The following is an 82,953-nucleotide window of genomic DNA, read 5'->3' on the forward strand; positions in this document are numbered from 1 at the left end:
CCCGCGCCTGCAGAGAGCCTGAGCCGACAGCAGCCCGCGCCCGCGCCTGTCCCGGTCGAGGCCGTTGCGCAGGTGCATATCCCGACCGCCAGTGCTGATGCCGTGGCACAGGATCACACCTCTGCCGCGGCGCGGGATGCCGGGCTGCTGGTCAAGGCCCGCTGAGGCGGGAGAGGAGGAGCACGATGAAAACATGGATCTTCGCCGGCGCGCTGCTGGCCGCGCCCTTGCTAGCCCAGGCGCTGGAGGCTCCCGCCGCACAACCCGGCACCGTCGAACGCGATCAGCAGGAGGTGCAGACCTGGCTGGACCTGCAGCGCAGCGGACGCGCAGCAACGCCCTATCCGCAGAGCGCCACGGCGGCCGAGCGTGACCGTGCCTACCAGCGCTACCTGAAGAGCTACACCCGCGAAATTCCCGAATACCTCCTCGACGACAACAACGATTTCAGCACCGGGAAGAATTGATTCTTCGGGAGCGGAACATGGGGCGCGAACGGCAACGGGGTGCGATTGGCATCATGGCGGCAGGCACGCTGCTGCTGGCGCTGATCTGCCTGGCGCTGGTGGTGGATACCGGGCGCCTCTACCTGGAACAGCGCAAGCTGCAGCGGGTCGTCGACAGTGCGGCATTGGAAACCGCGACCCGCAGCGGTATGTGTGGCAGCCAGGTGCCCGCGCAGATCCAGACCTATGCCGCCAGCAGTGCCGCCAGCAACGGCTTCGTGCCCGGCAGCGGTGATTCGCTGGTCGCTACCCTGGGCAGTATCCAACTCGTAAAGGCGTATGGTGTTGACGACGCGCGCCGGAACTTCGTCCCCGGCGGTAACATGGCTGACTCGGTGCGGGTGCTGGCTACCCACACCGTTCCGTCGAGTGTGATTCTCAACCTTGCCAGCCTGTTCACCGATGCCTCCACCACCACTACCCTGAGTGCCCAGGCCGTGGCGCGGCGCACGGCGATGGCCGGGCTGTCGGCAGGCAGCGGGGTGCTGTCGCTGGACAGCAGCAACTCCGCGCTGCTCAACGGCTTGCTGGGCAGTCTGCTGGGCACCTCTCTCAACCTCGATGTGACGACCTACCAGGGGGTCGCCGGCGCCAACGTCTCGCTGCGTGCGCTCAGCCAGCAGCTCCAGGCGGTCGGGGTCAACCTGGAAGCGGGCAAGGTTGACAGCCTGCTTGGCGCCAATGTGACCGCTGCGCAGTTGCTGCAGGCGATGGTCAGCGCAGCGGACGCCTCGCAGCTGGCCCAGGTGAACACTGCACTGTTGAACACGGCGTTGGCCAGCATCAATGTGCCGGCGGCGCAGCTCACCCTCGGCCAGATTCTCAGCGTGGTGGCGCCCGGCAGCGTGCGCGACTCAGCGCTGGACGCTGGCGTGAACCTGTTCGACCTGATGATGGCCACCGTGCTGTTGGCCAACCAGAACCACGCCGTTACGGTGCCGGCCCAGACCCTGTCGATTCCAGGGTTGGCGAGCCAGACGCTGAGCCTTACGGTGATTTCGCCGCCGCAGATCGTCTTCGGCTATCCGGGCAAGAACGGCGCCGGCACCTGGCGCACCCAGGCGACCTCGACGCAGGTGAGGCTGGAGGCGAAGGTGCACGTCGATCTGTTGGACCTGAAGCTGGTGACCGTGGATGTCGATCTCAAGGTAGAGATCGCCAAGGGCACCGCGGCATTGGAGAGCATCCAATGCGGCGGTGTGGGGAAACCGGTGGAGGTGGACATCCAGGCCAAGCCCGGCATCGCTACGCTTGCGCTGGACGCCAAGGTGACGGGGCTGGGGAGCAATGCGACTGGAAACCTGCTGGATGTGGCCTTGAGCAATGGCAGTCAGGGTACCTCCATCGATGCCGGTGGCGAGCAGTTGCTGATCTTCGATGTGGCCTCGCGGGCGGATCTGCCCAGCCCGGTGAAGCGGGTGGAGAGTCCCCTGGGCGCCTCCCTGGCGGCAGGCCTCGCCGATCTGTCGAAGAACCTCAAGCTCACCGTCAAGCTGATGCCGAACAACTGCAACCTGCCCCTGGTGGGCTGGCTGCTGTGCCCGATCGGAAAGCTGGTCAATGGCGTGTCCGATACGCTGATCAACTCGGAACAAGGGGTTGGCAATCTGCTGACCGGAGCGCTGAGCGAAATCGTCGGCGAGCTGGGCAGCGAACTCATCGATCCGCTGCTGCAACTGCTCGGAATCCAGACCGGGATTCTCGACGTACGCCTGATCGACCTCCAGACCGGAGGCTCGGAGTTGCTGATCTGACGGTCGCCGCCAGGTTCAGTGCACCGCGTTGCTGTGCGACGTGCTGGGGGAGAGCGCGAGGGCCAGCTGGGTGCGGTTGTGCATGTGCATCAGCCGCAGCACCTGGGACACGTAGAGTTTCACGGTGTTTTCGGTGATGCCCAGGTCGTAGGCGATCTGGTAGTTGGTCAGGCCCTTGCTGACCAGTCGCGCCACCGCTTGCTGGCGCGGCGAGAGCTTGTTGAACAGCGGGTTGTTCACCACCGGCGCGATCTGCTCGACATTGGTCGACAGGCGCTCCGCCGCTTCCGCCGGCTCCTGCTTGAGTACGCTGGAGGGCTGTCCGCCGCCGTGTACCTCGTACTTGATCTTGTGGATATCCCGCGAGATCGAGTTGAGCGATTCGGCCAGGTATTCCAGGCGCTGGTTCACCTGGCTCAGGCTGAGCTGGCTGCGGTTGCGCTCGTGCAGGCGCGCCTCCAGCCGCTCCAGGCCCTTGAGCAGGTCCAGCGGCGCGACCGGCTTCTGGTAGTAGTCGGCGACGCCGACGCGCATCGCCTCGATCACTTCCTGGCTGCCCTGCTGGCCGGTGAGGATGATGGTTTCGAAGAAGCGCCCGTTGCCGGCGATCTCCTTGAGGGCTTCCACCACGCGAATGCCATTGTCCCGTCCAAGGCCGAGATCGCAGATCACCAGGCCGATGGAGCTGTCCTCACGGAATTGCTGCAGGGCACTGTCCTTGCTGTCGCTGACCACGCAGCGGTAGCCGCTGTTTTCTAGGAGTTCGGATAGCTCTGCGGTGACCTGGGGTTCATCGTCGATGACCAGCACACTGACGCGACGATTGGCCTGTTTGTCCATGACTGCACGCTCCTTGAAAAGGCATGTCGCATTGTTCTTATCGTCCGCCTGCCGGATTTGTGCAGGCGGCTTTTACATCAGGTGACGGCTGGTATTAACCCATAGCATATAGTCGTTAAGTCTGGGGGCCGCCACTAGAAGATTTTGTTCAATGGAATAGTGCGAGATACGCCAGAAGTCCGGCGAACAGGGAAAATATGAAAGGGAATGCTTTGGATCTTGACGGTAACAGCCTTGCTAATTTCGTTTGGCAATTGAGTGGAAGCCGGTTCGAGCCAATCAAAAGTTTGCTGGCAAGCATCAGGATCAGGCTGAACAGGCTGCCCAGGGCGAGCACATACAGCAGCAGTTGCGGATTGCTGGCCAGGGCCAGGGCGACCAGCGCCTTGACGTCGGCCGCGCCCAGTTTGCCCAGCAGGTAGCCCGGCACGCTCAGCAGCACTGCCAGGATGGTTGCAGCCAGCGCGGCCTGTGGGGTGTGGCCCGTCAGCGTATGGCCGCAGACCAGCAGATAGAGGGCGGCGAGCAGCGCGCCGCCGAGCGTCAGCAGATTGCTCACGCGCAGGCGGGTCAGGTCCTGGTAGGCGCCCAGCGCGAACCCGCCCAGTAACAGCAACTTGACCAGCATCGGGAACATCCCTATTCGCACCAAAGCATTAATACCTTATGCCGGGAATGTCTCTTCGCCAGCAGCATCTAGTATTGATCAACACGTACTGTGGTTCGCCATAACTTTCTTCAGGATTCTTTTTGCGGGCCGATAAATTGAACGGTCGGTCAATTGTCGGAACTTGAACAGTCAATCAAGTTATCGGATATCGAAGTTATTCGAGGAGTGCCGTACATGAAAGGAATCGGCAGTTTCCGAAGGCAGCAGGGCGCGGTAGCGATCGAGTTCGCGGCGGTCTTCGTGCTGTTCTTTGCGGTGCTCTACGGTTTGCTCGGTTACTGCGTGCCACTTTTGATGCTGCAGGCCTTCAATGATGCCGCCGCGTCCGGGGCGCGCATTGCCATTTCGGTCAATCCGCAGGCTCCCGGTTATGCCGCGTTGCTGCACCAGACCGTGACCGCTGAGGTCAACAAGCGCCTGATCTGGATGCCGGCGGCGTGGCGCCAGGGCTGTTACAACGGCTCCTACTTGCAGGAACCGATGCCCAATGAGGTGATAAACCAGCGCTCCTATACGCGGGTCAATGTCTGCATCAGCTATCCCTACGCCACCTCGCCGATCGTACCGCTGTTGACCTTGCCGGTTATCGGCACCATCCCCAGGCTGCCAGCGGTGCTCAGTGGCAGGGCGACCCTGCTGTTCTGAGGAATGCCTGCGATGTTCGATTTCTTCCGCTCGCTGACCGGTAGCCAGGACGACGAACCACCGGCGTCCGCGCCCAGCCGCCCACTGGCCGCAAGGCAGCGTCCGGCGTTGTCGGCCGAGGCCATGGAGCCGCCGACTGCCGCGGCGCACTGGGACATCTGGCTGGAACTGGACGGCCGCGACCGGGTGGTGGCCCATGGTGGCCGGCAGGTGCACCGTCTACTGATGCCTTCCGGCGGCGCTGAGTTGCCGGCGCTGAGCGATTACCTGGAGCGCCGTGTGCTCGGCAGCATGCCGCTGACGGGGCTGCGTGGCGGGGAGCGGGTCGACCTGGTGCTGCGCAGCACGGGGGAGATGCCGTTGGTGTGCCGCTTCCAGGCGGTGCTGCAGGCCGACGAGCACTGCCTGTTGCTGGGCACCGATATCTCCGACCTGAACTGGCAGTCCGACAGCCAGCAGTACAAGCTGCAATGCCTGAACCTCAGCAAGCTGCTGCTGGCGCGCCTGCGGCACAGCTCGCAGCGGCGCCTGGGCGATGCGGTGGGCGAGGTGCTGGAGTCCTTCTGCGGTACCTTCCAGATGCGCTCGATGGCGCTGCTGCTGGAGACTGCCGACAGCGTGCTGAAGGTCTTCGCCTGCCATGTCCAACCCGGCTTCGACAGTTTGCTGCGCGACGGCCTGACCCTGCCCGACGGCGAGCTGCGCGGGGCCTCCGGCGCCTGCCTGCTGGAATCCGACGCGAACCATTCGGCGCTGTTGCGAGTGCTCTGCTGCAATTGCCTTTACCTGGTGCCGGCACCGGTTCGTGGCGGGCGCCTGGCCGGACTGCTGGCCGAACCCGGGGAGCCCGGTGGACGTGGCCTGGGGCCGACGCCCAGCGACTGGCAGTACCTCGCGGAAATCCTCGCCAACCTGGTGCATGAACGTTCCGAACTGCACAGCCTGCGCGACAGCAGCCGGCGCCTGAGCCTGCTGCAGGACATGGTCGGCGGTGGCTGGTGGCGGATGCGCCTGGAGGACGAAGTGTTCGAGCTGTCGCCGGCCGTGGCGGTCTGCCTCGGACTCGGTGCCGGGCACGGCGAGCTGGCCCTGGCCGACCTGCTGCCGATGCTGCACCCGGCCGATGCCGATGAGCTTCGTCTGCGCCTGCGCAATCTGCAACCCGGCGCACGCCTGATGCAGGACCTGCGCCTGCGCGGCCAGGGCTCCACGCAGACGCGCCGCTGGCTGCGCCTGCAAGGCCGGATGCAGGCCCGGGCGGGCGACCGGATGATGGACGGCGTGCTGCTGGACATCAGCGAGGGCAAGCAGCAGGAGGAGCAGGCCCTGGCGGCTCACGCCCGGCTGCGCAACCTGATCGATAGCGCGCCGGTGGTGATCTATGTGCAGCGGGTGGAAGAGGGCCACCTGATTCCCGAGTTCTACAGCGAGAGCGCCGGCAACCTGCTGGGTCTCGACCTGCAGGGACAGAACTGGCAGGCGCTGGCCGAACGGGTGCACCCGGAGGATCTGGAGATCTTCCTCGCCCGCGGTCGCGAGCTGCTGCGCGAGGGCCGGGTGCGCACCGAATACCGCCTGCGCGACGCCGCCGGTGAATGGCATTGGCTGTACGACGAGGCCAAGCTGCTGCGCGATATCCAGGGCATCCCGCAGGAGGCGGTCGGCCTCTGGCTGGACGTCACCGAGCAGCATCTGGCGGCGCTACAAATCGCCGAAAGCGAAGAGCGCTACCGGGTGCTGGTGGAGGATTCGCCGGCACTGATCTGCCGCTACGCCCCGGATCTCACCCTCACCTTCGTCAACCACACCTTCGCCCAGGTGCTGGGCGAGCCGGTGGAGGCGCTGCTCGGGCGGCGCCTGGATGAATGGGTGTCTGCCCAGGACTGCAGCGCCTTGCGCGCTCGCCTGGTGGGGGACGCGCAGGCGGCCGGCGACGATTCCTGGGAGCTGCGTTTCTCGCTGCCCGGCCAGCGCAACCTGTGGCTGGTGTGGACGGACCGTCCCTTGCTGGACGCCGATGGACGGCTGGTGGAAGTCCAGGCGGTCGGCCGCGACAACACCGCCGTGCGCCGTGCCCAGCAGCAGCTGGCGCAGGGCGCGAAGATGGCCAGCCTGGGCGAGATGGTCAGCGGCATGACCCACGAGATGAAGCAGCCGCTGCACGTGATGCGCATGGCGCTGTACAACGCACGCCAGCGCCTGACTGATGCCGACTACCTGAAGGACAAGATCGAACGGGCCGACGCCCAGATCGACCGTCTGTCCCGGGTGGTCGGCCACATGGGCGTGTTCAGCCGTACGTCCGAGCTGGAGATGTCGCCGTTCGATCCCTTCGCCGCCTGCGAAGGTGCACTGGAACTCCTGGGTGAAAGCCTGACGCAGCAAGGCGTCCTGCTCGAATGCCGGCCGCCGCCGCAACGGGTGACGGTATACGGTTTCGCCGACCAGTTGGAGCAGGTGCTGATCAACCTGCTGGCCAACGCCCGCGATGCCCTGCTCGGGCGGGAGGGCGAGGGCGCGCGCTGGATCGGCCTGTTCCAGGAGCCCTGCGCCGATGCCGGCTGGGTCGAGTTGCACGTCCGGGACAATGCCGGCGGCATCGACGAGGCCCTGATGGAGCGGATCTTCGAGCCGTTCTTCACCACCAAGCCGGTCGGCAAGGGCACCGGCCTTGGGCTATCGGTCAGTCATGACCTGATCCGCAACATGGGCGGTAGCCTGTCGGTCGACAACCACAAGGGCGGAGCGCGCTTCAGGGTGCGCTTGCCGCTGCGGCCGGCGGCCGACAAGGAGGCATAAAAAAACGCCTGCGGATGCAGGCGTTCTTTCGAGTGCCGGGGCTGGCTCAGACAAGCTTCGAGGCGAGCCAGAACAGACCGGCGGCCAGGCCCATGGAGGCGGGCAGGGTCAGTACCCAGGCCATGAGGATGTTGCGCACCGTGCCGCCTTGCAGGCCGCTGCGGTTGGCCACCATGGTGCCGGCCACGCCCGAGGACAGCACGTGGGTGGTGGAGACCGGCAGGCTGTAGATATTGGCCAGGCCGATGGCGGCGGTGGCGGTGAGCTGGGCGCTGATGCCCTGGGCATAGGTCATGCCCTGCTTGCCGATCTTCTCGCCGACGGTCAGTACCACGCGCTTCCAGCCGACCATGGTGCCGATGCCCAGGGCCAGGGCCACGGCGATGATCACCCAGAACGGCGCGTACTCGGTGGTGGTGGTCAGGTCCTTGCGCAGCTTCTCCAGGTCCGCCTTCTCGCGTGCCGGCAGCTCGGACAGCTTGCCGACCTTCTTCGCGGTGTCGTCCAGGCACAGCAGGTAGCGGCGTACCTGAACGCGGGCGTCATTGCTCAGTTCGGCGTAGCTGGAAACGCCACGCAGGTCAGCCAGCAGGCCGTTGAGGGTTGCCTCGGTCTGCTTCGCCTCGCAGCGGTAGCGGTCCGGCATGTCGGAGCCGTTGGCCTTGCCCAGGGCCAGCATCTCGCCGAGGGTATCGGAATGGCGCTGGTAGAACTGCTGCAGGTGGGTGGCGGCGTCACGGGTACGCTCGATCTGGTAGGTGGTGCTGTTAAGGTCGAGGACGAACTGGGCCGGAACGATGCCGATCAGCACCAGCATGATCAGGCCGATGCCTTTCTGGCCGTCGTTGGAGCCGTGCACGAAGCTCACGGTCATGGCCGAGACCACCAGCACCAGGCGGTTCCAGAACGGCGGATGCTTCTTCTCGTCGACGTCGCGGCGGGTTTCCGGGGTCTTGTGCATCTTCGACAGCGGATACATCCACTTCAGGCCGAGCAGCAGCGCGGCGGCGACCAGGAAGCCGGCCAGCGGCGAGAAGATCAGCGACAGGCCGATGTCGATCGCCTTGCCCCAGTTGATCCCGTCGGCCACCGGTACGTCGGTCAGCAGTGCGTTGGCCAGGCCCACGCCGAGGATCGAGCCGATCAGGGTGTGCGAGCTGGAGGCGGGAATGCCGAAGTACCAGGTGCCGAGGTTCCAGGTGATGGCGGCGGCGAGCAGCGAGAACACCATGATCAGGCCATGGCTGGTGTTCACGTTGATCAGCAGCTCCACCGGCAGCAGGTGGACGATCGCGTAGGCGACGCCGACGCCACCGAGCAATACGCCGAGGAAGTTGAAGATGCCGGAGAGGATCACCGCGCGGTAGGGCGACATGGCCTTGGTGTAGATGACCGTGGCCACCGCGTTGGCGGTGTCGTGGAAGCCGTTGATGAACTCGAAGGCGAGTACGAACGCCAGTGCCAGAACCAGGCTGACACCTACCCAGATATCGAGTCCGCTGAAGAGATCGAACATGAAGTTTCTATGACCGGTCGGAGACGGGGCGGCGATTATGCCAGAAGCCATTGAGTGCCGTATTCAGCCTGAAACGGTTTCTCGAATTCGCGCGACCTCACGTCGCACGCTGCTTCCAGGCAGGGTGGAAAAGACTTGCAATGCTTCCACGCCGGGCCGCCGGCCCGCCTGATGAATGTTTGAGGTCAGTACCGGACTCCCCCACGGAGCCCATCCCACCCGCAATTTGCGACCTTCCTACAGCACAAAATCTGCCTGGTCGGCCTCACGGAGGAGCATTCGTACCCGGACCTACGGTTTAAGGGAAGCCGCTTCCTGTTCCTTTTTCAGTCGTTGTTCTTCGATCTTTTCCAGCTCCCGGTCGAAGGCCTGGTCGAGCAGGTTGCGGCGCTTGCGCCACGGCTTTCGTTCGGGGTCCGGCTGGGCGGCGTAGCGAGTGACTTCACCGCCGTACACATCCTTGTAGCGTTGCTCCTGGCGCTCCAGTTCTGCGCGCAGTTCGTCTTTGGTCACGATGTGTCCTGATGACAGAGAGAATTCATTGCCGGCGGACGTCCTGTGTGGACGACGCTCCGGGCAGTGTAGACGCTGGGCGCTACATAGCCGGGGCGACCGGAAACGGCGCGGATTATAACCTTTTGCGCGGGCCGGCCGCAGAAGTGCCGCCGACGGACGGCGGCAGGCCAGCAATGGTGCGGGTTGCGGGAGGGCTCAGGCGATACGGCCGAGATTCAGCTCGCCGATCTTCTCCAGCCGCGCACGGACGATATTGCGGCTGATGCCCAGCAGGCGGCCGGTCTGCAGTTGGTTGCCGTGGCAGAAGTGGTACGCCGTGCGGAACAGGACTTCCTCGATGTGCTCGTAAAGGTCGGGCTTGTTGCTTTCGAACAGTTCCAGGAGTGCCTGCTCCAGCGTCGCTTCCACGCGAGGGGCGAGGGCGTGGGGAGTGTGTTCCTGACGCAACAGGTCGTGGCGCGGAGACGATGGCAGTTCGGCCAGTTGCAGGTCGCCCGGCTGAACCTGCTGGTTGCGGCACACCAGCAGCGCATGGTGGATGGCGTTTTCCAGCTCGCGGATGTTGCCCGGCCAGCTGTGGCCGAGCAGCTTGCGCTCGGCCTCGCTGCTCAGCGATGCGCGGTTGTAGCCCAGGCGCTGGCAATGCTCTTCGAGGAAGAATTCGGCCAGCGGCAGGATATCGCCGGGGCGCTCGCGCAGCGGGGGCAGGCGGATGGTGGCGACGTGCAGGCGGTAGAACAGGTCCTCGCGGAAGTGCCCGGCGACCACCGCGTCGGCCAGGTTGACGTTGGTCGCGGCGACCACCCGCACGTTGATCGGCACCGGGGTGCGCGAGCCCAGTCGCACCACTTCGCGCTCCTGCAGCACGCGCAGCAGCTTGACCTGCATGTTCAGCGGCAGGTCGCCGATTTCGTCGAGGAACAGGGTGCCGCCATTGGCCGCCTCGAACCAGCCGGCCTTGCTGCTGGTGGCGCCGGTGTAGGCGCCTTTCTCGTGGCCGAACAGTTCGCTCTCCACCAGTGTCTCGGAGAAGGCGCCGCAGTTCACCGCGACGAAGGGCGCGGCGCTGCGTCGGCTGAGCTTGTGGATATGCCGTGCGACCAGCTCCTTGCCGGTGCCGGTCTCGCCGATGATCAGGGCGTTGGCTTCGCTGGGAGCCAGGCGTTCGATACGGTTGAGCAGTTCCTGCGAGCGCGGGTCCTTGAACACCAGCACCGTGGCGCGGACCGACTTGGTTTGCTCGCGGGCATTGGGAAGGGTCAAGAGCGACATGGCAGGCTTCCTGGCGTACCGATGAATGGGTAGCGCCATACTGCGACATTTTTGTTATTTCAAAAAATTATTAATTAGAATTTATATATAACTAGAAATTGATTTTATCGGTGTCGGCTCATTAATTTGCGGTGGCGAGTCACACGGCGCCTGCGCCACGGGTCGCCAATGCGGGCGCGCGAGCTACGCTGAGGGAGGCAATCCATCCCAGGAGACCTCTCCATGACCACCGTTCGTATTCCGCTGCTCGCACTGGCCCTTCTGTTCTCGGTGCAAGGCTTCGCTGCCACCGCCGCGCAGACCGCGCAGCAGGAAAAAATGAAGACCTGTAACGCCGACGCCACCGCCAAGACCCTGAAGGGCGATGAGCGCAAGGCGTTCATGAGCAAATGCCTGTCGGCCGGCGGCGACGTCAAGGCGACGACGGCTCAGCAGGAAAAGATGAAGACCTGCAACGCCGATGCGACCAAGAAGGCGCTCAAGGGCGACGAACGCAAGGCGTACATGAGCACCTGTCTGAAAAAGTGAGGATGGAGCGCGGCAGTGCCGCGCGGTATGCAACAAGGGCAGCCTGGGGCTGCCCTTTTTCGTGGCCGATCTGTTCAGATGCCGGAGAACACCAGCCAGGCGCTGATCACTGCGTAGACGACGAACGCCGTGTCGATCCGCAGGCTGGCCGGGAACCGCTGGGAAAGGTTCATTTCCTGCTCACCGCGGACCAGAAGCCCTGGGCATTGCGGAACGGCTGGCGGGCCATCTGTTCGGGGCGGGTGATGCCATCGGCCAGCAGGGCGTTGACGAGGGCGGAAAAGGACTTGGCGCTGTAGCTCATGTTCGGCTCCTGATGCTTTCTCTCCGTTGGGTGGAGCAATGAAAACACCGCGGCCGCTATCGACGGAAATGGATAGCCTTAAGGGTGACCATCGATGAAATTGATGGAGGGCCAGGACAGTTCGAGCTGGCTTTCGAAGTGCCGCGCCTCGCCGGTAATCGGGTCGATGAAGTCCAGTTGGCGGGCCAGCAGCTTCAGCGGCTTCTCGTAGTCTTCCGGCGGACGCTCGTCACGGGGCAGCAGGGTGGGGTAGAGCGGATCGAAGCACAGCGCCGCGCCCAGGGCCGACATGTGCACGCGCAACTGGTGGCGCTTGCCGGTCACTGGATGCAGACCGTAGCGCCACAGCGCGCCGCGTCGCTCCAGCACCTCGATGCGCGTTTCGCTGTTGGGGACGCCTTCCACTTCCTGCATCAGGATGAAGGGATCGCCGTCCACCATCCGCGACTTGCGCACATGGGGGAATTCCAGCTGCGGCAGCGCGGGGGCGATGGCCTCGTACATCTTGTCGATGCGCCGTTCGCGGAACAGCGCCTGGTAGGCGGCGCGGCTGTCGGGATTGGCGGAGAACAGTACCAGTCCGGCTGTGAGCCGGTCGATGCGGTGCAGCGGCACCAGCAGCGGGTTGTCCAGGCGCCTGGCCAGGCGGGCGAGCAGGGTTTGCTCGACGTATTGGCCGGACGGCGTTACCGGCAGGAAGTGCGGCTTGTCCGCCACCACCAGGTGTTCGTCGATATAAAGGACGGACTCCTGGAAGGGCACCGGCGTCTCCTGCGGCACTTCGCGGAAGTAGTGGATGCGCAACGCTTCGCGGTAGGGATGCTCGGGGCCGATGGGCTGGCCGTCGCTGTCCAGCACCTTGCCGCGGGCCATACGGTCGAGCCAGGTATCGCGGCTGATGGCCGGGAAGTGCGCGCACAGGCAGTCCAGCACCGTTTTCCAGGGCCCGGCAGGCAAGTGCAGGGTGCTGGCGCGTTGCTGGGCGGCGGAGAAGCGGGAGCTGGACATTGGAAGCGGCGACCGGGGTTCGACAGGCTGCGCATTAGGCCGCAGCCGCGCGGTGGTCGTCAAAGCGGGCGCGACTTCCGGTATCAGGCCGCGACCGGGTTGATCTCCACCGTGATGTGCACCAGCTCCTCGTGCACCTGCAGGCGCTGGCGTACCAGCTCGGGCGTCAGCCCGCCGGCGGTTGCCAGGCTCAGGATGCAGGCGTAGCGCGCCTTGCCCACGCGCCACAGGTGCAGGTCGGTGATGCGCGCCGGTTGCGGCAGTTCGGCGACCACCTCGCGAATTTCCTCCACGACCGGGTCGTTCATCTCCGCATCCAGCAGCACCCGGCTGCTCTGCTTGAGCAGGCCGACCGACCAGGCCGCCACCAGCACGGCGCCAACGATACCCATCAGCGGATCGAGCCAGGCCGCGCCCCAGAACATGCCGCCGATCAGCGCGACGATGGCCGCTACCGAGGTGGCGGCGTCGGCGAGTACGTGCAGGTAGGCGGCGCGCAGGTTGAGGTCATGGTGATGCTCATGCTGATGGTCATGCCCATGGTGGTGAGGGTGGCCGTGCCCATGGTCATGATGGTGGTGCTCGCCACGCAGCAGCCAGGCGCAGACCAGGTTCACCAGCAGGCCGAGCACGGCGATGGCGATGGCCTGCTCGTAGTGGATCGGCGTCGGGGCGAGCAGGCGCGCCACGGATTCGAACAGCATCAGAGCGGCCACGCCCAGCAGCAGGATGGCGCTGGTATAGCTGGCCAGCACCTCGATCTTGAAGGTGCCGAAGGCGAAGCGCGCATCGCCCTTGAAGCGCCGCGCCGCCACATAGGCGAAGAACGCCAGGCCCAGCGCCAGGGCGTGGGAGCTCATGTGCCAACCGTCGGCGAGCAGGGCCATGGAGTTGAAGAGCCAGCCGCCGACGATTTCCACCACCATCATCACCACGGTCAGCAGCGCGGCGCGCAGGGTGTTGCGTTCGGCCAGGGGATTGCCTTCGTGGAACTGGTGATCGTGCTGGCCGTCTTGCGGCTGTACTGCGTGCTGCATGATGATGGTCCGTAACAGAAGCCTGGATACTATACCCCAGTATACTTTGGAGCGTTGACGTGGGACATACCATCAAGGACCAGAAGAAGCTGCTGACCCGGGTGCGCCGCATCAAGGGACAGAGCGAGGCACTGGAGCGGGCGCTGGAGGCTGGCAGCGAATGTGCGGCGATCCTGCAGCAGATTGCCGCCATCCGTGGCGCGGTGAATGGCCTGATGGCCGAAGTGCTGGAAGGTCACCTGCGTGACCACCTGGGCGACGCGGAGCGCACCGCCGCCGAGCGCCAGGAGGATCTGGAGCAGGTGGTGAGCGTGCTGCGTTCCTACCTGAAGTAACGCGGCGGCTCAGCCGGACAGGCGTACCGCCAGTTCGTCGACTTCCTCGGCCCAGTCCGAGTCGTCCTCCAGGGCTTCGCGCAGGAACGTCGCCTGGGCCGGGCTCCAGAACGGCGCGTCCGGCAGTGCCTGACCGGCGGCCAGGCGGTGGCTGCCGAGAAACGCATCGATTTCCTGGCGGCCATTGGGCAGGCCGAGTTGCTTGAACAGTGCGCCGAGCGTGTGTGGACTGGTATCCATGGGGCCTCCGGTGAGTCCTTCGAGTGATGGGGACGCGTCGGGCGGACGCGAGTAGCTGCAACAACTATAGGTGCATCTGCCGGAGGGCAGCGCCGGGATCGGCCCGCGTGCACGGAGAATAGATAGCCAGCTTTCAATTTCCCCGGCGCCGCGCAATCATTGACTCAGCCCACCCACCGCCAGGCCTGCCCATGAGCGCTCCCGAGCAGCGAAGTGCCGCCGTAACCCTGCAGATACTCGCGACCGTTTCCTTCACGTTGATCCTCTACCTCAGCATCGGCCTGCTGCTGCCGGTGCTGCCGGGGTTCGTCCACGAAGGCCTGGGCTATGACACGGTCATCGCTGGCGTGGTGATCAGCCTGCAGTATCTCGCCACCCTGATCTCGCGGCCCCTGGCCGGCTACCTGACCGACACCCACGGCGCCAAGCGCGCGGTGCTCTATGGGCTGGGCGTGCTGGGGCTCGGCGGTTTGCTGGTGCTGCTCTCCACCAGCCTGGAGAGCGTGCGCTGGCTGAGCCTGGCCCTGCTGCTGGGCAGCCGCCTGCTGTTCGGACTGGCGCAGGGGCTGATGGGGATCGGCACCGCCAGTTGGGGCATTGCCCAGGTCGGCACGCAGAACACCGCCAAGGTGATTTCCTGGAACGGCATCGTCAGCTATGGCGGCATTGCCGTCGGCGCGCCGCTGGGCGTCACCCTGTCCGGCTCGCTGGGGTTGTGGAGCCTGGGTGCGAGCATTCTGCTGCTGACCGCCCTGGGCCTGTTCACCGCCCGTGGCCGGCAGGCCGTGCCGATCATCGCCGGCACGCGGATGGCCTTCCATGCCGTGCTGGGCCGCGTGCTGCCCTACGGCATGTGCGTGATGCTCGGCTCCATCGGCTTCGGCACCCTGGCCGCCTTCATCACCCTGTATTACGGCAGCCAGGGCTGGGCCAACCCGGCCTGGTGCCTGACGGCGTTCGGCGTCTGCTTCATCGGCGCGCGGCTGCTGTTCTCCTGGACGGTCAACCGCTTGGGCGGCTTCGTGGTCGCAATGGTCTGCCTGGCGGTGGAAGCCTGCGGCCTGCTGCTGCTCTGGCAGGCGCCCGGGCCCGGCATCGCGCTGCTGGGCGCGGCGCTCACCGGTTGCGGTCTGTCGCTGGTCTACCCGTCGCTGGGCGTGGAGGCGGTGCTGCGCATTCCCGCGAGCAGCCGCAGCGCGGGGTTGGGCGCCTACGCGCTGTTCTTCGACCTGGCGCTGGGCGTGGCCGGCCCGCTGATGGGGCTCATCGCCGTCCACCACGGCTATGCGTCGACCTTCCTCGCCGCCGCCGGCCTTGCGGCCTGCGGCTTCCTCATCTGCCTGGGTCTGCTGCGCTGGACGCGGCAGCGCCATGAGGAACTGCCGCAGGGTTGATCACACCGGCGGGAAGGCCTTGAAGGCTTCCTGCGATTCGGCATAAAGCGTCCAGTCGTGCAGGGCGGGGTAGGTGTCCGCCGGCATGTACTGGACGTGCAGCAGCTGGATGAAGGTCCAGGCCACGGCAATGCTCAGACCGGCCTGATCGAGTCGTCCATCGCGCGGCAACGGGTGCTCGGTGAGTTCGTTTTCCAGCGCGGCGCAGGCGGCGTGCAACTGCTCCTCGACCCGTCCTTGCCACGGCATGTGCTGCTTGTCCTCCGGACGCTGCTGCTCGTAGTAGCGCTGCACGGCCTTTTCCATTGCCGCCAGTGCCAGCCCCAGCAGGCGGGTGGCGCGCACCCGCGCGGTGGACTCGCCGGGCATCAGGCTGCGCCCGGCTTCATGTTCGATCAGGTCGATGATCAGGGTGGAGTCCATCAGCGTCTGGCCGTCGTCGAGGATCAGCGTCGGGGCCTTGACCACCGGGTTGATCCCGCGGAAGTCCTCGTAGGTGCTGAATACCGAGAGCGGGCGATGCTGGAATTCGACCTCCAGCAGGCGCAGGGAGATGGCGGTACGGCGGACATAGGGCGAATCGAGCATTCCGATCAGTTGCATGGGCGCATCCTGTTAGTGGCGATTACATGGCAGCTGGCGCGGGCTTGCGCGCGAGGGACATGAATCTAGCGACTTTGTCCGCGCAGAAGAATCGAAGATATTGGCAGGTTAGTTCAGGAGCGTTTGTTGCGCGGCTTGCAAGGGCGCAGTCACCTGCGCGGGCGCATGAGGCAATTCGGGGGAGGACACGGATGCCGGTGACGGCTACGGGCTGGCGCCATGGCGCCAGCCCGTTGGCTCAGAAGGTTTCGTCGATGTAGTGGAACGGGTAGTCCGGGCTCTTGTACTTGCCGATCTTGCCGCGCTTGGGCAGCTTCACCGCATCATGGGGCACGTCCTTGTACGGAACATGCTTGAGGATGTGGTTGATGACGTTCAGGCGCACGCGCTTCTTGTCCTCCGAGCGCGCCACGAACCAGGGTGCCCAGGGCGAGTCGGTGGCGGCGAACATCAGGTCGCGGGCGCGGGTGTACTGGTCCCAGAGGTTGAAGGACTTCAGGTCCATCGGCGACAGCTTCCAGACCTTGCGGCCGTCGGTGATGCGGTCTTCCAGGCGGCGCGCCTGCTCCTCGGGGCTGACCTCCAGCCAGAACTTCAGCAGGATGATTCCGGACTCGGTCATCATCCGCTCGAACAGCGGCGTGACGGCGAGGAACTTGTCGGCCTGTTCCTCGGTGCAGAAGCCCATCACCCGCTCGACGCCGGCGCGGTTGTACCAGCTGCGGTCGAAGATCACCACTTCGCCAGCGGCGGGCAGATGCTTGATATAGCGCTGGACGTAGAGTTGCGACTTCTCGCGCTCGGTCGGTGCGGGCAGCGCCACCACGCGGAACACGCGCGGGCTGACGCGCTCGGTGAGGGCCTTGATGGTGCCGCCCTTGCCGGCGCCGTCGCGCCCTTCGAAGACGATGCAGACCTTCAGGCCCTTGTGCACCACCCACTCCTGCAGCTTGACCAGTTCGACGGTCAGCTTCTTCAGCTGTTCCTCGTACTCCTTGTTCTTCATCTTCCCGGTCTGTTCGGTGGCCGGGTGACTCGCCTTGCTCTTCTTGCCCATTTTCTTCTCCATGGCTGGCCTGTGCGGCCGTGGAGAGGATCATAGCCCCTGGCCGCAGCGCTGGATGCTAATTGAGTTGGATTCGAAAATGTAGGAGGTGTCCGGCGATGATCGTGCTTTATGGAAGCCGGTAATCAGCCATTTCGAGGTGGCGGCGAAAATAGCTGAGTCGAGCAGGGAAAAAGGCTGCCTCGATGCGAGCTTTTTGGTGAAATGCGGAGCATTCCAAGCGGCGCACGAATGATGCCGCCAGAACCAGGAGAGACGATGAGCGAGCAGCGACTGACCCCCGGCCTGATGGTGATCCACGGCAACCATCCGGAAGCGCTGCGCGACCTGCTGGTGCAGTGGATGAGCCTGCACCCGCTGGCGCCGCTGGAGAACGAAGTCATCCTGGTGCAGAGCAACGGCATCGCCCAGTGGCTGAAGCTGGCGCTGGGGCGCGATGTGGCGGAGGGCGGCTGCGGCGTGACCGCCGCGCTCGACGTGCAACTGCCCGCGCAATTCCTCTGGCGCGCCTACCGTGGCGCGCTGGGCCGCGATGAAATCCCCGAGGTCTCGGTGCTCGACAAGGGGCCGCTGACCTGGCGCCTGATGCGCCTGCTGCCGACCCTGCTGGAGCAGGACGAATTCGCCACCCTGCAGCGCTTCCTCGCCGACGACGCCGACCTGCGCAAGCGCCACCAGTTGGCCGAGCGCCTGGCCGACCTGTTCGACCAGTACCAGGTCTACCGCGCCGACTGGCTGGAGGACTGGAGTCGGGGCGTCGATCAGCTGCGCCTGGCCAATGGCACGGTGCGCGAGCTGGAGGTGGACAACCGCTGGCAGGCCGCGCTGTGGCGCGCGCTACTCGCTGATGTGGGCCCCGAAGGCCTGGCCACCAGCCGCGCCGGTGTGCATGGGCGCTTCATCGAGAAGCTCAAGGGCGCCGAGAACCCGCTGCCGAACCTGCCGCGCCGCGTCGTGGTATTCGGCATCTCCGCGATGCCGGCGCAGACGGTGGAAGCCCTCGCCGTGCTGGCGCGCCACGCCCAGGTACTGCTCTGCGTGCACAACCCCTGCCGCCACCATTGGGCCGACATCGTCGCCGACAAGGACCTGCTGCGCCACGAATACCGCCGTCAGCGCCGCCGCGCCGGTACCCCGGAGCTGCTCTCCGACGACCAGCAGCACCAGTATGCCCAGCCGCTGTTGGCCGCCTGGGGCAAGCAGGGCCGCGACTACATCAACCTGCTCGACCAGTACGACGACCCGGAAAGCTACCGCGCGCGCCTGGGCGCGGTGAGCAACGGGCGCATCGACCTGTTCAGCGAGGACGAGCCGCAAAACCTGCTCGGCCAGTTACAGGACGACATCCTCGAACTGCGCCCGCTGGCCGAAAGCCGCGAGCACTGGCCGGCGGTCGATCCGCAGGCGGATGACTCGGTGCGCTTCCACGTCGCCCACAGCGCGCAGCGCGAGGTGGAAATCCTCCATGACCAGCTGCTCGCCCGCTTCGATGCCGATCCGACGCTGCGCCCGCGCGACGTGATCGTCATGGTGCCGGACATCAACCCCTACGCGCCGCACATCGAGGCCGTGTTCGGCCAGGTGCCGCGCGACGACAAGCGTTTCATTCCCTACACCCTGGCCGACCAGGGGCAGCGCGGCCGCGAGCCGCTGCTGGTGGCGCTGGAGCACCTGCTGCGCCTGCCCGACAGCCGCTTCGCCGTCAGCGAGATCCTCGACCTGCTGGATGTCGCCGCCCTGCGCGAACGCTTCGGCCTGGCCGAAGCGGACCTGCCGCTGCTGCGCCGCTGGATCGACGGCGCTGGCGTGCGCTGGGGGCTCGACGGCCAGCAGCGCGAACGCCTCGGCCTGCCTTCCGCCGACGAAGCCAACAGCTGGCGTTTCGGCCTGCGGCGCATGCTGCTGGGCTTTGCGGTGGGCGAGGGCGAAGCCTTCCAGGGCATCGAACCCTACGCGGAAATCGGCGGGCTCGATGCCGCCGCCCTCGGCCCGCTGGCCGGGCTGCTCGGCGCGCTGGAAAAGGCCTGCGACCTGCTCGCCGAGGAAGCCGAGCCGAAGGTCTGGGCAGAGCGCCTGCGGGCACTGCTCGACGCCTTCTTCCGCGTCACCGACGACCACGATGAGTTGCTCCGGCAGCAATTGCTGGACCTGCTCGAACGCTGGCTGGAAACCTGTCAGCACGCCGGTTTCACCGATCCGCTGCCGCTCTCGGTGGTGCGCGAAGCCTGGCTCGGCGGGCTGGATGCCGGTGGCCTGAACCAGCGCTTCCTGGCTGGTGCGGTGAGCTTCTGCACCCTGATGCCGATGCGTGCGATTCCCTTCCAGTTGGTCTGCCTCCTGGGCATGAACGACGGCGACTACCCCCGCCCGCAATCGCCGCTGGACTTCGACCTGATGCGCAACGATTACCGCCCCGGCGACCGTTCGCGCCGCGAGGACGACCGCTACCTGCTGCTCGAGGCGCTGCTCTCCGCACGCCGCCAGCTCTACGTCAGCTGGGTCGGCCGGAGCATCCGCGATAACAGCGAGCGCCCGCCGTCGGTACTGATCGGCCAGTTGCGCGACCACCTCGCCGATGGCTGGCGCCGCGCCGACGGCGGAGACCTGCTGCACGGCCTGACCCTGGAGCATCCGCTCCAGCCCTTCAGCCGCGCCTATTTCGGCGAAGCGTCGGGTCAGGGGATTGACGGCCTCTACACCTACGCCCGCGAATGGCGCGACGTGCACCGCGAGCAGGCGGTCGAGATCGATGACGCGCCCTTGCCGCCGCTGGCACTCGACGCGCCCATCGGGCTGCGCGTGCTGTCCGACTTCCTCGCCAATCCGGTCGGCGCCTTCTTCGTCCAGCGTCTCAAGGTGCGCTTCGCCGAGGAGCAGCTCACCGGTCAGGATGAGGAACCCTTCGAGCTCAATGGCCTGGATGTCTGGCAACTGCAGTTCGAACTGTGCGAGCGCATGCGCCCGTGGGTCGAGCAGCATTGGCAGGACGAGCAGCTGGAGTCGCAGCTGACCGGGCAGGTCGAACGCCTGCGCCGCGAGGGCCGCCTGCCGCTGGCCGCTTTCGGCGAGTTCTCCGCCCAGTCGCTGGTGGCGCCGCTGCATGACCTGCTGGCCCGGTACCGCGAACAGCTGGAGCACTGGTCCCAGGTGGAAGAGGAGCAGCGGGAGCTCGATCATGAATACGCCGGCATCGAGTTGGCCGACTGGCTCGGCGGCCTGCGCCGCAATGCCGAGGGCCAGCTCGCCAGCCTGCTACTGGTCAGCGGCAAGCTCCACGAAGGCAAGGGCTACAAATGGCACGGGCTGGTGCGTCCCTGGGTGCGCCACCTGGCGTTGCAGCTGTGCGGTGAGCCGGTGACCAGCGTGTTGGTCGGCCTGACCGGCACCCTGGAGTTCCCGCCGTTGCCGGCCGAGCAGGCGCGCGCCGAACTGAACAACCTGATGGCTGCCTGGTTCCAGGGCATGAGCCGCCCGCTGCCGGTGGCCTGCAAGACCGCCTTCGCCTGGCTGGCCGCCGGGGAGGACGCCGAACGCGCCGCCCGCGAGGCCGCCAAGCGCTATGACGGCAGCTACAACCTCAGCGGCGAGGCGGCATCCTCGGCGGCGCTGGCGCGGGTCTATCCGGACTTCGCCAGTCTCAACGCCAGCGAAGAATTTGCCGCGTGGGCCGAAGCGCTCTACGGGCCCTTGTTCGAACTGCTGCAACGCAAGGAGGCGGAACAATGAGCGCCGTCGAGCTGAAGCCGCTTGAGTTTCCGCTGCATGGCAGCCGGCTGATCGAGGCCAGCGCCGGCACCGGAAAGACCTTCACCATCGCCTTGCTCTATGTGCGCCTGGTGCTTGATCACGGCGGTGAGCAGGCTTTCGGCCGGCCGCTGAGCCCGCCGGAAATCCTCGTGGTGACCTTCACCGAAGCGGCGACGCAAGAGCTGCGCGAACGCATCCGCGCGCGCCTGGGCGAGGCGGCGCACTGCTTCGCCGAGCCCGAGGGCGAGCACGACGGCCTGCTGCTGAAACTGCGCGCCAGCTACCCCGCCGAGCGCTGGCCGGGCTGCGCGCGCCTGCTGCGTCTGGCCGCCGAATGGATGGACGAGGCCGCCGTCTCCACCATCCACAGCTGGTGCTATCGCATGTTGCGCGAGCACGCCTTTGACAGCGGCAGCCTGTTCACCCAGGACCTGGCCGCCGACCAGAGCGAGTTGCTCGCCGAAGCGGTGCGCGACTACTGGCGACGCAATTTCTATCCACTGGGCGCGGCTGCCGCCAATGCCGTGCGCCATTGCTACGCCGGCCCGGAGGCGCTGATGCGCGCCCTGCAACCGCTGCTGGCCGCGCAGGAAGCGGGCTTCCGTTACGGCGACCAACCGCTCTCTGCACCGGCCTCGCTGGGCGAGCTGCTGGAATCCACCGGGCAGTGGTACGACGAACTCGCCGCCGCCGAAACCCGCGCCCGCGAAGCCTGGGCGGCGGATTGCGGCAATCTTGGTGAACTGCTGCGCAACCTGCGTGGCGACCTCAACGGCAACAGCTATCGCGGCAAGGACGACGACGCCATCTTCGGCGGCTGGCTCGAAGCGCTGGATGCCTGGAGCGAGGGCGCCGACGCACCGGACAACCTGGCCAAATTCGGCCAGACGCGGATCAAGGTCAAAGCCAAGGCCGTGGTGCCGGAACACCCGGCGCTGCAGGCCATCGACGCCTGGGCCGAAGGCTCGGACCAGCGCCCGGACATCGCCCCGCAGCTCCTGCTGCACGCCCTGGGCGAAGTGCGCCAGAGCCTGGAGGCGGAGAAGCAGAAGCGCGCCGAACTGGGCTTCGACGACTTGCTGGTGCGCCTCGATCGCGCCCTGGCCGGCAGCGGCGGCGAGCGCCTGGCCGAACGCATCCGCGAGCAGTTCCCTGTGGCGCTGATCGACGAGTTCCAGGACACCGACCCGCTGCAGTACCGCATCTTCGAGCGCGTCTATCGCATCGCGGACAATCCGCGAAACCTCGGACTCTTCATGATCGGCGACCCCAAGCAGGCGATCTACGCCTTCCGCGGCGCCGACATCCACACCTACCTGCGCGCCCGCGCCGCCACCGCCGGGCGCCACTACACCCTGGGCACCAACTTCCGCTCCACGCGCGCGATGGTGCAGGCGGCCAACCGCTGCTTCCTGTTCGCCGAGGGGCATCCGCGCGGGGCCTTCCGCTTCGCCGTGGAAGGCCAGGACAACCCCGTGCCCTTCCTCGAAGTCGGCGCCCGTGGGCGTGAGGAAACGCTGCTGCTCGAAGGCACCGAAGCGCCGGCCATGACCTTCTGGCAACTGGACAACGACGGCCAGGTCTGCGGTTCGACGCTCTATCGCCAGGAGATGGCCGCGCGCAGCGCCAGTGCCATCCAGCGTTGGTTGAGCTCCGCACAGAGCGGCTTCCGCGATGCCGATGGCAACTGGCGCGCACTGCGCCCGGCGGATATCGCCATCCTCGTGCGCGGCCGCAGCGAGGCGGAAGCGGTGCGCAGCGAGCTGGCGGTACGCCGGCTGGCCAGCGTCTACCTGTCCGACCGCGACTCGGTATTCGACAGCCCCGAAGCCACCGACCTGCTGCACTGGCTGCGCGCCTGCGCCGACCCCGGCGACGATGGCGCCTTGCGCATCGCCCTGGCCACCCGCAGCCTGGCGCTGGACTGGGCGACCCTAGAGCGGCTGAACCAGGACGAGCGTTTCTGGGAAGACATGGTGTTGCGCTTCCGCGACTACCGCGTGCTCTGGCAGCAGCAGGGCGTGCTGCCGATGCTGCGCCGCCTGCTGGCTGACTTCGCCTTGCCGGCGCGCCTGCTGCGGCAGATCGACGGCGAGCGCAGCCTGACCAACCTGCTGCACCTGGCCGAATGGCTGCAGCGCGAGGCGGTGGAGCTGGACGGCGAGCACGCGTTGCTGCGGGTGCTGGCGGAGCAGCTGGAGAGTCCCTCCAGCGAGGAAATCCTCCGCCTGGAAAGCGACGCTGACCTGATCAAGGTGGTGACCATCCACAAGTCCAAGGGACTGGAGTACCCGCTGGTGCTGCTGCCCTTCATCTGCAGCTGGCGCGAGCTGGACGGCAAGAGCGCCACGCCGCCGAGCTTCCAGAGTGGCGAGGCGCGGGTGGTGGAGCTGTCTCGCGACAAGGAACTGGCCAAGGCGGCCTATCAACAGGCCAACGACGAACGCCTGAGCGAGGACATGCGCCTGCTCTACGTGGCCCTGACCCGCGCGCGACATGCCGTGTGGCTGGGCGTGGCGCCGCTGGTGATGAGCAACAGCAAGAGCCCGGAGCTGCACAAGGGCGCCATGGGCTACCTGCTCGGCGGCGGCAATGCGCTGAGCGTCGAGGACGTGGCCGCTCGGCTGGGTGAGTTGCAGGCCGGGCAGGGCGAAATCGTTCTCGACGCAGCGCCCGACGCTGACCTGCAGCTCTTCGTCGGCCCGCAGGCCGGCGAACTCGGCGCGGCCCGCGAGCCACGCCGGCGGGTGGCGGAGAAATGGTGGATCGCCAGCTATTCCGCGCTGGCGACCCTGGCCGGCGATGAGGATATCGAATCGCCGGCACCGGCCCCCGCGGCGGACGAACCCACCAGCGCCGGCGAAGACCTGCTGCGCGAAGGCAGCCTGGAGGAAACCCGCGAGGCCGACGCCGTGCCGACGCCGGGCAGCCTGCACGCCTTCCCCCGCGGGGCCAATCCCGGCAGCTTCCTCCACGGTCTGCTGGAGTGGGCCGCCGACGAGGGCTTCGGCGCCTGCGACCCGCAGCAATTGCGCGACCAACTGGCGCGTCGTTGCCAGGTGCGCGGCTGGGAGGCCTGGATCGAGCCCCTGCACACCTGGCTGATGCAACTGCTGCACACCGGTTTCCGCCTGCCCGACGCCGCGCCGGTCAGCCTGGCCGGGCTGGCCAGCTACCAGAAGGAAATGGAGTTCTGGTTCTCCACCCGCCAGGTGGACAGCCAGCGCCTGGACCGCATCGTCACCCGCCATACCCTCGGCGGTGCGGCGCGGCCGGCGCTGCAGGCGAACCAGCTCAACGGCATGCTCAAGGGCTTCATCGACCTGGTGTTCGAACACGAAGGCCGCTACTACGTGGCCGACTACAAATCCAACTGGCTCGGCGCCGACGACGAGGCCTACACCGAGCCGGCCCTGCGCGAGGCGCTGCTGGAGCACCGCTACGACCTGCAGTACGCCCTCTACCTGTTCGCCCTGCACCGCCTGCTGCAGGCGCGCCTGCCGGATTACGACTACGACCGCCACGTCGGCGGGGCGATGTACCTGTTCCTGCGCGGCAGCCCGTCGGCGACTCAGGGCCTGTACCTGGAGCGGCCGCCCAAAGCCCTGATGGAGGAACTGGACCGCCTGTTCCGCGCCGTGGATGAGGAGATGCCGGCATGACCGCGCCGCAGAGAACCGCCGGTGAAATGCTCGAACTGATCGGCCGCTGGGCCGAGCGCGGCTGGCTGCGCGAACTCGACCGCGCCTTCGCGGCCTTCCTGGTCGAGCGCGTGGCGGATGCGCATCCACTGCTGATCCTGGCGGCCGCGCTGGCCAGCCACCAGCTCGGTCGCGGGCACGTCTGCCTCGACCTCGCGGCGACCCTGGCCGACAGCCGTTTCGCCCTTTCGCTGCCACCGGAGGGCGACTCCGCCAAGGACGCTCCCGAGCTGCCCGATGTGCTGCTCGACGGCATCGAGCTGGAAGCCTGGCAGGCTGCGCTGAACGACCCGCGCCTGATCGGCGAGGGCGCCGGCGATACGCCGTTGGTGCGCGTCGGCCGACGCCTGTACCTGCGGCGCTATTGGCAATACGAGTGCGCGGTGCGCGCCGGGATCGACCAGCGCCTGCGCCAGGGCGAGGCATTGCGTGCGAAGTTGCCCGTCGCGCCGTTGCGCCAGGCACTGGATGCGCTGTTCCCGAAGAAGCCCGGCGCACCGGCGGACTGGCAGAAGCTGGCGTGCGCGCTGGTGGCGGGCAATGCCTTCGGCATCGTCACCGGCGGTCCCGGCACCGGCAAGACCACCACGGTGGTCAAGCTCTTGGCGCTGCTGCAAAGCCTGGCGCTGGGGGAGGGCGGACGGCCGCTGCGTATCCGCCTCGCCGCACCCACCGGCAAGGCCGCCGCGCGCCTGAACGAATCCATCGCCGGCGCCGTGCAGCGCCTGCAACTCGACGGCCTGCCCAACGGCGAGGCCGCGCGCGAAGCGATTCCCACCGAAGTCGCCACGCTGCACCGCCTGCTCGGCAGCCGCCCGGACAGCCGCCAGTTCCGCCATCACGCCGGCAACCCGTTGGCGCTGGAACTGCTGGTGGTGGACGAAGCCTCGATGGTCGACCTGGAAATGATGGCCTCGCTGCTCGCCGCGTTGCCGCCGCGCGCGCGGCTGATCCTGCTGGGCGACAAGGACCAGCTGGCCTCGGTGGAAGCCGGCGCCGTATTGGGTGAGCTGTGCAGCCGCGCCCGCGAAGGCCACTATCGACCCGCCACCCGTGACTGGCTGGAAGCAGTGACCGGTGAGCCCATCGATCCGGCCCTGTTGGACGTGCAGGGCAGCGACCTCGACCAGGCCGTGGCCATGCTCCGTCACAGCCATCGCTTCAGCGCCGACAGCGGTATCGGACAGCTGGCGGAAGCGGTCAACGCGGGCGATATCCCGGCCTTGCGCGAGGTATGGAAGGCCCGCCACGAAGACCTGACCCGCATCGCCGTGGACGCCCAGGACACCCGCAGCCTGCGTGGTCTGGTGGTGGATGGCGGACGCGGCGGAGATTTGTTCGGACCGGTCGGCTATCGCCATTACCTCGGCGTGCTGGCAGCCAAGAGGCCGGCCGAGAACGCCGACCAGGCAGCGCTGGACGACTGGGCGCGGCTGGTGCTGGAGGCCCACGGGCAGTTCCAGTTGCTTTGCGCCTTGCGCCGTGGGCCCTGGGGTGTTGAAGGGCTCAACACGCTGATCACCGAACTGCTGCACAGCGAGGGGCTGATCCCCTCGACGCACGCCTGGTTCCTCGGCCGCCCGGTGCTGGTCACCCGTAACGACTATGGCCTGGGCCTGATGAACGGGGATATCGGCATCACCCTGGCGCTGCCCCAGCCAGCGGATGACGGCAGCGTGCGCTGGGTGCCGCGTGTGGCCTTCCCGGCGGGCGACGGCACTGCCGGCATCCGCTGGATCCTGCCCAGCCGGCTGCAGGCAGTGGAAACGGTGTTCGCCATGACGGTGCACAAGTCCCAGGGCTCGGAGTTCACCCATGCCGCGCTGCTACTGCCGGACAGCCTCAACCCGATCCTCACCCGCGAGCTGGTCTACACCGGCATCACCCGTGCGCGCCGCTGGTTCACCCTGGCCAGCGCGGGGCGTGGTTGGCAGGTGCTGGAGCAGGCGACGGAGCGGCGGGTGCAGCGGGCGAGCGGGCTGCTGGAGGGAGACATGCGCGGCGCCTGATACCGCCTGGTTAAGGCCAGGGGAACTGCCCGTGCGCTTTTCATTTTCTTGCGCTCGCGCCGGGCACGTGTCTGCGAAAAGTCGGCGCTCTTAGTGGAGAACGGCCTGGCTCTGCTGGCTGTTGCCACCGTCGTCGATCCAGACAAAATGTACTTCGCCGCTTTCCGCCCTTGGTGCTTGGGACGGTGTGAGCTCATGCTTCGCGAAGGGCGGCAGCAAGGCGCTGGGCAGCGGCAGGCGGGTGCTGCCTTGGCGCAGTTCGGCACCGGCGAGGGTGATGAAGTAGGGGGTCGGATTGTCCACCTGCACGGCGTTGCCCCGGCGGCGGAAACTGAGCTGACGCGGCGCTTGTTCCGCCTCCTGCGCCAGCGCGCGCGGGCGATAGATGATCTTCATCTGGGTGCGCAGGGTGACAGTGAGCCGGGACTGCCCGGCGGCCAGGGGCTCGTTGGACTTTGGCGGAATCTCGTAGAGGTTGAGCCAGTACAGCGATTCGCGGTCTTTGGGCAGCGTCTGGCCGGTGTAGAGCAGGCGCAGGCTGCGTTGCTGGCCGGCGTTCAGGCGGAACACTGGCGGCAGCGGAATGATCGGTGCCTGGGTGGTGTCCGGCGCGGCGTCGAGGTTGCCCTCGTCGATCCAGGTTTGCACTATGACCGGATAGGTATTCTGGTTGACCAGCAGCAGCGAGGTTTCACGCTGTTCTTCGTTGAAGATCACCCGTGTGCGTTCGGCGGTGACGCCGGCATGGGCATGTAGGCTGGCCAGCAGTGTCAGGCCGAGCAGCGCGCCGCGCAGGGCGCTACTGAACACGGATCACCACCTGTGCTGTGGCGTCCACCTTGCCCGGCGTTACCGTGGGCATGCTGCCGACGTTGAGTTTCTCCAGGCGGGCGCGGAAGCTTTCGCTGTACTGGCTGATGCCGCCGACCTCGCCGGTCTTGTTCGAGGCGTTGCCGATCACCGGGTACCAGCCGCGCGCCTCGGGGTTGCTGCCGTTGGCGGAGTCCTCGGTGGAGAGCAGGTTCATCGCATTGCCATTGCGCAGCAGCCGGATGCCCACACCCTCTGCCATTCCGGGCTGGCCGTAGCGGTCGGAGACCAGGTAGGACAGCCCGCCATTGGCGTTCACCAGGCCCAGGGCGGAGGAGGCGGCCAGCGCCCCGGCGGAAACCTTGATGCCCAGCGCGGTGCCGTTGACGGCGGTGCTGCTGGTGATCCCACTCTGACATTTGAAAGCCACTTCGAAGGGCATTTCGCGGCTGCCGCCGGCGTTGATTTCGCTGACTGAGATGGGGGGGAAGGTCACGTGCGGCGTGACGTTGGTGATGGCGCAGGTGGGGTAGCGCTTGAGCGTCATGAGCTTGTACAGGCCGATGGCGCCCGGCCAGTTGCCGTACCAGCCGGCGTAGTTGCCGTAGTGGGTCTGGCCGACATTGGGATAGGAAAGTCCCGGCCCTTTGATGGCGATGTAGGCGGCTGGCTGGCTATAGCTGTATGCCTGGGAGGCGGCCGTGGGTGAATAGTAGCGGGTGTTCTCCAGGGGCGCGCGGAACAGCTCGGTGCGGACTGCGCTGAGGTTTTTCGCCTTGACCAACTGGAAGCCGCGCGAGTCCGTGTCCAGTCCGGTGAGCTGGCGCTCGCGCCAGATGTCGGTGTAGTACTGGCCGGTTTCCACGTGGGTCAGGCGCAGCAGCACGTTCGGCCAGGCGGTGCGGTAGGCGGCTTGCAGGCCGATGGAGTTGCCGACGGTATCGCCGCCCTGGTACCAGCCGCTGAATTCGTTGTCGCCGTTGGTGGCGAACATCTCGTAGACCGCGTCTGCCGCCGCGCAACGGAAGAACACGCGCTCCGGATCGTAGCCGTTGACCGCGCCGTATTGGGTGAATGGCGCGACGGAGCTGGCGAGCAGGCTGCCGTCGGGCTGGAAGCTGGCGTCGCTGACGTTGATTACGCTGGGCAGACCCAGCGGGCCATTGCAGGTGTCGCAGGCACCGTCCCAGCTGGCGGCGTTGCCTTCGCCGGGACGTATCTGGGAGTTGGAGGTCGTGGTGGCGCTGCCTACCGAGGTGACCTTGTAGCAAGTGGCCCAGGCGCTCGGCGCCAGCAGCGCCGCCAGCAGGGGCAGGATGCGCAGTATCGGGTTCATGAGTCTTCCTTGGAGGTGCAGGTACCCTGCAGACGGATCAGCACCTGTTCGCGGTCGGCGCCTTTCAGATCATAGGGTAGTTGGCAACTGTCCTCGGGGCGCTCTCCCCAGTGCACGCGCAGCTGACCTTTCTCACCTTCGGCACGGGCATAGACCTGACCGCCCTGGCCGACCATGCCGATGGTGACACCCTGGCTGTCGAGGACATCGGCACCCAGCGGCAGCGACGAGCCATCGGACAGTTGTGCCTGGATCAACAGCGGATGGCCGCTGAGGGTCTTGAATTCGACGTGCACGGCGGCGCCGGCGTAGGGTGCGATCTTGCGCTCGGTTTCCACCAGTTCGGTGCCTTCATCGATCCCTTGCGGGTCGAGGCTGATGGGGTTGTAGCGGTAGGGCGAGAGCGAGGGCACCACGGCGTAGCCGCTGCTGTCCACCCGCGCGCCTTGTCCGCCGCGTATGCCGGCGCCGCTGGCGCCCTTGGCTTCCACCAGAGCGAAGGTGTCGCCAACGTAGGGGCCGAGGGTCAGGCCGCCGCTGTGCAGTACAAGCGCGCCGCGCATGCCGCCGTTCACCTGGCGGTAGTCTCCGCTCTGGGCGTAACCGGTGTTAAGGGTGGCGACGGCGGTCTGCTTTTGCAGGCTGCCGTTGAAGTCGGTTCCCTGGCCTTCGCTGTCGCGTCCGGCGGAGAGGGTATAGCTCAGGGTCCGCTCCTCGCCCAGGGTGCCGTTGAGGCCGGTCTGATAGCTGCTTCCACGGCTGTCGCCGGAGCGGCGCGCAGCCATGGCGCTCAGGCTCGGCGCACGGCTGGAGGAGCCCAGCGGCATGGAAAAGCTGAGGGTCAGGGCGTTATTGCTGCTGCTGTCTTGTTGCACGTTGTAGTTGGGCGGCATCGAGGGGTCGTAGCTGTTGGTCAGGTCGCGGTACCAAGTGGTTTGCTGGCGCGAATAGGCCAGGTTGTAGCTGAGCTGACGCCAGGTATTGGAGTAGCCGAACTGCAGCTGCGTGTCGCGGCTCTTGCCATCGTAGTAGTCGCTGGTGGCGCCGGACAGGTAGAGGTTGCCGTACTGGCCCAGGCCCTGGTTGACCAGCAGGGTGAACTGGTTGCGTTGCTTGTAGCTGCTCGAATCCCAGCTGTCACCGTGCTCGTCGGCATCGCGCGAGGCCAGCGCGTCGCCCAGGTCGCGGTAGCCTTCGGTGGAGTAGCGGTAGCCGGCCAGGGTCAGGGTGGTGTTGGTCGGTTGGAAGGTGCGGCTGTAGTTCAGGCCGACTCGCCAGCCTTGCTTGTGCTGGCCGTTCTCCACGGTGGCACTGGAGAAGGTGCTGTTCATCCCGATGGCGCCGTAGGGCGTGGCCAGGACGCCGCCGCCGAGCAGGGCCAGGTAGTCCTCGGCCACTCGCGCGCCGAGGTTGGCGGTCAGAGTGTTGGTCAGACCGCGTTGATAAGTGAAGTCGCCGAACAGATCCTTGCCGTCACCGTATTGGCGTGCCTGGCCGAGCGTGGCGCTGTAGCGCGACAGGCCGGGGCGCATGGATTCCGGCACGGCGGAGAAGGGCACGGAAAAGCGCGAGATGCTGCCATCGGCTTCAATCACTTCCACGTCGAGGTCGCCATCGTAGGCAGTGCCGTAGAGGTCGTCGATGACGAAGGGGCCGGGCGCTACGGTGGTTTCCTGGATTCTTTTGCCGTTCTGGCTGATGACCACGCGTGCGTTGGTGTTCGCGGTGCCGCGCACGACAGGCGCGTACTGGCGTTGCGAATCGGGCAGCATGCGCTCATCCGTGGCCAGGCGCAGGCCGCGGTAGCCCATGCTGCCGAACAGGTTGCCTTCGGTATAGCTCTCGCCCAGGGTCAGCTCGCTGCGCAGTTCCGGCACAGCGCGTTGGGCGTAGGTGCGGATGCTGCTCCAGTCGCTGAGGCTGCTGCCGTTATAGCTTGAATAGGTGTAGTTGGATTGATGGCGCAGGCGCCACAGGCCGAGGTTCACGCCGCCATTGAGCCCCAGATAGCCATAGTCCGATTGGCCGCCGCTGCTACCGCCGAAGGTCGAGCGGTAGAGATTGGCGTCGTAGTTGACGAAACCCATGGTGCTGCCGGCGTCCCACTCCTGCGGGCTGACATAGCCGCGCGGCTTGATATCGAGCAGTGCCTGGGGCACCGACAGGTCCAGGCGCAGGCGCGCGGTGTCGAGGTTGTAGGTTGCGCCGGGCAGGCGCTCGCTGAGCCAGTGGCAGGTACTCGGGTCTTCCTGCCCGGCCTGCGGAGCGGGGCGCGCGCCGAGGCTCTGGCGCAGGAAGCGTTCGTTGAAGCAGGGTTCGGCGCGCTCGCCGCGGTTGCGAAATTCCACCTCTGTCCGGCTGGCGTACTGGCCGTTGAGGTAGAGGTCGACGTGGTAGGTGCCGGCGTCGACCTGATCGTCGCGGTTGAAGCGCTCCAGGCTGCCACCGCCCAGACTCGATCCCATCAGCAACTGGTCGTCGAATTGATAGTCGGTGTTGCCGCTGGCCAGACTGGCGATCATCAGGGCGAGGGCGCCCAGCGCGAAGGGCATTAGCGAGCCGCGGCGCAGCTCAATGCGCCAGTTCATGGCGAAGCTCCAGCCGCGCGCCGTAGTCGTTGATAAGCTGGGCGTTCAGCCGAGCCTGGCCGGCCGGCAGCGCGGAGGGCGAAAGCGCGCTCCATTGCGCCTGTCCCATGGGCGGGACCATGCTGGCCTGGAGTTTCCACTGGCGCTCACCGACGCTGAGGGTCGCTCCGCTGAAGGAGGCGTAGTAGCCCGTGGGGTTCTTCACCTCGACGCGCCAGGCGTTGCCGTTGCGTACCAGGCTGAAGTGCAGCTTTTGCGGTAACTGGTCCGGGCTGCCGGCGATCTGTGCCGGGCGATAGAACAGTTTCAGGCGGTTGCGCAGCATCAGCAGCATCTGGTTCTGGCCGGCCTTGGCGGCATTGCGCGGCGGGATCTGCAGCACGTTGAGGTGGAACAGCGATTCGCGGTCCTGGGGCAGGCCCGAACCGGTGTAGAGAATGCGCAGGGTCTGGCCGCTGCCGGGCGCCATGCGCGACACAGCCGGGTTGACCAGGAAGGGGGCCTTGGCGGTGTCCGGAGTGGAGGCGGGATCATTGACGTCGACCCAGGCTTGCACGACGTTGGGGAAGGCATCGTCATTGGTCATCTGCACGGTCTTTTCCCGTGCGTCGCCGGGGTAGATCACCCGGGTACCGGTAATCACCACACTGGCCTGGGCCAGCGAGGCGCCTAAGGTTGCCAGCAGGGCGAGCGCGAACGTCGCCGCGCGAAGCGGGCGCAGTGGGAGGGCATTCATGCAGTTCACCTTGAGGCCGTCCGCTGGGGGGAAGCCGCAGCGGAGCGGCGCGCTGTGGGGCGGCACCCTCAGGTGCCGCGGACATCACTCGTAACGCAGGGTGTAGGTCACCGAGCCGAGCACCGGACCCGGGGTCACGCTGGCTTCTTCGGAGACGTACTGCACGGCGTAGTCGTAGGTGGTGCTGGTCTGGCCGTCGGCGAGAACGATGTCGCCGGCTTCCACGGCAGCGCCACCCGCCAGGTTGACCGGCGTGCCGGCCGGAGCGTCGAGCAGTTGCAGGGCAACGCCGGTGGCGCCGCTGGCGGCTGTGTTGGTCAGGTTGCCGGCGCTGGTCGGGTTGATCGCCTGGAACAGGGTGGTGAAGTGTTGCTCGGTGCCCGAGGGGGCGGTGCAGCCGCTCAGTTGCAGGGTGAAGCTGGTCTCGCCGGCGGTCTTGCCGGTGCCGCCAGTCAGGGAACTGACCGGAACACTGTCGAGGACCACGGTCGGATCGGTGGTGCCGTTGACTACTGCCGAGCAGGTCTGGTCGGTGACTTCACCGCTGAAGTTGATGGTGTTGGCGGCCGATGCGATGCCGGGGAGGGCAATGATGGCGGCCATGGCCAAGGATTTGCTGGTGTACTTCATGGGGTTGCTCCAAAGGTTGTTGGGATATTTCCCATGAAATGGTGCGATTTTTTGTGTAGTCCTCATCTGAGAGAAATCTGAAGCGGGCGTACGAATATCCTGCAGAAATGCCGGCGGTGGCCGGTCGAACAGGCGCCTGCGCTATCGAAGCGTTGAGTCCGGGTGAGGAGAGAAGGCGGATACCTCTTCGTACGGAGGAGGCCCGGCATAGCCTCGCCAATGAAAAGCCCCGCTCAAGGCGGGGCTCTTCGCTCAGCATCAGCCGTGTGGACGCGGCGCGGTGCTGAGGCCTGCCTGGGCGATCATTGCAATCGCCTGTTCCCGGGCCGTTTTGGAATCGTACAGCTCACTTTTCAGCCGTTCTGCACCAGCGTTGTCGCGGGTAACGAAGAAGTTCTTGAGTGTCGGCGAAAAAATTTCCGTCGGTTGTCGATTTTCCCCGTCGCCATTCGATTAGGGATTAGAACGCAGTGCCAAGCCGGGAGCCGAGCATGAAATACCTCTGCCTGATCTACGTGGACGACAGCCGCATCGCTCAGTTGCCGGGGCCGGTGTTCCGCCAGGTGATCGACGAGTGCCGCTGCAACGAGGAGCGCCTGCGCGAGAACGGCCAGTTGCTGGCCGCGCAGGCGCTTGAGCCAGTGACCAGCGCCACCACCCTGCGCCACAAGGGCGGCGACCTGCAGATCACCGACGGTCCGTTCGCCGAGACCAAGGAACACCTGGGCGGCTTCGTGCTGCTGGAGGCGCGCGATCTCAACGAGGCGCTGCAGATCGCCGGCCGCCTGCCGTCGGGTCGGCTAGGCTGCGTCGAGGTCCGTCCGGTCCGCGACTGGGACCGTTATTTCGCCGGGCAATGAGCCCATCGACACCATCAGGAGGATGTCATGTTGAAGTGGATTGCAGTGGTCGTGGTGCTGGCCGTAATCGTGGTGCTGGTTCTGGCGGCGAGCCGCCCGGACAGCTTCCGGGTGGAGCGCACGGCGCGTATCCAGGCACCGCCGGAGAAGGTCTTCGCCTTCATCGAGGACTTCCACCGCTGGCCGCAATGGTCGCCGTTCGAGAAGCTCGACCCGGACATGCAGCGCAGCTTCTCCGGCGCGGAAAAGGGACGCGGCGCGGTTTACGCCTGGGCCGGCAACAGCAAGGCCGGGGAAGGGCGCATGGAGATTATCGAAAGCACGCCGGCTTCGCGGGTGACCATTGCGCTGGACTTCTTCAAACCGTTCAAGGCCAGCAACACCGCCGAGTTCACCCTGCTGCCGCGCGACGGCGGCACCGACGTGACCTGGGCGATGTACGGCCCCACGCCCTTCGTGGCGAAGATCATGCACCTGTTCTTCAGCATGGACAGCATGGTCGGCAAGGACTTCGAGGCGGGCCTGGCCACCCTCAAGCGGCTCAGCGAGCAGGGCTGAGCTATCCCCATGACCGACGATCCCGGAGGTCCGACATGTGTCCCTTGTGTCTTTCCACCCTGACGCTGGCGGTGTCCGGCGCTCTTTCCGTCGGCGGCGCCAGCGCGTTCGCCCTCTCTCTTCTGCGCGGCAAGCGCCATGCAGGTCCCACTCCGCAACCGGGCCGGTCCCAGGAGCGTGCAACATGAATCTCGCCAACCAGGCTTTCCCCCGCGTGGTGTCCCGTGACGAATGGCTGCAGGCGCGCAAGCGCCTGCTGGAGCAGGAGAAGGCCGCCACCCACGCCCGCGACGCGCTGAGCGCCGTGCGGCGAGCACTGCCGGTGGTGCGCATCGACAAGGACTACCGCTTCGAAGGCCCGCGCGGCACGCTGCGGCTGGTGGACCTGTTCGAGGGGCGCCCGCAACTGATCGTCTACCACTTCATGTTCCACCGCGACAAAGCCTTGGGCTGCGAGGGCTGCTCCTTCCTGATCGACAACCTGGGACGGCTGGAGCATCTGCATGCGCGCGGCACTACCCTGGCGATGGTCTCCCGCGCGCCGCTTGCGGAGATCGCGCCGTTCCGCGAGCGCATGGGCTGGACCCTGCCCTGGTATTCCTCCTTCGGCAGCGACTTCAACTATGACTTCCACGTCACCATCGACGAGCAGGTCGCGCCGGTGGAGTACAACTATCGCGACAAGGCCGAGCTCGAGCGTCTCGGCCAGGGCTACCATGTGCAGGGCGAGCAACCGGGCATGAGCGTGTTCCTGCGCGACGGCGACCAGGTGTTCCACAGCTACTCGACCTACGGCCGTGGGCTGGAAGCGCCGCTGTTTACCTACCACCTGCTCGACCTCACGCCGCTCGGTCGCGGCGAGGGCTGGGGCGGCATGCCCGACTACCAGGGCAAGGGCATGAACTGGACGCGCTTCCACGACGAGTACGACGAGCCCGCCAAGCCGCACAGTTGCTGTGCGTCCTGAGCTGACCACTGGAGGAGGGCGACCCGATGAACCGCGCCGAGAATACCCATGCCGAGCTGCACGCAGTGCTGGAAAGCTGGCGGAGCGCCGTACGCGCTTCCGATCTGGCGGGCATCACCGCTCACTATAGCCGCGACATCCTCGCCTTCGATGCGGCGAAGCAATTGCAGTTCCGGGGTTTGGAGGCCTATGGCAGGCACTGGCAGGAGTGCCTGCAGATGTACACGCAGGACACCTTCGACATTCATCAGCTGAGCTTCGAAAGCGCCGGGGACATCGCTTTCGGCCATTACCTGGCGTACTGCGGCGGGACCGGCGAGGACGGTGTGCACAACGCCGCCTGGTCGCGGGTCACGGTCTGCCTGCGCCGCGAGGCGGGGCAGTGGAAGATCGTCCACGAGCACTTCTCGATTCCGTTCGACCTGGCGACCGGGAAGGCGTTGTTCGATGCCATACCGTGACGGGCTGTCTTGTAGGAGCGAGGGGGACGCCCAGTTCTTGCTCGCGAACCGCCCAGCACCGGAGCTGCCGGTGAAATGTTCGCGAGCAAGCTCGCTCCTACAACAACTCGGCCTCGGCGCGAGAACGAAACACCCTCGCAATGATCCCCCCGTCCGTCCGCTTCCCACACCGTCGAAAACCCGTGCAGGATAGGCAGACCCTTTTCATCCCGAGGACCGCCGTCCGCCATGCACGATTACGCTCCCCAGGCCCTGCGCGATGTGGTGGACGATGTCTACCGCCGCGAATCGCGCCGCGTGCTGGCCACGCTGATCCGCCTGCTGGGGGATTTCGACCTGGCCGAGGAGGCGTTGCACGAGGCCTTCGTCGCCGCCGTGGAGCAGTGGCGGCGCGATGGCGTGCCGGCCAATCCGCGTGCCTGGCTGGTGTCCGCCGGCCGCTTCAAGGCCATCGACGGTCTGCGCCGCCGTTCGCGCTTCGACGCCTCGCTGCTGCAGATCGCCGAGCAACTGGAGATCGAGGCGCAGTCGGTGGAGGAGCAGGCCGACGAAAGCGTCGAGGACGATCGCCTGCGCCTGATCTTCACCTGCTGCCACCCGGTACTGGCGCCGGATGCCCAGGTGCCGCTCACCCTGCGCGAAGTCTGCGACCTGAAGACCGAGGAAATTGCCCGCGCCTACCTGGCCACGCCGTCCACCATCGCCCAGCGCATCGTCCGCGCCAAGGCGAAGATCCGCGATGCGCAGATTCCCTACCAGGTGCCGGAAGCCGCCGAGCTGCCCGAGCGCCTGGCCAGTGTGCTGCGGGTGATCTACCTGGTATTCAACGAGGGCTACTCGGCCTCGGCGGGCGATTCGCTGACCCGCACCGATCTCTCCGCCGAGGCCATACGCCTGGGCCGCCAGTTGCTCGAACTGCTGCCGGAAGCGGAAGTGATGGGGCTGCTGGCGCTGATGCTGCTGCACGAATCCCGTCGCGAAGCGCGCACTGGCGAGGACGGCCAGATGGTGCTGCTCGAACAGCAGGATCGCCGGCGCTGGAACCCTGACCTTATCGACGAGGGCCGACAACTGATCGTCGCTGCACTGGCGACCCGGCGGGTCGGCCCCTATACGCTGCAGGCGGCAATTTCCGCCGTGCACGCGGTGGCACCCGATTTCGCCAGTACCGACTGGGCGGAGATCGTCGGTCTCTACGACGCCCTGCTGGGCATCCAGCCTTCACCGGTGATCGAGCTCAATCGCGCGGTGGCGCTGGCCATGCGCGACGGCCCGCAGGCCGGGCTCGATCAGGTGGACGCCATCCTCGACCGCGGAGAGTTGCAGGACTATCACCTGGCCCATGCCGCACGCGCCGATCTGTGCCGGCGCCTGGAGCGCCGCGACGAGGCGCGCGCGTCCTATACCCGCGCCCTGGAGCTGGTGCGGCAGGAGCCGGAACGGCGCTTCCTGGAGCAGCGCCTGAGTGAGCTGGCCGGGTGAGGAGCGTTACAGGCTGCTCACCAGATGCCCGCCATCCACCGCCAGCACCGCGCCGGTCATGAAGGCGCCGGCGTCGCTGGCCAGCAGCAGGAAGGGGCCCTCCAGCTCCCGCAATTGCCCCAGGCGGCGCATGGGCACGGTATCGCGGATATAGGCCTGGCCCTTGTCGCTGTCGAAATAGGCGTCGTTCATTTCCGTCTTGAAGTAGCCCGGCGCGATGGCGTTGACCCGCACCTGGTAACGCGCCAGTTCCAGCGCCAGGGACTTGCTCAGCTGCACCACGCCGGCCTTGGCCGCGCAGTAGTGGCTGTAGCCACCGCCCACGCGCAGGCCGAGGATCGAGGCGATGTTGACGATGCTGCCGCCGCGCTGGGCCCTGGCCAGGCGCTGCGCCGCGCACTGGGCCACGCGCCAGACGCCGTCGAGGTTGGTGGAGAGCATGTGGCGCCAGTCGTCTTCGCTGATTTCCAGGGCGCGCTGGCCGTTGCCGATGCCGGCGTTGTTGAGCACCACATCGACCACGCCGAACTGGGCCTCGGCGCTGTCGAAAGCGGCCTCGACGCTGGCGCGGTCGGTCACGTCCAGCCCCACGGCATGGGCTTCACCGCCGTCGGTCTGGATCGCTTCGGCCAGCTGCGCCAGGCGCTCGGTGCGCCGGGCCGCCAGTACCACACGGGCGCCAGCACGGGCGGCCACGCGCGCCAGGTGCGCGCCGATGCCGCTGGAGGCGCCGGTGACCAGCACGGTCTTGCCGGCCAGGGAGAAGAGGTCGTTGCTCATGGCTGCACCTTTGTCGGAAAGCGGAATCGCTGGTCGCCAAGGTTAGCCCGAGGTGCTCTCAAGGGCGTGCAGGGTGCGCCATTCGCAGCGCGAATGACGAAAGCACGGGCACGCGCTCCTACAGGAAACTCCTATGAAAAAGCCCGGCACAAGGCCGGGCTCTTTCATGACACGGGTGAAGCTCAGGCAGCGAGTGCGCGGGCCTGTTTCTTCTTCACCTGCGCGCGGCAGGCATCGCCGAACGCCTTGAAGATCTTCACCGAATCGGGGTTCTTCGCCGCCTGCCATTCCGGGTGCCACTGCACCGCGAAGAGGAAGGAGGAAAGCGTCGGGGCGTGGATCGCCTCGACCAGGCCGTCTTCGGCATGGGCGATGGCTTCGATGCCCTTGCCCAGGTTCTTCAGGCCCTGGCCGTGCAGCGAGTTCACGCGGATCTCGTCGCCCAGCAGCTGCTGCAGCCAGCTGCCCGGAGTCGGGCGAACGCCGTGGACCGGGCTGTACTGCACGTCGACCGGGTCTTCGGGATTCTCGCGATGGTCGTTGAAGCCGGGCTCGGCGTAGACCTTCTGGTAGATATCGCCGCCCAGGGCCACGTTGATTTCCTGCATGCCGCGGCAGATGCCGAAGATCGGCAGGCCACGGGCAATGGCGGCCTTGATCAGCGGGATGTCGAAGTTGTCGCGGTCCTTGTCCTGGCCTTTGCCGGGGGTTTCGTTTTCCTGGCCATAGAGCGTCGGATCGATGTTGCTGCCGGCACCGGTGAGGTACACGCCGTCGGCCATGTCCAGGTATTGCTCGAGGTCTTCGATGCCGCAGCAGGTCGGTACCAGTACCGGCACGCAATCGGACTGTTCGACCAGGGGCACGATGTATTTGTGGGTCATTACCTGATAGTCATGGCCTTTGCGCTCTTGGCTGCCCATGGACATCAGGACGACGGGTTTGCGGAGGGTCTGTTTCTTGTTGCCAATGTTGCTGTTGGACATATGTCACCTTTGGACGGGCTGCAGCCCATCGTTTTTGTGCAGGCGCACGGCTCTGGGCTGGGCTACCTGAGGTTCCGAGCACTGCCGGGAACGCACAGAAGGCGAAGTTTCCCGGTCGAAACCTGCCTACCAGCCTGCCAGAGCCGTTAAATATGTCAAACGATTTCGGCGAGAGGCGTCAAAAATAATGGCCGAAATCCTGTCGAACAATATTTTTAACCGATTGATTTTAAAGGATTTTTATAAATATCCATTCGAAGCAAAAAGTCCATTATTTAAAACGCCTGTAAATAATGGTGAAAAATTCTGAACATTTTTTCATGCGAGGTGACGGGGCGCCGTCAGCGGCACGCTCTGCCTCGCGGATTGCCGCTCAGTCGCACTCGATGCGATTGCGGCCGTTCTGCTTGGCGCAATAGAGCGCGCTGTCGCTGCGCGAAAGGGCTGCCTCGGCCGACACGTCGCTGGCCTGCAGGGTGGCGATGCCGATGCTGATGCTCAGCGGAATGCGCTCGCACCCCAGCAGCAGCGGCTGGTCGGCCAGCTGCTGTTGCAGGCGCCTGGCGAATACCACGGCGCTGGTGACATCCGCATCGGCCAGCACCACGGCGAATTCCTCGCCGCCCATGCGTCCGGCAAAGTCGATGCGGCGGATCTCGCGTCCGAGGATGCGGGCGAAATGGCGCAGCGCTTCGTCCCCCACGCCGTGGCCCCAGCGGTCGTTGATGACCTTGAAGTGGTCCAGGTCGCACATCAGGATCGCCGCGCTGCGCTCCACCGAGCGCTGCACGCGGCCCAGTTCGGCTTCTATCAGCTGCATGAAGTGGCGCCGGTTGGGCAGCTGGGTGAGGAAGTCGGTTGTCGCCAGTACCTGCAATTCGGCTTCGATGCGCTTGCGCTCGGTGATGTCGGTGAACAGGCCATGCCAGATCACGCTGCCATCGGCCAGACGCTTGGGCTGGGCGCTCCCCTGGCGCCAGAGGAGCCCGCGTCCGGGAAGCTGCACACGGAATTCGTGTCGCCACGGTCGCAACGTCGCCGCGGAGGTGTCCAGCGAGGCGAGGAGGGCGGGCAGGTCGTCCGGGTGCACCAGGGTGCGCAGGATGGTCGAGTTACCGCTGACCTGCTCGGCGGTCATGCCGAAGACTTCCATCACGCCGGCGCTGACGTAGGGGAAGGTCCCGGTGCCATCGGGCAGGTGGCGGAACTGGAAGACCATGCCGGGGATTTCATCGGTCAGGTCGGTGAGCAGCTCGACGTTCTGCCGCAGCTGTTCCGAGACGCCCCGCAGCTTGGTGATGTCGGTGGTGGTGCCGATCATGCGCAGGGGACGGCCGGCATCGTCACGTTCCACGACCTTGCCGCGGCTGCACACCCAGATGTAGTGACCCGCCTTGTGGCGCAGCCGGTGCTCCACTTCATAGGCGGGCGTGCGGCCTTCGAAGTGTGCGCTGATGGTGGCCTGCACGTAGGCGAGGTCGTCGGGATGCACGCGCACGTAGGCATCGTCGATGCGATTGCCGATTTCGTGGTCGGCATAGCCCAGCAGGGCTTTCCAGCCGGTGGAGTAATGAATCTCGCCGGTGGGGACGTGGCGGTCCCACACGCCGGTGCCGCTGCCGGCGATGGCCAGTGCCAGGCAGCCTTCGTCAGCGCGGCAGAGCAGCTCCTGGGCGACGTGGGCGGCATCGTCCAGTGCCATTCGCGCGGCGACGTCCAGTGTGCGTGGCTGGTTGTCCAGCACGCAGAGCCAGCCCAGGGCGGTGCCGTCGGCACTGCGCAGGACCGCAGTCCCGAGCGGGTGCAGATCGCCCTGGCGGCTGCGCAGGGGCGCCGAAGCGGCATTGATGCAGAGCAGGGTGGCAATGGATTGCGCCGCCTCGGGCGTCAGGCCGTCGAAGCCCAGCAGGCGGCCATGGACGTCGGCCAGCAAAGCGGCGGCGGCGCCCAGCGGATGGCGGGCAAGGCGCAGGAGGCTGTCGAATCGCCCGTATTCCTGTACTTCAGGATCAGTGGAAGTCCGCATCGGATGACTGCTTCCTCACCGGAGAATGGGGGCGTTCCCGTCTCTGGCGGCGCGCACGGCGAGATATCGGGCCGACAGATGGCCCTATGAAATCACGGGGCGGGTACAGGCCACAATCGCCTTGTGTGTCGGGGGCGACGAGTGAACCGGCGCTGCTCTCCACGGGGCTCGCGCGCCGCCCGGGATCGGCTCTCAGCTCAGCAGTTGATCGATCAGGACGGCGTTGGTGTAGATCAGGCTGCCATCGCTGGCGCGATGCCCCACCAGATGGAAGTGCCCGCGGTGATCGTCCTGGTTCAGGTAGACGCGGTACTGGCAATCGGAGAGCGGGCCGCAGTTTGCGGGCATCTTCAGATCGAGGGTGTCGAGGTCGGCGTCCACCATGACGTCGCGCCTGCCGCTGTTCTGCAGGTATTCCTCGGCCTGCTCCAGGCGCAGGTGATCGGCGTCGCTGACGAAGAAGTGGATGTCTTCCAGTGGAGTGGGTTTCTGGTCGGCGCTGGTCTTGCACCAGCCTTCGAGAGTCATTGTGCTCATGATGGGTAGCCTCCTTCAGCCGTGCGGGCATTCGGGGTTGCCGCAACTGTCTCTGCTTTTGACCACCGCTGTTGGCGGGTGATTCAACTCATATTGTGTGGGGCAGGGCACGCATAAAAAAAGCCGCTCCGGGGAGCGGCTTGGAAGGACGTCGAAGGAGCAATCACAATATCAACGTCAGGAGTCGTGTTTCGATAATCGACGAGGTGTGATATCGAAAGCGGGAGAGATGGTGGGAATTCTAGAAAGTTTGGCGATGTGGATAAACAACGATCCTGGGAAGAGACTTTCTGTCGCAGTGCAATAATACCGGGATGAACAGCGGAACAACTCTCGGACGAATCCGAAAGTTGTTCCATGATTATTCGCGGTCGAATTACAGGATCGACAGCGGATAATCGACGATCAGGCGAAGTTCGTTGTTGTCCGATTCCCCCTGGTCGGCATTGGCGCGGTGGAAGGCCTGGCGCAGGCGGAAGGACATGTCCTTCACCGGGCCGGACTGCACGACGTACTTGGCTTCGAAGTCGGTTTCGTGGTGCTTGCCGTCTTCGCCGTACAGGCCGACGTACTGGCCGTTCGGGTCGGCGTGGGTGCCATCGATGTTGCTGCCGTTGATGTAGCGGGTCATGAAGCTCAGGCCCGGCACGCCGTAGGTGTCCATCGCCAGGTCGTAGCGCACCTGCCAGGAGCGCTCGCCCGGACCGTTGAAGTCGGAGAACTGCACGGAGTTGGCGAGGAAGATCGAGTCGCCGCCGGCGCCCGCGCCGTTGTCGCCAAAGCCGACATAGTCGAACGGGGTGTCGCCGTTGACCTTCTGGAAGGCCAGGGTGAGGGTGTGCGCCTGCAGGAAGGAGTAGGCGGCGGCCAGCGACCAGGTGTTGTTGCTGATCTCGCCGGCCTTGGCCTGGCCGTAGTCGGTGGTGCGGTAGACGTTGAAGTCCAGGCCCAGCGACTGGTCGCCGCCCAGCGGCTGCAGGTAGTTCACGTTGGCGTAGTACTGGCGCCAGATGTCTTCGAACTCCGAGCCGTACAGCGAGACGTTCAGGTTGTCGGTGATCGCGTACTTGCCGCCGACGTAGTCCACGCTGTCGGCTTCGACGTTGGCGTAGGTGGCGTACAGGCCGCCGTCGTGGCTGGTGGTGATCGGGCTGGTGCCGGCGGTGAAGTGGCCGGCTTCCAGGTCCAGGCCGGCGATTTCGCTGCTCAGCAGGTTGAAGCCCGAGGCGGTCTGCGGAATCAGGCGGCTGCCGCCGGCGGCGAAGACCGGGGCGACTGGTTGCATGTCGCCGAATTTCAGCTCGGTTTTCGAGAGGCGCACTTTCAGCGCGGCGCCGGCCTTGCCGTAGTCGTCCTCGGGGTTGCCGTGGTTGTCCACCGGCAGGTTGCCGGTGCCGGCCCGGCCACCGCCCGCGTCGAGCTTGATGCCCAGGTAGCCGAAGGCGTCCACGCCGAAGCCGACGGTGCCCTGGGTGTAGCCGGAGGAGAAGTTGGCGAGGAAGCCTTGGGTCCAGTCGCGGTTGTCGCCGGAGCCGTTCTTGCCGTCGTGGTCGTAGTAGTAGTTGCGCAGCAGCACGTCGAACTTGGCGTCGTCGACGAAGCCCTTGGCATCGGCCTGGTCGGTGACGAAGGGTTCGGCGCTGGCGAACTGGCTGGCTGCGGCGGAAACGGCAAGCACGATAGCGCTGCGTTTGAGGTGCTTCATGGATATTGCCCCTAGAGTCTTGGAGAGCCGGCCCATTGAAGTGCGTGAGGGCCGGGATTTTTATAGGCAGGCACAATGAATCCGCTCATGGATCAACCACGACGGAACTCGCAGGAAGTTGCGTTGACATTGTCGCAATGAACTTTTCCCCGCCCGCTCCAGGCAGGAAAAAGCCAGCGTCATAATGCCGAAAGAGTGCCCGGTTTAAATAACGGAATATGAAAAGGTCTATGTCCAAAATTGTAATAATCCCTCTTTGAAGTTCGGAGGGAATATCACCCGTTGATACGATGGATGTATTGACGAATGACAAAGTGAGGGACACGGAATTATCGGCCGGCATGGCGGCGGGGGGCGGGATGACGCTAAGCTGCGCGTCCCGGGCGGGCCCGACGGGCGCCGCTCATAGCCCCCGATAGCAGAGAGTTTCCCATGGCGCAGAATGACAGCCCTTTCTTCATTCCCGACGCGGATCCTGAGTCCATCTCCTCCGACGTGGCCGGTTTCGGCGGCCTGCTGGTCTCCACGCAGATTCCCACCCTCGAAGACGGCAGCCTGGAGCTGGGCGATATCAAGGCCCAGAGCGAAGCCACCCTGCGCAGCCTGAAGGTCGCGCTGGAAAAGGCCGGCAGCGGCCTGGACCACGTCCTGCACCTGACCATCTACCTCACCAGCATGGCCGACCGCCCCGCCTTCAACGAGGTGTACTGCAGCTTCTTCGGCAAGCCCTACCCGGTACGTGCTGCCGTCGGGATCTCCGAACTGGCCGTGGACGGCATGAAGGTCGAGGTGACCGCCATCGCGGCCAAGCGCGCCGTTTGATCCTTCTGCTGTTGTAGGAGCGGGCCACGCCCGCGAAGGGGCCGCTTTGCGGCCCTTTCTTTTTCTCTTGCACCGCTGGTGCACGTCACGCCACCGCATCGCGGGCATGGCCCGCTCCTACAGGCCCGTGCCCGGACTTGGGCCGTCCCGTCGAATGTATTGCTTTGTATCTGCCGCTTCCCGAGCCGATACAGGCATACAAAAGCCTCCAGCCGCCGATACGCCGGCGATACATCGCCAAGGCGAAATAGCCCTACCCGAACGATGAACGCGACGGCAGGGCAAAACCTCCAGCGCGCTTCGTTCCAGGGATTCCGCCATCAAGGCATGACCCGGCGCATGAATGCGCCCAAGCATCTGGAGAACCACCATGACCCGTACCCCGAAAACTCTGCTTTCCAAAAACCAACTGGGCCTGCTCGCTGTCGCCCTGGCTGGCAGCCTGAACCTGGCGTCCTCCGCCTTCGCCGTCGAAGCACTGCCGCAGGGCTACCAGCTGGCCTCCGCCGCCAAGGCCGGGGAAGGCAAGTGTGGCGAGGGCAAGTGCGGTGCCAGCGGCGCCCAGGCTGCTCCGACCAAGGCCACCCAGGCCGAAGGCAAGTGCGGTGAAGGCAAGTGCGGCGACGCCTCCTTCGCCCGTACCGACGCCGACCACGATGGCCGCGTCTCCCGCGCCGAACTGCTGGCCGTGGCACCCAAGGCCAACGCCGAGTTCGAGGCCATCGACGCCAACCATGACGGCTTCCTCTCCGAAGGCGAGGTCTACCAGTTCCGCAAGAACCAGTTCGACTCCAACGGCAAGCCGTTCCCGTCCGACCTGTACAGCAAGCTGAGCCAGGCGAAGAACTGACCGTCGGCCACCACCTCCCCGCGCCGCTGGCCGGGGAGGGCACTTCGCCCAGGAGACCGCCATGAACCCCACCGCATCCCTGCAGGGAGCCGGCCTCGGCCTGCGCCGCGCCATGCTGCCCGACCTGCTGACCCTGGACGACCGCGCCGTGGACTTCCTCGAAGTCGCCCCGGACAACTGGATCGGCGTCGGCGGCACCTACGGCGAAGGACTGGCCCGCCTGGCCGAACGCTTCCCGCTGTCCTGCCACGGCCTGTCGCTGTCCCTCGGCGGCCCCGAGCTGCTGGACCATGCCTTCCTGCGGCAGATCCGCGAATTCCTCGACCGCTACCGGGTGCCGCTGTTCAGCGAGCACCTGAGCTACTGCTCCGACGAAGGTCACCTCTACGACCTGATTCCCATGCCCTTCACCGACGAAGCCGTGCGCCATATCGCCGGCCGTATCCGTGAGGTGCAGGACGCCCTGGGCCGCCGCATCGCCGTGGAAAACATTTCCTACTATGCCGCGCCCTACCAGGCGCTGAGCGAGATCGACTTCCTCCGCGCCGTGCTCGACGAAGCCGACTGCGACCTGCTGCTGGACGTCAACAATCTCTTCGTCAATGCCCACAACCATGGCTACGACGCCGCCGACTTCCTTGCCCGCGTACCGGCCGAGCGCGTTGCCTGCCTGCATGTGGCCGGCCACTACGACGAGGCGCCGGACCTGAAGATCGACACCCACGGCGCCAGCGTGAAGCCGGACGTCTGGAGCCTGCTGGCCAGCGCCTACCGGCACCTGGGCACGGTTCCAACCCTGCTGGAGCGCGACTTCAACCTGCCGCCGCTGGCCGAACTGCTCGGCGAAGTGGACTGCATCCGCGAGCTGCAGAGCGCCGCCCGGCCGCTGGAGGTGAGCCATGGCTGAGACCCTGCGCGAACAGCAACTGCGCATGACCCGCTTCATCCGCGATCCGCAGGGCAACGCGCCGCCGCCCGGCATCGAGGCGCGGCGCCTGGCGGTGTACCGGCAACTGTTCTTCGGCAACCTGCAATCGCTGCTGGCCGGCAACTTCCCGGTGCTGCGCGCGAGCCTTCCGGACGGGCAATGGCAGTCGCTCACCGAAGACTTCTACGCCCGTTACCACTGCCACACGCCGCTGTTTACCGAAGTGGCCGGCGAGTTCGTCGAGTACCTCGAGGGCCGTGCCGACCAGCCCGGCTGGGTGGCTGAGCTGGCCCACTACGAGTGGATCGAGACCGCGTTGCTGCTCAGCGATAAAGCCGAACCGGCCCATGACCCGGACGGCGACCTGCTCGACGGCGTGCCGCTGCTCTCCTGCCTCGCTGAACCGCTGGCCTACGCCTGGCCGGTCAGCCAGATCGGCCCGGATGACATCCCGCAGGAAGCGCCGCTGGAGCCCACGTTGCTGCTGGCCCGCCGTGGCGCCGACCTGAAGGTGCATTTCTCGCGCCTTGCACCCTTGGCCCATGCCCTGCTGGTATCACTGCAACAGTGGCAGCTCACCGGCCGCGGACACCTCAAGGCGCTGGCGGAAATCGCCGGTGTCGAACTGGCTGCCATTCAAGAGCAGGGCATCGCCCTGCTGCGCAGCCTCAAAGAGCAGGGCGTGGTGATCGGCACCCGCCGCAATTGCACCACTTCACCTCGTCTACCCTTGGCTCGCCCCTGAAGGAGAAGCGTCATGACCGACACCCTGGCAACCGTGATCTATACCGCCCACACCCACACCACCGGAGGCCGCGACGGGCGCGGCCAGACCACCGACGGCGCGCTGGACCTGCCGCTGAGCCCGCCCGGTTCCGGCCGTCCCGGCACCAATCCCGAGCAGCTGTTCGCCATCGGCTGGTCCGCCTGCTTCATCGGCGCGCTGCGCCGCTCTGGACAGAAGCTGAATATTCACCTGCCCAGCGATGTGGCGGTGGACGCGGAAGTTTCCCTGGGCAACACCGCCGACGGCGGCTTCGCCCTGGCCGCCCAGCTCACCGTGCACCTGCCCGGCCTGACGGCGGAGGACAAGCAGCAGCTAGTGGCCGAGGCGCATCAGATCTGCCCGTACTCCAAGGCGACTCGCGGGAACATCGAGGTGGGGTTCGTGATTCCCTGATCGATCTTTTATCCACAACCCGGCCCGCGCACCTTCATCGGTGCGCGGGTTTTTGCTTTTGTAGGAGCGAGCTTGCTCGCAAACGGATTTGCTGGCGGCTCCACTGCTGGGCGGGTTGGCGTACAGGTTAACTCCGACATTCCCAGCCTCGTAGGATGGGTGGAGCTTGCGATACCCATCGATCCCGCACGACCGCAACATGGGTATCGCTCCGCTCCACCCATCCTACGGCCTGCGCAATTGCGACCGGCCGAGCATGGGGTATGAATTCCGGATGTAGGGCGAATAACGCCCCCGGCGTTATCCGCCGTGCACGCCCATTCGTAGCGAAGAGGCCGGTTGATGCATCGGTGGCGGATAACGGCGAACAGTCATGCGTCCTGCGGTCCATTAGGAGTGCCCCAAAGGCACGAATCGCGGACAGAGTCCGCTCCTACAAGAGCCTGTCGCGCCGGAGCTGGACTGTAGGAGCGGACCTTGTCCGCGAAATACGTCGCGACGGATTTCCCGCCAACAAGTCAACAGTTCCGTATCACGCCCGCTCCCACTGGGGAGTTCCTCCTTCAACGCAGGAATGGCGGCGGGACTTCGCGGACAAGGTCCGCTCCTACGGGGGCACATCTGCGTTGATGGATTATCTTCCGTGCGCTCCAGGGGACCTGTCGCTCGCAGGATGAGTGGAGCGATACCCATGCAGTGCATGCAGACGGATCGATAGAAAGCCCTCCGCCCCATTACGCTCCGACAGGGCTGCACGACTTTCCCGCGGACCAATAAAAACGCCCTCTCCAAAGGAGAGGGCGTTGCCTGGGTAACAGAAGAGTCAGTAGGCGATCAGGCCGTGCGCGAATTACCCATAAACCGCCGCACCAGCCCATCCACGCTAAGCGCTCCCGCCCCCTTCAGCACCAGCGGCACCAACGCCACCAGGTAGATCAGCGGCAGTTTGTAGTTACCGAATCCATGGTCGGTGATCGAGTACCCCTGGGCCAGTTCCGCCAGGCTCGACCACTGCGCCGGCCAGTGCACGGCGGCGATGGCGACGATGGTCACGACGATCAGCGAGGCCGAAGCGAACCGCGTGGCGAGGCCCAGCAACAGCAGAACCGGCGCGATCAGCTCGGCCCACATCGACACCTGCCAGTCGAAGCCGGCGGAGAAGTGGTTGAAGGGAAAGGGGAAGCTGGCGTGGATCTGTTCGAACCAGTTTTCGCCGTGCCATTTCTCCAGGCCCGACTCGAAGAATTCCCAGGCCAGGAATAGCCGCAGGGGAATGTCCCAGCCCCAGGCGGCGAGGCGGTCGAGTTGGTCGAAAGCGGTCTTGATCGGGTTCAGGGTGAGCAGGGTCATGGTGCACCTCAGGGGCAAAGTCGAACGTTGAGGAAGAGGTAGAACGTCAGCGAATCGCGCTCGGAACGGCGGCTGGACTCGCGTTTCGACGCAGGCGCACGGCCAGCTTGGCGACGAGCTTGAAGGCGATGGCGCTGAAGATCAGGCCGAAGCCCAGCGGGTACCAGGAGCCCAGTGGCAGGCGCTTGTAGAAGGACAGGAAGAACACCCCGGCGATCACCCAGGTGCCGGTGCTGTGCAGGCCCTTCCAGATGCGGGCGCCGAGCAGCTTCACCGCGTAGGGGAAGGAGGTGACGGCCAGCAGGATGATGAACAGGTAGCCGATGGAGCCGGGGATGCTCGTGGCGACGCTGCGGCCGTGCCAGAAGGTCTCGGGGAAGAACTTCACGTAGAGGATGATCAGCACCGCGTGCACGGCGTGGGAGAAGGCAAAGGCAAGGCCGAGGAAGCGCCGCTCACGGAGCAAGCCACGGGTGAACTCGCTCGGCACCAGCGCCGCCAGGGATGAGGCGAGGAAGGTGGCGAGGAACAGCGCGAAGGAGGTGCGGGCGGTGACGCGGATCGCGCTGCGCAGGGCTTCCACCCATTGCGGCTGGGACCACAGGGCCAGCGCAGTGGCGATCAGCACCAGCAGCGACAGCAGGGAGAACAGGCGCCAGCCATGCAGGCGGGCGGTGTCGGTAGGGCGGTTCATGGCAGGCTCCGAACTGTGAACGCGGCGTGCGGGATGCCGCCGCGATTCGTGGAGCCATGCTGTCAACGGGGTTTATCTGCGATGTGTCCGCCAAAGCCCGTCATGTATCTCTGTGTACATCCTTTCACGAGCAAGGTGTCAGGCGGAGGGATGCAGCTCCAGCTGCACGCACAGCCCGCCGCTGGGGCGGTTGGACAGGCTCAGCGTGCCGCCCAGCGCCTGGCTCAGCTGCTGGGCAATCGCCAGCCCAAGACCGGTGCCGCCGGTGCTGCGGTTGCGCGAGCTTTCCACCCGGTAGAAGGGTTTCATCACTTCGGTGAGCTCTTCCTCGGGGATGCCCGGACCGTCGTCCAGTACACGAACACACACGATGCCCTCGGCGTTGCGCTCGATTTGCACGAAGGCTGCGCCGCCGAACTTCAGCGCGTTGTCCACCAGGTTGGTCAGTACCCGGCGCAGTGCATGGGGGCGGGTTTCCAGCACGACGTTGCTGCTGCCCTGAAGCTCCACGGCCTGGCCGCTGTCCTGGTAGTCGAAGACCAGGCTGTCGAGGAAGGAATCCAGGTTGACCTTGACCGCCGCCTCGCTGGCGCCGTCCATGCTGCGCGCGTAGGCCACGCCTTCGCGGACCAGATGCTGCATTTCCTCCAGATCGCTCCACAGGCGCTCGCGCTCGGGTGAGTCGTCCATCTGCTCGACGCGCAGCTTCATGCGTGTGATGGGCGTCTGCAGGTCATGGGAGATGGCGGCGAGCAGTTGCATCCGTTCCTTGAGGTAGGCGCCGATGCGCCCTTGCAGCGCATTGAAGGCGCGGGCGGCGTAGGCGACTTCGCTGGGGCCGTGTTCGTCCAGCTCCGGCGCCGGGGCGTCCGGATCGAGGTGATCCACGGCCTGGGCCAACCGGGTCAGCGGGCGGATCGCCAGGCGCACGGCGATCCAGGTGCAGAACAGCAGCAGTGCCAGCTGCACCATCAATACCCACGGCAGCCATTGCGCCACCGGCACGCCCTTGGGCGTCACGTCGATGGTCAGCGGGCTGCCGTCGGCGAGCTTGAGGTGCACCTGGAAGTGCGGAATGGAGCCGGGGATGTTCTCGAAGCGCAGCGGGTAGCGCGGGCCGACCACATCGGCGATGGAGGTGGCGGCCATCGGCGCCTGGGCCATGTTCATCGGCTCTCCCGGCTGACCCTCGCTCAACAGGTAGCGATAATTGGGCCGTTGCACCATGTGTAGCCAGGCCTCGCGCTCATCCCTGGGCAGGCGGTCGAGCAGGGCGACGGCGGTGCTGACGTCGGTTTCCAGGTTGCCCAGCATCATGCTGCGGGCGCTCTGGTAGCGCTCGTAGAACTGCGAGCAGAACGACAGGCTGTAGGCGAACACCAGCCCGGCGAGGAAGATCAGCGCCAGGCGCGCGGCCAGGGTGCGTGGCCAGAGCAGGACGGATTTCATTCGTTCGGCTCGAGCAGTTCGACCGCCAAGGCGAAGACGTAGCCCTCGCTGCGCACCGTCTTGATATAGGCCGGCTCGCGGGCGTCATCCAGCAGGCGCTGACGCAGGCGGCTGACCAGCAGGTCGATGGAGCGGTCGAAGATGTCCGCCTCGCGGCCCTGGGTCAGGTTCAGCAATTGCTCGCGGCTGAGCACGCGTTGCGGGTGGTCGACGAACACGCGCAGCAGGCGGTACTCGGCGCCGCTCAGGGCTACCAGAGTGCCGTCCTCGTCGAGCAGGTGGCGTGCGGTGGTGTCCAGCTTCCAGCGGCCGAAGCCGATCAGCCGGCTCGCCTCGCTGACCTGCAGGTTCGGCGGCAGCATGCGTGTGCGGCGCAGCACGGCGTTGATCCGCGCCAGCAGCTCGCGGGCGGAGAAGGGCTTGGTGAGGTAGTCGTCGGCGCCCATTTCCAGGCCGATGATGCGGTCGGTCTCGTCGTTGCGCGCGGTGAGCATCAACACCGGGGTGGACTTGTGCTTGCCCACGCGCAGCTCGCGGCACAGCTTCAGGCCGTCGTCGCCGGGCATCATGACGTCCAGCACGATCAGGTCCACGGTGTTGCCGTCGAGGAAGGCGCGCATCTGCCGGCCGTCCGCCGCCAGGCTTACGCGCAGGCCGTTCTTCTTCAGGTAGTTGCCGACCAGTTCGCGGATCTCGCGGTCGTCATCGACGATGAGTACGTGATCGACATGGTCCATGGCCAGTCCTCGTTCGCAGTGGGTTGAGCGAAGTGTATAGCGCCGCTTCGCGCTTGCCCCGCGCGCTTTGTATTCCACTGTATCTCCCACCGCCGTCGATACCCGGCGTGGCAATCCTGTGCTGCGCGCGACACAACCGCGATACCTCCGGCGACTGAAATGGGCGCCAACGGCAAGGCGAACCGCCTCCCGCCGACAACCCATCACAGGTCAGGAGATCACCATGAAAACCTTCCACCTCGGCAGCGCCGGCCTGCTGGCAGTTATCGCCGCCTTCGCCAGCCTCGGCGCCCAGGCCGCCGATACCGTGCCGGTCGAGCCCTATCACTATGGCCAGAAACTGGACGTGAAGCAGGTTATCGCCATCCACGAAGACAGCGGCTCACCGTTCGACTGCGGCATCGTCAACGCCCGCATGGATTACCTGGATTCCCAGGGGCTGGCGCACAGCCTGGCCTATCGCAAGTTCGCCACCAACTGCAACGAAGGTGGCTGATTCCCCCTTGGCCCCGGCCAGGGACGGCCGGGGCGTTTAGCCGACCCAAGCCCCCTCGAGGTACCTATGCTGCTCATCGCCTTTCTCGGCGGGGTGCTGACGCTGCTCAGTCCCTGCATCCTTCCCGTCCTTCCGCTGCTGCTGCAACGCGCCGGCGGCCCGGCCTGGTCGCCCTGGGTCACGTTGCTGGGCCTTGCCAGCGGCTTCGCCGTGCTGGCCAGCCTGGCCACGGTCTCCAGCAACTGGGTGATTGCCGCCAGCGAGTGGGGCCGCCATGTCGCCCTGGTGCTGCTGGCCGCTTCCGCGCTGGCGCTGCTCTGGCCGCGCTTCAGCGATGTTCTGGCAAAACCCTGGGCCTCGCTCGGCGACCGTCTGTACGGCGAAGCCCGACGCCTGCCGCCGGCGTTCTCCGCCTATCTGCTTGGGTTTGCCGCCGGACTGCTGTGGGCACCCTGCGCGGGGCCGGTGCTCGGCCTGATCCTCTCCGGCGCCATGCTCCAGGGGCCGAGCGCGCAGGCCAGCGTGCTGCTGTTCGCCTACGGCCTGGGCAGTGCCACCGTGCTCGGCGTGGTGCTCTTCGCCGGCCGTCGCCTGATGCAGCACCTGCGCCCGCGCCTGGCTGTGCTCGAAGGCCTGCGTCGCGCCACCGGCGTGGTCGCCCTGCTGGCGGTGGTTGGGATCGCCAGCGGCGCCAGTGCGCAGCTCACCTCCGGTAGTTCATCCACCCTGGTGAACAGCCTGGAGCGCAAGGTCATCGACGGCGTTCCCGCGTTGCTCGCCAAGCTCATGCCGGGCGACTCCGCCCAGGGCGCCGAGCGCCTGCCGGACTTGGGCGCCGCCCCTGAGCTCACGGGCGCGGTGGAGTGGATCAATAGCCCCGAGCTGAGCCTGCAGGGGCTGCGCGGCAAAGTGGTGCTGATCGACTTCTGGACCTACGACTGCATCAACTGCCAGCACAGCCTGCCGTACGTGAATGCCTGGGCGAAGAAGTACGGCAACCAGGGGTTGGTGGTGATCGGCGTGCACACCCCGGAATACCCCTACGAGCGCATCCCCGCCAACGTCCGCGATGCCGTGAAGAAGCACGACATCCATTACCCCGTGGCGCTGGATAACCGGTACCGCATCTGGAACGCCTTTGCGAACCAGTACTGGCCGGCGCATTACTTCATCGATGCCAAGGGGCGGATTCGCCATCTGGCGATCGGGGAGGGTGACTATGAAGAGCAGGAAGAGGTGATCAAGGCGTTGTTGAAGGAGCGGGATGGAGCCTCCGCGGGTGTCTGAAACGAAGAGGGGCAGATATTGCATCTGCCCCTCTTTTCGTCAGTCGCGTGCCGTCTTGGTCGTGCTGCGCGCCTTGGCAATATTGGCGATAGCCACCAACAATTCGTCCGAATCACCGTCAGCCAGCACTTGGGCCAGATATTCAGCGATCAGTTCTTCGTTATCGAGGTAGGCGCTGGTATCGAATTCGCGTAGTTCAATGGTCATTCAATCTCTCCATCACCCGCCATACCCGGCAATGGATAGTGCTCAGCATCGTAGGCCGCAATCCTATCGCCGATCTGCGAGGCCAGAGAACTGAGCGGATGGTTCTCTTCGTCGCCGATTTCATCGAGCAGTTCGTCCAGCGCTTCGACCAGGGTGTCGTAGTCCGTCTCGGTCTTTGGCGGGGTGAGTAGCGGGGCGACGAAGTGCCAGTGCTCTGCGGCCTGTTTCAGTAGTGCACTCATGCGTACCTCACTTCCATTGATTGAGGTCGTACCCTTGGGACGACTTGCGCTATTTATCACCTTGATTGGGAGTCAGTTGCTCAATTTCGGTGGTTTGAGTGCCAGTCACCAGCCAGAGAGCATACTGGGGATAAAGCTTCACCAGCACATCGACCTCTTCGGTGCTGGCCCGGATTGCCCCTTTGCTGATGCTTCTCCAGCGGTCGTAGTCGCCGCCATGCAGACTGGTTTTCTTGGGCCCTAGAAGCTTGATCAATAGCCGAACTCTATCTGCGGTCGTTTCCGTCATAGGAAAGTATTTTTGAGCAATAGTTGCTCAATCCTTGTGGGTTAGGCAATATTGCAACTGAGCAAATATTGCTCTGTCGCTTTTGGGTGACCTCAAATACTGACCCAACCACTGCTGAACGGGAAGCCATGCCCCCGCGCCTTGGCTCGCCCGTTTGAGATTGCCTCAACCCTAGAGTTTGGCGATTCGAAGAAATGGACCTCTCTTCCCAGCCCGCGGAGGCTTGCCATGGATGATCTCTACACCGCCACCACCTTTATGCGTCACAACCGTCCCCTGCGAGGAGTGCTGATCGATGACCAGCCCTGGTTCGTCGCCCACGACCTTGCGTGCCTACTCGGTCTGCGGCATCCGCAGAGCCTCGCGGGGCGGGTGGCGGGTGATGAGGTGCGGACCATCTGGCTGCTGCACGCCCGGGGCACCGAGGAGAAGGTGGAGGTGCTCAACGAACCGGCGCTGTACAAGGCGCTGATCCGCTATGGCCACCCGGAGTACCGCACGGTGGCGAGTTGGTTGGCGGATGAGGTGATCCCGTTGCTGCGTGACCAGGGGCGTGCCGACCCACAACGCCCCCGTCGGGTAGCAATGGGTTGGCGTTCTAAGAAGGTGGCTGTTCTCGACTGGCAGGGGCGACTCTGGGTGCCGTGGGACGAGGTACCGACCTTCAGCCGGATTACTCCAGGTTTGGGCGGGTTGTTGGGGAGGCTACGAAAGGAAACCGACAGAGATTGATGTGCCGTGATTGCCAACGAGGTCATGGCTCGTCTCACGAACAGACTCTTGCGGTCTGACTGAGAAATGCTGATTGGTCTATTTGCAAAAGCTGAAGCCTTGATGCCTCCCATCACATCAGGTAGTGCGCCTCACCACCGCAACACCCTCGGCCCCAGCACAGCCCCCAGCACCGTCGGTACAAGCATCCCCAGCAGATACCAGACACCCCAGAACGGCACGCCCATTTCCGGGCAGTGCAGGCAGTAGGCGAGGGTGGCGGTGGCGCCGGCGAGCAGTCCGCCGGCGGCGCCGGCCTGGCGCAGGCGGGTGGGGGCGAGGCCGCGCAGGGCCCAGAAGATGGCGATGAAAGCCGGCACCGAGAGCAGGGTGATGTTCAGCGCGCAGGTGCGCCAGGTGCGGCCGAGGATCAGCTCGGCACGGGCCTCCTGCGGGGCGCCGACGAGGGTGACGGCCGCGCCCAGCCAGACCAGCAGCAGCGGAAGGACGAGCATCGTCCAGGCGGCTCCACCGCGTACACCCGGCCGGGCCAGGCGCTGGGTGAGCCAGAGGGCGAGCAGCGCCAGGCTGCCGGGCAGCGCGACCTTGGCCCAGAACAGCGGGGTGACGGCCACCTCGGCGAGGTCGGCGCGCACGCCGTACAGCGTCATCGTCAGCAGCAGCGCGCCAAGGCCGCCGCCGAGCAGGGCGACGCCCAGGCGGCGCGCCAGGGCGTGGCGCTCCACGGGGCCTTCGCCGCTGGCGAGCAGGTCGATCAGTTCATTGGTGTTCATCGTTACCTTTACCTCGAATCATCCCGGCCAACGCCTTCAGGCCGCGGTGGATGCCGACCTTGACCGCCGAACTGGAAAGCCCGGTAAGCCGCGCGGTTTCCTCCACCGACAGTCCCTCCAGCTTCACATGGACGATCGGCAGGCGCTGGCGCTCGGGCAGGTGCTGCAGCAGCCTGCCCAGGTCACGGCTGGCCTGCGCGGGCTCCTCATCACCCTCGGCGAACAGGTCGCCGTCGTCGTCCAGCGGATCGTGCAGCGCATCGCGGCGGGCGAAGGCACGGAAGTGGTCGGCCAGCTTGTAGCGGGCAATGGCCTGCACCCAGGCGGTCAGCGGCTGGTCGGCGTGGTAGGTGTGACGGGCGTTGTGCACCGCCAGCAGGACTTCCTGCAGCAGGTCCTCGATCTCGCTGGGGCGCCGTTCCAGGCGGCGCCGCAGGAAGCCGCGCACATGGTTCGCCAATGCCGCGAGGAATTCGCGATAGGCCGCCGCATCACCCGCCATGCCGCGCAGCAGCAGGGCCTGCAACTGCGCTTCGCGGGCGCTCAACGCGTCCTCATGGGTAGTTCGTTGCATTGGCCGCCTGGGTTACATCCGTGAGGGAATTTTCTTTGCAGGTCGACCCGCGGTCAGTCGCGGGGCAATCCATGGGCATGCACAACCACAGCACTTCATTACGTTAGCGGGGGCGGGGACGAAGTCTCAAAAAAATTTTCAGGCGGCTGTAACCGCTTCCGTGCAGCACACGAATTACTCCACGAGCCCGGCACATCGCCGAGTCCTTCCAACCCTTGTGGAGACGACATCATGAAAAGCCTCACCCTCGCCACCGCCGCCCTTGCTCTCGCCTCCCTGGCTGGCGTTGCCCTGGCGGATGACACCAAAGCCCCGGCCGGCGGCGCGGCCATGGAGAAATGCTACGGCGTGGCCATGGCCGGCAAGAACGACTGCAAGGCCGGCGCCGGTACCACCTGTGCGGGCAGCGCCAAGAAGGACTACGACGGCATGCACTGGAAGAACGTCCCCGCCGGCACCTGCACCAGCATCAAGACGCCTCACGGCATGGGCTCGCTGACCCCGATGAAGTCCTGACGGGGAGGCGCCGACCATGTCTGCATACAACCGAATGGGCGCCGGGCTGGGGCTGAAGCCCGAGCATTATGGGGAGGCCTTGGCGTGCGCCGCCGACGGCCTGTGGTTCGAAGTCCATCCGGAGAACTACATGGTCGGCGGCCCGCGCCGGGCGTGGCTGGAGCGGATGGCCGAGCGCCACCCGCTCTCGCTGCATGGTGTGTCGCTGTCGCTGGCGGCGGATGCAGCGCCGGATGGGGACCACCTGCAACGCCTGCGTGCCCTGGTGGACCTCGTCGAGCCGGCGCTGGTCTCCGAACACCTGGCCTGGTCCGCCTGGCGCGGCCAGTATCACCCGGACCTGCTGCCCTTCCCGCGCACGGACGAGGCGCTGGCGCGCATCGCCGACAACATCCAGTGCACCCAGGAGGCCCTTGGCCGGCGCATCGCCATCGAGAACCCGAGCCACTACCTGCGCCTGGAAGGGCATGACTGGGACGAGATCGATTTCCTCGTCGAACTGGTGCGGCGCACCGGCTGCGCGCTGCTGCTGGACGTCAACAACGTCCATGTCAGCGCCCACAACCTCGGCTACAGCGCCGCCGCCTATCTGGAGCGGGTGCCCGCCGAGGCCATCGCCGAGATTCACCTCGCCGGGCACAGCCATGACGAAGGCGGCGAGTTGCTGATCGACTCCCATGACGCCGCCATCGCCGAACCGGTCTGGGCGCTTTACCAGCGCCTTGTCCAGCGCATCGGGCCACGGCCGACGCTGATCGAGCGGGACGACCATATCCCGGCGTTCGCCGAACTGCTGGCCGAGCGCGAGATCGCCCAGGCCTCATTGAATCTTGCGGGAGGCCATTCATGAAACGCTCCCTCGGCCAGTTCCAGGACGCCTTCATCGACGCCCTCTACCAGCGCCCGGCCCCTGAGCTGGACGCGCTGACCTCGCAGGCGGCCTTCGCCGTCTACCGCAACACCGTGCTCAAGGGCTGCGTCGATGCCCTGTGCGACAACTATCCCAGCGTCGAGCGGCTGGTCGGCACGCCGTGGATGCGCGCTGCTGCGGCCGAATTCGCCTGGCGTTCGCCGCCGACCGATGCGCGGATGGTGCGCTACGGCGCGGCCTTCCCGGCCTTTCTCTCCGACCTGGAAAGTGCCCGCGAGCTGCCGTACCTGGCTGACGTGGCGCGACTGGATCGCGACTGGCTGGAAGTCTTCTGCGCCCCTGACGGGCCAAGCCTGGAACTGACTTCGCTGATGGGCATGACCGCCGCCGACCTGGGCAGCTTCTGCCTGCGCCCGCACAGCGCCGTGCGCTGGCACTGGTTCGACACGCAACCGGTGTACAGCCTCTGGCACTGCAGCCGCGAAGGGCTGGACTGGCCGGAGGAACTGCCGTGGATCGGCGAGGGCGCGCTGTTGGTCGCCGGCCCCGAGGGTGTCGTCGGGCTCCCACTGGAGAAAGGCGGCTGCGCCTTCCTCGATGCCTGCGCCGCCGGCTGCAATCTGGATCAGGCTTCGACGCTGGCGCTGGAGGCCCAGCCCGACCTCGACTTCACCGACCTGCTCGGCCGCCTGTTGCGGGCCCGCGTCTTCCGTCCTCTCTGCCTCGCCTGAAGGAGCCCGCCATGGACATCGCCCATTCCTCTCCCTGGTCACCGCGCCGGCTCTGGAACCACCTGGCCGACGGCCTGCAGCGCTGCCTGGGCGAGTCCTTCCTGTGCCTGGTGGCGCGGCTGGGGATCGCCTCGGTGTTCTTCATGTCCGGGCGGACCAAGGTCGAGGGGCTGCTGACCATTACCCCCGGCACCTATGACCTGTTCCAGACCGAATACGCGCTGCCGCTGATCTCGCCCTACCTCGCGGCGCACCTGGCAACCTACGCTGAGCACCTGTTCCCGGTCCTGCTGGTGCTCGGCCTGTTCACCCGTCTCTCGGCGCTGGCGCTGCTGGGCATGACCACGGTGATCGAGGTCTTCGTCTACCCGGACGCCTGGCCCACGCACCTGTCATGGGCCGGCCTGTTGCTGCTGTTGATCGCGCGCGGTGCGGGCGGCTGGTCGCTGGATCGGCTGCTGCGCCTGCGCTGAATATCGATCAGGCCGTGCGCCGGGCGGGTCTCCGCACGGCGCGCAGCTTGCCGCTGCTGCCACCGCCGCAGAAGAAGCGCTCGCCCCCATCCGATTCCAGCCCGGAAACACCGATGCCCGCTGGCATCTCCATGCTCTCCAATACCTCGCCGGTGCCGGGGTCGATGCGCCGGATGTCGCTGTGCTCGTTCTCCCAGGTGCCGTGCCAGAGCTCGCCGTCGACCCAGGACACCCCGGTAACGAAACGGTTGGACTCCAGCGTGCGCAGCACCTTCCCCGTGTCCGGGTCGATCTGGTGGATTTTCCGTTCGCGGTACTGCCCGACCCAGAGCGTGCCTTCGGCCCAGGCCAGGCCCGAATCCGCGCCGTTGCCAGGGGCGGGGATGCTGGCCAGCACTTCGCCGGTCGCCAGGTCGATCTTCTGGATGCGCGCGTCGGCGATCTGGTACAGGTGCCGGCCATCAAAGGCGGTGCCGGCATCGCCAGGGACGTTCAGGGTACGCACGGTCTCGCCGCTGTCCGGGTCGAGGGCGAGCAGCCGCTCACCGACGGCGAACCACACGCGCTCGCCATCGAAGGTGACGCCGTGCACCGCGCTGACTCCGGGGAAGGGGCCGAATTCGCCGAGGATCTCGGCATTGGAGCGTTTCATGGGGCAGTCCTCGTCTGAAGTGATCGAGACTCCAGCCTAGTTCCCCGACCAGGGCGTGGGGAGTAACAAGGTCGTCGCGAAACCCGGCACGGTGGGGGCGGTCCAGCGCTGCGCGCGGCCCTGGCCGAAGGACTGCACCTTACCGCTTTCGGCCAGCGTATCGAGGGCGCGCTGCACGGTGCGCTGGCTGGCGCCCAGCGCCAGGGCCAGCGCCGAGCTCGACCAGGCTTCGCCATCGGCCAGGCAGGCGAGCACTCCCGCGTGGCGTTCCTCCAGCGGCCGGGCCAGCACGCATACCTCCTGCGTGGCCAGTGGCGCCAGGATGAAACCACGGGGCGTGGCCTTGACCTCGGCCAGTTCGATCAGTGCCTTGCGCAGCCGGCCGATCTCCACCCGCAGGCGGGCGCGGTGGGTTTCGTCCGGCGAGCAGGTTCGAAAGGCGCGGGCGATCAGCGTATTGCGCGGCACATCGGCAGGCCAGTGTTCGGCGAGCGCCTGGGCCAGGCAGAACAGCACCGGCCGGCGCGCCAGTGAGATCGCCACCTCGCCCCGGCTTACCGTGTAGCGGCAGGCGTCCACCAGCAGCGCATCGGACTCACGCAATCGCTCGACTTCATCGAGTCGAAGCGGTCGTTCTTCGTTGCCGTCGATGAGCCGGGCGGCGGGGGTGTCGAGCATTTCCGAGGCCCGCTCGACCTCCGACAGCAGCGCGGGGATACCGGCCCGCTGTGCATGGAACAGTGCCTGGGACAGGGCGTCACGAGCGGCCGTACTCTGCACGCGGCGCAGCGCGATGCCGGCGGTGATCAGCGCGTGGGTGGTGCCCAGGGCCGGGGGCAGGGCAGTGGGATCGAGCCCGGCCAGTTGCCGCTCGGCATCGTCGACGTGGCCGATCAGCAGCAGGCGGCGGATTTCCAGGTAGCTGGCGTGGGCGGCGTTCACCCGGTCGCCGTGGGATTCCAACGTCGCCCGGGCGGCGGCCAATGCGCGGGGCTGCCAGCCGAGATCGCGACTGGCGAGCGCCACCTCCGCTTCGGCGACGATGCAGCGGGCGCGCGACATCGCCTCCCGTGGCCCGAAGGCGCGGGCAGCCCGGCGCAGCAGCTGGCGGGCGCGGTCCAGATCGCCCAGTTGCGCCATGGCGATGCCACGCAACGCCAGCGCCGGCGGGTCATCGCGCAGGGCGATGCGGTTCAGCGCCGCCAGCGGATCACCCGCAGCCAGCGCCCGCGCGGCAGCCGTTACCAGAGAGTCCATCGCAATCCCGCCACAGGTGCTATTCCCGCCACATTTGTCACTCCCGCCATGCCTGGGCCCGAGCCTAGCCTATCCCTCGCCCACTGACCGATTTGTCGCCACCGGCGACCGGAGGATTTCCCCATGGCCACGCATCCCCTCGCCACCCGCGAACAATGGCTGGCGGCACGCCTGGAACTGCTCGACGCGGAAAAGGCCCTGACCCGCCAGAGCGACGAACTCGCCCGCCGGCGCCAGGCGCTGCCCTGGGTCAAGGTCGACAAGGCCTACCGCTTCGACACGGCGGACGGTCCCGCCACCCTCGGCGACCTGTTCCAGGGGCGTTCGCAACTGCTGGTCTACCACTTCATGTTCGGCCCCGACTACAGCGCCGGCTGCCCGTCCTGCTCGGCCATCGCCGACGGCTTCGACGGCATCGTCGTCCACCTGGCCCATCATGACGTCACGCTCTGCGCCGTCTCCCGCGCACCGCTGGAGAAACTGCAGGCTTACCAGCGACGCATGGGCTGGCGCTTCCCCTGGGCCTCCTCGAAGGACAGCGACTTCAACTTCGACTTCAACGTCGCCTTCACCCAGGAACAGCAGCGCGCCGGCACCATCGACTACAACTACGGCCGCCGCGAACCGGCCCTCGATACCTCACGCATTCCCGAAACCATGACCCATTTCGCCGCCCGCTGTGGCACCGACGCGCCCACTTTCTCCCGCGACCGACCGGGCCTGAGCACCTTCATCCGCGAGGACGGCGTCATCTACCACAACTACTCCACCTATGCGCGCGGGCTGGATGCCCTGTGGAGCATGTACACCTGGCTCGACCGCGCGCCGCTCGGGCGCAATGAGCAGGGCTTCTGGTGGCGGCGGCATGATGAATATGGGGTGTGATCGGAGGAGGGTGGCTCTTCGGCAAAGGGACAACTGCTGCTGGCCCTCTCCAGTTGCGCCCGAATTCATCTATCGCAGATGAATTCGGGCGCAAGGGATTTCAACGCGCCGAAGCACTCACCACCGCAGCCGGTCCTTCGGAAAGGAAGCACTTGTAGACCCTGGCCTTCACTCGCCAGCCGGCCGCGGTCTTTTCCAGCCGGTCTTCGTACTGCCCCCACATCGAATAGAGCGCGCCCGCGCAGTCGTTGATGCCGCGATGGACGGCGTAATAGTGCACTCGGGTACTGGCGGAGTGGCCGTCGATGTCGATGCTGAAGTTGCCCACATTGTGGTGCGTGGCGCCGCAGTTGGAGCCTTCGCCCAGGTTCAGGTGCATGGAGGCGATCAGGCTCGCGAGATTCGGGCTGATCACGCCGGGGCCCAGGGCCTGGGTGTAGTCGCCGGTGGCTTCGTCCATGAACACGTCGCCCAGCTCATCGAAGCGCTTGCTGTCGACGAGGTCGCAATAGCGGATGTACAGGCCTTCGATGGCTAGACGGTCGATCAGGTAGTCGTTGGGCATCATCTGCGCTCCGATCTCAGTGGTATGGGCTTTTCGCGGGCTGCGGGGCTGCTCGATCCTTCCAGCCTGCTCACGAAACCTAGCGCTCCACCCGAGGGCGAGGCATGACCTGTTAGGGGGTTGCGCCGGTGACGAAAAGTGGTCACTACGCCGCCGTATTGCCGTGCATTCGCGACAGCCCAGGTCGCATCGCATCAAGTCCCCGCCGTTGCCGTCCTTAGACTCGGAGGTGACCCCAGACGCACCCGCGCCTCCAAGGAGCTGCCATGCCCACCGAATCCGTTGCCGTTCTTGACGCCCATGCCCAGGCCCGCGCCGAGCTGGCCTGTGCCTTTCGCTGGACTGCCCGACTGGGGATGCATGAGGCGATCGCCAACCATTTCAGCCTGGCGGTGTCCGAGGATGGCCGGCGCTTCCTGATCAACCCTTATGGCCGGCACTTCTCGCGGGTCCGCGCCAGCGACCTGCTGCTGCTCGATGCGGACGATCCTTCCGCCCTGGACCGCCCCGACGCGCCCGACATCACAGCCTGGGCGCTGCACGGCGCCTTGCACCGCCGCCACCGCCATGCGCGCTGCATCCTCCACGTGCACTCGAAGTACGCCACCGCGCTGGCCTGCCTGGCCGATTCGCGCCTGCCGCCCATCGAGCAGAACTCCATGCGCTTCTTCGAGCGCGTGGCCATCGACGAGGGCTTTGACGGCATGGGCCTGGGCGACGAGGCCGAGCGGGTCAGCCGCCAGATCGGCGACAAGCCGATCCTGCTGATGGGCAACCACGGCGTGCTGGTGGCCGCCCCCAGCGTGGCCCAGGCCTTCGACGACCTCTACTACTTCGAGCGCGCCTGCGAGGTCTACCTCACCGCGCTGGCCACCGACCGCCCGCTGCGCATCGCCAGCGATGAGGTGGCGCGCAAGACCGCCCGGCAGTGGCTGGATTACCCGGATTTCGCCGTCCGCCATTTCAACGCGCTGCAGACGATCCTCGATGAGGAAGAACCCGACTACCGCAGCTGACAGGGCGCCAGCAGCCGACTCGCAGGGTTACAGCGGCAGCAACGAAGGGTCATGCGCCAGCGGCTGGCGCATGACCGGCGCGCTCAGGCTCTGCGAGCGGTCGTTGCTCGGCGGGCAGCCGAATCGGGCGCGGTAGGCGCGGGAAAAGTGTTCCAGTGAACCGAAGCCCGAGCTGGCGGCGACCTGGGCAACGCTCATGCGGGTCTGCTGCAGCAGGTTGTGGGCGCGCGCCAGACGCAGGCTGAGGTAGTACTTCAGCGGGGTCAGGCCGGTGTGCTGCATGAATTGCCGCTCCAGCTGCCGGCGTGACAGCGAGACCCGTTCGGCGATGGCCTCGCAACTCAAGGGTTCCTCCAGGTGCTGCTCCATCAGCTCGATGGCGCGGCTCATCTTGCCGGCCTGGGCGTGCAGGCTGCGGCGATAACCTTCGGCCTGCTGCACCTGCGGCTCGCGCACCTGCTCGATGAGCATGTGCATTGCCACCTCGCGCGCCAGGTTGCCGCCCACCAGGCTGTCCAGCCAGGCGAGCAGCATGTCCAGCACCGCCGTGGCGCCGGCGCAGGTCAGGCGGGTGCGGCCCAGGCAGTAGAGCTGGGCGCAGGCCTGCACCTTCGGGTAGCTCTCCTGGAAGCCTTGCAGGTTGTCCCAGTGCACCGCGGCGGGATGACCGTCGAGCACACCGGCGGCGGCGAGCAGTTCGGTGCCGGTCTCGATGCCCGCCAGCACCGCGCCGAAGGCCGCCTGGCGCTTGATCCAGGCCTTGAGCGCGGGATTGCGCGCGTGCCGGTGCACGTCGAAGCTGGCGATCACCACGCAGGCGTCGAACTCGCCGGGGTCGCCGATACTCGCCTGGGGGCTGGCCAGCAGGCCGTTGCTGGCGGGCACCGGCTGGCCGTCCACCGACAGCAGGGTCCACTGGAACAGGCTGCGCTGGGCCAGCCAGTTGGCGATGGACAACGGCTCGATCAGCGCGGCCAGGCCGAAGTTGGAGAACGACGGCAGCAGCAGGATGCCAATGCGCAGGGGCGGGCGGGTTGGTTCCTGCCAATCCAGGCTGAGGGGTTCGGTTCGTTTCATGGTGGCACCTGGCACGGAAATGGGCGCCGGCTGCATTGGCCGCCGCCTCGCTCGAATGGGTAGGCCCGCTGCGCCTATGCAAGCGGAGCGGGCCGGGTTTGGCAAGTGCGCGTCAGCGCTGGCATTCGCGCCAGCGCGGGTGGATCCATACCGGCGCATCGCTGGCCGGCAGGGCCTTGTGACCGCGGATCAGGTCGCTGGCTTTCTCGGCGATCATCACGGTGGGCGCATTGGTATTGCCGCTGACGATCTCCGGCATGATCGACGCATCGACCACCCGCAAACCGCGCAGTCCATGCACGCGCAGCTGCGCATCGACCACCGCCTCGGGGTCGCCGGTCGGGCCCATCTTGCAGGTGCCGCTGGCGTGGTAGCCGGTCTCGGTGACGCGCCGGGCCCAGGCGTCGAGCTGGGCGTCGCTGATCTGGTCGGCGCCGGGCACCAGTTCGTCGCCGGCATAGGCGCGCATGGCCGGCTGGGCGAGGATCTCGCGCACCAGACGGGCGCCGGCGCGCATGTCGGCGCGGTCGCGCTCGGTGGTCAGGTAGTTGAACAGGATGCGCGGCGCCCGGTGGGGATCGGCGCTGGTCAGGCTGACGCTGCCCAGGCTGGTCGGACGCATCAGGTCGATGTGCACCTGGAAGGCGTGCTCCGGCACCAGGTCGACGCTGCCCGGCTGCACCGCCAGCGGCATGAAGGTCAGTTGCAGGTCGGGAAACTCCACCCCGGCCCGCGAGCGGATGAACGCCCCGGCCTCGAAATGATTGCTCGCCGCGAGGCCGTCGTGGCTGGCGAACCAACGGGCGCCGATCATCCATTTGCCCGGTGCGCGGGTCCAGGGGTAGATGGACACCGGCTGCTTGCAGCGGTACTGCACCACGGTGTCCGGGTGGTCGTTGAGGCGCTGGCCGACGCCGGGCAGGTCGTGCACTACGGGGATACCCAGACGCGCCAGGTCCTGCGCCGGACCGACGCCGGAGAGCATCAGCAGTTGCGGCGAGTTGATAGCGCCGGCGCTGAGCAGCACCTCCTGGCGGGCGCGCACCTGATGCAGTTCGCCGTCCATCTCGAACTCGACGCCATAGGCCTGGTTGCCGTCGAAGAGAATCCGCCGGCTCAACGCCGAGGTCGCCACGGTGACGTTGCCGCCCTTCAGGGCCTCGACCAGGTAGCCGCGCGCGGTGCTCCAGCGCTTGCCGTCGCGGGTGGTGCGGTCGACCGGGCCGAAGCCTTCCTGGCGATAACCGTTGAGGTCGCGGCTGAAGTCGTAGCCGGCCTGCTGGCCGGCCTCGATGAAGGCCCGGCACAGCGGCGGCGAGATGTCGCCAGGGGTGACGTGGAGCAGCCCGGCATCGCCCCGGTAGGCGTCGGCGCCATCCCGGTGATTCTGCGCGCGGATGAAGTAGGGCAGCACCTCGCGATAGCTCCAGCCCTCGCAGCCGCGTTCGGCCCAGCCGTCGTAGTCGCGGGCATGGCCACGGATGTAGACCATGCCGTTGATCGAGGACGAGCCGCCGAGGGTGCGCCCGCGCGGGGTGCCGATGCGGCGGTTGTCCAGGCCCGGCTCCGGCTCGCTGGTGTAGCTCCAGTTGAAGCGCGTGCCGCCCACCACGATGCCCACGGCGGAGGGCATGTCGATGGTCCAGCTGCGGTCCACCGGACCGGACTCCAGCACCAGGATGCGCAGCGCCGGGTTCTCGCCCAGGCGCTTGGCCAGCACGCAGCCGGCCGAGCCTGCGCCGATGATCACGTAGTCGTATTCATGCGCGAGCATAGGACTCTCCCATGGCAGGTCGGCGCGCGATCAGCGGCCACTGATGCCGTCGAACACCAGCTTGTGGAAGTGGTGAACCAGGTGCTCGCTCTCGTTGCTGCGCTCGGCATCGATCATGTAGCGGCCCTGGTCGTAGCCGAGGGAGCGCAGGCCCTTCTGCACGCTGATGTTGAGCTCGATGTCTTCCGGGCCGAGCTCCTCGTTCATCCACTTCATGCAGGCGTGGGAAACCTCCGGGACCTCCTCGTGCGGGCTGTAGTAGCCGAAGCGCAGCAGCGAGCGCTCGGCGTCCAGCGGGATCATGATGAAGGTGCCGAGGAACTCGGAGTACGGGAAGGTGTAGAAGGTGTTGTTCGGCCACAGGCCGATGTTGAAGAAGCGCTCGTCGGGGTTGCGCGGCCCGGAGAGTTTCACCCCGTAGGCATCCTCGGCCTGCAGGTTGGCCGGGGCGATGTAGGTCCACCAGTTGTCGCGCTTGGTCAGGCGGTAGCCCTTGAAGTCGATCAGCTTGGCCAGGTCGATGTGGCAGGGGCCGGACAGCTTGAAGTGATAGCCCTCGATGGAGTTGTCCATGATCACTTTCCAGTTGGCCGGAACGATCACGTCCTGCTCCTCGATCAGGCGCATCCTGCCCAGGTCGGGGAAGACCGCGCGCATCTCTGCGTCGGCCTCGGGGAACAGCTCGGCCAGCGCGGGGGCCTCCGCGTCGAAGTTGAAATAGACGAAGCCGCCGAGTTCCTCGACGCGGACCTTGGGGATGTTGAACTGCTGCTTGTCGAAGGCGATCAGCCGCTCGCTGCGCGGCGCGCTGCGCAGGCTGCCGTCCATTTCGTAGCACCAGGAGTGGTAGGCGCAGCGCAGCACGCGGGTGTTGTTGCCGCGGCGGACGTCGAGCAGGCGATTGCCGCGATGCTGGCAGACATTGTGGAAGGCGTTGATGGTGCCGTCGTTGCCGCAGGCGACCACCACGCTCTGGTCGAAAATGTCGCAAACGACGAACTGCCCCGGTTCGGCGAATTCGTTGCGGTGACCGGCGAGGTGCCAGGCGCTCATGAAGATGCGGTCGCGTTCGGCGGCGAAGATCTGCTCGTCGAAGAAGTAGCGCGAGGGCAGGGTGAAGGCCTCTTCCGGGCGCTGCTCGGCCCAATCTGCAATGGAGGTGCTGCGTTTGATCTGCTCGACGGATTGCATGGCGGGTCTCCTCCGGACTCTGCTCCCTGGGTTCGATCAGGGGCTTGCTCGGGGCCTAATCTAGGGGAGGGCAGGAGGCGACTCTTGATGAAAAGCGACAACTTTTCGCGCTGGAATGATCAACCGCTGTGCCGGTCTTCGGCTGATCGCCAGTGGCCGGGATCACGCCAAGCTCGACGCGCTCGGCGATGTGATAGGCCACCTGAGAGGGAGTCCGGCCAAGGAGGGGCTCTACCGACGGACGGGCTTCAGTGAGTGTGCGCGCCGCGCACTTCGCGGGCGGTGCAGCCGAACCGCTGGCGGAAGGCCCGCGTAAACTGGGCCTGATCGTTGAAGCCCCAGTGATACGCCAGTTCGCCGATGGAGAGGTGGCAGTGCGGGTCGCGCAGTTGGCGATGCACGGCTTCCAGGCGTTGCTGGCGCACCCATTCGCCCAGGGTGTAGGGCGTGGCGGCGAAGAGCTTGTGCAGGTAGCGCAGCGACAGGCCGCAAGCGGTGGCGATGGACTGCGGGGAGAGGTTCGGATCGCCCAGGTTCTGGGCAACGAACTGTTCGACCCGTTGCAGGTGCAGGGCGCTGAGGCTGGAGCTTTCGCTGTTGAGCACGCGCTCGTCCTGTTGCAGCGCCAGCAGCAGGATGGACAGGGTCTGCTCCAGCAGCAGGTGGTGGGCGGCGGGCGGGCAGGCGTCGAAGTGGGCGGCGCACAACCCCAGTTGCTCGACGAACAGCCGGCCCAGGCCGCGCTCGGCATCGAAGCAGTAGCGGGTGTAGCGCTCGGGGCCGCGCAGGTGGCCCTTGAGCGCGCGTTCGGGGAGCTTGAGCACCCAGAGATCGTTCTGGTCGGTGTAATGGAAGCGGTAGGGCGCGTCGCCTCGTTCGACGATGAAACCGCCCGGCGCGCAGCTCAGCTGGCGGCCGTCCTGCTCGAAATGCACATCGGTGCAGCGGGGCACGGTGACCAGGTAGAAGGCTTCGCGGTCTTCGCCGGCCTGGGCCTTGCTGCGCGAATAGCCCAGCGTGCTGGAGCGCAGGCGGGACAGGCTGACGGGGCTGCTGGGGGTATCCCAGACCTGCAGGTGGCCGTCGAAGGGCTGGCCGCTGTCGAACTGCAGCGACAGCGGGAAGTAGGTACTGCTGATTGCCTCGGCCCAGCGCACCTGGCGTTCATGCTGCGACCAGCGGGCGGTCGACAACTCATGGGGCATGGCGTGTCCTCGTGCTTATTGCTTTTGTGAGGACAGCGCGGCAGGTCGGGCCCGCCGCGCTGTGTATCGGCCAATGATCCGCGTGATTCAGGGCCGCATCAAGCGCAGCGCGTCACCCGGTAAGTGGCGGAAGGTTCGAGTGTCGCCTGCCAGTTCGGTGGCACCACGATGTTGGTGGTGTCCTCCTCGATCACGCAGGGGCCCTGGACCGTCTGGCCCGGCAACAGGCGGTTGCCGTTGAATACGGCGGTGGACTGGAACTCGCCTTCGGCGCTGAACAGCATCGGACGCAGGCTGTCCGGCACTGCCGCCGGCGGGTTGGCCGGGCCCTGCAGTTCGAGCTGCGGCGGACGCGGCAGGTGGCCGATCACCGAGCATTCCAGGTTGACTAGTTCCACCGGGCTTTCGCGTTCGCTGTAGGAGAACAGCTTCTGGTGGCGGTCATGGAAGGACTCGCAGAGTGCGGCCAGGCCTGCTTCGTCGAGCCGGTGCGCCTCCAGCTCCACGCTGCATTCGTGGATCTGCCCGAGATAGCGCATTTCCAGGGTGTAGTGGCAGCTGCTGCTTTCGTCGGCGAAGCCGTCGTCGCGCAGGTTGACCAGGCCTTGCTGGCGCAGGTCGGCCAGCGCCCGGTTGAGCTGGTCCAGGTCGACGTGCCCGGCGTCAAGGCGCATCGGCAGGGTGGTCAGTTGGTCGTAGCGCACATCGGAGAGGATCTGGCCGAAGGCGCACAGGCCGGAGGCGACCTTGGGGATCAGCACGGTCTGGATGCCGATTTCCTCGGCCAGGCGCACCACGTGCATGCCCGCTGCGCCGCCGGCGCCGATCAGGGCGAAGTCGCGGGGGTCGTGGCCGCGTTCGATGGACACCCGGCGGATGCCGTTGACCATGTTCAGGTTGACCAGGGTAGTGATGCCGAAGGCCGCGCGTTCGATGCTGATGCCTAGCGGATCGGCGATCTTCTCCCGGATGGCGTCCAGCGCGGCCTGGCGGTTCAGGCGGATGGTGCCGCCGAGCAGGGCGCCGTCCGGCAGGTAGCCTAGGGCCAGGTTGGCGTCGGTCACGGTCGGTTCGCTGCCGCCCTTGCCGTAGCACACCGGGCCGGGTTTGGCGCCGGCGCTGCGCGGGCCGACCTGGAGCATGCCGAATTCGTCGAGGTGGGCGATGGAACCGCCGCCGGCGCCGAGGGTTTCCACCTGGATCATCGGCACGCCGATGCGCTGGCGGAGGAAGTCCACGTCCTTGCTGAAGTTGGTGCGCCCGGCGTTGGTCAGGGTGATGTCGAAGGAGGTGCCGCCCATGTCCACGGTGATGATGTTGTCGATGCCGAAGGGACGCGCCACCGAGAGGCCGGCCTGGGGGGCGGACGCCGGGCCGGAGTTGATGGCGTTCACCGCCCGCTCGCGCATCACGTTGCCCGGGGCCAGGCCGCCGTTGGACTGGAAGTAGCGCACCGGCTGCTGGGTGCCGAGCTCCTCGAACAGCGCGTCGATGCGTTCGACGTAGCGCGCCATCACCGGGCTCAGGTAGGCGTTGACCACGGTGGTGGAGGTGCGGGTGTATTCGCGGATCTGCGGGAAGACCTCGTAGCCGGTGCAGACGAACACCCCTGGCAGCGCGGCGCGCACCAGTTCGGCGGCGCGCTTCTCGTGGCTGGGGTTGCGCACTGACCAGACGAAGGAGATGGCCACCGCCTCAACGCCCTCGGCGCGGAAGTAGTCGATGGCATCGTGTACCGCGCGTTCGTCCAGCGGGCTGTGCTCGCGGCCGTCGCCGAGGATGCGGCCACCGACGGGGCGGCGCAGGTGGCGCGGCACCAGCATGTCCGCCGGCGGGTAGTGGGCGTCGTAGCGGTGGCCTTCTTCCTTGTGGCCGAGGCGGATTTCCAGGCTGTCTTCATGGCCGGCGGTGCAGAGCAGGCCGACCTTCACGCCGGTGCGTTCGATCAGCGCGTTGAGGGCGACGGTGGTGCCGTTGATGCACAGGTCGCAGTTGGCAATGATGTCCGCCGGGGTGCGGCCGGTGGCGTCGGCGATCTGCGCCAGGCCGGCGCGGATGGCCAGGGTGCCGTCCTGCGGGGTGGAAGGGGCCTTGAACAGCTGAACGCCGCCGTCACGGTCGGCCAGGATGAAGTCGGTGAAGGTGCCGCCGGCGTCGATGCCCAGGCGATATTGGTTGCGCATGTCGGATCTCCGGTCAGAACTGGCCGCGGGCGGCGCGGGTGGCGGTTTCGTCGAGGTGGCCTGCGGCGTCGAGGATCACGCCGTATTCCAGGGCCGCGCCCTGGGGCGAGACCAGGCCATTGCGGACGTCCTGCAGGACTGCCGCCACCGGGCGGCGCATCGGATCGCCGTAGCCGCCGCCACCGGGATTGATGTTGATGATCCGCTCGCCGGGCTGGATGGTGAGCATCGGGTTCTGCACGTAGTGGTCTTCCTCGCCGTCGGCGTGGCGGTGGATCAGGCGGCCGAGCTTGGGTTCGGGCATGGCGTTGCGAGCCCCGGCGGCGCCGGCGGTGGGCAACTGGCGGCCTTCGCCGAAGCCGACCACGGTCATGGCGTGCTCCAGGGGTTCGATCTCCAGGCGGGTACCGGAGCCGCCGCGGAATTCACCGGCGCCGCCGCTGTCGGCCATCAGGCTGTAGCGGTGGATCAGCACCGGATAGGCATGCTCCAGCAGCTCGATATCGCCACTCATCAGGGCGCCGAAGCAGCACAGCGGGCCGCAGGCGTGCCAGCCGTCCATCACCTTGTTGGCGCCGGCGCCGGCGATGATCGAGGCCAGCACCATGGTCACGTATTCGCTGTTGGCGTTGCGCGGATCGAGGCCTGCGATGTTGATGCCGCTGGCATGGCCCCAGGAGGCGGTGACGCGTTGCGGCGATGCCTGCTCCAGCGCCAGGCGCACGGCGTCGGCCAGGGTTTCCATCGGGGTGGTGGTGCAGTTGACGTGGGGCGCGGGCTCCTGGGCGTTGCACAGGGTGCCCCGGGGGCCGACGTCGACGCTGACGCAGCGGTACAGGCCTTCGTTATAGGGCGGGGCGACCTGGGCGAACATCATCAGCCCGAGGTAGACGCCGGAGACCGAGTTGCCCTCGTAGGAGTTGATGAAGTAGGGCACCTGGGGCGGGCTGTCGATGCGGATGTGGGCCTCGTCGCCACGGATTTCCACGTGGGCGGTGATGGACAGCTCGCCCAGGCCGTGGCCGGAGTCCTCGAGCACGGCGGTGCCGCTGTAGTGGCCGTCCGGCACGTCGCGCAGCAGGGCGCGCATGTGGCGGTCGGCCATGTTCTTCAGTTCGGCGACGCAGGCGCGGACCTGTTCCACGCCGTACTTGTCGAGCAGCTCCAGCAGGTGGCGCTCGCCGACCTTGCAGGCGCCGTACTGGGCGTTGAGGTCGCCTTCCTGATAGGGACGGGCGCGCATGTTGGTGAGCATAAAGTTGATCACGTCTTCGCGACGCTTGCCCTTTTCCCACAGCTTGACCGGCGGAATGCGCAGGCCCTCGGCGTAGATTTCCTTGGCGTCGGGGTTGTAGCCGGCCGGCACCGGGCCGCCGATGTCGGTGAGGTGGCCCTTGCAGACGGTCCAGAACACCAGCTCGCCCTTGTAGAACACCGGCTTGTACATGCAGCAGTCGAGGATGTGGCTGCCCTTGTAGGCCGGGTCGTTGTGGTAGATCACGTCGCCTTCGGCGATGTCGTCGCCGAAGAAGCCGGCCACGCACTTCATGGCGGGAATCAGCGAGCCCAGGTGGATCGGGATGTCCTGGCCCTGGAGGATCATCTCCGGGAGATGGTCGAACAGGGAGTTGGAATAGTCATGGGCCAGGTTGAACACACTGGAGCGGCCGGTCTTTTCCAGGGTCAGGGTCATCTCGCGCTGCGCTGTTTCCAGCGCGCCGCGAACGACCGCGAGGGTGATGGGATCAACTGTTTTCATGGGGCACCAACGCTTGTTTTTATGTTTCGGGTGAGGGCTGCCTGTGCATGGCCCTTGGTGCATACGCTACGGCCGGCGGGGGCGGCTGGCTTGTCGCTGGGTGCACCGGTTATTGCGCTTTGGCGCACTCGGGGGAGGGACGGTCAGGCGGCAGGGGGATGCCCCCGCGAGGCGGGGGCGAACGCGTGGATTCAGGCGTGGGAAGGGTGCCGACATCGCTGCTGGAGCCGGATGTCATCCACCCAGCCACGACTCAGAAGTAGTAGCCGATGTTGCTGTACAGCTGGTTCTCCCAGTGGTCGGTGCCGCCTGCACCCAGGCTCTGGGTGTAGCTGCCACCGCCGATGTAGGGGTCGTTCTTGCCGTGCAGCCATTCCAGGGCGATCCACAGCGGGCCGAGGGTGAAGGAGCTACCGGCGATGAAGCGCTGGGAGTCGCGGAAGTCCGACTCGTCCTTGTCGAACAGGCTGTAGTTGGCATAGAGCTTGACGCCCGAGAACCAGCCGTACTGGCCCGGCAGGCTGTAGCTGAGGTCCGCCACGTAGAGGTTGCCCTTGGCGGCGACGTTGAAGGTGCCGTCGAAGCTGCCAAAGCTCACCAAACGGTCGTCGCCGGGATTCTCCGGGGTCATCTGCTGGCGTGCGGCCTGGGCCTGGAAGCCCCAGGGCCCGTTCTGCGCGGTGGCGTGCAGGGCGACTGCGGTGCGGTGGCCGTCGCGGCCGGTGTCCTGGTTGTCCAGGGTGGAGGCGAGCAGCGAGACACCGGTCTCGCCACTCCAGTCGCCGGCGTGGTAGGTCCGTGCCAGGCGGCCGACGAGGATGTCCTGCTCGTGGTTGTCGCTGCCGTCTACCACGTAGTCATCGGCGCTGGCGACGCTGGTGCCGTAGGTGCGTCCGCCCCGGCTGGTGCCGCGGCCCTGTTCGGCGGGGATGGGGTAGTAGGCGGCCTGCAGGTCCCAGTTGCCGTGCCGGGCGAGGTACTTGAAGCCGATGTCCTGGGTGTCTTCCAGGCCGATGACGTTGCCCAGGGTCTCGAAGAAGGTGCTGCCGAAGTAGGGCGCCAGGCCGAAGGGGATGGCGGTCTGACCGACCTGCACCTGCTGCTCGGGGGTGAAGCGGTAGCCGACCCAGGCGTACTCGGCGAAGGAAATGTCGCCCACCCGGTCGGTGTAGTCGTAGGGGTAGTCGCCGCCGTAGAAACGGTACTTGGCGGCCGCTATCCAGCTGTCCGAGTGGTAGTCGGCGGTCAGGAAGAAGGTGTCGAAGCTGAGCTTGGAGATGTCGCGGTCGGGGTCGTAGTCCAGGCGCCCGCGCAGGGCGCCGCCGAGGTCGAGGTTGTCGGTGATTTCCACGGCGCTAACTGGCTGTGCCAGGCCGAGAGCGAGGGGGGACAGGGCTGCGAGAATCGAGATAAGCCGGGTGCGTTGCGGGTGCATGAACCGCTCCAGATGTTCTTGTCGTTGTTGGGGCATGGGATTGCAGGGAGGAGGCCGCCCGCCGGGCGGCCGACGATCAGCCCAGGTCACCCTGGGGTTGGGTACGGCGTGACAGCAGGGGCGCGAGATAGCCGAGGAAGGCGACGAGGAAGGCGGCCGGCGCCGAGGCGGTGGCCAGCTCAGCGACGCCGCACAGGTGCAGGCCGATGCCCACGATCGCGGAAACCAGCCAGGCGATCAGGCCCCGGGCGCGGAAGGCGGGCAGGCCGTCGAGTCGATAGCGGGTGTTGCGGGTGAACAGCAGGTGGGCGAGGGCGATGGCGACCCAGCCGACGATCAGCAGGCTCTGGTAGGCCAGTGCCTGGAGGATGTAGCTGAACACGTCGAACAGCATCAGCAGGTAGACCAGCGCGCCGGTCAGCAACGCCCAGGCCACGTAGGGCACCCAGGCCAGGCCGAGGTGGCCGGCGAATGCCTGCAGGTTGGTGGCGGCGAGGAAGAAGTTGCCGGTGTTGATGCGGGTCTGGCTGATCCAGACGAAGAGCAGGCCGCCCAGTCCCATCAGCTGGATGATCGCCAGCACCACCGAGACTTCGCTCAAGCCGCCCTCGGTGGGGATGGTGGCGGCGAGGAAGATGCCCACCAGGCCATTGAGCAGGAAGGCCACGCAGTAGAAGGGCATGCCGAAGTTGATCCGCGCGTGGTAGCGGCTGTCTTCCTGGCGGCCGAAGCGGGCGTAGTCCCAGGTGTACATCATCAGCACCCAGACGCCCATGAAGTAGGTGAAGCAGTTCCACCAGCCATGGGGAACCGGTCCGTCCTTGGGCGCCAGTGCCAGCCAGGCGGAGGAGTAGCCGTATTCGCCGATGGCCATCGCCACCGCCGCCACCAGCCCGAGCAGGTAGAAGGGCAGCAGCACGCCGTTGAGCTTGTCGAGCCAGCGCAGGGCGTTGCCGAAGATCAGCAGCACGCTGTAGACCACCACCAACAGGAATGCGGCGTGCAGTTCGAGGCCCGGCAGGTAGTGATGCAGCGCCACCGCCATCACCGAGCCTTCGAAGACCGCGTAGTAGATGGCCGTGGCGCTGAAGATCAGCGTGGCCAGCGCCGCGCCGGTGCGGCCGAACAGCACCTGGGAAAACTGCGCCACCGACAGGCCGGTGGCGATGGCGTGGCGGCTGAGGATGGCGTTGATCAGGCCATAGCTGATCACCGACAGCACCAGGCCGATGATGGCGTTCAGCGTGCCGTAGCCCATGGCCAGGGCCGCGGCGACCACCAGGTAGAACATCGCGCTGCAGATGCCCCACCAGGCCATGGTCAGGGAGCCGCGGCCGAGCCGTTGCGAGTCCGGGACCGCGCCTTGGGAATGGGACTGTTCAGGGGATGAATCGTGGTTCGAGAGTGCTCCAGCCATGACCGTACCTTTCTTGTTGTTGGAGTGGGGAGGCTCCAAGACGGTAAGGAAAGTCGGTCGGGCGGGATTGCCGTTGGGTGTACGGGTTTTTGCGCCTGGATGCACAGGGGCTCTGGGGCGCGGGTCGGGCCGGTGGGCGTGGCTTCAATCGCGATGCGAAGCGGCCGCTATCGGACTGACACCCACGAACATGGGGATCAGCGCGTGCCGTTCGCCTGCATGATCTGGGCGATGATCGGCACCGGGGTCATCAGGTGGGTGCGCATCATCTCGCTGGCGCGCTTGGCGTCGCGGGCGAGGATGGCGTCGACCAGCGCGGCGTGCTCCTGGCGCTTGAGCTCCAGGGCCTGTTCGGAGAACACCGTCTGGGTCAGCCAGAGATGGCGGTAGCGCTCGGCCTGGTCGAACAGGTAGGTGCGCGCTTGGAGCAGGTGCTTGGAGCCGCAGCCGGAGGCGATGGCGGTGTGGAAGGCCTTGTGGCGCTGGTCCCAGACATCCAGGCGCTGCTCGCGGGTCTTCACTTCCATCACCTTGGCCAGGGTGTGGGACTGGGCCAGCACCGAGGCTTCCCAGGCGTCGTCACCGCGCTCGATGGCCAGGCCGACAATCATCGCTTCGAGGTTCGCGCGGGCATCGTAGATGTCCTGCATCTCGTCCAGGGACATGGGCGCCACGCGGTAGCCCTTCTGGCTGATGGCGACCACCAGTTTTTCCGCCACCAGTTGCGAGAGCGCCTCGCGCAGGGGGCCGACGCCCAGGTCGTAGCGCTCCTTCAGGGCACTCATCAGCAGCTTTTCGCCGGGCTTGAACACGCCGCGGATGATGTCTTGCTTGAGCCACTCATACCCGCTGAATGCCGAGTTTTGACGGGGAGCGAGAGCTTCCAAAGTCCTGTTCCTCAAAGCGTTTTGCGGATCATACCGAAACGTCGTATGGACGAAAAACAATAGACACAGTATTCAAATGGCGTTGTTTTATAAAAATGTAGACATTTTTATTTGATAGCGATATTTTTTGATCGCCCGCCTGATCCAGGTCATTGCTGGACGGCCGAATCCATCCCCTACGCCAGGACACCGCCATGAACGCCTTTACGAAGATCGAGGACCTTGTGATGCCGCTGCCTCTCGAGACCCGGGGTTACACCGTCGCCCCCTCGAAGCAGTCGCCCCGTCTGCTGGAGTTGACCTTCGCCCGCGAAACCGTCGACGCCTTCGTCAAGGCCGTGGCCGAGTGGCCGGTCCAGGCGCTGGAGTACAAGTCCTTCCTGCGCTTCCGTTTCGGTGAAATCCTCGACGAGCTTTGCGAAGGCACCCTGCGCCCGGTGCTGCTGAACACCATCCTCGGTCGCTCCACCGGCGGCATGCTGATCAACCCCGTCGGCCTGGATGACGTGAGCCAGGCCGAGGACATGGTGAAGTTCACCACCGCCTGCGCCCACCTGATCGGCCGCTCCAACTACGACGCCATGAGCGGCCAGTTCTACGCGCGCTTCGTGGTGGTCAACACCGACAACTCCGACAGCTACCTGCGCCAGCCGCACCGGGTCATGGAGCTCCACAACGACGGCACCTTCGTCAACCAGATCACCGACTACGTGCTGATGCTGAAGATCGACGAGAAGAACATGGAAGGCGGCAACTCCCTGCTGCTGCACCTGGACGACTGGGAGCAGTGCGACGAGTTCTTCCGCCATCCGCTGGCCCGCCGCGACATGCGCTGGACCGCGCCGCCGAGCAAGAACGTCACCGAGGACGTATTCCATCCGGTATTCGATACTGACGCCGAAGGCCGCCCGACCATGCGCTACATCGACCAGTTCGTGCAGCCGGCCAACTACGAGGAAGGCATCTGGCTGAACGCCCTGTCCGAATCCCTCGAAGGCAGCGCGCAGAAGCTGTCGGTGCCGGTGCCGGTGGGCAGCTTCGTGCTGATCAACAACCTGTTCTGGCTGCACGGCCGCGACCGCTTCACCCCGCACGAGGGGCTGCGCCGCGAGCTGATGCGCCAGCGTGGCTACATCAGCTACCAGAAGCCGCGCTACCTGCGCGGCCAGTAAGCGGGCACGCAGGCTGAAGGGCTGCCCCGGGCGGCCCTTCGCCGTGCCCGGAAAGCGCCGGTCCCTGCATCGAGGCGGGTGGGCCGATGCGAACCGCGTAACGATTTGCAGCGCCCCGGCGCGAGGTAATGGCTGTGTACGATTTCATCATCATCGGCGGCGGCATCGTGGGCATGTCCACGGCCATGCAACTGACCCAGGTCTACCCGGACGCCAGCGTTCTTCTGCTGGAGAAGGAATCCGGCCCGGCCCGTCACCAGACCGGCCACAACAGCGGCGTGATCCACGCCGGCGTCTACTACACCCCGGGTAGCCTCAAGGCGCGCTTCTGCCTGGAAGGCAACAAGGCCACCAAGGCCTTCTGCAACAAGCACGGCATCCGTTTCGACGAGTGCGGCAAGCTGCTGGTGGCCACCAATGAGCTGGAAATGGAGCGCATGAAGGCGCTCTGGGAACGCACCGCCGCCAACGGCCTGGAGCGTTCCTGGTTGTCCGCCGCCGAACTGCACGAGCGTGAGCCGAACATCGTCGGCATGGGCGGCATCTTCGTGCCTTCCAGCGGCATCGTCAGCTACGCCGAAGTCACCGCCGCCATGGGCCGCGAGTTCCAGGACGCCGGCGGCGAGATCCGCTACAACGCCGAAGTCACCGGCCTCGACGAGCGCGCCGACGAAGTGGTGGTGCGCACCGCCAGCGACGAATTCCACGGTCGCTTCCTCATTACCTGCTCGGGCCTGATGGCCGACCGCGTGGTGCGCATGCTCGGCATCGAGCCGAACTTCATCATCTGCCCGTTCCGTGGCGAGTACTACCTGCTGCCCAAGCAGCACAACCAGATCGTCAATCACCTGATCTACCCGATCCCGGACCCGTCCATGCCGTTCCTCGGCGTGCACCTGACCCGGATGATCGACGGCACCGTCACCGTCGGCCCGAACGCGGTGCTGGCGATGAAGCGCGAGGGCTATCGCAAGTCCGATATCTCCGTCGCCGACATGTTCGAGACGCTGACCTCTCCCGGCATCCTCAAGGTGCTGGCGAAGAACCTGCGCCCCGGCCTGATCGAGATGAAGAACTCCCTGTTCAAGGGCGGCTACCTCAAGGAAGTGCAGAAGTACTGCCCGAGCATCACCAAAGCCGACCTCACCGCCTACCCGGCGGGCGTGCGCGCCCAGGCGGTGTCCCGCGACGGCAAGCTGATCGACGATTTCCTCTTCGTGAACACCCCGCGCAGCATGAACGTGTGCAACGCCCCGTCGCCCGCCGCCACCTCGGCGATTCCCATCGGCGCCTACATCGTCGGCAAGGTTCGCGAGCAGATCGACGGCGCCCGCGCCGGCTTCACCGTCAAGGTTACCGATAACAAGCAGCGGGCCGCCGGCTGAGCCGACGTCACCGCCGTCCACCCCCGAGGATGACAAGCGTGCAACTGAAAGACCCCACTCTGTTCCGCCAGCAGGCCTACATCGATGGCGCCTGGGTCGATGCCGACAACGGCCAGACCGTCCAGGTCAGCAATCCGGCCACCCACGAGATCATCGGCAGCGTGCCGATGATGGGCGCCGCCGAGACCCGTCGCGCCATCGAAGCCGCCGACAAGGCCTTGCCGGCCTGGCGTGCGCTGACCGCGAAAGAGCGCGCCAACAAGCTGCGCCGCTGGTTCGACCTGATGATCGAGAACCAGGACGACCTGGCCCGCCTGATGACCATCGAACAGGGTAAGCCGCTGGCCGAAGCCAAGGGCGAGATCGCCTACGCCGCCTCCTTCCTCGAGTGGTTCGGCGAGGAAGCCAAGCGCGTCTACGGCGATATGATCCCGGGCCACCAACCGGACAAGCGCCTGATGGTGATCAAGCAGCCGATCGGCGTGACCGCGGCCATCACCCCGTGGAACTTCCCGTCCGCGATGATCACTCGCAAGGCCGGCCCGGCCCTGGCTGCCGGCTGCACCATGGTGCTCAAGCCTGCCCTGCAGACCCCGTATTCGGCCCTGGCCCTGGCCGAACTGGCCGAGCGTGCCGGCATTCCGAAGGGCGTATTCAGCGTCGTTACCGGCAACGCCGGTGCAATCGGCGGCGAACTGACCGGCAACCCGATCGTGCGCAAGCTGACCTTCACCGGCTCGACCGAAATCGGTCGCCAGCTGATGGCCGAATGCGCCAAGGACATCAAGAAGGTGTCCCTGGAACTGGGCGGCAATGCGCCCTTCATCGTGTTCGACGATGCCGACCTGGACGCCGCCGTGGAAGGCGCGCTGGTTTCCAAGTACCGCAACAATGGCCAGACCTGTGTCTGCGCCAACCGCCTGTACATCCAGGACGACGTGTATGACGCCTTCGTCGAGAAGCTGAAGGCGGCCGTGGCCCGGCTGAACCTCGGCAACGGTCTGGAGCAGGGCATTACCACCGGCCCGCTGATCGACGCCAAGGCCGTTGCCAAGGTCCAGTTGCATATCGACGACGCCGTTGCCAAGGGCGCCAGGGTGGTCGCCGGCGGCAAGCCGCACGCCCTGGGCGGCACCTTCTTCGAGCCGACCATCCTGGTCGATGTGCCGAAGAACGCCCTGGTGGCCAAGGACGAGACCTTCGGTCCGCTGGCGCCACTGTTCCGCTTCAAGGACGAGGCCGACGTCATTGCCATGTCCAACGACACCGAGTACGGCCTGGCCGCCTACTTCTATGCCCGCGACCTGGCCCGCGTGTTCCGCGTCGGCGAGGCGCTGGAGTACGGCATCGTCGGCATCAACACCGGGATCATTTCCAACGAAGTCGCGCCCTTCGGCGGCATCAAGGCCTCGGGCCTGGGCCGCGAAGGTTCGAAGTACGGCATCGAGGATTACCTCGAGATCAAGTACCTCTGCCTCGGCGTGTAAGCACGGCGAACCCTCCCACCTTTCCTGTACGGGCTTCGGCCCGTGCAGGGCGATCGCACTACCGGAGTCAACCATGAATACCAACCAGAGCCTGCAACAACGCCGCATGGACGCCATTCCCCGTGGCGTCGGCCAGATCCACCAGATCTTCGCCGAGCGCGCCGAGAACGCCACCGTGTGGGACGTCGAAGGCCATGAATACCTGGACTTCGCCGGCGGCATCGCCGTGCTGAACACCGGTCACCTGCACCCGAAGGTGATGGCCGCCGTGCAGGAGCAGTTGGCCAAGCTGACCCACACCTGCTTCCACGTCTTCGGTTACGAGCCATACGTGGCCCTGGCCGAGAAGATCAACCAGTTGCTGCCGGGCAACTTCGAGAAGAAGACCCTGCTGGTCACCACCGGCGCCGAAGCCGTCGAGAACGCCATCAAGATTGCCCGCGCCGCCACCGGCCGCAACGGCGTGATCGCCTTCACCGGCGCCTACCACGGCCGCACCCAGTACACCCTGTCGCTGACCGGCAAGGTGGTGCCGTACTCCGCGGGCCTGGGTCTGATGCCCGGCGGCGTGTTCCGCGCCCAGTACCCGAATGCCCTTCATGGTGTGTCGGTCGACGAATCCCTGGCCAGCATCGAGCGCATCTTCAAGAACGACGCCGCGCCCCGCGACATCGCGGCGATCATCCTCGAACCCGTGCAGGGGGAGGGTGGCTTCAACGTGGCGCCGAAGGACTTCATGGCCCGCCTGCGCGCCCTGTGCGACGAGCACGGCATCCTGCTGATCGCCGACGAAGTGCAGACTGGTGCCGGCCGTACCGGCACCTTCTTCGCCATGGAGCAGATGGGCGTCGCCGCCGACCTGACCACCTTCGCCAAGTCCATCGCCGGCGGCTTCCCCCTGGCGGGCGTGGCCGGCCGCGCCGAGGTCATGGACGCCGTGGCCCCTGGCGGCCTGGGCGGCACCTATGCCGGCAGCCCGGTTTCCTGCGCCGCGGCCCTGGCGGTGATCGAGGCCTTCGAGAGCGAAAAACTGCTGGATCGCGCCAAGTCCGTGGGCGAAATCCTGACCACCGGCCTGCGCCAGATCGGCGAGCGCCACAACAGCCTTGTAGAAGTGCGCAATCTCGGCGCCATGGTCGCCGTGGAACTGTTCGAGGGTGGTGACCTGAACAAACCGGCCGCCGAGCTGACCGGCAAGGTGGTGGCCAAGGCGCGTGAGAAGGGCCTGATCCTGCTCTCCTGCGGCACCTACTACAACGTCCTGCGCATCCTGGTTCCGCTGACCGTCAGCGATGCCGACCTGCAGCGCGGGCTGGCCATCATCGGCGAGTGTTTCGACGAGTTGGCGTAAGACTTCAGAGCGTCACCCCCGGTCCCCTGCTCAACCCGTTTCTGCCCCGGCTATCGGCCGGGGCAGGGCGGGCTTTTTGGCTTGGCGCCGGGTGATCGCGGAGAGCGGCGCCGTTCTCCGGGCACGACAAGAACAAAGGTAATGCCATGCAGACAGATAAGAACAACCTGAGTCACGGGTTGAAATCCCGCCACGTGACCATGCTTTCCATCGCCGGCGTGATCGGCGCCGGCCTCTTCGTCGGTTCCGGCCGCGCCATCGCCGAAGCCGGGCCGGCCACCATCCTGGCCTACATCTTCGCCGGCGCCCTGGTGGTGCTGGTCATGCGCATGCTGGCCGAAATGGCTGTCGCCTCGCCGGATACCGGCTCCTTCTCCACCTACGCCGACCGCGCCATCGGCAAGTGGGCCGGCTACACCATCGGCTGGCTGTACTGGTGGTTCTGGGTACTGGTGATCCCCATCGAAGCCAATATCGCTGCGACCATCCTCAATTCCTGGATACCGCAACTGGATATCTGGGTGCTGTCGCTGGCTATTACCCTGCTGCTCACCGCGACCAACCTGTTCAGCGTGAAGAACTACGGGGAATTCGAGTTCTGGCTGGCCCTGGTGAAAGTGGCGGCCATCGTCGGCTTCATCATCCTCGGCGCCTGCGCCATCCTCGGTCTGCTGCCGAACACCGGCGTCAGCGGCGTCTCGCGCCTGTGGGACACCGGCGGCTTCATGCCCAACGGCTTTGGCGCGGTACTCAGTGCCATGCTGATCACCATGTTCTCCTTCCTCGGAGCCGAGGTGGTGACCATCGCCGCCGCGGAGTCCGACGCCGCCGAGAAGCAGATTTCCAGGGCCACCAATTCGGTGATCTGGCGAATCACGCTCTTCTATATATTGTCGATCTTCATCGTCGTCGCCCTGGTGCCCTGGACCGACCCGCGCCTGGCCAGCGAGGGCTCCTACGCCACCGTGCTGGAAATCCTCGGCGTGCCCCATGCCAAGGCGCTCATCGACGTGGTGGTGCTGACCTCCGTCACCAGCTGCCTGAACTCCTCTCTTTATACCGCCTCGCGCATGCTCTATTCCCTGAGCCGCCGTGGCGACGCTCCGGCGTGCGCCCAGGCGACCACCAGCAGCGGCACGCCGATCTATGCGGTGCTGTTCTCCACCGGCGCGGCCTTCCTTACCGTGATCGCCAACTACCTGGTTCCTTCCAAGGTGTTCGGCTTCCTGATGGCAAGCTCAGGTGCCATTGCCTTGCTGGTCTACCTGGTGATCGCGATTTCGCAGTTGCGCATGCGCAAGCGCCTGACCGCCGAGGGCAAGGCCATCCAGTACCGCATGTGGCTGTTCCCCTGGCTGACCTGGGGGGTGATCGCCTTCATCCTCAGCGTGCTGGTGGTCATGTTCTTCCGACCTGACCATCGCATCGAAGTGATCGCCACCGGTTTGCTGACGCTCGTCGTCGTCTGCTCCGGGCTGCTCGTTACCCGCCGCAGGGTCCGAAAGGAGCAGGCTGGGAAACTTGATGGGCTTGCGCGCATCACGGACATCTAGCCTCGCGTCGGACGGCTGCTTCGGCGTGGAAGCAGCCTCCGGCGAGGATGCGTTACAGGGAAGGGACGATGATCCCCTGGAATTTTCACTGAAGGGTGTTGACGGCATTTTCAATTGCTGTAATATGCAGCCCCCTCGCTGCGGTGGTCTCCGGTCTTCACAGCGTAGCGGCTTGAATTGAAAAGAAATTTTAAATTTAAGCTTGACGAAATGAGGCGCTGCTGTAGAATGCGCGCCTCGGTTGAGACGAAAGCCTCAGCCAAACGCTCTTTAACAAGTCGAATCAAGCAATTCGTGTGGGTGCTTGTGATGTAAGACTGATGATCGACTGATTATCAGCAACGCAAGTAACACTCGTGAATTCGAGAGTTTTAGCTCATTAAATTGAGCATGCGATTGCTGAGCCAAGTTTAGGGTTTTCTCAAAACCCAAGCAGTATTGAACTGAAGAGTTTGATCATGGCTCAGATTGAACGCTGGCGGCAGGCCTAACACATGCAAGTCGAGCGGATGAGTGGAGCTTGCTCCATGATTCAGCGGCGGACGGGTG

Annotated in this window: 76 protein-coding genes, 1 rRNA gene and 1 pseudogene (1 of these 78 cut by a window edge); 36 read left to right on the plus strand and 42 right to left on the minus strand. The window is 66.1% G+C overall.

What is annotated here, in order from left to right; translation table 11 throughout:
* The 3 genes in view from J5M67_RS04765 to J5M67_RS04775 are tightly spaced (at most 20 nt apart) and all read left to right on the plus strand, a layout consistent with a single transcriptional unit that may run on beyond the window.
* On the plus strand, positions 1-165 hold the 3' end of the coding sequence (locus tag J5M67_RS04765; RefSeq protein ID WP_207883911.1) for a hypothetical protein. Its footprint begins 666 nt before the window's first position; the window shows 165 of its 831 coding nt (coding positions 667-831); its start codon lies beyond the left edge, outside the window; it ends in the stop codon at positions 163-165.
* Positions 166-185: 20 nt separating this feature from the next.
* The gene (locus J5M67_RS04770) at positions 186-467 is read left to right on the plus strand and encodes a DUF3613 domain-containing protein (RefSeq protein ID WP_207883920.1); all 282 of its coding nucleotides are present in this window, start codon (positions 186-188) and stop codon (positions 465-467) included.
* 17 nt (positions 468-484) lie between these two features.
* Positions 485-2,260 carry a pilus assembly protein TadG-related protein gene (locus J5M67_RS04775; RefSeq protein ID WP_207883922.1) on the plus strand — a complete coding sequence of 592 codons (1,776 nt, stop codon included), beginning with the start codon at positions 485-487 and terminating at the stop codon, positions 2,258-2,260.
* A 15-nt stretch (positions 2,261-2,275) separates the two neighbouring features.
* Here the strand turns inward: J5M67_RS04775 and J5M67_RS04780 are convergent, their stop codons facing one another.
* Both J5M67_RS04780 and J5M67_RS04785 read right to left on the minus strand, forming a co-directional pair.
* Entirely contained in the window at positions 2,276-3,100 is an 825-nt protein-coding gene (locus tag J5M67_RS04780; protein WP_207883924.1) for a response regulator transcription factor, read from the minus strand.
* Between the two features lie 148 nt (positions 3,101-3,248).
* Entirely contained in the window at positions 3,249-3,728 is a 480-nt protein-coding gene (locus tag J5M67_RS04785) for a prepilin peptidase (protein ID WP_243434486.1), read from the minus strand.
* Between the two features lie 216 nt (positions 3,729-3,944).
* Here J5M67_RS04785 and J5M67_RS04790 point away from each other — a divergent pair, with 216 nt between their 5' ends.
* Both J5M67_RS04790 and J5M67_RS04795 read left to right on the plus strand, forming a co-directional pair.
* Positions 3,945-4,415: a TadE/TadG family type IV pilus assembly protein gene (locus J5M67_RS04790; RefSeq protein ID WP_207883934.1), complete on the plus strand. Its 471-nt coding sequence runs from the start codon at positions 3,945-3,947 to the stop codon at positions 4,413-4,415.
* 123 nt (positions 4,416-4,538) lie between these two features.
* Positions 4,539-7,214, plus strand: a complete 2,676-nt coding sequence (locus tag J5M67_RS04795) for a PAS domain-containing sensor histidine kinase (RefSeq protein ID WP_243434512.1) — start codon at positions 4,539-4,541, stop codon at positions 7,212-7,214.
* Between the two features lie 46 nt (positions 7,215-7,260).
* Here the strand turns inward: J5M67_RS04795 and J5M67_RS04800 are convergent, their stop codons facing one another.
* The 3 genes from J5M67_RS04800 to J5M67_RS04810 form a co-directional block, all read right to left on the minus strand.
* On the minus strand, positions 7,261-8,730 hold the full coding sequence (locus J5M67_RS04800; RefSeq protein ID WP_207883939.1) for an inorganic phosphate transporter: 1,470 nt from the start codon (positions 8,728-8,730) through the stop codon (positions 7,261-7,263).
* Between the two features lie 291 nt (positions 8,731-9,021).
* On the minus strand, positions 9,022-9,243 hold the full coding sequence (locus J5M67_RS04805; protein WP_152220859.1) for a hypothetical protein: 222 nt from the start codon (positions 9,241-9,243) through the stop codon (positions 9,022-9,024).
* Positions 9,244-9,441: 198 nt separating this feature from the next.
* A complete protein-coding gene (locus tag J5M67_RS04810) occupies positions 9,442-10,518 on the minus strand; it encodes a sigma-54-dependent Fis family transcriptional regulator (protein ID WP_207883941.1) in 1,077 nt (358 codons plus the stop codon).
* Between the two features lie 222 nt (positions 10,519-10,740).
* Between J5M67_RS04810 and J5M67_RS04815 the strand changes: the two genes are divergently transcribed.
* Entirely contained in the window at positions 10,741-11,046 is a 306-nt protein-coding gene (locus J5M67_RS04815; protein ID WP_207883949.1) for a PsiF family protein, read from the plus strand.
* 169 nt (positions 11,047-11,215) lie between these two features.
* Here J5M67_RS04815 and J5M67_RS29740 read toward each other — a convergent pair whose 3' ends face one another.
* The 3 genes from J5M67_RS29740 to dmeF all read right to left on the minus strand — a co-directional run bounded on the left by J5M67_RS29740 (position 11,216) and on the right by dmeF (position 13,395).
* A complete protein-coding gene (locus J5M67_RS29740; protein ID WP_279381553.1) occupies positions 11,216-11,350 on the minus strand; it encodes a hypothetical protein in 135 nt (44 codons plus the stop codon).
* Between the two features lie 78 nt (positions 11,351-11,428).
* Positions 11,429-12,358, minus strand: a complete 930-nt coding sequence (locus tag J5M67_RS04820; RefSeq protein WP_207883951.1) for a pseudouridine synthase — start codon at positions 12,356-12,358, stop codon at positions 11,429-11,431.
* An 83-nt stretch (positions 12,359-12,441) separates the two neighbouring features.
* Positions 12,442-13,395 (minus strand): CDF family Co(II)/Ni(II) efflux transporter DmeF, encoded by a 954-nt coding sequence (gene dmeF / locus J5M67_RS04825; RefSeq protein ID WP_207883959.1) that lies wholly within the window; start codon positions 13,393-13,395, stop codon positions 12,442-12,444.
* 59 nt (positions 13,396-13,454) lie between these two features.
* Here dmeF and J5M67_RS04830 point away from each other — a divergent pair, with 59 nt between their 5' ends.
* Entirely contained in the window at positions 13,455-13,730 is a 276-nt protein-coding gene (locus tag J5M67_RS04830; RefSeq protein WP_207883961.1) for a metal/formaldehyde-sensitive transcriptional repressor, read from the plus strand.
* Positions 13,731-13,739: 9 nt separating this feature from the next.
* Here the strand turns inward: J5M67_RS04830 and J5M67_RS04835 are convergent, their stop codons facing one another.
* Positions 13,740-13,970 carry a DUF2789 domain-containing protein gene (locus tag J5M67_RS04835; RefSeq protein WP_207883963.1) on the minus strand — a complete coding sequence of 77 codons (231 nt, stop codon included), beginning with the start codon at positions 13,968-13,970 and terminating at the stop codon, positions 13,740-13,742.
* A 191-nt stretch (positions 13,971-14,161) separates the two neighbouring features.
* Here J5M67_RS04835 and J5M67_RS04840 point away from each other — a divergent pair, with 191 nt between their 5' ends.
* Positions 14,162-15,364, plus strand: a complete 1,203-nt coding sequence (locus tag J5M67_RS04840) for an MFS transporter (protein WP_207883965.1) — start codon at positions 14,162-14,164, stop codon at positions 15,362-15,364.
* Here J5M67_RS04840 and J5M67_RS04845 read toward each other — a convergent pair whose 3' ends face one another.
* Together J5M67_RS04845 and ppk2 are read right to left on the minus strand one after the other, a co-directional pair.
* Complete coding sequence (locus J5M67_RS04845) at positions 15,365-15,967, minus strand: glutathione S-transferase N-terminal domain-containing protein (RefSeq protein WP_207883967.1); 603 nt, start codon at positions 15,965-15,967, stop codon at positions 15,365-15,367.
* 238 nt (positions 15,968-16,205) lie between these two features.
* Positions 16,206-17,024 (minus strand): polyphosphate kinase 2, encoded by an 819-nt coding sequence (ppk2, locus tag J5M67_RS04850; RefSeq protein WP_207883969.1) that lies wholly within the window; start codon positions 17,022-17,024, stop codon positions 16,206-16,208.
* A 267-nt stretch (positions 17,025-17,291) separates the two neighbouring features.
* On the opposite strand from ppk2, the gene recC reads away from it, so the two are divergent.
* From recC to recD, 3 genes are read left to right on the plus strand one after another with little or no spacing between them, the layout of a single operon-like run.
* Positions 17,292-20,759: an exodeoxyribonuclease V subunit gamma gene (gene recC, locus J5M67_RS04855; RefSeq protein WP_207883972.1), complete on the plus strand. Its 3,468-nt coding sequence runs from the start codon at positions 17,292-17,294 to the stop codon at positions 20,757-20,759.
* Positions 20,756-24,442, plus strand: a complete 3,687-nt coding sequence (gene recB / locus J5M67_RS04860) for an exodeoxyribonuclease V subunit beta (RefSeq protein WP_207883981.1) — start codon at positions 20,756-20,758, stop codon at positions 24,440-24,442. The genes recC and recB overlap by 4 nt, the downstream gene beginning before the upstream one ends.
* Complete coding sequence (recD, locus tag J5M67_RS04865) at positions 24,439-26,490, plus strand: exodeoxyribonuclease V subunit alpha (protein ID WP_207883989.1); 2,052 nt, start codon at positions 24,439-24,441, stop codon at positions 26,488-26,490. The genes recB and recD overlap by 4 nt, the downstream gene beginning before the upstream one ends.
* A 90-nt stretch (positions 26,491-26,580) precedes the next feature.
* On the opposite strand, the gene J5M67_RS04870 is transcribed toward recD, so the two are convergent.
* From J5M67_RS04870 to J5M67_RS04890, 5 genes are all read right to left on the minus strand, one after another.
* On the minus strand, positions 26,581-27,300 hold the full coding sequence (locus tag J5M67_RS04870) for a molecular chaperone (protein ID WP_207883992.1): 720 nt from the start codon (positions 27,298-27,300) through the stop codon (positions 26,581-26,583).
* A complete protein-coding gene (locus J5M67_RS04875) occupies positions 27,290-28,636 on the minus strand; it encodes a fimbrial protein (RefSeq protein WP_207883994.1) in 1,347 nt (448 codons plus the stop codon). Before J5M67_RS04875 ends, J5M67_RS04870 begins: the two co-directional genes overlap by 11 nt.
* The gene (locus tag J5M67_RS04880) at positions 28,633-31,224 is read right to left on the minus strand and encodes a fimbria/pilus outer membrane usher protein (RefSeq protein WP_207883997.1); all 2,592 of its coding nucleotides are present in this window, start codon (positions 31,222-31,224) and stop codon (positions 28,633-28,635) included. Before J5M67_RS04880 ends, J5M67_RS04875 begins: the two co-directional genes overlap by 4 nt.
* Positions 31,208-31,960: a molecular chaperone gene (locus tag J5M67_RS04885; protein WP_207883999.1), complete on the minus strand. Its 753-nt coding sequence runs from the start codon at positions 31,958-31,960 to the stop codon at positions 31,208-31,210. The genes J5M67_RS04880 and J5M67_RS04885 overlap by 17 nt, the downstream gene beginning before the upstream one ends.
* 84 nt (positions 31,961-32,044) lie before the next feature.
* Positions 32,045-32,590 carry a fimbrial protein gene (locus J5M67_RS04890; protein WP_207884001.1) on the minus strand — a complete coding sequence of 182 codons (546 nt, stop codon included), beginning with the start codon at positions 32,588-32,590 and terminating at the stop codon, positions 32,045-32,047.
* 491 nt (positions 32,591-33,081) lie between these two features.
* Between J5M67_RS04890 and J5M67_RS04895 the strand changes: the two genes are divergently transcribed.
* The 5 genes from J5M67_RS04895 (at position 33,082) to J5M67_RS04915 (ending at position 36,918) form a co-directional block, all read left to right on the plus strand.
* Positions 33,082-33,450 (plus strand): YciI family protein, encoded by a 369-nt coding sequence (locus tag J5M67_RS04895; RefSeq protein WP_207884003.1) that lies wholly within the window; start codon positions 33,082-33,084, stop codon positions 33,448-33,450.
* 27 nt (positions 33,451-33,477) lie between these two features.
* Positions 33,478-34,008 (plus strand): SRPBCC family protein, encoded by a 531-nt coding sequence (locus tag J5M67_RS04900; protein WP_207884005.1) that lies wholly within the window; start codon positions 33,478-33,480, stop codon positions 34,006-34,008.
* A gap of 184 nt (positions 34,009-34,192) precedes the next feature.
* Entirely contained in the window at positions 34,193-34,975 is a 783-nt protein-coding gene (locus J5M67_RS04905) for a DUF899 domain-containing protein (RefSeq protein ID WP_207884007.1), read from the plus strand.
* Positions 34,976-35,001: 26 nt separating this feature from the next.
* Complete coding sequence (locus J5M67_RS04910; protein WP_207884009.1) at positions 35,002-35,436, plus strand: nuclear transport factor 2 family protein; 435 nt, start codon at positions 35,002-35,004, stop codon at positions 35,434-35,436.
* Positions 35,437-35,664: 228 nt separating this feature from the next.
* The gene (locus tag J5M67_RS04915) at positions 35,665-36,918 is read left to right on the plus strand and encodes an RNA polymerase sigma factor (RefSeq protein WP_207884011.1); all 1,254 of its coding nucleotides are present in this window, start codon (positions 35,665-35,667) and stop codon (positions 36,916-36,918) included.
* 6 nt (positions 36,919-36,924) lie between these two features.
* On the opposite strand, the gene J5M67_RS04920 is transcribed toward J5M67_RS04915, so the two are convergent.
* The 5 genes from J5M67_RS04920 to J5M67_RS04940 form a co-directional block, all read right to left on the minus strand.
* Positions 36,925-37,698, minus strand: coding sequence for an SDR family NAD(P)-dependent oxidoreductase (locus J5M67_RS04920; protein ID WP_207884014.1), 774 nt, complete (start codon positions 37,696-37,698; stop codon positions 36,925-36,927).
* Between the two features lie 182 nt (positions 37,699-37,880).
* On the minus strand, positions 37,881-38,684 hold the full coding sequence (locus J5M67_RS04925; protein WP_207884016.1) for a gamma-glutamyl-gamma-aminobutyrate hydrolase family protein: 804 nt from the start codon (positions 38,682-38,684) through the stop codon (positions 37,881-37,883).
* A gap of 373 nt (positions 38,685-39,057) precedes the next feature.
* Positions 39,058-40,710, minus strand: coding sequence for a sensor domain-containing diguanylate cyclase (locus tag J5M67_RS04930; RefSeq protein ID WP_207884026.1), 1,653 nt, complete (start codon positions 40,708-40,710; stop codon positions 39,058-39,060).
* A 192-nt stretch (positions 40,711-40,902) separates the two neighbouring features.
* Positions 40,903-41,247, minus strand: a complete 345-nt coding sequence (locus J5M67_RS04935; protein ID WP_207884028.1) for a hypothetical protein — start codon at positions 41,245-41,247, stop codon at positions 40,903-40,905.
* Positions 41,248-41,623: 376 nt separating this feature from the next.
* A complete protein-coding gene (locus J5M67_RS04940; RefSeq protein WP_207884030.1) occupies positions 41,624-42,952 on the minus strand; it encodes an OprD family porin in 1,329 nt (442 codons plus the stop codon).
* A 432-nt stretch (positions 42,953-43,384) separates the two neighbouring features.
* Between J5M67_RS04940 and J5M67_RS04945 the strand changes: the two genes are divergently transcribed.
* The 5 genes from J5M67_RS04945 (at position 43,385) to J5M67_RS04965 (ending at position 46,732) form a co-directional block, all read left to right on the plus strand.
* On the plus strand, positions 43,385-43,774 hold the full coding sequence (locus J5M67_RS04945) for a RidA family protein (protein WP_207884033.1): 390 nt from the start codon (positions 43,385-43,387) through the stop codon (positions 43,772-43,774).
* A gap of 370 nt (positions 43,775-44,144) precedes the next feature.
* On the plus strand, positions 44,145-44,624 hold the full coding sequence (locus tag J5M67_RS04950) for a hypothetical protein (RefSeq protein WP_207884035.1): 480 nt from the start codon (positions 44,145-44,147) through the stop codon (positions 44,622-44,624).
* Between the two features lie 61 nt (positions 44,625-44,685).
* On the plus strand, positions 44,686-45,531 hold the full coding sequence (locus J5M67_RS04955) for a DUF692 domain-containing protein (RefSeq protein WP_207884037.1): 846 nt from the start codon (positions 44,686-44,688) through the stop codon (positions 45,529-45,531).
* Positions 45,524-46,297, plus strand: coding sequence for a DUF2063 domain-containing protein (locus J5M67_RS04960; protein WP_207884044.1), 774 nt, complete (start codon positions 45,524-45,526; stop codon positions 46,295-46,297). The genes J5M67_RS04955 and J5M67_RS04960 overlap by 8 nt, the downstream gene beginning before the upstream one ends.
* Before the next feature lie 12 nt (positions 46,298-46,309).
* On the plus strand, positions 46,310-46,732 hold the full coding sequence (locus J5M67_RS04965; protein WP_279381554.1) for an organic hydroperoxide resistance protein: 423 nt from the start codon (positions 46,310-46,312) through the stop codon (positions 46,730-46,732).
* 834 nt (positions 46,733-47,566) lie between these two features.
* On the opposite strand, the gene J5M67_RS04970 is transcribed toward J5M67_RS04965, so the two are convergent.
* From J5M67_RS04970 to J5M67_RS04985, 4 genes are all read right to left on the minus strand, one after another.
* Complete coding sequence (locus tag J5M67_RS04970) at positions 47,567-48,082, minus strand: DoxX family protein (RefSeq protein ID WP_207884046.1); 516 nt, start codon at positions 48,080-48,082, stop codon at positions 47,567-47,569.
* A gap of 46 nt (positions 48,083-48,128) precedes the next feature.
* Positions 48,129-48,776, minus strand: coding sequence for a hypothetical protein (locus J5M67_RS04975; RefSeq protein WP_207884048.1), 648 nt, complete (start codon positions 48,774-48,776; stop codon positions 48,129-48,131).
* A 138-nt stretch (positions 48,777-48,914) separates the two neighbouring features.
* Complete coding sequence (locus J5M67_RS04980; RefSeq protein WP_207884050.1) at positions 48,915-50,225, minus strand: ATP-binding protein; 1,311 nt, start codon at positions 50,223-50,225, stop codon at positions 48,915-48,917.
* Entirely contained in the window at positions 50,222-50,962 is a 741-nt protein-coding gene (locus tag J5M67_RS04985) for a response regulator (RefSeq protein WP_207884052.1), read from the minus strand. Before J5M67_RS04985 ends, J5M67_RS04980 begins: the two co-directional genes overlap by 4 nt.
* Positions 50,963-51,185: 223 nt before the next feature.
* Here J5M67_RS04985 and J5M67_RS04990 point away from each other — a divergent pair, with 223 nt between their 5' ends.
* The gene (locus J5M67_RS04990) at positions 51,186-51,458 is read left to right on the plus strand and encodes a DUF2790 domain-containing protein (protein WP_207884054.1); all 273 of its coding nucleotides are present in this window, start codon (positions 51,186-51,188) and stop codon (positions 51,456-51,458) included.
* Between the two features lie 66 nt (positions 51,459-51,524).
* Complete coding sequence (locus J5M67_RS04995) at positions 51,525-52,745, plus strand: cytochrome c biogenesis protein DipZ (protein ID WP_207884056.1); 1,221 nt, start codon at positions 51,525-51,527, stop codon at positions 52,743-52,745.
* 39 nt (positions 52,746-52,784) lie between these two features.
* Here the strand turns inward: J5M67_RS04995 and J5M67_RS05000 are convergent, their stop codons facing one another.
* The 3 genes and pseudogenes from J5M67_RS05000 to J5M67_RS05010 all read right to left on the minus strand — a co-directional run bounded on the left by J5M67_RS05000 (position 52,785) and on the right by J5M67_RS05010 (position 53,450).
* The gene (locus tag J5M67_RS05000; protein WP_207884058.1) at positions 52,785-52,952 is read right to left on the minus strand and encodes a DNA-binding protein; all 168 of its coding nucleotides are present in this window, start codon (positions 52,950-52,952) and stop codon (positions 52,785-52,787) included.
* A gap of 14 nt (positions 52,953-52,966) precedes the next feature.
* Positions 52,967-53,194, minus strand: a pseudogene (locus J5M67_RS05005) (transcriptional regulator); the annotation flags it as partial.
* A 49-nt stretch (positions 53,195-53,243) separates the two neighbouring features.
* On the minus strand, positions 53,244-53,450 hold the full coding sequence (locus J5M67_RS05010; protein ID WP_243434487.1) for a DNA-binding protein: 207 nt from the start codon (positions 53,448-53,450) through the stop codon (positions 53,244-53,246).
* Positions 53,451-53,711: 261 nt separating this feature from the next.
* Between J5M67_RS05010 and J5M67_RS05015 the strand changes: the two genes are divergently transcribed.
* On the plus strand, positions 53,712-54,215 hold the full coding sequence (locus tag J5M67_RS05015) for a BRO family protein (RefSeq protein ID WP_207884062.1): 504 nt from the start codon (positions 53,712-53,714) through the stop codon (positions 54,213-54,215).
* A gap of 131 nt (positions 54,216-54,346) precedes the next feature.
* On the opposite strand, the gene J5M67_RS05020 is transcribed toward J5M67_RS05015, so the two are convergent.
* Both J5M67_RS05020 and J5M67_RS05025 read right to left on the minus strand, forming a co-directional pair.
* The gene (locus tag J5M67_RS05020) at positions 54,347-54,988 is read right to left on the minus strand and encodes a DUF1109 domain-containing protein (protein ID WP_207884064.1); all 642 of its coding nucleotides are present in this window, start codon (positions 54,986-54,988) and stop codon (positions 54,347-54,349) included.
* Positions 54,975-55,562, minus strand: coding sequence for a sigma-70 family RNA polymerase sigma factor (locus J5M67_RS05025; RefSeq protein ID WP_207884072.1), 588 nt, complete (start codon positions 55,560-55,562; stop codon positions 54,975-54,977). The genes J5M67_RS05020 and J5M67_RS05025 overlap by 14 nt, the downstream gene beginning before the upstream one ends.
* A gap of 231 nt (positions 55,563-55,793) precedes the next feature.
* Between J5M67_RS05025 and J5M67_RS05030 the strand changes: the two genes are divergently transcribed.
* From J5M67_RS05030 to J5M67_RS05045, 4 genes are read left to right on the plus strand one after another with little or no spacing between them, the layout of a single operon-like run.
* Positions 55,794-56,078: a DUF2282 domain-containing protein gene (locus J5M67_RS05030; protein ID WP_207884074.1), complete on the plus strand. Its 285-nt coding sequence runs from the start codon at positions 55,794-55,796 to the stop codon at positions 56,076-56,078.
* A 16-nt stretch (positions 56,079-56,094) separates the two neighbouring features.
* Positions 56,095-56,928, plus strand: a complete 834-nt coding sequence (locus J5M67_RS05035; RefSeq protein ID WP_243434488.1) for a DUF692 domain-containing protein — start codon at positions 56,095-56,097, stop codon at positions 56,926-56,928.
* Complete coding sequence (locus J5M67_RS05040) at positions 56,925-57,680, plus strand: DNA-binding domain-containing protein (RefSeq protein WP_207884076.1); 756 nt, start codon at positions 56,925-56,927, stop codon at positions 57,678-57,680. Before J5M67_RS05035 ends, J5M67_RS05040 begins: the two co-directional genes overlap by 4 nt.
* Before the next feature lie 11 nt (positions 57,681-57,691).
* Positions 57,692-58,153 carry a DoxX family protein gene (locus J5M67_RS05045; RefSeq protein ID WP_207884078.1) on the plus strand — a complete coding sequence of 154 codons (462 nt, stop codon included), beginning with the start codon at positions 57,692-57,694 and terminating at the stop codon, positions 58,151-58,153.
* 7 nt (positions 58,154-58,160) lie between these two features.
* On the opposite strand, the gene J5M67_RS05050 is transcribed toward J5M67_RS05045, so the two are convergent.
* Together J5M67_RS05050 and J5M67_RS05055 are read right to left on the minus strand one after the other, a co-directional pair.
* Entirely contained in the window at positions 58,161-58,805 is a 645-nt protein-coding gene (locus J5M67_RS05050) for a PQQ-binding-like beta-propeller repeat protein (protein ID WP_207884080.1), read from the minus strand.
* Between the two features lie 36 nt (positions 58,806-58,841).
* Complete coding sequence (locus tag J5M67_RS05055; RefSeq protein ID WP_207884082.1) at positions 58,842-60,062, minus strand: helix-turn-helix domain-containing protein; 1,221 nt, start codon at positions 60,060-60,062, stop codon at positions 58,842-58,844.
* Positions 60,063-60,185: 123 nt separating this feature from the next.
* Here J5M67_RS05055 and J5M67_RS05060 point away from each other — a divergent pair, with 123 nt between their 5' ends.
* The gene (locus J5M67_RS05060; protein WP_207884084.1) at positions 60,186-60,947 is read left to right on the plus strand and encodes a DUF899 domain-containing protein; all 762 of its coding nucleotides are present in this window, start codon (positions 60,186-60,188) and stop codon (positions 60,945-60,947) included.
* A 100-nt stretch (positions 60,948-61,047) separates the two neighbouring features.
* On the opposite strand, the gene J5M67_RS05065 is transcribed toward J5M67_RS05060, so the two are convergent.
* Complete coding sequence (locus tag J5M67_RS05065) at positions 61,048-61,515, minus strand: nuclear transport factor 2 family protein (protein ID WP_207884087.1); 468 nt, start codon at positions 61,513-61,515, stop codon at positions 61,048-61,050.
* Between the two features lie 263 nt (positions 61,516-61,778).
* Between J5M67_RS05065 and J5M67_RS05070 the strand changes: the two genes are divergently transcribed.
* Complete coding sequence (locus J5M67_RS05070) at positions 61,779-62,528, plus strand: class II aldolase and adducin N-terminal domain-containing protein (RefSeq protein ID WP_207884089.1); 750 nt, start codon at positions 61,779-61,781, stop codon at positions 62,526-62,528.
* 27 nt (positions 62,529-62,555) lie between these two features.
* On the opposite strand, the gene J5M67_RS05075 is transcribed toward J5M67_RS05070, so the two are convergent.
* The 9 genes from J5M67_RS05075 to csiR form a co-directional block, all read right to left on the minus strand.
* The gene (locus J5M67_RS05075) at positions 62,556-63,605 is read right to left on the minus strand and encodes a GlxA family transcriptional regulator (RefSeq protein WP_243434489.1); all 1,050 of its coding nucleotides are present in this window, start codon (positions 63,603-63,605) and stop codon (positions 62,556-62,558) included.
* A gap of 112 nt (positions 63,606-63,717) precedes the next feature.
* Positions 63,718-65,379 (minus strand): choline dehydrogenase, encoded by a 1,662-nt coding sequence (locus tag J5M67_RS05080; protein WP_207884093.1) that lies wholly within the window; start codon positions 65,377-65,379, stop codon positions 63,718-63,720.
* A 30-nt stretch (positions 65,380-65,409) separates the two neighbouring features.
* A complete protein-coding gene (locus J5M67_RS05085; RefSeq protein WP_207884095.1) occupies positions 65,410-66,570 on the minus strand; it encodes an aromatic ring-hydroxylating dioxygenase subunit alpha in 1,161 nt (386 codons plus the stop codon).
* A 248-nt stretch (positions 66,571-66,818) separates the two neighbouring features.
* Entirely contained in the window at positions 66,819-67,775 is a 957-nt protein-coding gene (locus tag J5M67_RS05090) for a helix-turn-helix domain-containing protein (protein WP_207884097.1), read from the minus strand.
* Between the two features lie 98 nt (positions 67,776-67,873).
* Positions 67,874-69,958, minus strand: a complete 2,085-nt coding sequence (locus tag J5M67_RS05095; RefSeq protein ID WP_207884099.1) for a hydantoinase/oxoprolinase family protein — start codon at positions 69,956-69,958, stop codon at positions 67,874-67,876.
* A 13-nt stretch (positions 69,959-69,971) separates the two neighbouring features.
* Positions 69,972-71,717, minus strand: a complete 1,746-nt coding sequence (locus tag J5M67_RS05100) for a hydantoinase B/oxoprolinase family protein (RefSeq protein WP_207884102.1) — start codon at positions 71,715-71,717, stop codon at positions 69,972-69,974.
* Positions 71,718-71,970: 253 nt separating this feature from the next.
* Positions 71,971-73,152, minus strand: coding sequence for a porin (locus tag J5M67_RS05105; RefSeq protein ID WP_207884104.1), 1,182 nt, complete (start codon positions 73,150-73,152; stop codon positions 71,971-71,973).
* A 76-nt stretch (positions 73,153-73,228) separates the two neighbouring features.
* A complete protein-coding gene (locus J5M67_RS05110; RefSeq protein ID WP_243434490.1) occupies positions 73,229-74,569 on the minus strand; it encodes a cytosine permease in 1,341 nt (446 codons plus the stop codon).
* Between the two features lie 197 nt (positions 74,570-74,766).
* The gene (csiR, locus tag J5M67_RS05115; protein ID WP_207884106.1) at positions 74,767-75,456 is read right to left on the minus strand and encodes a DNA-binding transcriptional regulator CsiR; all 690 of its coding nucleotides are present in this window, start codon (positions 75,454-75,456) and stop codon (positions 74,767-74,769) included.
* 194 nt (positions 75,457-75,650) lie between these two features.
* On the opposite strand from csiR, the gene glaH reads away from it, so the two are divergent.
* The 6 genes from glaH to J5M67_RS05145 all read left to right on the plus strand — a co-directional run.
* Complete coding sequence (gene glaH, locus J5M67_RS05120) at positions 75,651-76,628, plus strand: glutarate dioxygenase GlaH (RefSeq protein ID WP_207884113.1); 978 nt, start codon at positions 75,651-75,653, stop codon at positions 76,626-76,628.
* 134 nt (positions 76,629-76,762) lie between these two features.
* Entirely contained in the window at positions 76,763-78,013 is a 1,251-nt protein-coding gene (lhgO, locus tag J5M67_RS05125; RefSeq protein WP_207884174.1) for an L-2-hydroxyglutarate oxidase, read from the plus strand.
* A gap of 38 nt (positions 78,014-78,051) precedes the next feature.
* Positions 78,052-79,500, plus strand: coding sequence for an NADP-dependent succinate-semialdehyde dehydrogenase (gene gabD, locus J5M67_RS05130; protein ID WP_207884116.1), 1,449 nt, complete (start codon positions 78,052-78,054; stop codon positions 79,498-79,500).
* 73 nt (positions 79,501-79,573) lie between these two features.
* Positions 79,574-80,851: a 4-aminobutyrate--2-oxoglutarate transaminase gene (gene gabT, locus J5M67_RS05135; protein ID WP_207884118.1), complete on the plus strand. Its 1,278-nt coding sequence runs from the start codon at positions 79,574-79,576 to the stop codon at positions 80,849-80,851.
* A 146-nt stretch (positions 80,852-80,997) separates the two neighbouring features.
* The gene (gabP, locus tag J5M67_RS05140) at positions 80,998-82,404 is read left to right on the plus strand and encodes a GABA permease (protein WP_207884127.1); all 1,407 of its coding nucleotides are present in this window, start codon (positions 80,998-81,000) and stop codon (positions 82,402-82,404) included.
* Between the two features lie 440 nt (positions 82,405-82,844).
* A 16S ribosomal RNA gene (locus J5M67_RS05145) occupies positions 82,845-82,953 on the plus strand; the annotation flags it as partial.

The sequence above is a fragment of the Pseudomonas sp. 30_B genome (genome assembly GCF_017491605.1).
In the GTDB taxonomy this organism is placed as follows: domain Bacteria; phylum Pseudomonadota; class Gammaproteobacteria; order Pseudomonadales; family Pseudomonadaceae; genus Pseudomonas.

What these genes read in the sequence shown, in the direction of transcription:
- J5M67_RS04770 (WP_207883920.1), top strand. Translation starts at nt 186, where the DNA reads ATGAAAACATGGATCTTCGCCGGCGCGCTGCTGGCCGCGCCCTTGCTA.
- J5M67_RS04775 (WP_207883922.1), top strand. Translation starts at nt 485, where the DNA reads ATGGGGCGCGAACGGCAACGGGGTGCGATTGGCATCATGGCGGCAGGC.
- J5M67_RS04780 (WP_207883924.1), bottom strand. Translation starts at nt 3,100, where the DNA reads ATGGACAAACAGGCCAATCGTCGCGTCAGTGTGCTGGTCATCGACGAT.
- J5M67_RS04785 (WP_243434486.1), bottom strand. Translation starts at nt 3,728, where the DNA reads ATGCTGGTCAAGTTGCTGTTACTGGGCGGGTTCGCGCTGGGCGCCTAC.
- J5M67_RS04790 (WP_207883934.1), top strand. Translation starts at nt 3,945, where the DNA reads ATGAAAGGAATCGGCAGTTTCCGAAGGCAGCAGGGCGCGGTAGCGATC.
- J5M67_RS04795 (WP_243434512.1), top strand. Translation starts at nt 4,539, where the DNA reads ATGGAGCCGCCGACTGCCGCGGCGCACTGGGACATCTGGCTGGAACTG.
- J5M67_RS04800 (WP_207883939.1), bottom strand. Translation starts at nt 8,730, where the DNA reads ATGTTCGATCTCTTCAGCGGACTCGATATCTGGGTAGGTGTCAGCCTG.
- J5M67_RS04810 (WP_207883941.1), bottom strand. Translation starts at nt 10,518, where the DNA reads ATGTCGCTCTTGACCCTTCCCAATGCCCGCGAGCAAACCAAGTCGGTC.
- J5M67_RS04815 (WP_207883949.1), top strand. Translation starts at nt 10,741, where the DNA reads ATGACCACCGTTCGTATTCCGCTGCTCGCACTGGCCCTTCTGTTCTCG.
- J5M67_RS29740 (WP_279381553.1), bottom strand. Translation starts at nt 11,350, where the DNA reads ATGAGCTACAGCGCCAAGTCCTTTTCCGCCCTCGTCAACGCCCTGCTG.
- J5M67_RS04820 (WP_207883951.1), bottom strand. Translation starts at nt 12,358, where the DNA reads ATGTCCAGCTCCCGCTTCTCCGCCGCCCAGCAACGCGCCAGCACCCTG.
- dmeF (WP_207883959.1), bottom strand. Translation starts at nt 13,395, where the DNA reads ATGCAGCACGCAGTACAGCCGCAAGACGGCCAGCACGATCACCAGTTC.
- J5M67_RS04835 (WP_207883963.1), bottom strand. Translation starts at nt 13,970, where the DNA reads ATGGATACCAGTCCACACACGCTCGGCGCACTGTTCAAGCAACTCGGC.
- J5M67_RS04840 (WP_207883965.1), top strand. Translation starts at nt 14,162, where the DNA reads ATGAGCGCTCCCGAGCAGCGAAGTGCCGCCGTAACCCTGCAGATACTC.
- J5M67_RS04845 (WP_207883967.1), bottom strand. Translation starts at nt 15,967, where the DNA reads ATGCAACTGATCGGAATGCTCGATTCGCCCTATGTCCGCCGTACCGCC.
- ppk2 (WP_207883969.1), bottom strand. Translation starts at nt 17,024, where the DNA reads ATGGGCAAGAAGAGCAAGGCGAGTCACCCGGCCACCGAACAGACCGGG.
- recC (WP_207883972.1), top strand. Translation starts at nt 17,292, where the DNA reads ATGAGCGAGCAGCGACTGACCCCCGGCCTGATGGTGATCCACGGCAAC.
- recB (WP_207883981.1), top strand. Translation starts at nt 20,756, where the DNA reads ATGAGCGCCGTCGAGCTGAAGCCGCTTGAGTTTCCGCTGCATGGCAGC.
- recD (WP_207883989.1), top strand. Translation starts at nt 24,439, where the DNA reads ATGACCGCGCCGCAGAGAACCGCCGGTGAAATGCTCGAACTGATCGGC.
- J5M67_RS04875 (WP_207883994.1), bottom strand. Translation starts at nt 28,636, where the DNA reads ATGAACCCGATACTGCGCATCCTGCCCCTGCTGGCGGCGCTGCTGGCG.
- J5M67_RS04880 (WP_207883997.1), bottom strand. Translation starts at nt 31,224, where the DNA reads ATGAACTGGCGCATTGAGCTGCGCCGCGGCTCGCTAATGCCCTTCGCG.
- J5M67_RS04885 (WP_207883999.1), bottom strand. Translation starts at nt 31,960, where the DNA reads ATGAATGCCCTCCCACTGCGCCCGCTTCGCGCGGCGACGTTCGCGCTC.
- J5M67_RS04890 (WP_207884001.1), bottom strand. Translation starts at nt 32,590, where the DNA reads ATGAAGTACACCAGCAAATCCTTGGCCATGGCCGCCATCATTGCCCTC.
- J5M67_RS04895 (WP_207884003.1), top strand. Translation starts at nt 33,082, where the DNA reads ATGAAATACCTCTGCCTGATCTACGTGGACGACAGCCGCATCGCTCAG.
- J5M67_RS04900 (WP_207884005.1), top strand. Translation starts at nt 33,478, where the DNA reads ATGTTGAAGTGGATTGCAGTGGTCGTGGTGCTGGCCGTAATCGTGGTG.
- J5M67_RS04905 (WP_207884007.1), top strand. Translation starts at nt 34,193, where the DNA reads ATGAATCTCGCCAACCAGGCTTTCCCCCGCGTGGTGTCCCGTGACGAA.
- J5M67_RS04910 (WP_207884009.1), top strand. Translation starts at nt 35,002, where the DNA reads ATGAACCGCGCCGAGAATACCCATGCCGAGCTGCACGCAGTGCTGGAA.
- J5M67_RS04915 (WP_207884011.1), top strand. Translation starts at nt 35,665, where the DNA reads ATGCACGATTACGCTCCCCAGGCCCTGCGCGATGTGGTGGACGATGTC.
- J5M67_RS04920 (WP_207884014.1), bottom strand. Translation starts at nt 37,698, where the DNA reads ATGAGCAACGACCTCTTCTCCCTGGCCGGCAAGACCGTGCTGGTCACC.
- J5M67_RS04925 (WP_207884016.1), bottom strand. Translation starts at nt 38,684, where the DNA reads ATGTCCAACAGCAACATTGGCAACAAGAAACAGACCCTCCGCAAACCC.
- J5M67_RS04930 (WP_207884026.1), bottom strand. Translation starts at nt 40,710, where the DNA reads ATGCGGACTTCCACTGATCCTGAAGTACAGGAATACGGGCGATTCGAC.
- J5M67_RS04935 (WP_207884028.1), bottom strand. Translation starts at nt 41,247, where the DNA reads ATGAGCACAATGACTCTCGAAGGCTGGTGCAAGACCAGCGCCGACCAG.
- J5M67_RS04940 (WP_207884030.1), bottom strand. Translation starts at nt 42,952, where the DNA reads ATGAAGCACCTCAAACGCAGCGCTATCGTGCTTGCCGTTTCCGCCGCA.
- J5M67_RS04945 (WP_207884033.1), top strand. Translation starts at nt 43,385, where the DNA reads ATGGCGCAGAATGACAGCCCTTTCTTCATTCCCGACGCGGATCCTGAG.
- J5M67_RS04950 (WP_207884035.1), top strand. Translation starts at nt 44,145, where the DNA reads ATGACCCGTACCCCGAAAACTCTGCTTTCCAAAAACCAACTGGGCCTG.
- J5M67_RS04955 (WP_207884037.1), top strand. Translation starts at nt 44,686, where the DNA reads ATGAACCCCACCGCATCCCTGCAGGGAGCCGGCCTCGGCCTGCGCCGC.
- J5M67_RS04960 (WP_207884044.1), top strand. Translation starts at nt 45,524, where the DNA reads ATGGCTGAGACCCTGCGCGAACAGCAACTGCGCATGACCCGCTTCATC.
- J5M67_RS04965 (WP_279381554.1), top strand. Translation starts at nt 46,310, where the DNA reads ATGACCGACACCCTGGCAACCGTGATCTATACCGCCCACACCCACACC.
- J5M67_RS04970 (WP_207884046.1), bottom strand. Translation starts at nt 48,082, where the DNA reads ATGACCCTGCTCACCCTGAACCCGATCAAGACCGCTTTCGACCAACTC.
- J5M67_RS04975 (WP_207884048.1), bottom strand. Translation starts at nt 48,776, where the DNA reads ATGAACCGCCCTACCGACACCGCCCGCCTGCATGGCTGGCGCCTGTTC.
- J5M67_RS04980 (WP_207884050.1), bottom strand. Translation starts at nt 50,225, where the DNA reads ATGAAATCCGTCCTGCTCTGGCCACGCACCCTGGCCGCGCGCCTGGCG.
- J5M67_RS04985 (WP_207884052.1), bottom strand. Translation starts at nt 50,962, where the DNA reads ATGGACCATGTCGATCACGTACTCATCGTCGATGACGACCGCGAGATC.
- J5M67_RS04990 (WP_207884054.1), top strand. Translation starts at nt 51,186, where the DNA reads ATGAAAACCTTCCACCTCGGCAGCGCCGGCCTGCTGGCAGTTATCGCC.
- J5M67_RS04995 (WP_207884056.1), top strand. Translation starts at nt 51,525, where the DNA reads ATGCTGCTCATCGCCTTTCTCGGCGGGGTGCTGACGCTGCTCAGTCCC.
- J5M67_RS05000 (WP_207884058.1), bottom strand. Translation starts at nt 52,952, where the DNA reads ATGACCATTGAACTACGCGAATTCGATACCAGCGCCTACCTCGATAAC.
- J5M67_RS05015 (WP_207884062.1), top strand. Translation starts at nt 53,712, where the DNA reads ATGGATGATCTCTACACCGCCACCACCTTTATGCGTCACAACCGTCCC.
- J5M67_RS05020 (WP_207884064.1), bottom strand. Translation starts at nt 54,988, where the DNA reads ATGAACACCAATGAACTGATCGACCTGCTCGCCAGCGGCGAAGGCCCC.
- J5M67_RS05025 (WP_207884072.1), bottom strand. Translation starts at nt 55,562, where the DNA reads ATGCAACGAACTACCCATGAGGACGCGTTGAGCGCCCGCGAAGCGCAG.
- J5M67_RS05030 (WP_207884074.1), top strand. Translation starts at nt 55,794, where the DNA reads ATGAAAAGCCTCACCCTCGCCACCGCCGCCCTTGCTCTCGCCTCCCTG.
- J5M67_RS05035 (WP_243434488.1), top strand. Translation starts at nt 56,095, where the DNA reads ATGTCTGCATACAACCGAATGGGCGCCGGGCTGGGGCTGAAGCCCGAG.
- J5M67_RS05040 (WP_207884076.1), top strand. Translation starts at nt 56,925, where the DNA reads ATGAAACGCTCCCTCGGCCAGTTCCAGGACGCCTTCATCGACGCCCTC.
- J5M67_RS05045 (WP_207884078.1), top strand. Translation starts at nt 57,692, where the DNA reads ATGGACATCGCCCATTCCTCTCCCTGGTCACCGCGCCGGCTCTGGAAC.
- J5M67_RS05050 (WP_207884080.1), bottom strand. Translation starts at nt 58,805, where the DNA reads ATGAAACGCTCCAATGCCGAGATCCTCGGCGAATTCGGCCCCTTCCCC.
- J5M67_RS05055 (WP_207884082.1), bottom strand. Translation starts at nt 60,062, where the DNA reads ATGGACTCTCTGGTAACGGCTGCCGCGCGGGCGCTGGCTGCGGGTGAT.
- J5M67_RS05060 (WP_207884084.1), top strand. Translation starts at nt 60,186, where the DNA reads ATGGCCACGCATCCCCTCGCCACCCGCGAACAATGGCTGGCGGCACGC.
- J5M67_RS05065 (WP_207884087.1), bottom strand. Translation starts at nt 61,515, where the DNA reads ATGATGCCCAACGACTACCTGATCGACCGTCTAGCCATCGAAGGCCTG.
- J5M67_RS05070 (WP_207884089.1), top strand. Translation starts at nt 61,779, where the DNA reads ATGCCCACCGAATCCGTTGCCGTTCTTGACGCCCATGCCCAGGCCCGC.
- J5M67_RS05075 (WP_243434489.1), bottom strand. Translation starts at nt 63,605, where the DNA reads ATGAAACGAACCGAACCCCTCAGCCTGGATTGGCAGGAACCAACCCGC.
- J5M67_RS05080 (WP_207884093.1), bottom strand. Translation starts at nt 65,379, where the DNA reads ATGCTCGCGCATGAATACGACTACGTGATCATCGGCGCAGGCTCGGCC.
- J5M67_RS05085 (WP_207884095.1), bottom strand. Translation starts at nt 66,570, where the DNA reads ATGCAATCCGTCGAGCAGATCAAACGCAGCACCTCCATTGCAGATTGG.
- J5M67_RS05090 (WP_207884097.1), bottom strand. Translation starts at nt 67,775, where the DNA reads ATGCCCCATGAGTTGTCGACCGCCCGCTGGTCGCAGCATGAACGCCAG.
- J5M67_RS05095 (WP_207884099.1), bottom strand. Translation starts at nt 69,958, where the DNA reads ATGCGCAACCAATATCGCCTGGGCATCGACGCCGGCGGCACCTTCACC.
- J5M67_RS05100 (WP_207884102.1), bottom strand. Translation starts at nt 71,717, where the DNA reads ATGAAAACAGTTGATCCCATCACCCTCGCGGTCGTTCGCGGCGCGCTG.
- J5M67_RS05105 (WP_207884104.1), bottom strand. Translation starts at nt 73,152, where the DNA reads ATGCACCCGCAACGCACCCGGCTTATCTCGATTCTCGCAGCCCTGTCC.
- J5M67_RS05110 (WP_243434490.1), bottom strand. Translation starts at nt 74,569, where the DNA reads ATGGCTGGAGCACTCTCGAACCACGATTCATCCCCTGAACAGTCCCAT.
- glaH (WP_207884113.1), top strand. Translation starts at nt 75,651, where the DNA reads ATGAACGCCTTTACGAAGATCGAGGACCTTGTGATGCCGCTGCCTCTC.
- gabT (WP_207884118.1), top strand. Translation starts at nt 79,574, where the DNA reads ATGAATACCAACCAGAGCCTGCAACAACGCCGCATGGACGCCATTCCC.
- gabP (WP_207884127.1), top strand. Translation starts at nt 80,998, where the DNA reads ATGCAGACAGATAAGAACAACCTGAGTCACGGGTTGAAATCCCGCCAC.